Consider the following 115343-nt stretch of genomic DNA (forward strand, 5'->3'; position numbering starts at 1 on the left):
ACGGCAGCGACATGACAAGCTGCTGCCACTCCTCCTCGCTCGCCTGCTCGCCGTCCATAACGAACAAGAGCCCATAACCGAAGCCATGCTCTTCGGCAATGAGCAGTCCGGCGTCCGCCATGGCTCCGATAAAATGCCGGCTAAGCGCCGTCTTCGCGTGCTCGCCGATCCCGTCTATGGCGACGGCGGCGAAAGCCATGCGAAATGTCGCCTGCGGATGCGCACAGTAAAGGCTCTCCGCGAACGAAGCGGCCTTCCGCCCGTCGTCCGAGCCGTTCAGCAGCTTGAACAGGTCGACCTCCAGCATTTGCCGGCGCTGCGATTCCGACTGGACGGAATCCGCTTGTTTTTGTTCCAGCTTCGCGCGGATCGACTGAAGCAGCTCGGTCACTTCCTGAACCTTGACCGGCTTGAGCAAATAATCGACGACCGTATATTTCAGCGCCTGCCGCGCAAACTCGAATTCGCCGTATCCGCTCAGAATGACGACGTGCGCATCCAAGCCGCTGCGGCTAAGCGCATCGAGCATTTCGAAGCCGGACATGCCCGGCATTTTGATATCCAGCATGATGAGATCGACCCGATGCCGCTTCAGCAAGCTAAGCGCTTCCATTCCTGTGGACGCCTCCAGCGTAACCTGAAAGCCGCATCGTTCCCAAGGAACGTGCTTGCGAAGCCCCGCCCGAAGCAGATGTTCGTCGTCAACCAGCATTACGGTATACATGATGTTGCCTCCTCGGGTGTTGTAAGCGGTATGCTCGTATCTTGCATGCAGGATTACAGCCCGTCAACAGTTATTTGCGGCGGGATTGAAAAATAGCGCTACGAGAATCGCCAACCGTCGCCTTTGACGCCGGCGTTTTCCGTTTATATTCGCCTTGAGGATTACTATCCTTCGCAATGCGCGCGACTCCCGCGTGCGTTGTTCGGTCACACGTCGGCTGTCAAACCCGATAAACGGCGAAGTATTGGAAAGCGGTTTCATTTTCGGAATTCGGACGTTTGGCTTTATTTTACCTTTAACCGAACGGACCGGTCGAGTTTGCGGTTTTGAAAAAAGGAGGGTATTTTTAAACTGTCGCAAGAAAAAAAGAAGCCTCAGCAAGTTGTCCGAGGCTTCTTTTTCTTGCCGCTTTCCCTTCATTGAATAGGACCAGCTGGCCCTCCGCTAAGGCAGCATTCGCATTGTTCCGTCACTGCTTGAACCGTTCTTCCCGGTCCCGGCAATGCAATGTCCGCTGCCTGCTCATTGAATCGCGACTCCGTCATACACGTTTCGTCAAACTTGCCGAAAGCGCGTTAATACGATTCATGCAGGACAATCGGCTCGCCGATCGTCTGCCCCCATATTTTGCCCGCTGCGGCCAGCTCTTCCATTTCGTTTAAATGCCCGAGCCTTCCCATCGATCGTCCGGCGAAATTCATGAAGCTGACGCCATCGGCGCCTGCGCGGAGCTGCTTCAAAGCTGCGCGGTACATCTCAAGAGGATCTACGCTGCTAACGATCGGCGGTTGCTCGTGCAGCTCCTCTCCCGGCACCGGATCCTCCTGGTCGCACCATTCCGGCGTGTCTTCCCGTCCCCCGGGCGTTTCCGGCGGTACGTTGTCATACTCGCAATAGTATCGAACCCCGTGCCTGTGCGCGGTGCCGATATAGCGGTCATGCCGCCATGTTTGCACGCATACGAAGTCGAGGGCGCCCGATGCGACCCAGCCTTCGAAATCGATCCTTTGATCTTCGAGCGTCATCATCCGGCGATCTTCATCCCGGGCATGCGCTCCTTCCACCATGGTGGCGCTTAGGACGAGTCTTTTGCCCTTGTCTTGCGATATGCGGTCGAGCTCGGCCCGGACTTCCTTAATAAAGCTCGTAAGCACGCTACAATCATGCCTTTGCGGATCCGCGATCGGCGGCCATCTTGTAAAATCGAGATTAATGCCGCCTACCTCGTAATTCGCCGCCAGCTCCGAAAGGATATCCAGAACGAACCTTCTGGCTGCGGGATGCGCGTAGTCGATCTGGGCTTTTCCCGGCTTTCTCGCCTCCGGATGGCCGAACCACCATGGGCCGTTCAGGAACTTGTCGGACATTCCGAATATGGATTCCGTTCGCCAGAACAAATTCATTCTCAAAGATGCGTGAAATTCCAATCCGACCTTTGCGCATGCATCGGACAGCACCCTCATTCCTTCTTGGCCGTTCTCGGAAGCCCATCGGATATACTCGTATACGCGCTTATCCCCTCGCCTCATGGACTTCCATTCTTCCTCCGAGAATGTCGCCCCGGGATAATCGGTCACCTCGCTCGGCCAATTCGCCACGCCCGTCGACGGCGTCTGCAAAAACAAAATTTTGTGGTCGCTGAAGCCGTGCTTTTCCGCATACCTGAGGTCGATCCCTTTGCCCGGCTTGCCGGCATGCCAATAATGGGAGAACCCGTCGACGTACTGCAAAACCTTTTTATGAGCGGGGTTCGAGATATCGGCGATATACTCGTGCGCCTGCGTTTCGTCGACCTTAACGAGCTGCACCGAGGACAAAATGCTCCTGACGAGCCCCCAAGGCTGAGAAAGATAAGTGCCGAAGGGAACGCGGAGCTTTATTTGACGGCCGTCAAGCTTTACGCACTTCCAAAAGCAGTTGATTTCGACGCCCGTTGGCCCCATCAGCTTCTTATGTCTTCTTCCGAATTCCGGTCCTAGGCCGCTGAAAGGTTCGCCGTCCAAGGCGATATCCACCAAAGCCTCGGTATTGATAATCGGCTTCATATCCAAATTCGGGATCCCGACCCACACCGCGTACCATCCGCTCAAGCCGGGATCGAGCTCCAATTCGGCCGGCACTGCGCGATCGCCGTCGTCGCCGGCGACGTCGTTCACGACAAGGAGCCGTCCTTTCTGCCCGTCCTGCAGCTCGTAGGGGACAAGCTGCCATTTCCCTCTCTCCTTGTCGAGAGACCACGCTTCGCGCGGCAGTACGCCGGAAAAATCACGCAGCGCGATGCAATCCCCCGGTTCAGGATCCCTCCCGTTTCTATCGAAACTATAATCCAGCATACGCTTGCCCTTCGGATCGAACAAATCGATGAATGCCATAGTGTATCCGTTACCTCCCAAAGTCGTTTCCCGACAGCTAGTGCAACATTAGATTAGCCTTCATGAAAACGCTTGTGAAGTAGGCAAAAGCCGAAAAAGCTAGGCAATTTTAATATGTCGGCGAGTACTTGGCCGGGGCGGGTACATCCGCTGCTGAGTCAAGTACGAATGCTCGCCCGATAACCCGTGACTGAAGCGATAATGAGGAAAAGGCAACTAGTACCTTGACCGCATCAATTGCAAGGTTTGAGTGTTATTGTGCCCTGTAAGAACCATCGGTTTGGGGACGGCACTTTCATGACAAATGTGGGCAGCAAACCTTCAATCATATACGGTCAAGGTACTAGCAGTGAGGTAAACTACGCTGTTCCTGGTTGAAAGCAATTATCGTAATGGTTATGCACGAACCGTGCGATTAGTGGCGAAAACCTTATTGTTCATGAGGCTGTCCTTACTATTTCGCAGATAAAATGCTCGTTCTCGCCCCTTAGTGAGGCAAACGTTACTATTCATTTCGTTTGGCTCACTACTAGTTGCGTTAGCCTCATTATCTCACCAAAACACGGGTTTTCGGCGAGAGATAGTGAGGTTTGCCTTATGAACAGTAAGCTTTTCCTTACTATTTCTCCAGAACACAAGTCATTAGCGGTATAGAGCAGGCATCTTAAGCTCTGAAGTTTTAGGGATTAATGTCGACGACTTATTTCCTTCGCCTCATTAACAGTGAGGTTTTCTTCATTAAGCGCATGGTCAACTCATAAAAAAGCCGCCCCCGGTTGAAAAACGCCGGGAGCGGCCCTTTTTTATTCGCCCATCGCGTTCGGGACGCCGTCGGCGAAGCCGAGCACCGCTCCTTGCGCGGTCAGGGCCTCTTGCACCTTGCGGACGTCGAGCTCGCGCGGCTGCACCTGCCCTTTGGCGCACAGCGCCGCCGCCGTTCCGGCCGCCTGGCCGATGGCCATGGCGATCGGCTGCACGCGGATCGCCGAATGCGCCTCGTGCGTTGCCGAAACCGGGCGCCCGCCGATCAGCAGGTTCTCGATCTTCTTCGGCACGAGCGTGCGGAACGGAATGTCGTACCATTCCCCTTCCGGCAAATGCTTCAGAATCGTTCCCTCGCCGTCCGGGTTATGGATGTCCACAGGGTACGCGCCCCGCGCGATGACATCCTCGAACCGGCAGGAGGCGAGCAGTTCGTCCGCCGTAAGCATATATTCGCCGACGACACGCCGGGATTCGCGCACCCCGATTTGCGGCGCGGTCGTCTGCAGGTAGGCGTCCCGGAAGGCGGGCACCTCCGCTTTGAGGAAGCGGACGAGCTGTTGCGCCTGGCGCCTTCCTTCGACTTCCGCCTCCGTCAGCTCCCACGGATCCGTCGCATCCTTGCGAAGCACCCTCGTCGTATTGAAGTGAATGACGCCGGGCTGGTTCGCATAGAACCACAGCACGTTCTCGCGGGGGCAGTCGATTTCGCCGCGCCGTTTCGCTTCCAAATAAAGCTCCGTTATTTCCGCCCGCGTCGGCATCAGATCCATATCGACATTGGCCATCCGGAAATTAAGCGTCATCGGCTGGCTCAAGCTGTCGACGGCCCGCCCCTTCTCGACGATCGCTCCGGCAAGCGACGCCAGATCGGCATCGCCGGTCGCATCGACGTACATATCCGCCGTCAGGTCGACAAGACCGGCTTTGTTCGCAAAGCGCACCGCTTCGATCCGCGAACCCGCTTCGTCCATTCTCGCCTCCCCGAGGAAGGAATGATACAGCAGTTTGACGCCGGCCTCCTGGCAGAGCTGCTCCGCCGCGACCTTGAGCGCTTCGGGGTCGAACGCCGTACGCTGCTTCGGATGCCCGTACATGCCCATCTCCGTCATCCGGTCGATCAGCTCCTGCAGCACCCCGTAAATAAGCTGCACGTTGCTGCCCCCCGACGCCCAATACGACATCCACGGATTGACCATCATCGCGGTGCCCGCGCCGCCCAAAAATCCGTACCGTTCCACCAACAACGTCTCGGCACCCATCCGGGCGGACGCTACGGCCGCGGCAATACCCGCCGGACCTCCTCCTGCGACAATGACGTCATACGTTTGCTTGTTCATTCAATCTCCTCCTTTGAGTTGCCCAATGGCCTAATGGCAAATATGTATTGCTTTAGGCGGAACCCGCACTCGACTCGACCGCCGCCAAGCAGCGCCGCAGCGCGCTCTCGCTGATGGAGAAGCACGCTTGCGGAACCGCTCTGCTCTACCGATTATCTTCAGTACGTTACGAAGTGCTATTCCTATCGAAGATCCGCTCGCTTGCCAATGCGGGTAGCCTCATGAACATAAGGTTTTATGAAACGCCCGATCTTCCGTCTTCTCCGCGACAAATCGCGCACTCTACTTTACGAAGCCTTGCTCTTTAATTTGCTTCTCCCCGGCTTCCACATAAAGCTTATACTTAAACGTCGTTTCGAATGTCTTCAGGAAGTCCGGGTATTCGCTGATCGGCCGCTTTCCCGAGACGAATTTGATCATTTCCTCCTCCGCGAACCGGTCTGCGTCGGCTTTATTGAAATCGCTCGGCGGGATGACGGAGCTGTCGAAGCTATGGATGCGCGGCGTTTGGATCGCAAACTCGGTCGCAGCCGCCTGGTTCGGGAACTTGATCGCCAAATATTCCTTGTTCGGACGACCCGTAATTTGATACAGGTTGAAATAGTTCCCTTCTTTCGCCATCAGATCCGTCGGCACGACCTTGCCGTCCTTCATGTTGTAATGCTTGCCCTCGAGACCGTACATGACCAGCCGGTTTCCTTCCTCCCCGGATACGTAGTTGATCAGGTCGAACACCTTTTGCAGCTTCGCTTTATCCTTCTCCAGCGCCTTCGGAATGACCCAATAACGCGACGGCCGGTCAAAATCGTACGATCCGTCAAACTGGCCGCCGGGCCCTTTGAGCGGCGCCATTTGAATCCACTCCGCCTGCGGGTTGATCGCTTTGTACTGCGCGATGAACTCGTCCTTGGCCATATCCGTCCAGCCCTTGAAAATAAAGCCCGCTTTCCCCTGAAACGCCTTCTGCACCTCGATATTCCCTTTATTCGTCATGATTTCGGGATCGACGACGCCGGAGTCGAATACGGATTTGATGAATTTCAGGGCGTCCGGCATAGCGGGATCGTAATAAGCGTTCGTTACCTTGCCGTTCTTCTCGTAGAACGAGCCGGGCGCACCTACGCCGTGGGCGCCGAAAATCGTAGCGAAGCTGTCCAGCTTAGCGCCGGTAAAGCCGTACGTATCCTTCTTCCCGTTGCCGTCCGGGTCCTGCTCGGTAAACGCCTTGGCGACGGTCATAAACTCCTCGAGCGTCGTCGGCACCTTCAAGTTGAGCTTATCCAGCCAATCCTTGCGAACCCACATGGACGAAAACGGAACGTCGCCGACCCGAGGAACCGCGAAAACCTTATTGTTGATCGTCGCCTTCTTCATAATGTTCGGCGTCAGCCCGACGACGAAGTCCTTGGCCACCTTCATATCTTTATCCATATAAGACGTCAGATCGAGCAGAAGCCCTTTATCCGAAAATTCCTTCACATCCGAAAACTCGACCGAGAATAAATCCGGATAGTTGCCGCCCGACAGCCGGACGCGGATCTGATTTTTGTAATCGTCGCCGGAGGCGATCGCCGTCAGCTGCAGATCGATATTCAGCTTCTTATCGATCGTCTTCTTGATGTCGTCTGCATCCGCCGCCGGCAGTCCCGAAGCCGCCATCGCCATCTGGATCTTCACCGGCCCGGAAGCAGCCGGAGGAGACGCGGAAGCGGAGGAGGACGGAGACGCGCTTCCCGCTCCCTTCGTGTCGCTAGGCTCGCCGCTCTTCTTTCCGCCGTCGGATGACGAGCAGCCCGCCAACATACTTCCCGTAAGCACTGCCGCAAGTCCTAGTGGTACCCACGTTTTTCTGTTCATACGCTTCCCCTTCCTTCTTTTCGAATCGATTTAGTAACGCTAAGGATAAACGGCTTCGCCGTCATTTAAGGCAGGCGCGTTTACCGCGAAATCGAACAATCAGCGGAGGATATACTTTCTGAGATTTCAAGGATAATCGGCTTCGCCGTCCTAAACGCTTTCGAAGAAAGCGGCTTCGAAGGGCAGGCGCCTTTACCGAGGTTTAGAGCCGGTTCCACGATATACTTTCTAATAAACTAAGCACAACCTGCCGTTCATCCTTTAATCGAACCTAGCAGCATTCCTTTGGTGAAGTGCTTTTGCAGAAACGGATAAACGACGATAATCGGGAGGCTGGCGAACATAACGGCCGCCATTTGCATGGTCACGGTCGGCACCTGATCCTCCGCGTTCTCCAGCGGCTGCTGCGAGAGCATCAAAATTTCGCGGACCACAACCTGCAGCGGGTAAAGCGAACGGTCGGTCACATACATGATGGCGGCGAAGAAAGAATTCCAGTGGCCCACCGCGTAAAACAGGCCGACCGTAATCATGACAGGCAGCGACAGCGGCACGGCGAGCCTGAATAAGATGCCGAACTCCTTCGCCCCGTCGATCCTCGCGGATTCGAATAACTCCTCGGGCAGCTGCTCGAAAAAGCTTTTCATAATCAGCACGTTAAAGCTTGAGACGGCAGTCGGCAAAATAAGCGCCCACAAGCTGTCGATCAATCCCGTCGCCTTGACGACAAGATATGTCGGGATGATGCCGCCGCTGAAAAGCAGCGTGATGACGACCATCAGCAGAAAGACGTTCCGGCCGGGCAGCTGCTTGCGGCTGAGCGGATACGCGACCAGCGTCGTTAGAAGCAGGTTGATCGCCGTACCGACGACGGTAACATAAACGGTTACGCCGAGCGAACGCGGGATCGTGGACGTGCCGATCAGCTTGCGGTAAGCGTTAAACGTCAGCTCCTGCGGGAACAGCACGTACCCGCCCTGCTTCAGTACAACCGCGAACGGCGTCAGCGATACGGACAAAACGTACAGCATCGGAACGACCGCGACAAGTCCGACGATCCCCAGCACGATGTAGCTGAACGCTTGAAACCATTTGTCTTCGGCGTTTCTCACCATATGCCTTCCCCCCAGCGCTTGGACAAGGAATTCGAGATGTAGACGAGGATGAAGCCGATGACCGACTTGAACAAACCGACGGCCGAGGCCAGGCTGTAATTCCATTGCTCAAGTCCCGTCCGGAACACCCAGGTGTCGAGAATGTCGGCGACAGGGTAAACATGCACGTTGTACAAAATGTAAATTTGTTCAAAACCCGCGTCCAGCATATGGCCAAGCCGCAAAATGAGGAGCAGGACGATGACGTGGCGGATACCCGGCAGCGTAATATGCCATACCATCCGCAGCCTGCTCGCGCCGTCAACCCTCGCGGCTTCGTAAAGCGTCGGATCGATGCCGGCGATTGCAGCCAGATAGATGATCGCGCCCCAGCCGAGGTTTTGCCAAATTTCGGAACCGACAAGCACGCTTCGAAACCATTCGGTCGAAGTCAGGAACGGAATCGCGCTGCTCCCCGCATCGACGATCCAGCGGTTGACGATACCCGAATCCTGAGAGAGGAACATGAGCAGAATCCCGTAGATGATAACCCAAGAAAGGAAGTGAGGCATGTAGCTAAGCGTCTGAACGAGCGTCTTAAACCAGCGGACCCGGCATTCGTTCAGCAGGATGGCCAGTAAAATCGGCGGCGCCATTCCGAAAAGCAGCTTGTATATGCTGATCAGAAACGTGTTGGTCAGCAGCTGGGTAAAGTAAGGCGATTCGTAAAACTGCTGAAAATGTTTGTACCAAGGATCGGCCCACGAGCTGCCCAGAATGCCTTCCATCATGTCGTAGTTTTTGAAGGCGATGACGACGCCGTACATCGGGAAATATTTGTACACGAGGTAATACACGACGCCCGGCAGCAGCATCAAATAAAATTCTTTATACGCCAAGACGGACTTCATTTTTTTGCGCAGCGGTTTAGGGGTTGCCGGAGGTACGGGGCGGTTAGCTTCCCATGCGTCAGGCAGCAAGATGTTCACATCCTTTCCGTGGAATGAGGTCGGGTTTTGATTTTATGTTTCGAGTTTCGGGCTCCATATTGCGGCGCTCTCCGCTCCGGCGCGTTTCCCGGTCTTTGCACCGATCGTTTGGAAAGCGCTTTCGTATTGCGTACCAATAAGATAGCACGGGCCACCGGCGGGTATAAGGAACAGAATTCAGCTTCTGATAGAACAAATTTGGTTAGTTGGAACGGGAGCGGTATTCGCTCGGCGTGCAGGACGTCCACCTTTTGAAAATTTTGATGAAATAGTTCGCATTCGGAAAACCGACCCTTTCCCCGATTGCGGCAACCGGCAGCTCGGTCTGGGCCAGGAGCCTCTTCGCCGTATCGACCCGCAGCCGCTGAACGTAATGGATGAGCGTAACGCCCGTTTTCTTCTTAAAAAGCCCGCTGAAATAAGTCTCGTCCATCATGACGAGGGCGGCCACCGCCTTCAGCGTCACATCCTTATCGTAATGCAGGTGTATGTGTGCAAGCGCCTTGTCGATCTCGGGATGATTCGTCCGAGGCTGGGACCCGGCTCCGCTGTGCTTGGCGTACCTATCGGCGTTAGCCAGCAGGCGCTCGCCTAGCTCCCGGTGGCTGATGCAGGCGAGGAGCTGCTCCTCGGCCGCTCCGCCGCAGCCGGCAATCCGCGAGACGATCCGGTCGATGCGCAGCGCGATGTCCTTCACGATCGCCATCGGCAGCCTGCGCTGCCCGATCGATTCCCATCCGGCCTGCAGCCGCTGCCGGAATTCCTCCAGCCGATGCTGCTCGAAGCTTTGCAGCCATTCGCGTTCCGTCCTCCAGGAAAGCGGAGTGGAGGTCCCGGCCGTCAGCACATCCGCCGCAGTCTCCTGGAGCAGGCCGGTCCGCTCCTCGTACCACGCCCGGTCGAGCGTTCGCAATACGCGCAGCCATGCCGACGGCATTTTGGCGGCCTCGACGACCTCCGAGCAGGCAGCTGCCCATGGAATTGCATCCGCCTTGTCCTCCAGCTTCCGCACGGCTGCGGGGTTCCAGACAAATACCGTCGTTTGACCCGAATGCGTAAACGAATGGACAACCGAGCTGCCGCCAGGGACAACGAAACCGAGCTTGTAAAAATCATCCGGCGTAAACCTGTCCGCCCCGTGCAGGAACGCCCCGATCCAAACCGAATGGAACGTTTCGTTCAGCCGGCCTTCGACGCTAAACGACCGGTTACGTTCACCCATCCCTTCGGCCCCTCCTTCGAAAGCATGGAACGATTGCCAGGCTTCGCGATACAGCTGCTGGAAGGACGGAAGCGAGTCCTGGGACCGCATCTGGAGATTGCGCAGCAATTCCCGCTTTACTTTGGACAGCGTATCCGCAAGCATCTGACCGTTCATCGACAGCTTAAGCATATAAGCCGTTGCGCCGAACTCCAGCGCCTGACGGGCATACTCGAATTCGTTCATGCAGGTCAGCATGACGAACGAAGCCTCGTGCCCCTCTTCCCTTGCCTGCTTCAGCAGCTCGATCCCGTCCATGCCAGGCATGACGATATCCGCGATCACCAGATCCGGCGGATCGTTCCGCATCATCGCAAGCGCCTCCCGGCCGTCCCCGGCTTCTCCGGCGATCGTGAAGCCCATATCCTCCCATTGAATGAGCCGCTTCAGCGAGCGTCTGACGAAAACCTCATCCTCCACGAGCAGTACGTTCCACATCGTTGCTCCCCCTCTCGGCTTCGGTATACGGTTCGGCCATCAGCAGCGGAAAGCCCAGCTTAACCCGCGTCCCGGCGGGCAGCGGCTCGATATCCAGCCTGCCGTCTTTTTTGAAAAGCAGCTCAAGCCGCTCTTTAATATTCGTAAGCCCGATGCTTTTGCGCTTGCGGGCCGGGTTCGGAGCGGTAGCCGGATTCCAGCCGGCGCCGTTATCCTCCACCTCCAAATAGCAGCGTCCCTCTGCGGCATAGGCGCGAATCCAGACGGCGCCTCCCCGCTCTTTGTTGGATAAGCCGTGGAAAATCGCATTTTCCACAAGCGGCTGCAGGCTGAGCTTCGGCACGAGCGCGAAAGCAATCCGTTCGTCGCATTCCCAATGCAGCTCGAAATGCTGATCGTAGCGGAAGGAAAGAATGGACACATATGCTTCCGTCAGCTCTTTTTCCGTCCGAAAATGGATGAGATCCGCCTCTTCGTTCAGGCTCGTTTCCAGCAGCCTGCCGAGCGACATGCAGATCGCCGCCGTTTCCTCGTCGCCCTTGGACAGGACGTTCCATTTCACTACATTAAGCGTATTCAGGAGAAAATGCGGATTCATTTGCGACAGCAGCATTTGGAAGCGCACCGCCTCCTTTTGCCGCTCCTCCTCTTTCAGCCGCCGAAGCAGCGCGTGCACGTCGCTGACCATTTTATTGAAGGCCCGCGCCACCGCCAGAAGCTCGCCCTTGTACCTACGCGTCGGAAGATGCGTTTGAAACTGCTTGTCCGCCACCTCGGCCATTTTCTTTTGCAGCAGCCGCAGGGGCCTTGTAATCGTAGAAAGGATGAAAAAGGTGATGACGACGAACACCAGCGTAAACAGCAAAAACGTCGAAACCATCCGCTGCTTCATCTGCTCGATGTCGCCGAAAAACAGCTGGAGCGGAAAGCGGCTGACGAGCGTCCACTTCATTGCCGGAATCGGCATCCGGTTATACAAATAAGCGCCGTTGACCATATGAGAGCCCCCGTCTGTGCCGGCACCCGCCCGGATAAATGCCGCAAGCACATCGTCCGAACGGTCTCCCGTTCCCCCAAGCATGGCGTCTTTTTCGTTCAGCAGAAAAAAGTCCTGCGTAATCGGGAAGCTTTTGGCCATCGACGAAAGCCACGTCTGAAAATCGATGCCGATGCGCAGCAGCCCCACCTCCCGGCCCCGTTCGTCGTGAAGCTGCGAATATAAGGTGACGAGCCGCGGGCTTTTGCCGTCCTCCGGGCGCAGGTCGGTTTCCTGATCGGATACCCATACGTAGCCGGCTTTCCCGCTCTTCATCTCCTCGAGCCCGTTCTGGTCCAATGCGGACTTGTATGAAAGGATCTTGCCCGGGATGTAGGAGGCATACTGGCGGTTCTGCAGGTCGGTTATCGAGTAGAAAACATAAGGCGACGGCAGCGCGTTGCTCTTCAGATCGTTCCACAAGCTGTCCATCAGCTTGCGCCGATCCTCCTCCTCGGCCGGCCCGCCGCCGCTTAAGAGGCTAATGATGACCGGATCCTTCTCGAGCCGGATGGCGATGCGAAATACGGTGCCGCGCAAATCCTCGAACGTCAGCTTCAGCTGCTCCAGCTGTTTGTTGTTTTGTTCGATGACCTGCTTTTCGACGGATTGTTCGATTTGACGGATGCTGTAAAACTGAAGGAAGGCGTAAGGGAGCAGGATGAGCAGCAGAAAAGTGAGGAAAATTTTGTTTTTTAGCGAAGAAAGAGCGAAAAAGCCGACATGGACTTTCAAAGCGCACACCCCCGCGATGCAGTTTGATGTTAAATTTACAGCAAATATGGGGGAAATGGGAAGTTTCGTTTTGCATACGCTTTTGGATCGTTTCCGGTTCGGAATTTCCCAACATGCGTTTCTCTCGGCGCGTGTTGTGGTGCTGGCGACGGTCAGACCCATGCGGCTAAGATGGTTGCATCATGGTAAAGATGACATCCGATTCCAAATATGGTATAGTGGTTGTACATAGGCATTTCGCTCCATTCGAGCGAGGTGCCTTCGTCTATATATGTGGTTTTTTTACATTTAATGGACAAATAGGTCTAACACGAGGCGGTGATGCTGTGTTTCTCTCCTTTGCCCTCTTTAAGAGGGAGAGCTTGCACGATGTCGGTGCGTAGTTACCAACTATAATTGGAATGGGAGCTGTAAACATGAGAACTTGTATTCAAGCTGAAAACCGATCCGTACTAAATCGCTCCAATTTGCGCAAATTACGTGAGGAAGGCCGGCTTCCGGGCGTCGTTTTCGGAAAGCATATGGCGGCGACGATGATTCACATATCGACGCGGGAATTCCAACAGTGGATCAAAACCGGCGGCTCGGGCGTCATGGAATTGTCCATCGAAGGCCAAGGCAAGGTGCCGGTGCTGCTGGAAGGCGTTCAGCGTCATCCCGTAACCAAGGATTATATGCATGCGGATTTTTTGCATGTTCGGCTGGATGAGATCGTGCGCACCAAAATCACAATCGAGTTTACCGGAACCCCTGCCGGCGTAAAGCTTGGCGGCATCATGCAGATGCAAGGAACGTTTATCGACGTCGAGGGGCTGCCGGACCGTCTGCCTTCGTCCATTGCGGCGGACATCAGCGGCATGGCGATAGGCGACTCCTTCTTGGTCGAGAACCTGCCGATTCCTCCGGACGTTACCGTGATTTCCCCTGCCGAGGAGCTGCTTGTTACCATCGTAACGCCAAGGCTCGAGCAGGTGGAGAATGAAGCCGGTTAATCGGCGGCAATAGGTGCGACAAGGACTCGCTCGTCGCTTGCATGCGCCGGAGTCCGATTCCGCCCAATTGGAATCGAGTCAGGAGCCCCTTCCTCGACTACAGTCCGAAAATGCCTACTTGCAGCGGCTATTTGGCTCGGCACACGGGCGAATCCCTTCTCCAAGCAGGCAAAATCGGTCTTCAGCGTAAGGTGAGGCTCGATTCCTTGCTCTAAACGGGTAACATCGGTCTACAGCATAAGGGAACCTCGATTCCTTCATTTAAAAAAAGGCGAAAGCCCGCCTGGCAGCGGGCCTTCGCCTTTTTGGGCTTTTTCCGCACCGTGCGCGCCTCTCGGCGCGCGGTGCTCGGTCACACGTCGGCGGTCAAACCTCGTGCGGCCGGATGTGGTCGACCAGCCGATGTTACGCAGTGATGCGCCAAGCAGCAACGGCGATATCGTCCGATCGCAAAAATACCGCCGCTAGCCTGCATGTGAGGCCAGGAAGTCGAGAATGGCGTCATTCACTAAGGACGGACTCTCCCTTTGCATATGCGGACGATGACTGCCGCCCGGCACGACAAGGAATCGGGCGTTCTTCACCAAGGAACTCAAAAGCTTCAGCCTCTCCTCGCCGACGAACGGATCGTGCTCGCCGGAAATAAACAAGGAAGGTGCGCCGATGCCGCCAATTTGCTCCCGGGTCAGCTGCGGATACAGCCGCCAGTCCTTGGCGCTTTGCCGCATAAATTCCTGCCAGTTCCCTCGATGCGCTTCCTCGTGTCTTTCCTTTGCAAAATCTATCGTCTCTTGGGGGCCATGCTCCAAAAGCCATTCGGGCTCAAATTGGTCGGCTCCCGAAGGATCGGCGAACCCGCTCGTGCCGATCGTAGTCAAAGTAACCACGCGCTCCGGTTGATTTACCGCACAGTACAAGCCGACGCTCGCCCCTAAGCTGTAACCGATCAGATGGGCTTTCGGAATGTTCAGCGCATCCATATAATCGATGACGTCGTCGGCCAGCCGCGGCATGCTCCATTCGAGGCTTTCGCATCTCGTGCGGCCATGTCCCCGGAAATCCGGCAAATAACATGTGTATCTTTTCTGAAAATCGAGAAGCTGGCTGGCAAACGCAAGAATCCCCCGCGAATAGCCGCTGTGCAGGAAGATGACGGGTTCGCCGAATCCCATCTTCTCGTAAAACATCTCCAGATCGTTCACCTTAATATACGGCATGGCATTCGCTCCTCCGTTCGTTTAATCCGTCCCTATGTACACTTCTCCCGGTACACTTTGCGTCGCTGCATGGCGTGGGTCCAACCACCTCAATCTTCGCACCGCGCTGCTCCGTGCGTACAGTCGGGCCATGCGAATGTCTGTCGGAACAGCGTGAGCCAACCGCACGAAAAGAAACCTAATGTCCAGACAAACGCAAGCTTCCGCACTTTACGCGGTTCCAGGAGCATAGCGCTCGACGTCGGCTGTCAAACTTGCCCCATGAAGCCCGCTTTCTTAGCCTTCGCTAGTCGCTTATTAGCTCCCAGCCCGTACCGGTCGGACGAAACTTATAGCTGCATAATGGACCGTCCGGATTTTCGACGCTAACGGCGATGCCTTCGGGCACAGGCAAAATATGAAGGATTTCGCCGTCACGCACCATTTGGCGGACAATCGTCGTCATCACCGGAACGAGCGCATTCTCCAGCCATATTCTTTCTTTGTACCACTGCGGAGGGGGAACCTCCGGCGGGTAACCGTCTACCGGCGCCTCCAGCTCATTCGCCAGCAGCTTCGGATCGGCGGAAAGCCTTCGGCCCGCTCCCACAGCAGACACGAAGCGGAGGCAAAGCTCCACCGTTCGAATGATTTCATCGTAGTCCAATGAACCGTTGGCATACCGGATTTCAACGGTGCCGATATCGTACGATGCGGCCGCATTGATCCCGCACCGATGGGATTGAGGACGTCCGTTCCGATAGCGTAGCGCTTTTTCGCTCGGCTCATCCCTGTAACGCTCCAGCATGTCCCCGGTAACCGGAGGACAAAATATTTCCCGATGCTCGCTAGTCCCCAGCAGCGTCCGCAGCGCAGCTTGAACCGATAAGGCCGTTTCGAGGAGAGGGGTGACGATCGGCTCTCCCCACTGCCGTAGATCGACGTGGACATGCAGTCCGCAGCTCCAGTTCGCCGCCGCCCCCTGCCGCAGCAGACGGCGCAGCATCTCGTCTATTTGTCCCCGCTCGCTCCAAAGCATGGGCGGAGGCTTCAGCTCGCTGCCCGATTCGTTTCCTTGCTCGTCGATCTGCCTTTCGTCAAGCGACATGATCCAGCCGGGCAGCAGCTCCACCTGCTCGGGAGCCCCTCCGACAAACTCGATTTCCACACCAAACCGTATATCTTGCCAATGTATCGTCTTAGGCCACATGGTTGTCCGTCCTCCCATATTTCATTCGAAGCCTCTTGATGAACGAAATCAAAAATAAGGAGGCGGACCTCGGCATTAACGGGGTATTCTGTCTTTGTACAAACATATCCCTCCCGAAGAAAGCTTTTAAAGAAATTATATCCATAATCAGGAATAGTTTCAAGAACATTCGTTCCTATTCGGACATCGCCGGCAAGTTTAACTTGCCCATACAAACCGTCACGCGCAGCACGCTGTTATCTGTTATACTAGTAGACTTTCAACGCTTAAACTAGGGATTACGTTTCGTAGCATGGCACCAGTTTACCAGGTAATGTAAGTTATCCGAATCCCTAGTTTTAGACTTGACGGCGCACTAGTACGCCGTCAAGTCTAAAACTAGGGATTGATGATCTGGTTACGAAAGCAAACACGGGTATCGTAGCGGATATGCACGAACCGTGCGTTTAGTGGAGAAAACGTTATTGTTTATGAGGCTGTCTTCACTATTACACCGGTAAAATGCTCCTTCTCGCCCAATAATGAGGCAAACCCCACTATCAATTTCCTTTGCCTCACTGTTCGTTTCGTTTGCCTCATTATCTCGCCGAAATACGAGTTTTCGATGTAAAATAGTGAAGTTTGCCTCACGAATAATTACCTTTTCCTCATTATGCCGATCACGATCTGTTGCACGATCGAATGCCATACAAATCTATATGATAAGAGTTGAAAGGCTATTAGCCGCCTTGGAAACCGGAGCACCGTTTAGACTCTCCGGCTTAATAAGTGATACGTCTGAGCCTGCCGCTCGGAGGGGCCATACGTGTTGGCTATCAACCACACGGCGGCGTTACAAGGCGATAGAACGCTGCCCCTTATTCCGTCTCGTATAACCGCCTCAGACGAAAAACGCCCTCCATTTGCCAAGCGGCAGGAGGGCGTTCTTTTTATTGAAAAGCCTGTCTTCTATAGATTATTCCGCTTGCTCAACGAGATATCTTTCCTTCACGATATTAATATGATGCAGCTCGTGGCCGGCCGTAATATAAGCCAACGCCCTGGCGGATAACTCGCTGTTGTTGGCGATGCCCTTCCGTGACCAGGCTTCCTCCGACAGCCCGCGAAGCAAGGTCAACGTCGACCGGCGTACGGCTGCAAAATCTCCGATCAGCTCGGCTAACGGGATTGAATCGAAAGAGGAGCCTTTGATATATTCATTCTCGTCATATCCGGGGAGCGGCGTCTTATCCCCTCTTGCGATGCAAAGCAGCCGGTAGCTCATAATACGTTCCGTATCCGTAATATGGCCCAGCACTTCCTTCACGCTCCACTTGCCCGGCGCATACCGGGACAGGGTCCGCTCCTCCGGAATGGCCGCAAAAAAATCCGCGGTATACTGGAGCTGCCGGGTTAAAACCTCCGCGATCTTCCCTTCCGGAACCAGGCGAATATACGTTTCGTAGTACGGGGCATACTCCTCTTGCGAAGGTCGAACGGTCATCTCAACACCATCTCCTCTTCATTTGGTTCAAGCGTTTTTGTGTACACCGCAATAAAGCTAGCTTAAACTATTTTCGCTTTCCGCATCCGTTATCCTGCTTCCGGTATGAAGATGGCATAGATTATCGCTGCATAGCCCATACGAAAAAGCCGCCCTATAACAAGGCAGCTTTCCATTACAGCAGTTTATTTGTGTAACGATATTCGTCGATCGGTCGGAATTAAGCAGGTGAAAAATGGTTCCGTTCAACGGTGCGAGTCTCGCCGCAGCTTCGCAGCAGTAACCCTACAAGCCTAACACTCCGCACCCGACATTTCGTTCGTGTACATCCGTTTGTATTCCTTCGGCGAAACGCGCTCCGCCGATTCCGGCGCATAATGGAATTGCAGGGCGCGGCGCTTTTTATCCGAAAAATTGTACGCCGTTCCGTGCACCAGCTGGCCGTGGAAAAACAGCATGCCGCCCGGCTTAAGCGGTACGATCACGTTGCGCTCCACAGGCACATTCGTATCGCAAATCTGCCAGTCACGCACCGCATAATGCGGAATGCCGCCGTCCATATGCGAGCGAGGAATGACCTGCATGCAGCCGTTATCGACGCCGGCTTCGTCAAGCGCGATCCAAACGCCGACGACCGGCTTGTCGTAGGTCAACACGCCGTACGCCATGTCCTGGTGCCACGGCTTCTCCCCTCCGCCCTGAGGCGGCTTAAGCAGCGCCATATCCTGGATAAGCTTCGGCTTTTCCCCCATCAGCTTTTCCAGAAAAGCGACGATGTCCGGATGATACGCGATCGCCCGCAGCACCTCCGAATGGTCGACGAAATCATAAACCTTGCGAACGGCCAGCTCTTTTTCCCGGTTCGTCTTCAAGGTTTCCTTGGGAACCGTATATTGAATTTTGCAATTCGAATGCTCGGCAAAAATATTGTCCATAAGCGCATCGATAGATCCCGATATTTCTTCGGCGTTCAGCACGTTCTCCACAGCCAAGAAGCCTTGCTGCCAATATTCCTTGGCCTGCTCTTCGCCGATTTCATCCAAGGACCGGTACCCTTCGTGAATGGAAGAATAGCTGTACAGTACACGGTTTATTTCTTCCGGCGTCTCCAAATTCCGCTTCATCGTTAACCCCTCCGGCATATTAAAATGCAAGTTTCCTTCTTGCATTCAGATTACGATTTTTATATGACGAGGAGAATGGCAGCAACTGCGGTTTTTTTGTATGTAAATGCATGTCGGTTATTTTCAACTTGTGCTATTGTAGGAGGTAAAGAAAAAGGTGTGTTTAAAAGGAGATCTGCAAAATGAGCGAGCCTGCTCCTCTCAATCCGTTCAACCGGCTTACGTTCCATAACTCCTTGAGCTGCGGCAAAGCCCGCTGCGAACCCGGGTGGAGCTGGCGGCCGGCTCCGATGCGCGATTTCGACTTATGGTACGCGCTGAACGGAACCGGGGAGATCGTCATTAACGATACGCCCTACCGCGTCCAAAAAGGAGCCTGCTTCCTGCTCCGGCCGGGCGACCGGGTATCGGCGACGCAGCATCCGGAGGACCGGCTCGGCGTTATTTATATACATTTTACCGTGACGGGCCGCCAAGAAGAGAAAATCGATCCGGACGCCGCCTGCTTCCCGCCGCGCCTGACGATGATGGAGGATACGTACCATTTCGAACGCGACCTGCACCGTTTGCTCGAGCTGCCGGACCGGCCGGAGCCATTGGCTGCAGAGGAGTTCCATCACCTTATGCAGCTCGTTTTCCTACAGCTCCGCCGCGCCGGCGCCCAGCCTGCGGAGGAAGCCGAACGGCATTCCTTCAAGCACAAGCAGCTTGTCCATCAGACGATCGACCGGATTCGCGACCGCATCGGGCAGCCGATCGACCACGAGGAATTGGCGGAGCTTGCCGGACTTTCGCCGCGCTACTTAAGCAGCCTGTTCAAGCAGTACACCGGCCATTCGCTTAAGGCGTATATAACCCGCATGCGCATGGAGCGCGCCAAGCTGCTGCTGGCCGAAACGTCGATGAACATCACGCAGGCTGCGGAAGCGGTCGGGTACGGCGACATTTATTTTTTCAGCAAGCTGTTTAGAAGCTTATACGGCGTTCCGCCTTCCCATTTTCGCCGAAACGAGAAAGCGTCCGAGCCTCATCGGGGTTAGCGTATTCGATTATTGATCCTGCGCTTGCGGAGCGGTTCCCTATTCAATTGCCCCTTCTATCGGGCTCGGCTCGCATACCTTTCGGAAATCGGTATTTGCCCCCTCACGTAACCTTTATGCGCTTCCCCGGCACTTGTATATAGACGGAGTCGAAAGGAGGACATGCGAACATGCTGCAGTGGATCGAGCAGGCCATGCAAGGGGACCGGAAAGCATTCGACCGGCTGGTCCGGCATTTTACGGGCATGGCTTACGCCGTAGCGAACGAAAAGCTGCATGACGCCCATTTGGCGGAGGACGCCGTGCAGGAAGCTTTTACCGAGGCGTTCATCCATTTGCGCAAGCTGGAGGAGCCGAACGCTTTTCCCGGGTGGCTTAAGATGATTGTCGTCCGCCAATGCAATCGTCACCTGCGGCGCAAGAAGCATCGGACGATCCCCCTGCATGAAGCCGGCGAGAAGGCGGATAACAAGCCGGGCATACCCGAAATCGTCGAGCGAAAAGAAATGCAAGAGCTGCTTCACGCTTCCGTGGCCGCTCTGTCGCCGAATATGCGGATTGCGGTGCACATGTTTTATTTTTACGGCTATTCGCTTCAGGAAATCTCGGATTGCCTGGGCATGTCCGCATCGGTATGGAAAAAACGGCTTTTCGACGCCCGCCGCAAGCTGAAAGGCATGCTGCCCGTGGCCGATTTCGTCTCTGTTTTTCACCACCTATATGAAGGAGGAGCCAAAGTGCTGCATATTGTAAATGGCGATTCCGTAGCGGATAAGCTGCGGCAAGGCGTCGTGCAGGGCGATATTCTCGTCTGGCGCGAAGTATACCCGGAGGGACCGGTTTTCGTAGACCCGGCTGAGCATGCAAGCCGTACCTTGCGGGCGCAATATTTGGAGAAAGCCATGGGTATTCCAAACGCGGAATTTATCCGGATTAGTGAAGAACAGGAGAAAAAATTAGCCGAATTCCATCAATACGAGGAAATTGTGCTGTGGTTCGAACATGACTTATTCGATCAGACGATGCTGGGTTATTTGCTGCATTGGTTCGCGCGGCAGCCGTTAGGCCGGACGAAGCTAAGCTTGCTCTGTATCGGAGCGTACCCGGGCATCGAATTGTTTCGGGGACTCGGCCAGCTGTCCGTCGACCAGCTGAAAACGTTGTCGGGCACATGGCAGCAGGTCAGACAGGAGGAGCTGGAGCTGGGCAAAGCGTTCTGGGAAGCTTACTGCTCTCCGGACCCGGGCAAGCTGGCCAAGCTGCTGCAAGGGGATAGCGGATCCTTGCCTTTTGCGCATGACGCGTTTCAGCATCATTTGTCGCGCTTCCCTTCCACGTATAACGGTCTGGGCATTGTAGAACAGACGACGCTGGAGATGGCTCATTCCGGCCTTAACACTCCGCTCGACTTGTTTAAGCACGTTGGGGATAAGCTGCACTGGCTGGGCATGGGCGATCTTCAATATTGGCATAGTCTGGCGAAAATTTCGCAAGGCCCTGACCCGCTTCTTATTATTGAAGGCCGGGAAGCATTTCCCGATTTTGCACAGTCCTCGCCGTCGTTCTTTCAATGCCGCGTTGCGCTAACGGAGCTGGGCCTTGACGTTTTGAACGGCAAAACCGATTGGTTGTCCGTAAACGGCGCAGACAATTGGTACGGCGGCGTTCATTTGCAAGGACGCTCCGTCCCTTGGCGATGGGATGCGGCCGGAAAAAATCTGGTTCCAGGGTTCTAACTCGGCGTAGAAGCCGCCAAAAGTCCCTGTTGAAACTACTTATTTTCTTTTTTCATCCATCAGTTCAAGTATTCTATCGAGTCGCTCCAACAACTTTTCATTATGCAAATTATTTTTTCTCATATGCATTTCAAAGCTTATAAGTAAAAATACAACAATTAACATAAAAATCAGCATAACGAATCCCAATATCTTCTCCTCCCTATCTTATAAACATATAAAAGGAGGACACGCATTTACTGCAATAAGTTACGATTATTACCATTTATTATTCGAATTTCATTATACAAACAATATCCGGCCTCCCCTACTGGAAGCAGGCAAACGTATTTTTAGTGAGCTTTACTGGGGGATCAGAAAGCCCGATTACTAAACGTATTCAAGGATAAACGCTTTTGAAGAAAGCGACTTCGTAAGCATAAGCTAAGGACAGGCGCGTTTACCGATGAAATATCAGGCTTAAGTCATTACGAACATATACATTTCCGTTGATATTTTCAAAAAAACCGCCCGGGGCCGAAAATCCCCGGACGGTTTTTTGTTATTGCATCGTTAAACGGCTTCCCCCGCCTCGGACTCTACCGAAACCTCGGTAACACGCGGGCTGTTGCCTCCATTGACGGCGCCCAGCGCCAGACGGTATTGCAGCCAACGGCCGGGCTGACGGACATGCTCCGCAAGCTGGCCGCTCGCGAACCATGTACCCGCCGTACCGTCGGGGCCTTGCCATTCCGCGCACTCCAGCTCCTCTCGGCTGTCCGCCATGCGCAGCTGCGCTTTCACCCAAGTCTTCGGCTGCAGCTCCGCTTCCCACGAGATGCGGGTTACCCGGTCCCCAATCGGAAGCTCATGCGCGCTCGAAACATAAAGCTCCTCCGGACTGCGGTCGAGAATATTGCCCGGATCGACCGACATCATGCCGTGCGGGCCGATCGTCGGCAGCTTCGTCATCCGCTGCGGCGAGAAGCCTTCCGGACCGTTCCACATGATGAACGATTCGCCGACATGATCGCCGTAGGTTTTATGGTTGGCGATCGCCAGATCGACCCAGCCGTCCTCGTTGAAGTCGATCGCCATCGAGCCGCATGACGAATGCGTGAAAATACGCGTCCGATGCTCCGCGGTATAAACGCCTCCCGGCTGCCCCCAATACAAATAGGCGTCGATATCTCGCTCCCGCCCCGTGTTGTAGGACGTTGCGAAAATATCGAGGATGCCGTCCCGGTTGAAATCGGCGACCGTCAGCGAATTGGCCGTATGGGCCGGAAGCTGGGCGCGGCGCTCCTCACGGTAGCCCTCCGGGCCTCCCCAGTAGATGTAGACGTAGGACTCGTATCTTGCTTTTTTGCCTGGAACCAGATGTCCGCCCACGATCAGATCGAGCCAGCCGTTGCCCGTCAAGTCCGCCGCCTGCGCGCAAATGCCCCCGTCGCAATTGAGCTTCTGCGAGCGCTCCATCGAATAACCTTCAGGACCGCCCCACAAAATAAAGCTTTGGCCGAAAATTTGCGAGACGAACAAATCGAGCCAGCCGTCGTTATTGAAGTCCGCGGCAAGCAGCCAGCGCGGCTCCCGGTAACCGACGCCGTCGGGATCGCTGTAGGAGCGGATTTCTTTGGTCGGTACATACTCCTTCAGATTCGGGTCCATCATGATTCTTTGCGGATTTTCCGTATCGATACCGTTCGGCCCGCCCTTGAAAATAATCAGCTCCGGATTGCTGATACCGACGACCGCCAGATCCAGATAACCGCTGCGGCGAAAATCGCCGACCGCGCTGCCGTGCGCGCGAATCGTAGGCAAAACCAGCTTATTGTCCGGATCAAAGCCGTTCTCCCCGCCCCAATACAGGAAAGAGCCGGGATCGAGATGCGGGGCGTTCTCCGCGCAGTTGGCGATAAATACGTCTCCCCAGCCGTCATCGTTGAAATCACAGCAGATGGAATCGACGGCGGCCCACCCCGGAAATTCGATTCGCCGGTTTTCGTCAAAGCCGTCCGGCCCGCCAAGATACGCGTAAGCCGATACATCGCCTCTGACCCTTCTGGAAATATGGTTGATAAAAATAAGCTGAGGAAGCGCTGCATCCGACGTTCGGCCGATCAGTCCCGTCTGCGCATCATGCGTAACGAGCCGAACCGGATCGGATGGCTCGGTATCGCGAGCATGCACGCGGTAAACTAACGATTCCGTCGTATTCATAATATCCGTTCGCCCCTGGCAAACGACAATCTCGGGCCTGCCGTCGCCGTCGAGGTCCGCGATGCAAAGATCGCGGGCGCTGACCGTAGGCAACCCGGTTCGTTCGCCCTTCTCGTAACCGGCAGAGCTTCCCCAGTAAATCCAGGAGAGCTCGTCTGCGTTCCGGTCTGCGCAGACCGCCAGTACGATGTCGTCAAAACCATCGCCGTCCAAATCGGCGGCTGCCGCGGATACGACGTCCCCGCAAGCGATGACAAGCGGCTCCCCAAAGCTGCGTTCCGTTTGGCAAGGGTAGAAACGAGCGGTATTTAGCTCCTGACGGAAGAGATACGGCCTGCCATCAAGCTCGATAATTTTGGGCGTCCAGCCTTCCACCGAAGTCATTAATCCGGCCGTCGTGCTGTCTTTCTGAACGAGCCCGACGTCTCCTCCGCCGACCTGCGTGCAGGCTTCCAGCCGCAGTCCATTAGGGCCGCCCCATAAAACCAGTGGTTCCTTATCCTTCACCCGGACGTACAAATCGGCATAACCGTCACGGTTGATATCGCCCGCAGTCATATGCGTCGGTTCGATATCCAGCGTAACGCTGTCCGTATGGCGAAAGCCCTCGGCCGTCTGGTAATAGACGACAAGCTTCCCGCTGCTGGAGAAGGCGATGTCCGGAAGACCGTCTCCATTAAAATCACCGATCGCCGCCGCCCGGCAGTTCGGAACGGGCAGCTCTATTTTGTAACGCTCGCTAAGTCCCTCGGGAGAACCGTAATAAATAAAAGCCGTCACATCGTCATGCGTGCCGTTATGCTGGTTGGCGACAACCAGATCGTCATAGCCGTCGCCGTTCAGATCGCCGATCGCTCCATAGTAAGAACCGGCAGACGGCAATTCGATCCGTCCGTCCGGGCGGAACGGATTCGGGTAAACATAAACGGGCGGCCGCTCGTCCATATCCTGACTGTTTACGAACAAAGCGTCCGCATACCCATCCCGGTTTACGTCAAAACGAAAAATACGCTGCAGTACGCCTTTTCGGGACACATAAAGATTTTGCCCGCCATTTCCGAATGTCCCATCGGCAAAATCGTCAAAGCCCCGTTCTCTCCACACGTTTCCCATTCTTCCTCGCCTCTCTTTTTGTATATTGCCAGGGGCTGCCGGCTAACGGCACAACCCCTGGAGCAGGCTTATAGCTGTCCGATAAGCAGCAAAATCAGCTTGGCGCTTTCCGCACGCGTAGCGGTTCCGCTTGGTACGAAGCTTCCTTCGGCGCGCCCTTCGATCAGCTTCAGCTTGAAGGCTTTGCCGGCCGCTGACTGCGCCCATGAGCTAATTTGCTCCCGGTCTGCGAAAGCGGCTTCCCCTTCCGGTAAAGTCTCGCCCGTTTGTTTCTCGATGGCCCGGACGATCATAACCGCCATTTCTTCGCGTGTAACCGTACGGTTCGGCTCGAACGACTCTTCGCTCGTTCCTTGCACCAACCCGAGCGCATAGGCCGTCCGAACGGCTTCTGCATACCAGTCGCCGTTTTTCACATCGCGGAACTGCGCTTGCGATGCTCCCGCATCAGGCTCGCCGCCAAGTCCCAGCGACCTGACGAGCAAAGCGGTCAGCTCCGCACGGGTCAACGCTTGATCCGGCGCGAATGTGCCGTCGGTCACTCCGTTCGCGATTTCCTTGAACGAGAGCTCTTGAATGATTGCATAAGCCCAGTGGCTTTCCGGTACGTCAAGATAGGTTTTCGTAAACTCGTAAACGCCGTACTTGCCTAAGCGGTTCACCTCTACCGTATAGCCGCCTAACGCGTAAGCTCCGCCGATCAGCAGGAACTTCCCTTTTTCGTCGACAAAATATATACCCGAGAGCTTCGGATTTTTCACGTTCAGCGCCGGAAGGGTGATGGTGACCGGCTCACTGAAAGTGTTCAACCGTTCGGTTTTGTTATTTGCTCCGACCGCTTCGATCGACCATTCGAACATTTGACCGCCGGCAGCCAGATGAGGCTGGGTCGTGCTCGCGACCGGCTTGACTTTGACGAGAATTGAGCCTGTATTCCGCTCGCTTTCGGACAGCAATCCGGCAGTGTTTGCGAGTACGCCTGCGGGGATCTCCAGTTTCATGTCCCCAGTCTGTATAACAAGGACTGCATCCGGTCCGATCAAGTCGGCCGCATTAACCGGCAGCGATACGCCTTCCTTGCCCGCTCCCAAAGTCACCGTAACCGCGCCGTTTTCCGGCTTAAGGTCTGCAGGCTTCACATTTACGATAGGGCTTGATGTCGGCGCCGGGGTTGACGTGCCTCCGCCGCTGCTGCCGCTATTGTTATTGCCGCTACCGCCGTCGCCGCCATTCCAGGCGGTCGTCACAACAATCGCAGCCGTCTTGAACGCCGACGACCCCGGCACGAATGCGGTAACCACGATCTCCCCGCTGTATGCAGGCGCTTGGAACTGCACCGTAAACCTACCGCCGGTGCCCGTTACCGCGCTAGGCGCGATGTTGCCTTTGGAGGCCGTCAAAAATACGGTCGCTCCCGACAGCGGCAAGCCTTCGACATCGTATACCGTTCCCGTTACCGTTATTGGCTGACCCTGCTGAACCGCGGCAGGCGTCGTAAGTGCAATGCTTGCAGCCGTCGGGTTCCACTCCGTTTGGCTCAGCAGCCGGAACCGCTTGGAACGGACTGCCGTTTCATTTCCGGCAAGGTCGGCCGCACGAACATGCAAGTACCAATCGCCGGATACGTCCGCACCGGTCTTGGTTAGGGCAGTGCCATTGGTAAATGTCTCCCAGCCTGTTGCTGGAGCTGTCTCGCTTTGCGACCACGCATACTCCAGCTTGGCTGCGTCGACTCCGCTCCAATCGTCACTCACCGTGACGACTGGCGAAGCCGCGTTTTGCCACGACTCATTGCCGTCCGGTTGGATAACAATAGTCGGCGGTGTTATATCTTCTTCCTCAATCGCCGCTACTTGAATCGCAGCCGTCTTGAACGCCGACGACCCCGGCACAAATGCGGTAACCACAATCTCCCCGCTGTAAGCAGGCGCTTGGAATTGCACCGTAAACCTACCGTCTGCGCCCGTTACCGCGCTAGGCGCGATGTTGCCTTTGGAGGCCGTCAAAAATACGGTCGCTCCCGATAGCGGCAAGCCTTCGACATTGTATACCGTTCCCGTTACCGTTATTGGCTGACCCTGCTGAACTGCGGCAGGCGCCGTAAGTGCAATGCTTGCAGCCGTCGGGTTCCACTCCGTTTGGCTCAGCAACCGGAACCGCTTGGAACGGACTGCCGTTTCATTGCCGGCAAGGTCGGCCGCACGAACATGCAAATACCAATCGCCGGATACATCCGCACCGGTCTTGGTTAAAGCAGTGCCGTTGGCAAATACCTCCCAGCCTGCTGCCGGAGCTGTCTCGCTTTGCGACCACACATACTCCAGCTTGGCTGCATCGACTCCGCTCCAATCATCGCTCACCATGACGACAGACGATGCCGCGTTTTGCCACGACTCATTGCCGTCCGGTTGGAACGCGACCGCAGGGGCCGTCATATCTTGGCCCTCGAGCGCCGCTTCCTCGGACCCGACCGTACCCGCGAGCGGGAGTGCCAAGGTTTTGTCTTGAATCATCACTTCGTCGATAAAAACATTCGTCCCTGCTCCGAGTCCGGAGGAGAGCATCAGGTGATTGATCGTTTTGCCCGGATGCGCGTCCGCGATCGCCCCTTTGAAAACACCGTTCACATAAACATCCGCCGAAGCTGCGTCCAAATCATAGTCGATTTTGATAGCGTTCCACTCGTTTGGAGCCAATACAGTCGGCGTCGGCAGCTCGTGGAACACGACCGGCGCGCTTTGATCCGTAATGACCGTCATGATTTCCTGGAGCGGTGCCCCGAACGTAAACCCGGTATCCGAATAGCTCTGATGAACCTTTATATACCGGGCGGAAACGGATAGGCTCTCCAAGCCGATCGTTATGTTGCCGTCCGTTTTGTCGTATGACCAGCCGTCGACCCGGGTCCAATCGCCCTTGTTCGAGTTGCTGATATATACCTCAAGATTTTCCTTGTTGATCCGGTTTCCGAGTACGCCCCCCGCTTGCGGCTTGTTGTACTGTTTGCTGTCCGTCAGTTTAATGGCGTTAATCTTCGTATAACGGCCAAGATCGGCGCCGACGCTTCTATTCACATAATCCAATGCGAATGAACCCATATCGCCGATCGAGATCAGATTGCCCCTCGTCGGATCGGTATCCGGATTAACAAAACCCACTTTCGTATCCGTAGTTGAAGAATCGGTAGCGGTATCCGTGTATTTGAGCTTTCCGTCAGCCGCGACCTGCAAAATGAATCCCGCGCCGAGCGCATTCCAGTTTTGCGAGAAGCCTTCCTGCAGCGAAACGTACAGCTCATTCGCAAAGCTGGCTCCGTAAACGGAAAACTGCACGCTTGCCTTACGGGCGGCCGGGAACAGTCTCGAGGCTGCCGTTCTTTTTTTGTCGTTCACCGTATCGTTTAGTTGAAGAGAACGCTTTCCTTGCTTGGCAAAAATATTGCTTGTCGTAACCACGCCGGAATCGGTCGATTTCCACCAATAATCGTTGGCCAGTCTGCTTCCGTTATCCGTGGCGACTGCCTGCTTTTCGTACTCGAAGTCGTCCAGCGCGCCATGACTGGAACGCAAATAACGGTCGAAATCTTCGATCAATAGCGAGTATACGCCGTTCGGCCCGGACCAAGAAAACAGCCATTCATCTTCACCCGCCGGCACTTTGTCGGCTTGTACGACCGTTCTGGCCTCATTGCCGTTCAGCCATCCCGGATTGGACAGCTTCGTACGGCCCAGGACATCTCGGTATCCTTGCCAGGTTGCCGTTTCGTCATTGCTGTAGGCGACGGTCAGATTGTTGCGGTGATAGCTGCCGCCCCCCATCGCATTATGTCCGGACCAAGTAAGCAGGATATCGTTATTCCCGTCCCGGATCATGCCCGGGAACGTATTCGTGCTCATAACATCGCTGTTTACGACCGGCGACCATGTGCTCCCATGGTCGGTCGAGGAGCTCGTACCCAAGTAAAACAAATCCGCTCGCTGCTGGCGCATATACGTTTTCACGGTGCCGTCGCCCAGCTCGATGACGGCGACCTCCGTAACGCCTCCTTCTCCGCCGACCGAAGGGATTGAAAGCTCAGTGACGCTTTTATGCCAGCTTGCCCCGTCATCATCCGAATACAGGAAACCGACGCCGAACGTGCCGTCGTCCCCGATCACATATGAGAACGGCTCAAGCAGCCTGCCTGTGCTCAATCGGATCGGATTCGTATACGAAAGCAAATAATGAATCGGGTGGCCCGACGCCGTTTCGATTCCAGTAATTTGCTGCGGCGTGCCGAACATCGGCTTTTTCCCGTTAAAACCCGTCGATTTCACGAAGTACATGTCGTTGCGGCATACGTTTATATCGAGACAAGTGCTGCCGCCGGTCCATACGCCAAAGTAATAATGGACCCCGAAAAATAAATACACCTCTCCCGTAACGTCATCCACATATGCGCCGCCCGGGAACTCGTACTTGCCTGAATTGCTCACCGGTGTGACGAGCTTTTCCGGGTTCGTCCAGTTTTTGCCCCCGTCATAGGAATATTTGGCGGTAACTCCTTTGTCGTTTGATCCTGCAAGAATCATCAAGGTGCCGTCTTTCAGCCTTAGCGGCTTAACCTCCCCGTCTTGAGCGACGAGCGTCTTGTTGCCGTATTCGACCTGCAGCGCCTCCTGTGCATGCCCCCGGAAAGCAGCCTTAGGGTTGCCATATGCGAAGTAAACGGTTTCACTCCCCGCTGCTTGAAGCTGAGGAATACGGACGAAGAAGCCGTTGTCGTCCATATAGTAGTGGAGCTCTTTGCCGCCGGCATCCGCAAACCGCACGTCTCGGTAATCAGCCTCCAGTTTGCCCGCTGCGATCAGCTCCTCGGTGCCGAGTCCCGCTTTGGTCAAGTAAACGGCTCTGTCATAAAGCGCTTCGCTATTCGGATTGCTTACCGTTACCGGCTTGCGGTATTTCCAGCTCTGTCCTCCTCCCGCCGTGAAACGCCCCGGAGGTAAGCGGTATGCCTTGATCATGTCCTGCAAATTGTCCGCATAAAAGGTGCCCGCCGTATCGTCAAAATGATTATGGACTTTTACATAACGCGCCGATTCTGAAAAATTGTACAAAATGGCCTTGTTGCCGATTTTGACGAAATCCCAGTCCTTCACTTTGACATAAGTCAAGTTGTCATCGCTGATATACAGCGACAGGTCGGCTTTCTCGACTCGGTTGCTCGCCTCTTCGACCTCGAGCTCAATCGTATTAAAGGTCGTTTTGGAGCCGAGGTCGATGCCGATGCTGCGGTATCCATAATCCAGCTGGAATCCGTAGAGATAACCGAATCCGCTTAGCTGCCCTGCTGCCGGATTCATGTCCCTCTCCGTATAACCGGCCACCGCCGGAAGCGCCGGACCGTTATCGTATACGGAGCCGTACACCGATTGCGAAACGTCCTCCGCTCCCGCACCGTTCCCTCCGCCCGTCTGCTCAGCCGCAGCCGAAGCTTCCGGAACCAGCATGGCTAAAACCAGAAGCGCACAAACGAATAATTGGAGCTTGCGAAATATTTTACGCACAGGCCAATAACCAGCCATTATCCATCCTCCTCTTTTTACCATTACTTTGGATGCGTTTACATTTCCTTCGACCCTACATGCCTCATTCGCTCATCAAGCCCCCCTCTTCTTCTCCGAGGAATATCGGACTTCATTCATTTCCCCTCAAAGTATAAAAGCAGTCCCCTGCCCGGCAAACCCCGGAATGTGCAGAACATTCCCCGGGAATTTGCAGACGATCGATTACAAGCTCCCTCCTCACTCGTCGCTTGCATGCGCTGCAGTCCGATTTGGCCGAATTGGAATCGAGTCCGTATTCATCGCCTCGCCCTCAGTCCGAAAATGCCCACTTGAAGCGACGTTTTGGCTCGGCACGCCGGTAAATCCATTCTCCAAGCAGGCGAATTCGGACTACAGCTTAAGGGGAAGCTCGATTCCTTGCTCCAAGCAGGCAAATTCGGACTGCAGCGTACGGAGGGGCTCTTTGGCAGGCTTCTCGATTTCGTTCCTTTGCTCAGGCGTTAGGGAGTTTTAACGGAAGCTGCAGCCCTTATCCTGTTTGAAAAGGCCATTTCCCCAATCTAACGGAAGTGTCTTCCCTTATTAAACGGTTTTCTTGTAAAAGGGTACCAATCGATCACCAATAGCGGCGCTCCGTTCCGTTAACATTTCAAAACCGCCTTTTCCGTCAAAATAGAGGCAGTGGCTTCCGTTATCGAAGCAAGCCCGATTTTCGAACCCAACCGAATAGGAAGGCTGCCCCTGTCGTTATCAAACGGAGCAAGTGTCATCGCTTACGAAATCTATCGGTTAAGAGCTGAAAGGCTGCTAGCGATCGCGCATTTTCGTAAAAAAACGGCTTCGCCGTCTTAAACGATTTCGAAGAAAGCGACTTCGTAAGCATGAGCTGGGACTCACCAACAAAAAGGCCGGCCGCTCCCAGCTTTACAGCTGGAAACGACCGGCCTTTTCAGGTCGAACGGATGGCTTACAGCGCCTCTCCGCTTATTTAATTTACTCCTCTATCCGACAGCTGATAGGCGCAGCATCCGCATTCGGATCGAGTCCTTAGCCTTTTTTCTTCACGCGAAGCTCCCGGCACGCGGTGCTTGGCGTCACTTGCCGGCCCTACAAAGCTCTCATCCGGTTATTCCGCGGATTGTGCTCCACCTCGGCGAGCCCGATCTCTTCGAGGAGCGGAGGCACATACATGCCGAAACGGCCGCGAAAGCCTTTTTTCAAGCCGTACCAGCCGCCTACAGGGTTATTTTCGGAACGGCCCCATGCTTCCACCGTGCCTTCTTTGGCAGGCTTCTGCTCGTCCGCGCTGCCAAGCTCCATCCAATCCCCATGCGCTTTAAGCATCGCATGCAGATCGGCAATGCAGCGGTAATCGTAATGGAGAACGGTTTTGCCCACCGTGCAAACCAAAATGTTTTTGCCGTCTTTCTCGTCTTTATACATTTCGAAGTCGGAAGATTGAGGCGGCGTCTTCAACTGCCACGGGTTTTCCTTCGTTCCTTTTGCTGCGGACATGTCATCGCTCCTTCGACAATATAACTCCCTCGTATTATACATTATTTATTTGGGGCGACAAATCGTCCTCCTCTCTTCCAAATATAGCTTCCCTTCAGGCTTCCTCTTAATACAGGAAAAGCCGTTGGCGGCATCAAGCAGCATTTCAACTCTTTTACTATAGATTTGATAAGGGGCGTAAGGTTTTTGATTGTGTAGCGGATAGCCGTCGCCATCAATCCGAAAACTTCAGAGCTGCAGATACATACTCCAGCCCCTGACGACTTGTGTCCTTAAGACTAGCAAGGAATAGGCTACTGTTAGTACGGCAAACCTCACTCAAAACTCGTGTTCCGGCGACTTAATGAGGAAAACGAAACGATCAGTAAGGCAAACCTCACTATCGCTCGCCGAAAACCCGTGTGTTCCAGTGCCTTAATGAGGCAAATGCAACTACTAGTGATAGTTGCGTTTGCCTCACTGTTTGGCGAAAACGATCGTTTCACCGGCGGAATAGTGAGGACAGCCTTATTAACAATAAGGTATTCCTCACTATGCGCACGCTCCATGTCTAATCATTACGATTTCCGTGTTTGTTTTCGTAATCATGCCTTCATCAATAGTTAGTTTTAGACTTGATCGCATACCGATACGTTAACCCCTCTTGATCCAAGGTTTGCTGCCCGATTTGTCTTGAAGAGCCCGTATTTGATACTCTACTAGTACCCTGACCGCATCAATTGCAAGGTTTGGGTGCTATTGTGCCTCGTAAGAACCATCGGTTTGCGGACAGACAGCACTTTCATGACATGTGTGGGCAGCTAGCCTTTGACTATATGCGGTCAAGGCACTAGTCATCTTCGCCATGCTGCTTGGGAGCCTTCCCCAGCATAAAAATGGCCGTCTCGCCGCGCTTCATCTCGACCTGGAACTGCCGGAGCTTTTTGCCGACGGAGCGGTTGGCGATAATTTCGTACACGTCCGTCGCGTGCGGCAGCTTGATCGTTTTTACGCCGTCCGTCGCCGCATGAACGCTGATCCACGAACGGTTCGCTTCCAAGTTGTCGTAAGAGTCCGTGTAGAGATGGACGCCCGCCTCTTCGTAAATGCGCCGCAGCAGCGGTGCCGCAATCGGAGGCGCAGATACATAGACGGAGCGCCAGCGGGCAAAATCGCGCGCGACAACCGCAGGTTCGCCGCCCAGCGAGGCGGTTCCCCATACTTGGGCTCCGGCAGCGTCCGGGCGGAAGACCGGATCCAATTTCATATCGCCGTAAACGGTCGTCGCCCCCGGAAACAATCCGGCGTCCAGCCGGTATTGGACCGGCAGCTCCACGGGGACTCCCGTTTCCCTTTTGATAACGATGTCGTCAACCGACAAAGCTCCGCCGTTATGCAGCCCCCAAATCAGATAATAGTCTTCATAACCTTTCAAGGTGAACGTAAACGATTTTGTGTAAGGATCGCCCGGCGCATCCGTCCAGTTATTGACGCCGACATCCTGCGCGACTCCGCCCGATTGCGTTCTGGCCAGGAAATAGAAGCTTCCCGCGGCGCTGGGCGATGCGATGGTTTTGGCTTTGAAGGTAACGGTGTAAGTGGCGCCCGGCTCGAGCTTGACCTTATTCGTGTCGGTATACAAAAACTCGTGCCAGTCTACCGTCTCGGCCGATGTCCCGTAAGCGGAGTAAGCGCCTTCGATAACTTTGTCCGGATCCGTAACGATCGCGCCGTTGCCCGGGAACTGGCCGTCCGTATAATCGGATTGCGGGAAGCTTCCGCCTTCAAAGCTTTCCTGCCGATCGTCGGCTGAAGGCTCCTCCGCCGCAGGCGGCACATCTCCGCTGACCTGGGTGAAGTTGATCCCCGTCAAGCTCTGCATGTTGGCCGTGGACAGCCCCGTATCCGAAACGAAGCCCGGCGCCCATGTCCAAACCAGCGTCCGTCCGCCTCCCTTGAGCGCTTCGATCGCCGCCCGCTGCGAGCTTGTTAAATAGAACGTATCCATGAAAATGTAAACCTTATAGTCTTTCGGCACCAAGCCCTGTTCAAGATCCTCGATCAGATACCGGTCGAACGGCGCTCCCGCCTTGCTGAGCTCCCCGAGCCCCTGCGGCCGGGTCGTCGACGGTCCTTCATAAAAAGCAGCCGACACGTCCGTTTTGCCGCCCAAATAAAACTCGCTCTGATTGGAGGAGATGACCGCCACCTCCGAGCTGCGCTGCCGGGACAGCTTCATCGAGTAGTCGCCCCATTTTTTCAGGTTTTTGAACTCCGCGGCGAAGGCCGGATCGTTATACCATTGCCCTGAGGAATGGTCCATGTACCACATCCCGGTCGCATGGGTGACCGCTTGCCCGAACGCCCGGCGGATCAAGCCCAGCGACTCGTTCATGTTGTTCGCAAGGACGAACGAAGTACCCGGCGGCGCCAGATGCGTCCGGTCGTCCGCTTCGTCGATGAACAGCTTGCCGTGGAGCGCCAGGCTGGCCGGGTAGGTGCGAAGCGCCCCATCATCCCCGGGCGCACGGCGGTAATACGAATGCGGCGAGGTGAACAGATCTACGTTCGTCAGGCGATGCGCCAGCGCCGTCGCACGGTGATGCACCTCCTGCGGCATGTAACTCATGTCCGGACTGTACCCGTACAGCACGGAGGTCAGCAGCTTCCTTCGGCTCTCGTCCTTGACGATGCCGGCGAAATAGTCGATGGCGTCAACCGGCGCTTCCTGGTAAGCCTCGTAATAATCGATAACCCGCTTCGACACCGTCGGGTCGCGGAACACGCCGACGTCGCTCGCGCTCCGCTCCTCCGCAGTCGGAACCGTCACGGTGTCGAAGGTGACGTCAGGATCGCTCCATGCCGCGCGCAGCTGCGCTTGGTCATTGTTGTACTTCGTCCGCAAATATGCGATGAAGGCTTGCCGCATCGGCTCGCTTGTATCGGGCAAATATTCGCTGTTCCAGTTATGCCATTCGCCGAACATGCCGCCCGCAAGCGTCAGCCCGAGCAGCCGGTTCGCATACGGTCCGTCCAGCAGATGGCGGACCACCTTGCGCAGCGCTTCCCCCGCTTCCTGCCGCCAATGCTCAGACGCCAAGGAAGCGTCCTTGGTCACCGCGTTCGGATCCGGCGGCTGCACGGCATAGTCAAGCTTCTCCGATTCATGGGAGGCGAGCCACCATTGCGGCGCCCACAAATGAATGCGCGGCAGCGCCAGTCCCTCCGGCACCCGTTCGACGAACGTTTGCATCACGCGGTCTATGGTCGCGAAGTCCTGCTGACCCGGCCCGATCCAGCCAAGGTCGAGAAAGCTCGTTTTTTCGATGAAGGAATACAGGTTCACGTTCGCGTCGTGGAACACTTGCCCGTCCTGCTGCGAGATTTCCTGCTCGAACAGGAACATCGGAAACTCCGGTTTGCCGTTTACGAACAGCGCCGGCGCTCCCTTGTAGTCGCCGACCTTCACGTTAGCCGTTTTTTTCTTGGCGCCTTCCTCTTTTGCCAATCCTTGTTTTTCCGGCAGTACGGTGCCGGCAAGCAGCAAGACGGCCGCCAAAGCCGCGAGAATTCCTCTTTTTCGCATTTCGCATTCATCCCTTCTAATCCGTTATTAAGGATAACCGGCTGTACAGTTCCGAACGCTTTGGAAGTAAGCGAATTCGTAAGCATAAGCTTTGTACGAGCACGTTTACCGGAAATTTGAACAAACAACGGAGGAGATGCGTTCCGACAATTCTAGATGGCCTCCTAAAATTGCATGTGATTCAGATGTAAAGCTTTGTAATCGTAATGTCCTCTACCGCCAAGCTGCCTCCTTACGCTTGCTCCGTCATCCCTTGATACCGCCCATCGTAAATCCGGAAATCAATTTTTCCTGCATGACCGCATACACAAGCAAAACCGGAATCACAGCAATCCACATCGCCGCGAACAGGACGGTGTAATTCGAGCTGTATTTCTGCTCCTCCACCAAGTAGGACAGCCCGACCGCGATCGTGTAGCTGTTCTCGTTCTGCAGCAAAATCAGAGGCTGGAAATAATCGTTCCAAATGCCGATGAACGCAAACGTGCCGACCGCGATCAAGCCGCCTCTGGCCAGCGGAAGCATAATGGACAAAAATACGCGGAAATGCCCCGCACCGTCCATGAAAGCTGCCTCCGCATACTCCCAGCTGATCCCCTTGAAGAACGAGTACAGCACGAGCATGTAAAACCCGATGCCGCCCGTATAACCGATCAATACGCCCAATTGATTAAACAGGCCCAGCTTCTGCATGAGCAAATACCAAGGGCCGAACGTGCCGACGCTTGGAATAAGGAAACCGACGATAGCCAAGCTGTAGACGATGCCGGAGCCTTTGAATTTATATTTCGCCAGCACATACGCGGGCATCGCGGCAAACATGACGGACGTAAACGTGCCGATTGCCGTTATCCATACGCTATTGAAAAAAAACCGTCCGATTCGGGCCGATTCCCAAGCGTCCGCGTAATTTTTCCACTGCCACTGCCGGGGCAAGGACCAAATGTCCTGGAAAAACTCCTTATTGCTTTTGAGCGAATTGATCAGCATCCAAATAAACGGATAAATCAGGCTGATTGCGTAAGCCAACAATAACAATTCCAAAAGTAAAATCACGGCTTTATGAAACTTTCGCCGGCCGGCTGTGTCCAATTTGCTCCCTCCTCAATATTCCGCCGTATCGTAACGCTCCGTCAGCCACTTGACGCACCAGACGACCATGAATCCGATTATCGTAAAAATGATCCCGTACGCCGACGCCAACCCGTAATTGTTCCGCTCGATAACGAGCCGGTACATTTCCAGTCCCACTGTCGTCGAAGCGTTGAACGGCCCTCCGTTGGTCAGCAGCATCGGCTGCAGAAAAATAGAAAACGCCCCGCTCGTCGATACGATAATAAGCGTCGATAGCGTCGGCCAAAGCAGCGGGATGACGATATGGAACAATTCCTTCCAAAAGCCGATCCCCTCCAGCTTTCCGACTTCGAAGTAATCGTGGGGAACGCGCTGAAGGGCGCCGGTCAGAATGACGTTGTTGCCGCCGATCCCCGCCCACACGCAGAATGCAAAAATGGAAGGCAGCGCCGTATGCGCGTCGCCAAGCCAAGCGCGTTTCCAGTCCGGCAGCCCGACCGCTTCGAGCAGCCCGTTGACGATTCCCTGCGTCGGATTGAGCGCGAACGAGAAAACCATCGTAATGACGACAATCGAAATAATGGCCGGAAAGAAGTAGACGATCCGGTAAAAACGGGCGAACGGCACTTTATGATAGAGAACGACCGCGACGACCATCGAGAACAAAATGACGATCAGATTAACGGGAATAAAAAGAACCGTGTTCACGATGGCCGAGCTCCACACGCCGTCGGTATTCATGGAGCGGAACGCGGAAGCATAGTTGTGAAAACCGTTCCACGCTTGTTTGCCTGTGAGCGGATTCCAGGTTTGAAAGGAATACAGCAGCGTTTGGATCTGAAGATACAAGCCGAATACCAGATAATGAATCAACGGCCAAGCCAGCATAACGGTTATAAACAAGCTTCTTTTCGAAAACAGCCCTTTCATCGGGGCAGCCTCCTTTCCTTTTTTTCGCTCTAATCGAGGGAGAGGGCCGACAAACGTCGTCAGCCCTTCACTCTCCGATCCGTTTCGCTATTCGGTTTTTGTCAGTTGCCGATCATGCGCCTAACACCTTGCTGTTGCGATCGGTTCCCGGCGACACAGTCTTTCGCTGCACGACGGTAGTCGGCCGCTTTTATTATTTTGCTTTCAGCTCGTCTTGCTTTTCCTTCCATTTTTGCGGAGCGGCCTTTACGTTCATATCGATGACATCCTGGGCCGATTTTTGACCGGACAGGATGGCGGCATAAGCGTCGACTCCCGGGCTTTCGCCGATGGATTGCGGCGCATAGTTCAGCGTCAAGTTTTTGTAAGCGGTCGTCACTTCGATGCTGCTCTTGGTGAAGTCCGAAATTTTCAGCCCGTCGACGGAATATTTCATCGCTTTGGCCGAACCCGTCAACTCGGTAAATTTGCGGTTGGCTTCCTCCGTCGATGCGAACAGCAGGAATTGCTTGGCCGTCTCGATATGCTTGGAGGCGCTCGGAATGCCGCCGAAGCCGAGCAAATCGACCGGGATGACCGATTCCTTCACGACAGCGTCCGCTGCCGGAGGAATCGGCGCCATTCTCATGACGAACCCTTCGGGAATCGAATCCTTCATTTCATTTTCCAGCCAGCCTCCGTTCGGGATCATCGCGGCGTTTCCGCGCAAAAACTCCATCTGCGATTCCGTATGGTTGAGCGCCAGCGAGCCTTCGAGGAACCATTTGTTTTTCACCATTTGTTCCACCATGCCGTAAGCTTTTTGGAACGTCTTGTCGCCATACAGTACCGGAATTTGGTCCTCCTTCGTATTCGTGAGCTTCTCGAGGAATTCCGTGCCGCCATATTGCAGAAGTCCGCTGATGCCGATCGGCTGTACGTAACCCGGATATTTGCCGGGATATATGAAAGGTGCGATGCCCTTGGCTTTGATCTTTTCGACAAGCTGCTCCATCTCTTCCCACGTCTTCGGATATTGCCAGCCGTTTTGTTCGAACATCTTGACGTTGTACACGATGCCGCGAGGCGACGCCGCCCAAGGCACGCCGTATATTTTGCCCAGCACCTCCATCGACTGGTTCACCAACACGTCGGCGGATTGCTCGATCGTTTTGCCGTTCGGCAGCTTTTCGTTTTTGTATGCATCGGTGAAGTCGACCAATTTGCCGGAAGGCCCCCACATTTTCATAAAGCTTGCATCGACAAAAGCGACGTCCGGTACGTTGGTGCCGCTATTCATTCTCGGCTGCAAAATGTCGTTCATTTTCGGACTGCCTTCCAGCTCTACCGTGACGCCCGGATACTTGGCCTCGAACTCGCTTTTGAGCCATTTAAACCAGGAATCGCCGTACCCTCCCTGGAAAAATGCGACCTTAATCGTTTCCGGCACTTTCGAAGGTTTCTGCGATGCTTCCGATTGTGTTTGTTCGCCGCTTTTTGTCTGAGCCGGCTCGTTGTCCGTTCCTTTACCCGCGCAGCCCGCGAATACGGACGAACCGATCGCCAGCGCAGCCAGAGACAATACCGTCTTTTTCTTTACCATTCTTTACACCCTCCTAATTTGTGTTTACGGAAAAAAGCTTATATGTCATCCCCAATATGCAGGGACAGACCCCGATTGCGGTACGCGGGGTGCGATGCAGGGCACGATCAGCGGTTAGCGGTACGCAGGGCGGTGGCAGTGCACGCTTAGCAGTGCGTTGTATGCGGTGCTAGACACGATCAGCGGTACGCGATTTTCCTGCATTGTTATCGCTTTGCGGTACGCGACGTACCGTACTTTTTCTCGCTTGGCTATATGCGATGTACCGTGCTGCTTCTCGCTTGTCTATACACGGTCGTACCTGTTCGTGCTTAGCTATACGCGGTGCTGAAGCAAACTCGCTGCGTCATTTTCACCGTCACCGCAGCGCCCTGTCCATAAACAAGCTCATCAGCGCTTTCTCATCCACGTCTACGCACACTTTGACGTTCGGTTTGTCCGGGAGCCTCTCGCCAAGGGGCGTTTCGAACGTAAACGTCATTCCCCGCGTATGCTTGCCCGCCGTCTCTACCTTCACAAGCCTATCCTCGAGCTTCACAAGCTTGGGATCGATCAAGGTAGTTAGCGGGATGACGTCAAACAGGACAATCGGGCGTTGAATCCCCACCGCTTGCCAGCGTCTGATCAGCTTCGCGATTAACAGAGAGGAAGGCGTCCGGTTGGATTCCGCATGCCGTGCCGCTTCCTCTGCCGGGATGCTGCATTTTAGAGAAACCTCAAAACCGGAAGCGATCAGAGGGATGCCTGAATCGAACACGACCTCGGCGGCCTCCGGATCGGCCACGATATTCCATTCCCGATAGTGATAGGCATAAGCCCCTCCCATGAGGACAATGCTTTTTATTTGGGATTTGAACGAGGGGAATTTGCGTATCGCCAGAGCGAGATTGGTCATAGCGCCGATGGCGATGATCGTGACTTCGCCGGGGTAACGCTGAACGAGCTCCATAAGCATATCTTCCGCCCGGACATCGGAGACCGCGACAAGCGGTTCCATTTCGCCGCCGTACTGGTTGGGTAAGTCGTCTTCGCGCCAAGCGCCCGTAAGGGGAGCATTTGACCCCGACGCGACGGGAACGTCCTTCCTTCCGCAAACATTAAGGATGCTTCGGGCGATCGCCGCCCTCTGCTCCGGCAGCCTCCCGACCGTCGTAACGCCGACAAGCTCGACCTCCGGCGAACGAACGGCCATAGCAAGCGTAAGCGCATCATCGATATCTCCTCCTATATCGGTATCGATAATAATTTTCATGATTCGGTTCTCTCCCATCCGACAATTCGAACAGCATAAATTGAAACCGCTTTCAACAAGCGACCTCATTCGATATCCAACAGTGGATTAATCCTTGAAATCCAACCGTTGACTCTCTTTTTCTGTTCTTTTTATTTGGTTTGTTATAACGAAAGTATAGTGCGATTTGCGCAGGAGTAATATACTGATTCGTAGGAGTTTTTATATTTTTCGGCTTTCTCTAAATCGGAGAGGGGAGTTTCGGGCATGAATCTGTCAATCGATTTTTTTCAATCCGTCACGCGGGAAGGTGACTCTTATATCGGATTTCATTCGCATACGGGCTATGAACTGGTCTATTACGTGAACGGGTCGGGAGAGACGCAAATCGCGGACAAAAAGCATGCATACGAAGCCGGACGTTTTGCCGTCATTCAACCGGGCGTCCGGCATGACGAGCTTAGGCGAACCGATACGGACGTGATTTACCTTGTCTTTTTTTACGATAATACGGCGGTGCCGCTCGAAACCGGTTTTTATTACGATCACGACGACGGAAGAATCAAGCTGCTGTTGGACCGGATGTCCATGGAGCTTTCGAGCAAGTCGAGGTACTATAATATCCAGCTTCATTGCCTGCTGACCGAAATCATTGTCGAGATCGGCCGCATGGCCAACACGCCGAGCGTTGAGGAAGCGGACCATAAGCTGGCGTATGCCAAAAGCTATATCGAGCAATATTTTTGTGAAAAAATGGATTTGTCCGGGTTAGCCCGGACGCTGGGCTACAGCTACGACTACTTTCGGCATATATTCAAAACCTATACCGGATACGCCCCCATGCAGTATGTCGTCCAGCAGCGAATCGAACGGGCCAAGCAAATGCTGATCCAGAGCGACAAGCCGATCACCACGATCTCGGTCGAATGCGGCTTCGCCAGCACTCCCCAGTTCTGCACGATGTTCAAAAAGCAAGTCAGCGTCAGTCCGAGGCGATTCCGGACGATGCAATGAGCGTCGAATACTCTTCCATCAACGATAGGTGAAGGTAATGCGGTACTTCGCCGATATTTTTCCGCAATGTCATGAACATAGGGATTCCATTGGAGTGGAAATACACCCTAACGAACGATGCATACCGGCATTAGGCTGCACTTACCCAGCTTGTGACACGTTAACGCAACTCGTTAGAATGGCGACTAATGCAACCGTTATTCTTACCTGCTTGCCGCTCTCTCTCGTCGCTTGCAAGCACTGCAATCCGATTTTGCCCGCTTGGAATCGAGTCAGGCTTCCCTTCCCCGCATGTAGTCCGAAATCGCCTACTTGCAGCGGGCATTTTGCTCGGCACACCGGTAAATCCGTTCTCCAAGCCGGCAAAATCGGACTCCAGCGTAAGGCGAACCTCGGTTCCGTGCTGCAAGCGAGCTATTTCGGACTCCAGCATATAAAGGAGCCCCAAAGGCAGCGTAAGGAAAAACGTCCATGACCCTTCGGGTCACAGGCTACGATAAAAAATCGGCCGGTGTTCGCGCATTTTCGCAAGGATAAACGGCTTCGCCGTCCTTAAAGGACGAGCGTGTTTACCGGGAATTGGAACAATCAGCGGAGGATATACTTGCTGACAATTTAAAAAACGGCTACTCCGTCCCTTATGGGCAGGCGCGTTTCCCGGGGTTTAGGGTCGCTACCGCGATATACTTTCCTATAAACCAAAAGGGACGTAACGTAAAGTTACGCCCCAACACCCTGCAGAAAGTCACACTCCGTATCCTTTCCCTAACTATAAAATCCCGATAATTTCGTTTCCCGGCGATCGCGATACGGCAAGATACTATAAGCTCGCCGCAGCCTGCATTACGCCGACTCCACCCAAACCTCCGTCACCCGCGGACTGTTGCCGCCGTTGACGGCGCCGAGCGCCAGACGGTACTGCACCCAGCGGCCGGCTTGCCGCACATCGGCTGCAGACTGGCCGTTCTCGAACCACGCTTCCGCGGTGCCGTCCGGCCCTTGCCACGCGGCTTGCTCCAGCTCCTCGCGGCTGTCCGCGAAGCGCAGCTGCGCCTTCACCCACGTTTTCGGCTGAAGCTCAGCCTCCCAGCCGATGCTGGCGGCCCGCTCTCCCTCCGGAAGCTCGTGCGCGCTCGACATATAAAACTCCTCCGGGCCGCGGTCGACGATATTGCCCGGATCGACGGACATCATGCCGTGCGGGCCCATAGTCGGCAGCTTCGTCATCTTCTTCGGCGAGAAGCCTTCCGGACCGTTCCACATGACGTAGGAGTATCCGACATGATCGCCGTACGTTTTATGATTGGCGATCGCGAGATCGACCCAGCCGTCCTCGTTGAAGTCGATCGCCATCGTGCCGCACGACGAATGAGCAGGCAGCTGCAGCCGATTTTCGGCTGAGTAGTGACCGCCCGGCTGCCCCCAGTACAAGTACGCGTCGATATCGCGTTCCCGGCCGCTGTTGTAGGAGGTGGCAAAAATATCGAGAATGCCGTCCCGGTTGAAATCCGCAATCGTCAGCGCATTCGCGGTATGAGCCGGAAGCTGGGCGCGGCGTTCCTCGCGATACCCATCGGGTCCGCCCCAATAAATGTAGATGTACGACTCGTACTTCGCGTTTTTGCCCATAACGAGATGGCCGCCGACAACCAGATCGAGCCAGCCGTTGCCGGTCAAATCGGCCGCCTGCGCGCAAATGCCGCCGTCGCAATTGAGACGAGTCGAACGCTCCATCGAATAACCCTCGGGTCCGCCCCAAAGAATATAGCTGTAGCCGAAAATTTGCGACACGAACAAATCCAGCCAGCCGTCGTTGTTGAAATCCGCCGACAGCATCCATCTGGGCTCGCGGTAAGCGATGCCGACCGGGTCCTCATACGAATGCAGCGCCTTGACCGGGATGTACTCCTTCATGTTCGGATCCATTAAAATGCGCTGCGGATTCGCCGTATCGAAGCCGTCCGGTCCGCCTCTGAAAATGAGCAGCTCCGGGTTGCTGACGCCGACGACCGCCAGATCCAAATAACCGCTGTGGCGGAAATCGCCGATCGCGGTGCCGTGCGCGCGCAGCGTGGGGAAAATCTGTTTTTTCTCCGGATCGAAACCGTCCGGCCCGTTCCAATAAAGGAACGATCCCGGGTCGAGATGCGGGGCGTTCTCCGCGCAGTTGGCGATAAACACGTCGCCCCAGCCGTTATCGTTGAAGTCGCAGCAGATCGAATCGACGGCCGCCCAGCCCGGAAATTCGATGCGGCGGTTTTCATCGAAGCCGTCGGGACCGCCGAGAAACGCGTAAGCCGACACGTCCCCTCTGACCCTGCCCGAGACATGGTTGATGAAAATGATCTGAGGATGCTCGGCGTCCGAAGTCCGTCCGATCAAAGCCGTCGCAGCGTCATGCGTCACCAGCCGAATCGGATCGGCGAGTTGAACCGTTTCGCCTTCCACCTGCTGCGACACCCGATAAATCAACGACTCCGTCGTGTTCATCACGTCCGTCCGGCCTTGGCAGATGACGATCTCCGGCACGCCGTCGCCATCCAGATCGCCGATGCTGACATCTCGCGCACTGATCGTCGGCAAGGCCGTCCGCCTGTTTTCCCCGAAGCCGGCCGCGCCGCCCCAGTAAACCCAGGACAGCTCGTTCGCATCCCGATCGGCACAAACGGCGAGGACGATTTCGTCATAACCGTCGCCGTTCAGATCCGCCGCTCCCGCGGAGACGACATTCCGGCAGCCGATCACAAGCGGCTCGCCGATCGTCCGGTCGCCGCCGCAAGGATAAAACGCCGCCGCATCGTTCTCCTGGCGGAACAAGAACGGCTTCCCGCCAAGCTCGACGATTTTCGGCGCCCAGCCTTCCACGAAGGTCATCCAGCCTGCGGTCGTGCTGGCCAGCTGCAAAGAGCCGGGATCGTCCCCGCCAATCGGCGTGTTGGCCGACAGCTGCAGCCCTTCGGGGCTTCCCCATAGCACAAGCGGCGGCCGCCCCTTCGTCCGCACATACAAATCGGCGAAGCCGTCGCGGTCGATGTCGCCGGCCGCCATATGCGTCACTTCCATATCCAGCGTCACGCTGTCCGTATGGCGGAAGCCGTTAGCCGTCTGATGGTAAACGACGATCTTGCCGTTGCTTGCAAAAGCGATATCCGGCAAGCCGTCCCCGTTAAAATCGCCGATCGCAACCGCCCGGCAATTCGGCACGGGCAGCTCCGTTTTGTAACGTTCGCTGAGCCCTTCCGGCGAGCCGTAATAAATATAAGCCGTCACATCGGCATGCGTGCCGTTATGCTGATTGGCGACGACGAGGTCGTCATAACCGTCGCCGTTCAAATCGCCGACCGCTCCATAATAGGAGCCGGCCGACGGCAATTCGAGCCGCTCCTCCGGGTGGAGCGGATTCGGATATACATAAACCGGAGGCCGCTCCCCCATGTCCTGGCTGTTTACGAACAAAACGTCCGCATACCCGTCCCGGTCGATATCGAAACGAAAAATACGCTGCAGTACGCCTTTACGGGACACATATAGATTTTGCCCGCCATTGCCGAAGGTTCCGTCCGCAAAATCCTCAAAGCCCCGTTCTCTCCAAACGCTACCCATGTCTTTCCCTCCATCTGTTTATCCGTCGTTCCGGCAGCTGCGATACCGCCGTTCCAATGTTATCTCGTCATTTTTCCGTTTCCGCAGCCTGGCTGCCGCCACATCCCGCTTCGCTCAGTTATTCAGTCCTTCGTTTCGCTACCCTTTAACCGCACCTACCGTCAAACCTTGCACGAAATATTTCTGAAACGACACGAAAATGATCATGACAGGCAGCGACGCCAGCACCGAGCCGGCCATGATCAGTCCCCAATCGACAGCCTCCGCATCGATCAGCGTGGCGACGCCGAGCGGGAGCGTTTTCATTTTGGTATCCTTGATGATCAGAAGCTGCCAAATATAATCGTTCCAGCTGTTCACGAACGAGAAGATCGCGATCGCGCCGAGCCCCGGCTTCGACAGCGGCAGCATGATCCGGAGAAACGTGCCCACTTCCCCGCAGCCGTCGATCCGCGCCGATTCCAGCAGCTCTTTCGGGATCGTCATCATAAACTGGCGCAGCAAAAAAATCATATAAGGCGCCGCCAGCGCATGTACGATGAGTCCGGCATACGTATTGACCAGATTAAGCCCGATCGCGATCTTGAATTGCGGAATGAGCAAAACCGCGCCGGGAATGGTCATGGCCCCAACCAACAGAGAGAATATATACTTCCCGGCGCGAAAAGGAATTTTGGCCAGCGAATAAGCAGCCATAGAAGAAATGACAATGACGGCGAACGTCGTCACGACGCTGATCGAAATGCTGTTGAACAGCCATCTTGCGGCTTCCGTTTCGAGCAGCTTGACATAATTGGCGACGATCGGCTTCAGTGGAAAAATTTCAGGCGGCACTTGATAGGCAACCGACATTTCCTTGAAGGACGAGGACACCATCCAGTAGAACGGAAACAGGAAGAACAAGGAAATCAGGCAGAGCAGCAGCTTTGACGACAGCGCCGCCAGCTTTTTTGTGTCAACCATCGCGTTACTCCTTAATACTCGAGATCGGATCTAAGAAATTTGAACTGCAGCCACGCAATCGTAACGATAATCAAGCTGAGTATGACCGCCATCGCGCTTCCCTTACCGTAATCCCCGTTGGTGAAGGCCTCTTGGTATAGCAGCAGTAAAATCGTGGAGGTCGCATAGTTCGGTCCGCCGGCGGTAAACAGCAAAATAATGGCGAACAACTGGAACGCCCCGATCGTCCCCGACACGACCACGAACAGAATAGCGGGCTTCAGCATCGGCAGCGTCACGCTGAAATGCTTCTGCCAGAACGAAGCGCCGTCAAGCTCCGCCGCTTCGTACAGGCTCGCCGGAATTCCGCCCAATGCGGCGGTTAGAATGACGATCGGCTGCCCAAGCCCGATCAGCAGCACGATGAACGTCGTCGTCACCAATGCGAGATCATAGCTCAAATAATTGATTTTATCGAAGCCTAGAGCCCCGACTATATAATTGAATAAGCCGAAATCATAGTTGAGCAAATATTTCCACATAAATGTAATGCTGACGATCGAAGTAACGGCCGGTATATAAAACACCGCTTTAAAAACACTTTGCATTTTCGATTTGAACTGACTGATCATGATCGAAATCAACAAGCTGGTTAGTAAAGAGGTCGGAACGAGCATGGCGACGATCAGCAGCGTATTTTTGACCGACTTCAGAAAGACGTCATCCTGCAGCAAAAACCTGTAGTTTTCCAATCCGGCGAACCCGGATGCATAATACGTGTACGTATAGAAGCTCGTTTTGACCGCGTCCGCGATCGGATACAAATAAAACAGGAAGAAAAAGAACAGCGCAGGAGCGACGAACAAATAGCCGTATCGTTCTTTATACAGGATGACAAGTTGTTTTTTCAGCATGGCATTCTCAACTCCACTCCGCTGTCCGTTTAAAATTTACTTTTTGGTGGCGGCTGCGTCTTTAATGATCTTGTTCGCTTTGGCGACGTAGTCGTCCATCGCTTTTTGCGGCGTTTTATTGCCGATGAAGACCGCTTGCATTTCCGGGAAAAACACCGCTCTCGTCTGGGAATACCCGTCGATGTCGTAGGAAAGGTCAAGGCCGTTAATTTTTTTCGTATCGGTAACCGCTTTGGAAAGCCATACTTTCTCCGGATCCGGCGTCGCGCCCAGAACATCCCTTCCGTATACGTCGAAGCTGCCCATGGCAAGAATAAACTCCGGATCTTCCGTCGTCGCGAACTGAACGAACTTTTTGGCGTATTCGATCTTATCCTTGTCCTTGTTGTTGAATACCACGAACTGCCCGACTCCCGGCACGATGACGCCTTTATCCTTCTCGACGCTAGGGAACGGAACGAGCATCATTTCGAAATCTTCCTTGATCGTGCCGTCGGCTTTCGCTTTCCGCACCGTATCCATCGTCGTCGTATTGCCTAGTGCTATTACGGTTTTGCCCTGTACGAAATAGTCGTTGCTCATCGATGCAGGTCTTGTTTCCGGATTCGGGTAAACGAGCTTCTTGTCCACCAGCGATTTGACCCATTCGATCGCTTGCACGTTCTCTTTGGAATTCATCACCGTCGACGAGCGGTCATCCGCATACTTTTTGCCCCCGAAGCCGGCCATAAAGCTGTGATACAGCATATCGCCCTGCTCGTTCAAGCCGAACAGCAGCATCGGATAAAGATCCGGACTTTGCTTCGCTTGATAAGCTTTGACGGCTTGCAGGAACTTCTCGAATTCGTCGAACGTCCAAGTGCGCATATCGCCTTTCGGCAGCAGATCGCCCGCGCCGGCTTTTTCGGCCAGCGACTTGTTGATAAGCAGCATCGTAGCCCCGATCCCTTGCGGGTAGCTGAAAATCGTTCCGTCCTGCAGAGAAACGATTTTCAGCAGATCCTTCGGAAGTTTGGCCAACTGCTCTTGGGTCAGCAAATCGTTCAACGGAACCGTATAGCCTCTTTTCGCATAATTGGTCGTACGCCCCGGATAATCGTTCAGGATATCGGGAGCCGTGTTGGAAGCGAGCGCCACGTTTACTTTTTGGTCGCCGCCGTCATAGGGTATGATTTCAAGCTTTACTTTAACGTTCGGATATTTTTTCTGGAACTTCTCGACCAAATTATTGTTGTATTCGCCGGGCTTTTGTCCGGGCAGGCTCAACACGGGATACGTCCAAAAAGTGAGCTCCACGTCCTTCGGCTTCTCCGTGCCCGGGCTTGCGCTCGCCGCGGTTCCCGCCGACGGGGAGGCCGATCCCGCTGCGCCCTTGCCGTCACCGCTGCCGCCGCAGCCGCTTAATACCGATACGGCCGATAAAACGGATGCCAGCACAAGCCCTAATCCAAATCTTCTCTTTCTCATTGACAACCCTCCAGGTTTATGGTGAGAAGGCGCTTCGCTTTAACAGCGCTTTCATAGGCACAGCTTAGCTTGATATCCGGCCTCACGACTATATAGAAAAGTGGGACCGCTCTCGAAAAAACGGCTTTTTTCACCCTTAAAAAACGGATGTTTGATTTTTATAGATCCCGTTATCCGCGGAATTTGCCCGGCGACATGCCGTATGCCCCCTTGAAGCACAGACTGAAATAGTTTGCGTCGCTGAACCCTACCCGCGAAGCGATCTCGTTTATTTTCAGATCCGTTTGCTGAAGCAGCGATTTGGCCTCCTCCAGACGCAGCGAGGATACGAATTGGGAAAAGTTTTTGCCGGTTTCCTGCTTGAACAGCTTCGAAAAATAATTTTCGCTTATAAACAGCTCCTTGCAGATGCTGCCGACCGACAGCGTGCTGTCCGCATATCGCTCCCGTATGATTTCAATTGCTTTCGTGATCGTCGCGTTCATCTGCTTCTCCTGCTCGTTGCCGATCAACAAAGCTGCGGCTTGCAGGAAAGCGCCGAACTCCTGCTTAAGCTCCTGCGTATGCCCCGGACGGGTAACCTTCTCTAATGATGGAATGGGAGACGGCGAGGCGTCGCTGCTCCGCAAATCGATGCGGTAGCTGTTCATCATGCGCAATAGTTTAAAATAAATGTTCGTAATCGTGCGTACCATCGTCTCGCGGCTGACAAACTGCTCCTTGAACAGGGTGAACAGAGCTTCCGTTCCTGCCAGCAGTTCTTTTTCCTGCAAATATTTAACGGACTGAACGATTTCGTCCTCCATCGCGTCGAGCTGCTCGTAGTTGTAGTCGTTCACCTGAATGTCGCTCATATAGATGATCTCGTTGGCGCCGAACAAATGCTTGTAGCGAAGGGCCTCAAGCGCCTCATTGTAGGAATCGTGCATTTTCTCGTAAGCGCGGTAAGAACGGCCTACGCCGATGGCGGACGAAATCCCTTTCCCATCGTACATGGCTTCATGCAGCCGAACGATAAGCTCGGCCTCCGTATCCTGCACGACAGCGACGATACGCCGGTTATCGAGCACATAAAGCAAAGCGGCGGAACCCGCGGCGATCAGCTTCTCTTGCAAAAATAACTCCAGCTCATCGATGGAGACCGGTTCGCCGCCTCGTTCGTTGATTTCGATGACAATGGCGCAGCCGCCGATGTCTTCGTTCGGCAGCCCCAGCTCCGCCGCCTGAGCGCGGTACTCGTCGTTCGAAACTCTGCCCAGCAGCAGCTTGCCGATCAGCCGCTCCTTGCGGAGGGGGATGCTGTTGCGGAGCGTGTCCACCATCTGATTGAAATTGTCGGCGAGAACGCCGATTTCGTTGTGCGGCATACGCTCCATTTTGACGTTCAGGTCCCCGCGCCTTACACGATTCATCGATTTAATCAGCTTGCCGATCGGCTTCACCAGCGATTGGGACAGGAAAAATGCGATCGTCACGACCCCGCATAGAATGATTAATATTAGATACATGATGATTTTTTTGATATAGGCGACGTCTTTATAGATCAGTTGCTCCGGCACACGGTTGATTAGCGTATACGGATAGCCTTTGTTCTGCAAATGCGTAACGAAAAACGATTCGCCGTTCAGCTCGGTCGTGAAGGACGGCCCGTTCTGGATACGGGATTGAATATTAATATCGTTAACCGTGCCGCGCAGCTCTTTATCCGCATCGGATGCGATCATACCGTGCGAATCGATCAGCCTTGTCGATTGGAGGGCCGGGTCTTGGAACAGAATTTTTTCCAGCGCTTCCTTCTTGATGCTGACCGCGATAATCCCGATGGCCTCCCTGCCGCGCAGCTCGTTAATCGTTCTGATCAGCAAAATATGATCGCGGTCTTCCGAATATTTGCCCGAAAAGTCGATGTACAAGCCGCCCTCCCGTTCGTCCACTTCTTTGCTTAGAGGCGTGCCGTAGTACTTACTGAGCAGCTCCTCCAAGCTTCTGCGCTGATTCGCAATCGTATATTTCGTTCCGTCCCTATCCATCATGACGATCGATTGGATTTCGGAATAGGTTACGTTGACGTCGAACATTTTGGCATACAGCACGTTGGTCAGGTCGAAGCGCTCCTGCTCCGTAAGACCGGCAGGCTTAAGCAGCGTCTGCGCCGTCGCGTCGTAAGCGAGCGTGATCATCCGGTTTGCGTATTCGTCGATTTTCAGATTGATCCGGTCGGATATGTTCTGCAAGGAACTGAGCACCGCCCGGTTCTCCTTCTCCGTAATGATTTTCTCGGCGACGCGGATCGTAATGCCGGAGAATACGGCGATAATCAGCACCGATAAAAGGATGTACGTGAACACCAAAACATTCCGCAAGGAAAAGACCGCGGTGTATGATGTCCGGACCGCCGGTTTTTTTCTATTTTCGCGCATCCTTACCCTCCCCCGTCTCTATGAATGACTTTACTCTGATTATAAAACAATCCATATGGAAGGCGAACGGAAACCTGGCATAAACGGTATCGCTTGCACGAGCACGCAGCTTCCGGCATTCGGTGCTCGGTCACACGACGGCTATCGAATCCTGCGGTCCGATAGAGCCGTCATCCATATATCGCCAGACAGATAAGAGCAACATACGGTCGACTTCGCGAAGCTGGAGGATCATGCAGACGCTTTGCGGTAGAGGACGTATTCTTAAGATTCCTTAGCGACGTCTCTGCCGTTTGTCCCCCGCACGAAAAGGCAATCGCTCTACTGTCACGGTTCGATTCCACGCCCCGTTGCATACCGGAGCTGTAGGGGGAATCGGCGAGTGCCATATGATGGCGCTTTCATCTTTTTAGATTACCGTCCTAAGCGGCCAGCAGACCATATAAAATTGTGGCGAAAATCTATATTTTCCTGTTCATTTTCTTGAAAAGGCGGGGGTTCGGGGGATTTGGGGACTCTCAATCCTACATTGTTTACATGGCATAAATGCATTTAGAGCACTGATCCCCTTAGAGGAACAGTGCTCTAAATATAAGACAAACGCATAGCTTAATCCACGATGCAAACGATATATTCCCCTCGGTTATGACCTGGTTTTATAATTCCCAAGTCTTTCAGTTTTGAAATGTTTTTTGCAATGCTGGAGGGTGAGGCCTCTAAGATATCATCAAACAGTTGTCTATGGAATACCTCTCCGTCTTCCATTCTGCTGATCAACTCGAACATTGTTTTGGCATGCCCTCTTCCCAACAGTTCACGAATATGTTTTATCTTATCGTAACGTTGAAGTTCTTTGAGTACTTTGGTAAGAGAAGCATTCACGCATTCAAGATAGAATAAAATGAAAGGTTTTAGGTTTCCTTGTGTTGCAGCCATTAGTGTATCGTAATAATCCTCAATTCTTTTATCGAAAAATTCTTCAACACTAAATGCGTCCTTAATTGTAACAAGATCGGAGTGAATTAAGCCAACCAAAGTCGAAAATGCCCGAGCCGTTCTTCCATTACCGTCAGGAAACGGGTGAATATTACCTATTAAATGATGGGTGACCCCAGAAATGATCAATGGATGTACTTTCATTTCATGATTTACTTTCTCCGTTTCATAGGGGCTCGTAAATCCGGTAACGCTAGTGTACAACCAGGAAAAGTAGGCTTGCAAGTCGTGGGACTTCATTAAAAGCTGGAGGCTGATAACTGACATGCCCGTCGCCATCCTGAAGCGCTACCGGAATATTTCTGTAACCTTCCGGATAACCGGTTAAGTCATCCATTAACGTATAATGTATTTTTCTTAATACAGGCTCATCCATGTCGGCAAAATCTTTGTACGGGTCTAAACTGTAAATGTACTCATAGGTTTGAAAGACGTTCTTGACTTCTAATTGTGCTTTTTGTTTTATAGTAAGCGGTTTTTTTTTGTAGTTTTGATAAAGTTGCTCTACTTCCTTGAACTCCAGTTTGTTCTGTTCAATTTTCGTTGTGAAATGAGCTGTTCTAACTAAAGAGTTACGCAGGATAGAGGGTTTTAAGGGATGGCTTTTTAACCCCAATCTAGCTAGTGCCCCTATATTTCTCTCCGCCTCTAGAATAAGTTGCTGTATTTCATAGTCATAGGGATTCAGATCTGGTTTATAGACTAAACGTCCTTCTGTAGTATCAAAGTGCTCATAAGCCAAAGTTTACACCACCTTTTTACACCTAAAAAAGCTTTACTATCAATGTTTTCTACTTATTTAAAGTATAGTTAATTACACTTATTGTGTAATCTTTTTTCGTCAATAAACCAGCCCATTTAAATTGGATTTTTTATTATAAATTTGGGATATGGATGATAACTTACATAAGATAACCGTGTCTTCCAGGGTACCTGTCGTTGAGCTTTTGATCCCGAACCCCATCTTTTATTGCTTAAAGATACGTTCTAAACTAATACCAAAGCAAAACGGCTCTAGGGGACGGATGGTTATAGCATATACTTTGCATAAGGAGTGGCGCCGAATGAGTACGTTGGAAAAAGCGATAGCTCTTGCCGCACAAGCGCATGCAGGACAAACGGATAAGGGAGGTAATCCCTATATACTCCATCCGCTCCGGGTGATGATGAAATTGCAAACGAATGAAGAACGGATCGCAGCGGTATTCCACGATTTATTTGAGGATACTACCGTGACTCCTCAGGATTTGGAAGAGAAAAGCTTTACGAGGGAAATTATCGATGCCGTTCATGCGCTGACCAAAAATAAAGATGAAAGCTACGACGAATTCATAGCCCGAGCCAAGAACAATAGCATCGCACGAAACGTTAAAATCGCCGATATCGAAGATAATATGGATTTGTCCAGAATCCCCGATCCGGCTGAAAAAGATTACGCCCGGGTTGAGAGATACCGGAGAGCGTTGAAGGAACTGTTGTCGTAAAATCCGGTGAGAAGGCTGCATGTCCATGGCCATCCGGCCGCCGCTCCAACTCGCCGCTGGCATGCGCTGCAGTCAGATTTTACCCGCTTGGAATCGAGTTCGGATTCCTTTTCTCGCTTGCAGTCCGAAAACGCCCGCTTGCAGCGGCTATTTGGCTCGTCACGCCAGTGAATCCATTCTCCAAGCAGGCGAATTCGGATTACAGCATAAGAGGCGCCCGATTCCTTGCTCCAAGCGGGCAAATTCGGATTACAGCATAAAAGGCGCCTCGTTCCTTGCTCCAAGCGGGCAAATTCGGATTACGCGTAAAAGGCTCCCCGAACTCCTTGCTCCAAGCGGGCAGATTCGAAGTACGCATAAAAGGCGCCACGATTCCTTGCTCCAAGCGGGCAAATTCGGATTACGTACGCCTACAAAAGCGCCTCACAGGCCTCCGGTAATTCCAATCCCGCCCCTTGAGCTGCCACCGCGGCCATAAAAAGAGACGGCATCGGTTAGATGCCGCCTCAGAAGTTCGTCAACTCGCGATTTTCTTCGAAATCTCCGTAAGATCCGTCCAGTCGATCGTCCCGTCTCCGTTCATGTCAGCCATCTTGATTTGCTGCCAATCCGGGCTGCTCGCGTTTTTGCCGTAATTTGCCGATGCGATCGCCAGATCCCCGACCGTCACCGATCCGTCACCGTTCAAATCGCCCAGGTTGGCCACGATTATATCAATCGACGAAGATGCCGCTTGAAACTCGTTACCTTGCGCGTCGCCCAAAATCGCGCTTGTCACGGAAATCGTTCCAGTCGCCGATAAGGCGTCCGGTTTGGCTTTAAACGTCAGCTCGAGGAGCTCCGAATCACCCGTCACCCCGTTTCCGGCTCCTTCGCTGGCGACGACCAGCCGGAGCTGTCCCTCCGGATTTTTGATCGTACGGACCAGCTTAACGCCTTGTTTGATGGACTTGGCCGAAACGAACTCCATAACGGCAGGATCGTAATTCAACTGAATGTCCTGCGCATATACGTTTTGAGCAAGTCCGCTAAGCCCGTATTTGACCGTAACCTTCTTCCCCGGCTGAACCGTGCTTGCTCCCGTGATCGTCGTTCGGAGCTCATTAGCCGCGGCTATGTTCACCGTCACGGTCGCAATGTTCGAGTCGATCGCGCCGTTATTGACTTTGAACGTAAACGTATCCGCTCCGTTTGCCCCGGGATTCGGTGTATACGTAAATTGCCCCGTGGCTGCGTTCGTAACGACCGCCGTTCCTTTGGCGCCGTTCGTCACGATGCTGAACGTCGGCGAATTCCCGACCGCGCCGTTGGCGCTTAACGTTCCATACACCGCCTCATTAGCCGATGCGGATACCTCAAGATCGTTCGCGACAAACTCCGGCTCCTCCTCCGATTCTTCCAATGCGAACAGTCTGCCTTCACCCGGCGCAAAGCTGGCGCTAAACGTGCCGTTCGCGGCGTTGTAGTTCGTGGCGGCTTCCAATCCCGTCGTTTTGGACACCTCTTTGACTGCAGCCGGCAAGTTCGAAAGCGTAAAAGACTGGGTATGCGCGTTTTCCAGATCCTTGTTTACGATCATCACAAATTGTTTGCCGTCCTCGTTTTCGAAGCGCGAGACGATCATCGGCATGTGCGGCGCGCTTCCCGAAGGCTGCCAGAAGTAGGACGCAGGCAAAGCCGTGGCGAATGGCGGAACTCCGCCGGTATGATAAACATCCTTGGACGTTAGCGTCAACAGCGTCGAACCGAGTTTCAACACTTCTCCGTTGACCGCTTTGGCATAGTCGTAAGTATCGTTCTTCGTTCCGTTCGGAAGGATGAGTCCGTTATCCATGCCCGCCGGCGTATAATACGTAAAGTACACGTATCCTTTCGCGCCGTAAGCTAACGTGGAATAAACTTGGAATTTGAGCTGGCTCTCGCTCGGTTCGACCATATTGAAATAATCGTATGACATCGACTGTATATAGGCCCATAGATCGGTCCCGTTCAACAACGATTGCTCGCGGAAGTACTCCAGGGATTGATAATAGGGCTTTTCGTCGAACCTGGTGGACAGGTATGGATACGAATCGAACGATATCATGTCCGGATTCGTCGCCAGCCAGCTTGTTACGTAATTCTGATAACCTCCGTTTACGGGATCGTTGGTCCCGCTATAATAGTGCTGGCAATCGTCGCATACGCCGTATAAGTTCGTATACACCATATGGTTCGGATCGATTGCCTTGATTTTGTCGGATACGGCCTTCAGTTTGGGGAAGACGTCGGCGAACGGCTCATCGACCAGGTTATACCCCAATAAGGCCGGATTATCTTTATAGTGATTGACGTAGCTTTCGATAAACTCATCCGATAAATCCGCCGTCGGGGAAAAAGCGTTCCAGTTGCCTCCGCCCGATCGAGGGAGCGTCATTTGAAAATAAACGTCGTTCGCTTGCGGCGAACCGTTGACATAAGCCTGGCCGTCCGCATAAGCATCCGAGTCGCTCATCAAGAACGGGCCCAGATCCGTCGTGCTGTCCGTCGTCAATTCCATGTAATACGACGTGCCGGGGGCTACTACCGCGCCGTTAATAACGAATTCGGGATAATTCGTGACGATCGGCCCCGTCAGCGTCGAGCTCCCTATCAACGTCGTTTTGTCCGGGCCGTTATAGATGCGAATCGTAGCCGATTTGCCCGCAGGCCAAACACCGTTTTTCTTGAACGACAGCTTCCATATCGCCATATCCGGTTGATTCGGGGTGACGAAGCTTTGTCCGATGGATTTATCGTTCCGCAAATAAAGCGGAGCTCCGGCGTCCGAATTTTGCGAGACCCACTCCGAGCGGTACCAGCGAATGCCGGTGTCCGTCACCAAGTATTTCAGGTTGTTGGCGGCAGCCTTTTCCAAAGCCCAATCGGTCGTGGCCGGCGTCGTATTCAAGTTGCTGGCTACGATAAAATTGACGTTCATGGCCCGAATATCCGCGAAGGAAGCATCGGTAACGTCCGGCGGGGGCGGCTCGACGAAAATCCCGATCGGAAATTCCCCCGACACCGTAGGCGTCGGATTCGAGCTGGCCGCGTATGCGGACGAACCCATGAGCGTTCCTGCCGCCACTGCGAAAGCGAGCAAAGCTGACTTTACCTTTCTTAACAATACACTCACCTCATCTTAATTATTTATGAAGCGTTTTCATAAAATAATATAAAACAGCGGCCTATGGGGCCGCTATTTGCCAATGTTGCTTTTATTGACATCTATTGCGTTCTTCCTCGCCGTGCAGGAGATAGCGGCAAAACCGCTCGATTCCTTCGTCCTGCGGATCCAATTCATGCCCTCCGTCGAACGATTTTCCGCAGAAGCGATGCGGCAAATTTAATCTCCCATAGACTTCAGCGACTTTATCCATCTCGCGCCGCGCGTGTACGTGAAGAAAGGTTTCATCTCGCGTTCCGGCTTCCAAGTACAAGAAGCGCGGAGCGACAAACGCGCATATTTCCGCGTCCAGCATCGTATTGCCGGAATCGAACCAGGTAAAATCCTGCCAGTCCGCAACGAACCGGTCATTGATAAAACAAGAGGAATACGCCGCGCGGATTCTCGTATCCAGCGCCGCGGTAAACATCGTATAAAAACCGCCGTACGATAACCCGATCATGCCGATCCTGGTACTGTCCACGTCGGGCCTGGAGATTAGATAATCGAGCGCTTTTTGGATTTTATAAATTTCAACCGCGGCGATCGAGCTTCCCAGCTGCTTCAATTGATTGTCGTACCGGTGCCGGTGATATTCGGGGCCGTCCGTTTCGGCTCTCCACAGCAGGAGCTGCGGCGCGAAGATGGCAGCTCCCCTCTTTAATACTCTGCGGGTCATGTCGTTATAGTTGCTGTCTCCGTAAAATCCTGAGCATAGCTCCGGCGTCCCCCACCCGCCATGCTGGGAAATGACGAGAGGATGCGGGCCGTCCTTTTTCGGCACAAAAAGCAAGCCATAGGTCGTTAACCCATAGCCTGCTTCGATTTCCAGCCGATAAATATATCCCAGACGGTCCTCGGAAACGAAATGAACCTTCGCTTCCGGGATCGCTTCATGGGAAGCCTCCGGTCTTCCATCAGGTTCCGGAGCCAATGGCCATCCGAGCATCTCCTTGAGCCTCTCCCGCATTCGTGAGGCGTCTTTCTCAAATGCGGCGATACTTGAAGTATCCAGCTGAAAAAAACGTTTCCTCCTCCCGTTTGCGGCATGGCGCCGGGATTCGATCAGCTCGTCGAATTCGCTTTTTTGCCGCTGGCGGTAAACCTTCCCGATATCCGGATTCTCGCTGTACAGAGACTCGCTATACGGGTTCCTATTTTCCGGACTATCGCTGCACGAGAACCCGCTATCCCCCCTCCCTCTATCCGTACTCCCGCTGTTCGGTTTGTTCTTCGCATTAGCCATGGCCTTGCCCTCGCTTTCCTGCGATATTACCGCTCCCCAAGCGCATACAATTTCCCGTCTCCCGGCGACAGGTTAACGGACAGCATGCCGGTTAAGCCGTTATAAGCCGTCTCAATCTCTTCTCCCGTAGCTTTGCATACTTCCCTTATTGTTCCCGGATTGCCCGATACCTGAAAAGTCACTGTACGAGCCTGCTCCAAATCCTTGCTGACGACCATCACAAACACTTTGCCGTCCTCGTTCTCAAAGCTGGCGACGATTAAGGGAACGGACGCATCGCCCTCCGATGGCTGCCAGAAAAAATCCTTCGGCAAAGGCCGGCTCCACGGCGGCAAACCGCCCGTGTGGAACACCTCCTTGGACGTCAGCGACAATAGAGCAGGGCCCAGCTTTAAAACTTCCGCGTTGACCTTTTTGGCATATTCGTAAGTCGCGTTTCGGGAACCGTCCCTCAGAATGATCGCGCGCTTGCACATCTCTTTTCCTTCAATGATTACGGATGGCGTACCGTAAGTCCAGTACACGTATCCTTTGGCCCCGTAAGCCAAGGTTGAATATACCTGAAAGCGGATTTGACGCTCGTTCGGCTCCGCGATTTGAAAATATTCATAGTCGGCGCTTTGAATGTACGCCCAAAAATCGATTCCTGTCGCAAGACTCCTCCCCCGGAAAAATTCCAACGACTGATAATACGGTTTCTCGTCAAATTCCTCTTGCTTGAAAGGATAAAAATCGAAAGAGAACATATCCGGATTCGTCGCAAGCCAGCGGTCATAATACTCCTCATACCCAAGCGGCGGCGTGCCCTCCAGCGAATAGTAGCTGTCTCCCGTTTCGTTCAGCGGGTAGTGGTTCGTGTAAATTATCCGATCCGGATCGAGCGCCTTTAACCGCTCCGACGTCTCTTTCATCATCGGGTACAGCTCGGCGAAGGGTTCGTCGATCAGATTATAGCCGAGTACGGCCGGATGATCGCGATAATGGTTGACCAGCGTTTCGATATAAGCGTCTGACGGCCTTCCTGTCGGGGAAAAAGCAGAAATACTGCCTCCCCGCGACGTTTTCAGAGTAAGCTGAAAATATAGATCGAAAACCGCCGGCGATCCGTCGACATATGCTTGCCCGCCTGAGTTTCCGCCTAAAGCGCCCGTTGCAAATGGCCCCAAGCGCTCCGCCCCGTCCAGCGAAAATTCCATGTAATACGTTCGATTAGGAGCGACGGCGTATTGAGGCTCTTCCGGCATAACGGGCATTCGGGCGAACCGAAATTCAGGGTAACGGCTCCCGATCGGCCCCGTCAGCGTCGAGCGGGCGAGAAGCTCCGCTTTCTCTTCGTTATCGTAGACGCTAAGCGTCACGGTCGTTTCCGCCGGCCATTCTCCATTCATCTTGAAAGAAACGATCGCAAGGCTTAGATCGTCCACGTCCGGCGTCGTAAACGTCTGGCCGATCGAGCCTGCTCTCCGGAGATAAATTCCTTCTCCGCTATCGTCGTTCTGCGCAATCCACTCCGTCTGAATCCAGCGGATTCCCGTATCGGTGACGAGAATTTTCAGTCCGTTCGCCTGCGCCTTCTCCAGGGCCCAATCCGTCGCCGCCGGTGTAGTCGATTGCTGGCCGACGATAAAGTTGGCGTTCATCTCCCGGATCTCGGCAAAAGCAGCGTCGGTGGCCGAAGAAGGCGCCGGTTCGACGAAAATTCCGATCGGGAATTCCCCGGCTACGGTCGGAGTGGGGTTATTATGCTTGCGTTTGGCCATCGTTCGTTGCACCTCGTATCCTGAATTGTGTTTAAGAGGCCTTTTGCTATAAATGTCCTGTTCCATCGGGGCCGATTGAGTACGACTTATCGCCCGCACCTCGCGTCTGAAGTGATCATGAGGCAAAAGCAACTATTAGTGAGGCAAGTCTTACTATTTCTCGCCGGCAACCCATGTTCGGACGAGTTAATGAGGCAAACTCAACTGTTAGTAAGAAAAAGGAAATTGATAGTTGCGTTTCCCTCACTAGCTGCCGAGAACATACAATTTTCCGGATGAATAGTGAACTTCGCCTCATTAACAGTGAAGTTTTCTTCATTAAAGTACCTTGACTATGCAGTGATCCAAGGGCTGCCTCCCGCTCTCGTCATGAAAAAGTCGCTTCCACGATCACCATGCCTCTACCGGGTACGTAAAGGCTGAATGCCGAGCCCTTCGGAAAAACGGGGATGCCCGGAAATTCGGTCAACACGCGAATATTCGCGATCGGCCGGCCAAGGTCCAGGTGAGCCGACTTGTAGTTGATATGCAGATTGCGAATCAAAATTCGCCATTTTCCGGGGCTCATCTCAAGCGCGACCGGACGAATATATCGTTCGTTGCTTAGCGCTCTCGGCGCTCCGGATAGCTCGATCAATGCCTGTGCGCATTCGTGTAAGAACGTTTCGGACACGCTGCTAAAGTCCAGCGGCTCCAGCCAAGACTTGATGTCGTTCAGGCCGGTTAAGTCCTCCCCATGTCCGGAATCGCCCGACACAATAAAGCGCACGATCTCGCCATTCCCGTCGCGAACCGCGCAAAACGACCGGTCAAGTCCGCAGTCCACGGGATTGTTGGCGTTCGCAAACGCGCGGGATAGCCGCTCTGTCAATTTACCGATCAGGACGGACGGTCCGTTCCGATAAACGAGAATCTTTCCGAGCTCCTCATCGCTCATCAGATGCAGATGGCTCGCGCAGATCGTACCGCTTGCCTTCGTCAAATCGTTAACGTTGACGACAGCGTGAATCGGGGCGCCAAGCTCGAGCAGCTCCGTCACGAATTTTTGCGACGTCCAGTTCCGGGTCGCCGGGTACTCCTCCAGCGAACGTGCCAAAACCTCATCCGACCAGACATAGCTCGCGCCGATCATCCGTTCGGGTTCTCCGTCATAGCCCAGATCCCAGCGTTTCAAAATTTTGTCCCAGCTATCCCGGCTGATACCGTCCCCCAAGCAAGCGACAAATCCCGACGTACAGCGCCGTATACCTTCACCTTCTTGCAAATACAGATTCGAGAAGGAGTAGATGTCCCTTTCCACCACGGTGGGCACGTGATTGATGCCGTCCCACTGCTCGTTCGTATCCTGAATCGCGTTTAAGCAGATCAGCTTTGCGTCCGGCAAGTATGCTTTGATCGTAAGAATCATCGACATGAACTCGGAGCCGGGTTCGCGATATTCCGTTTCCCCCGCGCCGGCGGACAGGGAGGCCGCGACCGATTCGATGACGATTCCGTCGACGCCGGAAGCGGCGAGCAAACGGTAATCGACGCCGTACCGGTACAACGCTTCGAACGGATCCCGGGTCCAGACCGAGTTCAGAACGGCTTTTTTGCCTTCCTTGCGCAGAGCCGGCATGATTTTTTGCCAGAGCTGTCCCCACCGTTCGGCGTAAAAGCGAATCCACTCCACCCGTTTGCGGGTCCAGATCCAATCGCCGCGTTTCTCCATTTCGAGCGGATTCCCGTCGCACTCAGCTTGCAGATCGCCCGGCAGCTCCACGCCGCCGAGCCTTACGAACTGCTCGACCATATCGTCCGAGTAATCGGCCTCGGCCAGACTGAGCCGCGGGCTCGTATAACCGTCGGCGCCGTGATACCCGTCAAAATCGTAATCCCGCATAACGGCGATCAGATCGCGTACGAACGCATCCTCGTAATAAGTGCCGTCTTTGAATCTTTTTAACGGATTGATTACCGGGAAGGCTTCTCCCGTCTTTCTCATTTCGTACAGCTCGGGGTGAGCGGAGCACCATTCGCTTGCGCGTTCATGCCCATTGTCTTGAAACAGGAACAGGTTGAAAAAGCTGCAATAAACCTCAACTCCCTGCTTCTGCAGCTCCTTAACCAGTCCGCGAAGTTGAAAGTTCGTCCACTGCTGCCTGTCGTGCAGCTTGCCGTAAGGACGCGCCGCATAAGAGCACATCTCGATCGGCAGTACGCACTCGACCTCCATGCCGGAATGCGCATGCACGAAATCCGGCGTAAATAAGAGCAAGGATATCGCGTTCGGAACTGCGCCTAACGTATCCAAATAGGCGGCTACGCCGAAATCGGGCTCCGTATTGTCGAACCCTATTAATTCAATCCACACCCATTTTTCATAGCGGGCTGTACCCATCCCGATCATTCCCTCCATTAAACCTCGTTAACTTTTAACGTTATAGAGCATGCAAGCAGTTACCGCCGATTTCCATTTGGTTCTTCCAAACACGTACAGCAACGCTTCCCGTCTTACCCCTTGACGCTCCCAAGCACGATGCCTTTCACGAAATACTTCTGCAAGAACGGATACACGATGAGAATGGGAAGTGCGCCCAAGAAAATTTGCGCCGCCCTCGTCGTCCGTTCCGATATTTCCAGCATGCCGTTCAAGTTGTTAATATCCATTTTCATCGGATTGCTGTTGATGACCATTAGCTGCAAATAAGTAGACAAAGGGTATTTTTCCGGAAAATTCATGTAGATCAGCCCGTCGAACCAAGCGTTCCAATGTCCGACCAGCGTAAACAGCGAGATTGTCGCGAGAACGGGCATCGACATCGGCACGTACATTCTCGTCAATACGACCCAATGCCCCGCTCCGTCCATGAAAGCCGATTCTTCGATTTCCTTGGGCAAGCCGCGAAAGAAATTGAGCAGCAGGATTACGTTAAACACGCCGACCGCGCCGGGCAAAATAAGCGCCCAGATCGAATCCAGCAACCCGGTCTCGCTGACCGCGACATAAGTCGGAATGAGCCCTCCGCTGAATAAAATCGTGAACACGAAAAACCAAGCGTAATACGTGCGCATTCTGAAATCCTTGACTTCTTTCGATAAAGGGTACGCACACAGGAGAGCTAACAGAAGATTGACGAGGTATCCGATCGCCACCCGCTGAACCGTAATGCCGAACGAGGCGATGAATTCTTTCTTCTGCAAAATATATCGATAGGAATCAAGGCTGAAATCGACAGGCAGAAGCTTCACCAGACCGGCGGAAGCGGCCTGGCTCGAGCTGAAGGAAATCGACAGCACTTGAATCAAGGGAAGTAAGCAGAGCAATGAGACGAGTACGAGAAAAACGTAATTGGCGATAACAAATAATTTTCTGCTGGCGGACGCATAACGCATAGGAGTCACTCCCTTCTTAGAAGATGCGGTAGTTGGCTACGCGATAGGCCAGCACGTACGAAACGGATATGAGAACAAGCGAAACGACCGATTTGAACAAGCCGATCGCCGTCGCTACGCCGAACTGGGCGTCCACGAGTCCGATCCGGTAAATTAACGTGTCCAAAATATCCCCGCTCTCATAAACGGTCGGACTATACAGGTTAAACACTTGGTCGAAGCCGGCATTCAGCACGTTGCCCAGGCTTAATGTCGCGAGCAGAACGATGATCGGCACCATGCCCGGAAGCGTAATATGCCAGGCCTGCTTCAAATGGCCGGCGCCGTCCACGATCGCCGCCTCGTACAAAGACGGATTAATGCTTGTAATCGCCGCCAGGTACACGATCGTGCTGAACCCGAATTCCTTCCACACATCGGAAGCGATAATGACGGTAGGAAACCATTTATTGCTGCCCAAGAAAAAAATCGGATCCATTCCGAATTGTTGAAGGAGCTGGTTTACGATACCCTCCGAGGGGGACAGGATATCGACAAGAACGGCGCCGAGAATGACCCACGACAAGAAGTGAGGCAAATAAATCAGCGTTTGAATGCCCCTTTTGACCAATTCCCGCTTCATTTCGTTCAGCAGCAGGGCGATCGCGATCGGAACAATCTGCCCCGCAATAATTTTCATGGATGAGATATAAAACGTATTCCACAGCACCTTCCAGAAATCGGGCATTTGCATCACGTAGCGGAAATTATCCAACCCCACCCATTCCGAGCCGAACAATCCCCGGATCGGAATGAACTTTTGGAACGCGAACGCAATGCCTACCATCGGAAAATAACTATAGATCAGGAGCAGGATCACGCCGGGAATCAGCATCAGATGAAGCGGGAATTCCCGCTTGAGCTTGGCGTTGTTGTTCATTCCGAATAACCGATCATGCCGATATAAGCCAGATTGGGTTGGGCGACGTCCATCCGCCCGTATTGAACGACCACTTCGATGCTGCTCCTGAATCGCAGGGAATATTGAACTTGAGGTTCCAGCTTAACGCCGCCGATTTCCTCCGGATGATCCATCCGAAAACATTTCACTCTGCGCGCCGGTACGGCGATCGCGATACCGGTGTCCGGCTCCCTGTCCTCATAAAAAATATCCATGAAGATTTCAGCGTCTTCGTCATGGCAGTTGAGGATCATGATCGCTTCATGACCCTCCAGGTTTTCATGATCGACTCTTCCCTTGTAGGGCAAGTAACCGTCGATAACGTACCAGTTTTTGGCGCCTTGTTTTTCCATGCTGCTGCCCTCCGTTAATCGAGCGATAGGATTCTTTTGGCTTTCCACGTTGCGCTAAGATGCCGGACGAGCTTGGACATGGATTCATATCCCGTTTCCGTTACGATCAAGCTTTCCTCGATCCGGTTCGAGCCGTGCGGGTGGCCGAACAGGCTGACGTCGGTATTAACCGTCATTCCCGCTTCGAAAAGCGCTTCCGAGTTCTCGTCCGGGTAAGGCGATTCCGCCTCGGCCAGCCCGCAGCCGTGCATGGGAGGGTAGAGGTCGTACGCCGATACGTCCTTCTCCTTGAAATAAGCTTTAACAGCACGTACGACATCGCTCTGTTTGCCGCCCGCTCGAATTTGGGACAACGCCCGGTCCTCCGCTTCGACAAGAATATCGATAAAAGCCTTCTGCTCCTCGCTCATCTCGCCCGTGACGAAAGGGAAATTCAACGTCGCCACATAGCCTTCAACCTGAACCGCAATGGCGGCCATGATCATATCCCCGTCTTCGATCACTTTTCTTGAAGGCCTGCCTATAATCGTATTTACTCTTTCACCGCTCGTCACAAGACAGAAAGGTATGCTTTCAGCTCCTTGCTTCGTACATTCGCCGTAAACAAGCGACGCCAGCTCGAGCTCGGTCATGCCCGGTCTCGCCTGCCGGATCATCTGCTTATAGCCTTCATCCGCGATACGCGCGGCTTCTTGCAGGCAGGCCGCTTCGTTTGCGCTTTTGCTCATTCTAAGCTGGAATAACAGATCGCCCGCATCGACGATGTCGACGCCTTCGAAGTGATGTTCGATCTTTCTCGCTAAAGGAACCGGTATCGCATCTATGCCAACGATCCCCAGTCTCCGTAACGGACCGCCGCGCTGCAGCCCCTCGCGGATCTCGGTCAAGCTTGTATATAACGCTTGCGGGTATTCGATTTCGTCCGGCACGGTTACGCAATTAAATTCGGGAAGCAGCCGGACGTCCTGCCAGGCGCTCATCTCGCGGCAGAACATTTCCCCCTCAGGCGCGGCGATAACGAAAGGCTCGCCCGTTATTGGCACAACCACCGCCCCTCTCTCGAACAATGGCCAATAATTGCCGATATAACGCAGGTTTTCCTTGCGGTATTCGTCGCCGTAGATCAAACAAGCGTCGATCCCGCGTTCGTTCATTAAAGCTCTCAGCTTCTCGACTCTGGCGGTGAACTCCTCTGCGGGTATATGAATCACGGACGGATTCCTCCTTTAATAGATCACTTTTCTAATCTTCATGAAGTCGGCGATCAGGGACAATTCCTCGACGAGGTCCCCATACGCGATAATGCAGTGATGAGCGAAGCCTTCCTTGATCAATTCTTTGAGAAACTGTTTGATCGGCCGTTCGAGCCGCACGACCGCCGTAATCTCTTCGCATGGGATGTTTTCCGGCACGTGAAGCGCTTCACCTCTCACGATCAGCATTTTATAACCCTCGGCATCGATGATCAGATGGCCGATCGTCACGGCGCCCGGTTTGAGCGTATATTCGAAGCCGAAGCCGGCTCCTTGAAGTCCCCACTGCTCGGGAGACCGATTGACTTTGACCGTGCTGCGATTCGTCGCGTAATCCGTATCTGCGTAGCCGTGATGAACCATAAGAAGCGCATTAAGCTTCTCGTCGAATTCGCCCCACTCGGCGTAAGCGGGGATTTTCCCGCCGAGCTTGTTCATGAGGATCATCATGATCAGCCCGTGAACGTCGCCCTCGGTATTCACGACGTATTTGCCTTCCTCGTGCATCATCGTATTGGCCAAATACGAGGTCGTTCCCGTTTTCTGCTCGACGTAGTGCTGGCCCAGCAGCGTAAGCGCATCTAGTCTGAACCGTTCGAGCGTGTTTCTCAATGCGACGTAAAACCGGGAAGACTTGTAGATATCATCCTCGCTCAGTCCGACGATATGAAACCGGCTTTGCGTCGTCTCCATAACGGACCGGATTTCTTCATCCGCCGCTTGGCCGAACTGTTCGAGCAAATGATCGACTTGGATGGAAATCATGTTCGGTCCCAGCGTGCCTTTTATCATCGTTTTGTCGTATTCGAAGTCGTACATACCTCTGAACACATGGCCGATGACGCCGATATTGGTGCTTCTCAGCTCGATAAACGCCTTATACGCGCGAGCAAAAGCGGTTATTTCCCGATAGGCCAAGCTGTCTTGAATGGAGCCTACGACCACTTTCAAATCCGGATACCATCCCATCTTCCGGAACGTAGCCGCTAACTGAAGACTTGCGATTAAAGCGCTATTTCTCAGAATATTCTCATAATTCGTGTCAAAATGAATCTCGTTATCGCGCTGCGTATTAAACAAAATCATCGGTACGTGACGGATATGCTCCAATGCTTGGATCGCCATGTAGTCGGGACAATACGTTCCGGCTGCGTATACAATCAGATCGACGCCTTCGCTTGCCAGCATTCGGCCCGCCGCTTCCGCGCCGTCCAGCGTATCGATCAGCCCCGGCCAGATGACCGTATCCTGATCCAGAACGGCGCGAAGACGATCGTAGATACAGGTCATATCTGCGGTAACATTGGCCTTGAGGGTGTCCGGGAACATTCTCCAATATTCAAAAAAACCTACCGTTAATAACCCTACCTTCAGCTTTTTTCCTTCGACTCTCGCCGACAGCAAATCTCCGAACCGGTTGCCTTTTGCCGTCTCGAACGATTCTATGATTTCAGTCATTCTTTCCACTGCCCTTCCTATTCTTGCCGACTAAACGTTTGGCGTTATGATAGATAATATTGCGGATGTCGTCGTCGCCGATGCCCGAGAACAGCACGCTGCCGAGCATGTAATGAGGGTCGTACCAGGGAAAATCCGTTCCGAACACGACCTTCTCGGAGGAAGCCGCCCGCACCATTTTCTCCACCATCCCGTTTAGCCGGCCGGTATCGCATAATTCCAAATAAACGTTCGGCTGCCGCTTGGCTAGTTCAATCGCATAATCGGTCTCCCCCGGCGCCGAATGGCCGAGAAGAAACTGAATGTTCCCGTATCGGCTCGCCAATTCCCCGATCATCTGGGGAGGGTTGTACGGGCTATGCCCCCAAGTGTGGGACAGCAAAAGCAGCCCTCTCTCATCGGCGAATTCATAGATTCTCCTAAACTTCTCGCCTGTCAGGGGGTATTTGTGATAGTCAGGCAAAAGCTTAAACCCGACATAACCGCCCACGCGGTCGAATTGTTCCAAGTCCCGCTCCAGGTCATGGTCGTAGTGCGGATTCACGACATAATAACCGTAAATCCGGTCCGGATATTGCTTCATGGCCCCGCGAATCTCCGAATTCCCGCCGATAGGGTCGAACAGCGCGCTATGCGGCGCGGAAATAATCCATTCGATGTTCTCCCTGTCCATCGTTTGCAGCATCGTATCCAGGTGCGCTTCCGGCAAGTAAGTGCCATAGAAAGGTCCCATATGCGTATGCGCGTCGATGATCGGCTGAGAGGACAATCTGCCGGTTTCCGCGAACTCCCGGGCTAATAGCGACCGATTGGTCATCTTCGCGATGCTCATAGTCTCACCTCGCCAAGCAGTCTCTCTGCGTTACGGTAAGCGATATTTTCGAGATGATCCTGTGCGATACCGGAGCCCAATAAAGCCGCTAGCGGGCCTCCGATGCCATTGCTCGGAAAATCCGAACCGAACAATAGCCGTTCCGAACCGAACTTGCCGCAAATATCCTTGATCTCGCCGGCTGTCTGCATATCGCCCGTCTCCATATAGAAATTCCGGTACGTCCGAAATAACGGATACGTTAACCGGGCATGGCTCCATAATCCGTAGTTGTGCAAAATGACCGTCAAGCTAGGAAACTCCTCCAGGACGCGATAGATCGGCTGCCATCCTTCGCTTGGCGACAAATACAACGGTATTCCGGCCGCGGCCATCTCCCCGAGCAGTTCGCCCATAACGATCCCGCAGAGCTCATACCGATTGCGTTCGGGGTAGGCTCTAAGCATCCGAACGCCGCTCGCCTTCATCGCGGGGAATAACCGCTCGGGATGATACTGCTTCTCCGTGATCGGCGGCAGCAGCGTCCAGGTGGGGATCAGCCGGTCCGGCGCTTTGGCGGTTTCCGCCAAAACCGCGCGATTGCCATAGTCCGGATCTACGTCCGTCATCGCGTTATGACTGACGACCGCACAGTCGATCCCGCAAAAATCAAGCTCGGCCAACAGCTCCTCCGCATCGCGCGCCTGCTTCACTTTCTCCCTGACAAGAAGATGCTCGTGATTGACGACCTCGTAATTAATCGTCTTGTATCCGATCGCGCAGCTGCAATCGATCAGCTTCATCAGGATCCCTCATTCCTTATCGCAGCTCAAGCTCTCCGTCCGGGAGCTCGAGACTGATTTTCTTTTTCGCACCGCGAGCAACTCCTATCGCGCGGTGTTGCGCTGCATGACGGAGGTGGACCGACACATGCGACACCGCCGCTCATGCCCTCCTGCCGGAGCTCGAGACTGATTTCTTTAGTCTTTGCCATCGTCCAGGAAGGCCGCCGGATTGGCAACCATAAGCGTCTGAATTTGTTCGTGCGTAATTCCTTCGTCCAGCATCATCGGAATGATGTTCGTGATCATATGGTCGTACCCCCAGCCGCCGTAGTGGTGAAGGCAAGTTTTCAGGCAGACGTCGTTGGACAGTAGAATTCTGTTTGCAAATCCGCAATCGATCAGTTCCTTAATCGCCCTGACGCGCTCGATATCTCTGGCGAAAAGCCCTTTAAGAACACTCTTATGCCGCCTATCCGCGTAAAACTCTTTGCCGAAATTATCGAATTCGATGTAGACGCCCAGGTTCAACAAATCCTTCATGTAGTTCATTTTCAGATCGACGTCGATATGGTTGATGCATATTTTCTCCGGCGGGGCGCCGTGACCGGTTAAAATCTTCACGACCTCATAACCGTTCGTAGCCCATAAATCGGTGTGCACGTGGATGCCGAGACCGGTTTCCTTCTGCGCGAGCGCTGCCGCTATCAATGCTTTTTTTTCGTTCGGGTAGATGATTTCGCTCGTCCCGATCTCCCCGATAACGCCTGCCCGAATGTCGCTTCCATCGATACCGCAGCGGATTTCCCGAAGGATTTCCTCGGTAATATCCTCCACCGTTTTGTCGTCCATGCCGGGCGGATGGGAAGCTTTAATATAGTAGCCGCATCCGGCCACAATGTAGATGTCGAGCGCCCGGGACAATCGGGCCAGCAATACCGGATCTCTGCCTATATCCCGGAGCGTCAGATCGACGAACGTTTTTCCTCCCGCTTTCTTGAACTCATGAAGCTCCCATTCCATGATTCGCTCGTCATCCAGAACGGCGTTATCCAGCACCGCATAAGGATTTCTGTGCAGTCTCCCCAAATTCGTCAAGCTTACCTTCTCCTGCGCCAGCGCCTTGCCTGAAATCGTATGCGGCGCAGGCACAAGATCTCTTAGATCGATAAAAGCATGCTCATGCGGCAGCACCAGCCCCAAGCTGCCCGCGCTGACTTTGCCCGTCACCGTCATTACGGCCATGCCGCTCATCCCCTTTGCGCATGATGAATCGGCGGGAAAGCCGCTAAGCCCCAGCTGAAGCTCCCGGCTCAGCCGCTCTCCTGTTCATCCTCGTTTATTCGCTTGCTTTCCCGTTAGCCGCTTCCTTGCTAACCTCCCAACTAGCCGCTACCGCGTTCATTCCCGCTTATTTGCTAGCCTTCCAGCTAGTCGCACTCCGTTTTTCCGTTAATCCGCTGGCCTTCCAGCTAACCGCACTCCGTTTTTCCGTTAATCCGCTAGCCTTCCCACTAACCGCGTTCCGTTTTCCCGTTTTTTCGCTTGCCTTCCAGCTAGCCCCTATGCCGCGCTTTGCGGCACCACAGATGATGAACATTTGATTTTTCAGGTCTTTCAACTCTACAACCGCAGATTGATAAAGGGATTTGTGCAAATTCTCAAAGCAAACTGGAAAAACTACAGTTAGTTTTCGAAAATATCACGAATTTAAAGATTATGATGGAAAAACTACAGTTAATATTTTTGAAATGGCCCAAATACGGAGAAATGTCCAAAATTACCTGTAGTTTTTACAGTTAAAATCCTTTTTCTCGCCTTGTAACCAAAATTAACTGTATGTTTTACAGGAAGCGCTGCTTCTCCATACGGAGACGTGTTCGTTCTCACGTAGAGAAGCGAATGCGAGTTAGGTTCCTTATGTGGCAATCACTAGGCTTCCCCTACGATTTGATGTGGTACTAGGCTTATTCGCTAACCTTCCGCTAGCCGCGTTCCGTTTTCCCGCTTAGTAGCTAGCCTTCCAGCTAGCCACTTCTTATTTGCTTGCCTTCCAGCTAGCCACTTCCTCGGTTATTTTATCGCCGCCAAGTTTTTTCCAGTTGGCCACGAATTCGTCGAATGCGTCGATCGACACTTCGCCCATAATGATTTTCGTAAACGTTTCGAGCTCCATCTTATCCAGCGTCTGTCCTTTTTCCACCATCGTGGCCGTAGGACCTGCAATGTACTTCGTCATGTAGAACCCATTGTTCTTGTTATAAGCGGACAAGAGCTTCTGAGCGTCGTAGATTCTGGCGTACGTCCATCCCTCGCTGTCGCCTTTTTCCCATTTGCGAAGACTGTCGTAGAAAATCTTCTGCCCCGGCGCCTTGGCATTGAGAAGCGATTCATCGTTTTTCTCAAGCGCCTTCGATACCCTGTCGACCATATCGAGATTTTGCGTCGGATCGGAGCCCGTCACGAGAGCGTACATCCATTTGGGGATATCGCCGTCTTGATTGATTTTTGTAAGCGGATATTTGTTCCGGTCCCAATCGTAAGAGAAGGCGTTCAGCATTTTAATCAGTGCCTCGGGATGCTTCATCCCTTTTTTGGCGACGAAATATTTGCCGATCGGGAACACCAGCTGAGGTTTAACCTTTTGGTTGTCGACCGAAGGTAGCTCGAACGGCATCCAGTCCATCGCCGGATCCAGTTTCCTTCCTTCGGCGAAATAGGAGTTGCCGTACATGACGCCGTAGAACAGCCCCAATTTCCCCGAATTGCCCATCTGGATCAATTTTTCGATGTCCTTCACGCCGAACTCGCGGTCGATCAATCCCGATTTGTACATCTCCTGGAGCTTAGCCAGCGCCGTTTTCATTTGCGGCTGAATGCTGCCGTAGACATATTTGCCGGCTTGGTCTTCGACCCAAATCTGCGGGTAAGCGTGATAACCGTTGAAAAAGCCGGCCAAGCCAAATACCGGGTCGTACAAGAGTTTATCCAGCCCCAAGCCGTAGGTGTCTTTTTTTCCATTGCCGTCCGGATCCTGGTTCACGAACGCCTCCGCGATCTTGAACACGTCATCCATCGTCTTCGGCTCCGGCAGGTTCAGCTTCTTCAGCCAATCCGTCCGCACCCACAACAGCGGAGCATTGTCAACGGCGCCCGGGTTGACCGGAATGCCCAGCAGCTTGCCGCCGAATGTAGCCGAATCCAGTCCCAAGCCACCGTCCTTCTTCAGCAGTTCTTTTGTGATCGGCAGTCCGTACTGCTCAAGCGCTGCGGAAAGATCCTCCAACTGATCGGCTTCGACCAATTGATTGAACTGCGTCGCATCGACCGGCATAATATCGGGCAATTTTCCGGAAGCCATAGCGACATTAAGCTTCTGATTGTATTGAGTCGGATCGGCCACCCACAAGTATTTGAGCTTGATGCCGAATTCGTCCTCGTAAAGCTGATTCCAGGCGTTTTTATCGATGGACTCCCCTTCCGCGAATTTGGTCGCTCCGTCGAGAGGTCTTACGGCCGTCACCTCGATCGGCGGATCGATTTTGCCCATCGGATCGACGGTTGCGGCCGGCTTCGGCGAACCTGTTGCCGTTGCGGTCGCTTCGGCGCTGCTTGCCGGAGTGCCGGAGGCTTGGCCGTCCTTCCCCTCGTTATTCTTGGAGCAAGCCGCCGTGAAAACCGTCGCCAGCGCCAATACGGACGCCAGGATTCCTCTTGCGGTCCTTCCTTTCATGCCCGTTCCCCCTTACATCGTTATGTGCTTGCATCTTTAGCATAAAAGATGAGGAAATTCGAAGCTATTTGCCATTGTTGCTTTCCTTGACATTTGTTGCGCTGATCCGTTCATCGGCCCGGTAGCTCAAATCCCTGTACTCCTGAGGCGTCATTCGAAACGCCTTCTTGAAGGAACGGTTGAATTGCGGCGCGGCTTCGTAGCCGACTTGGGTCGCGATGTCTTGGATTTTGACCGTCGTTTGGGAGAGCAGCTGCCGCGCTTTGTTCATTCGCTCCTCGGTGATGTAATCCGACAGCATTCCCCCCGTCACCCTCTTATAGAGCCGGGACAGGTATGTCGGGCTGTGATGGACGACCAAGGATAGACGGGTCAGCGAAAGATCGCCGCCGAGATTGGACTGGACGTACCGGTGCAAAGAAGCGATCAGCCGTTCGCTTTGCTCCGCGGATTCGGGCTCGCCGCGGTCGAGCAGCTCCTCGGCAGCCTTAGTCAAATAAGCGCAAGCGGCGCTCCATGATTCGTGCGAGTCGTATTGCGTCGTTTTTCGGAGATCCATTTTCTGAAACAACTCGTCGAACAGCCCCATTCGGATTGCATGGGAAATCAGGCACAGCGAAAGCGTATGGAACGTTTCCAGCTGGTAGCGGTAACCGGACGAAGCCACTTGGCTTGCGATTTCGCCGAACCGTTTTTCGAAGCTCTCCCTCTGCCCGCCGGCCAGCATTTGCTCCAGCAGCTCGTACTGCTTCTTCAACTGCTGCGATTCCGCCGGCGCATAATCACGAACCGGCTCCGCCCGGATGCCGAACTGATCGGAGTCCATGATGAACAGCTCTTGCCCGCTGTCCGGGCTTTGACCGAGCAATGCTTTCAAGTAGTGGAATTGAGCTCCCGCGTTCTCCCAAGCGGAAGGCTCCCGTGCCATAACGAGCGACAAAGAGAGCTTCAGCAGCTGCCGGCACGTCGTTTGGACCGACTCCATAATGCTGTACGTTCGCGTTTTCATGCGCTCTATTTCCCGCTCCGGCCCCTCTTCGGACTCGTTCGCCCGCATAAACGGTTTCGGCTGCATAAACCACGCAAGCTTTCCGGATTCGAACGCGAAAAAGACGCTCTCGACCGTCGGACTCAAATATTCCTCCGCAATATTTTGACAGGCGTAAAGAAGCTGCATTCGTTCCGCCTCGCTTGTTCCTTCCGGCCATGCGTCCACTCTCCCCATCACGAGCCACACTTCATCGTCCAGACTCAAAGAAATCCCGGACTTCGTGAATTTTGTCCCGTATTCTGTCGGAGAGGGCTCGGGATCGCGCATCAGATCGAATAAAATATTTCGCTGCAGCGCGGGAATAGCCAACTGCAGCTTTGTCTTTGCGCTCAGCAGGTAGGCGTCGCCGCTTTGGAGCTTTTCCGATTCCGCGATCGCCTTCTCAAGCGCCGCCAGAACGGCGTGATCGTCTTCGTTTTTCAGCACATAGTCGACGACCCCGCCCGTACGAATCGCATGGCGCGCGTAATCGAAGTCGTTATAGCCGGTCAGAAAAATAACTTTGCAGCGCGGCCAGCTTTCAACGATTTGCTTGTGCAGCTCGATCCCGCTCATCCCCGGCATCCGGATGTCCGAAATGACGACGTCGATCCGGGTTTGCCGCAGGCAATCCAACGCCTCGTAAACGTTGTAAGCGCGCTTGACCTCCAGTTCCAAATGAGCAGTTCCAACAAGCAAATCATACAGGCTGTCCACAATTATCGGCTCATCGTCAACGATCAATATGCGATGCATGTTTATTCTCCTTTGCCTATGTCGTTAGGAATATAAATCCGTACCTTCATGCCGCCCAGCTCGCCCCGCATCATTTCCAAGCCGCCGCGGTCTCCGAACTTCAGCCTCAGCCTGCGGTGAATATTGATCAGCCCCGTCGTCTCCCCGTCGTCCTCCGCATTCAGCCTGGCGTTCATTTCCGCAAGCTGCTCGTCCGCTATCCCTTCTCCATTGTCTTCCACCGAAAAATAGAGCTTGTCCGTTCCCTCCTCGAAGCCGATTCGCAGCCGGCCCTCGGTCACGATTTCTCCAAGTCCGTGTTCATAGGCGTTCTCCACGAGCGGCTGCAAAATCAGACGGGGTATCATAACGCCGTGAAACGCTTCGGGAAGCGTCTCGAATTCGACGATAATGCGGTTGGAAAACCGGACGTTCTGGATCTCCACGTAGGAGCGGACATGGCTGACTTCGTGTTCGACCGGAACCTCTTCCAGCCCGTTTCTCGTAATATAGTGAAAATAATCGCCCAAGTTTTTGGAAACCAACTCCGCCTTTTCGTTCTCCTCGCGTTTGATCAAGCGGTGCAAAATATAAAAGCTGTTGTAGAGAAAGTGAGGGGTAATCTGCATCTGCAATTGCTTTAGCTCGGACTGTTGAAGTCTGATCCTCTGCACGTAAAGCTCGTCGATCAGCGTTTTCAAATTCACTACGGTGCGTTCGAAACGGTTGAAAATATACCCGAATTCATCCCTGCGGGACGAGGGAAGCATCGTGCTGAAGTTGCCCGCTTCCACGCTCCGGAAACGTTTAATCAGGTTTTGCAGGGGACGGTGAATCAGAAGATAGATGCCGTACGAGAAAAGAACGACGATAATTACGGAGCTGGCCACAAGCAGCCAAAACCAGAGGCCGTATGTCTTTAACTGCCCCAGCAAGACGTTCTCGGGGAAGTAGAAGAGAAGCGAAGCGCCGAGGAACACGGACTTTTCGTAGATGACGATGTACGTCTCGTTCCCGACCTTCACCTGCTTCACGAAAGCCGCGGATTGCCCGATCGGTTCCACCAGCTTGTCCCGGATGTCGGCCGACGTTTCCGGATATTTGCCGTTGCCGACCGTCCAGTTCTCGCTGAACAGCACGGCCCCGCCTTCGTGCGGGAAAGCTTTCAACGCGTTTGTTAGCGCTTCCACGGAAAGCTCGATATTTTGAATGAATTGCGCATCCTTCTTCGTCTGCTTCAAGTTGCTCGGATAAGTCAAATTCAAAAAGAGGCGGTCCTGCCAGATCGTAATCGGAATTCCGCCCGTATACGTGGCCTCGTATATTTCCCGGGCTTCCTCTCCGTCGTCGGGCGTTTCCTCCCTGCTGGAGGTCGACACGGTCCCGTTGAGCGAATTCACAAATACGCTGATGTCCTTGATGTATGCGCTGGAATCTTTTAACGTCGTCAGTCTTAGCTTCACATCATTGATCGCTTTCGTGCGCTGATAGTCGGACAATATCGACAAGGAATTGCTCAGCTGTAGAAGATCCTCGTCATTGACGAACTCTTGCTGCGTCCGAATAATCCGGTCCAGCTCCTTCTCGAGCAGCGTGAAGTAATAGTGGATGTTCATCCGGATCGAATTGGAAATCTGGTTTTTGACCTCCTGTTTGCCCAGATCGTTCAGCACGAGACTTAGTGTGAATAACGGCAGCGTGATGATCAGAAAGGTCACGACCAGCTTCGGAAATATGGGGATGTTGTCGATCGATCGCTTGATTCCCTGCAAAAGGCACCCTCCTCCTTTTTCTCCACAGTATACGACGCGTGTTATTTATATCCAATAAAAATTACTGATACTTACTTTCCATCTGAAAAGCATTGCCCGTAGATTTATCTATATTTTCATAAAATGTAATCGGAGTTACAGATTGATCACTTCAATTAATTTATAGTGAGTAGACGGTAACATTATAGGATGTTGCAGGTTAACGATTTGCTCTAGCGTAGATATGAGGAGCCGGTTTTGAACTGCCATTTTGTCATTTTTGAAGTTGAGAACCGTAGGCGTTTTCAGCAACGAAGGATCTTCTTTGCGAAAGGACGTATGAACAGTGACAAGGATTAGTAGTAAATTATCGCTTATGGGCTTAATTATTTTATTTTTTACAACAGGTATAGTACCGGGGAAGTTCAGCGTAGACGTTGGCATCATATCGACCGCTGCAGCGGCTGCAACCATCTCCAGTCAAGATGGGATTGGATATAGCGGCTCCATTCCTAGGAATGAAGTGGCAGGGACCGCTTTTACCGGATACCAGTCCTGGCCTAGCGGATTTACAAAAGGATCCTCTGCCTTTGCCGGCGGCGTCTATGACGGTACGAGTATATGGATGATTCCTTATAATGCCAACGAATTAGTCAAGGTTAATCCATCTACCGGAGAAATGACGGGATACAGCAATTGGCCCGCAGGCTTCACTAAAGGGAGCAATTGGCAATTGTAATAGCAGAGGATGGTTCATTTATCACTGTACCGACGAAAATCGTTATGAAAGATGGAAAACGTTATGCTGAAGTTTATACGTTTGTGGATGGAACGATTGCATTGATTCCACATCAGCAGAGTTTTGCAGATACCCAGGGGCATTGGGCAAAAGCAGCTATTGATGAATTTGCAAGCCGATTGATTGTGAGCGGTATGACGGAAACGACTTTTGTCCCAGATGCGGATGTAACTAGAGCGGAATTTACAGCAATATTGGGTAGGGCATTAGGGCTGGTCAGCACTCCATATCAAGGTCGGTTCAATGATCTTCCCCCTGATAACTGGGCGGCGGCTTCGATACCATTGAATAGATCACTCATTCAAGGGTATGAAAATAGCTCGTTCCGACCTAATCAAAACATGACAAGAGAAGAAACGATCGTGGTCATCACGAGAGCATTGCAAATGGTTGGGGTCAAAGTTGCTTTATCCGATGATAAAGTTAAACAAATTTTAGGGCAGTATGGTAATGCAGATAAAGTATCCGGCTGGGCTGAAAATGCAGTGGCTGTGGCGATTGAAACGGGTTTACTGCAAGGGAAAACTGCTCATACGCTAGCATCGCAAGATCCTGTTACTAGAGCTGAAATTGTAATCATGATTCGTAGAATGCTTGAATATGCAAACTTAATTTAAGCGACACCATTTTCTTTGGATCCCGGCTTAGTGCGATAAGGATTAGCTTGCTTTTCAACCGCCGGAATCGTTTACAGCTTCAATAAACTAAGGTAATCTATGGATATCTGACGGGGAAATGAAAGAAACGTATTTGCGAAAAGACATGTTGGAAGGAGGCAACATAATGACGACTGTTTTACGGCGCTGCGTCAGCGATGAGGAGCTTGCCAAAGTCAGTTTATTCGCCCTTGAGAATAAGCGCGACCTGCACCTCGCCTTCGGGACTTTGGACATGGTATCCGTGCTATGCACGTATATGACGGAAGGGCATTTGCTTTATATAGCGGATGCCGACAATCAAGTAATCGGGATGTTGGGCTACTATCACGGAATGCCGGAAAATGAATTTATAGATAAAGAGATCGCCTTCGTAGACACGGCCATTCTCGATAAGGCATACCGGGGTACGCAGATCTTCCTTAAAGGGCTTCGCAGCATGGTCGAGCAGATTGTCGAGGCTCATCCGGAAACGCAAGAAATAAGATTTGCCGCTTTATCCGAAAATACATATTTATGCCGACTTTACTCGAAATTTTCCGAACCAAGCTACACCCGTAACGGATCGGCCGGAGAAGAAACCGTTTTTTGTGTCAAAATTCACCAACTCAGAGCTACCTTAAACGGCTATTCCAAGCTATAATAAGTCTAGGAAGAAAATACTATACGGTTCATAAAAGGAGGATAAAAGCCATGTTTCTACCCCCACCGAACTTAGACAAAAAGAACGGCAGCAAGCTCGGCAAATTTATTATCAACAACGATTCGCTGAGAGTGCAGCAGTAATACCCATTCCATTCCGACTATGTAAGCTTGAAATAGACTATAAAGCTTGCAGCGGGAATCCCAAAATTTTCTGCATTGCATTTTCCTCTATTAGCTGTGAATCCACAACCGTATGCGTTTGTGGGTTTTTATTTTTTAGGAAAGCGAAGCTTTCCTTTGCCCCCAAAAACAAGACTGCCCTCGCGTCCATTGCGGACACTTGGACAGTCTTTTTTCAAAATGCCCCTGTTTCGTAACGCTAATTGCTGAACTTCATCCAATCGAAGTTGCCTACTCCCGGACCGCCTTTGAATACGATATATATGTCATGCACGCCGCTTGCTCCGGTCAGCGCGGCCGTCTGCTGAGTGAAGGTGAATGGCGATTGAAATGCCGTCTTGTAAACGAGTCCAGCATCGTCCGCATACGCTTCGCCTGCCGGCGAGGTTTCTTGAAGTAAATCGTGGCGCTCGTCTCCGATGCTCCGGTAACGAAACAGAAGCAAGTTTGTGGAAATCGGACTACTTCTCTCCGTCATATAGGATGATGCAAGCCAAGAATTGGGCGCGATGCGAAATGCGGAACTACGGAAAACGACGTATGCTGCGCAACACAATGTATATGAAATATCACATACATTTTGCTGCATCCGCCGGATCCTCGACGTTGTATATGAAAAATCGCATACATCGGCCACATCAACCAGCTTTCACGACATTTGTGTATGAAATAGCGTATACGTTAGCTCTACCCCCGAGAGTCTGACAGCGCAGATCCAGAACGATATGCAACGCACTTTTTTACCGCCATTACCGAAAATGGAAAATTCCATGTACAAGACGATGGAAAATCCCGGTATACTTCTCTATGAAGAGAAACGGACGACGCTGTCGTCTCGAAAGCGGGGATTGATCATGCTGAACTTCGCATCGATATTGAAAAGGGCCACCTTCAAACATAAGCTGGCTCTTTTCTCGCTGTTCGTAAGCATTACGCCGGTTCTGATCGTCGGACTCTCCTCCGCTTATTTATCGATGCGCAGCATGCAGGAGGAGGTGAACGGCAATCATGCCGCGGCGCTCAAGCAAATTCATTACCAGATTAACAATATCATCAAAAGCTTGCACATCACCTCGATCGGCCTCGCCTCGAACCCCGCGGTGGAGAAGTCGGTGCAGGCGGGTCCCGGGCTCGACAGTTTGAACCAGACGTTCGAAATGATCGAAGCGGTGCGGCGGGAAAACAGCTTCTCGACGCTCAAATTCGATATGTCGCTCGCCTATGTGAAATATGACTCCGTATACTCCACCGCCGATTCGAGCAAAATGACGCAGTCCCGGTTCACCGAAATGGTGCGCAGCAACAAGCCGCTTTACAACTCTTCCTTCATGGTGATGGACGATAGCGACAAGAACGAGCCGGCGCTGCTGCTGTTCCGTCCGGTACCGATGTATACGTACTATACGGACGGCATTCTCGTGCTGCATGTGAGCATCGACGAGTTCGTCAAGTTTTTCGATACGCTCACGACGGACAACAAAAGCCGTATTTTTATCGTCGACAAAAGCGGGAAGGTGATCGTCGGCAAAAACAAAGGCGATATCGGCACCCGGCTCGCCAACATTCCGCTCGATAAGGAAAAGGATACGCAGCTGAAGCTTCCGGACAGCTATTCGCTTGACGGCGTCGACTACAGCATGTCGTTTCAGAACTCCTCGTTTAACGATTGGACGTACATCGTCATGACGCCGATGCAGCTGCTGACGCAGCGGACCGACGAGATCAAGCAAATTACGCTGGTCGTCGTCGCCGTCATCATCGTCGTGTGGTCGCTGTTTTCGTTGTTCGGCTCCTACCGGCTTTATTATCCGATAGCGCTGCTGCTGCGCAAATTCATGCCGGCCGATAGCGACCGGGGCCAATTTTCGGACGGATTGAAAGCGCTTGATTCGTTAATCGACAGCATGGTTGTGTCCAACCGCGAGCTCAAACGGGAGATCGACGAGCAATCGACCTACTTGGAGCAATACTTCTTTCAGCAGCTCATACTAGGAGAAGCGTCCGATCAGGAAATGCGCCGCAAAACGGAGCGGTACGGCCTGCCGCTTCAAGGCAGCCGGTTTCTAGTCTGTATTGCGTCGGTCGACGATTATCCCCAGTTTATCCGCAAATATAAAGAGCAGGACCGGACGCTCGTCCACTACGCCATGCGCAAAATGATCCTGGAGCTGCTCGGCGACAGGCCCTCCTGTCTGGCCGGCGTGATGCAGCCGGGGCAAGTGACGGTTATCGTTCCGCTTGAGGCGGGAGACGACGAGGCAGAAAACCGTGTCCTCCAGGCGGCGGACGATTTCCGGCGGTACGGCGAGCAATATTTTCATTTTACGGCAAGCATTGCGGTCAGCGATGCGAGGCGCGGCTACGCAAGCATCAACGACAGCTACGAGCAGGCGACCGAGCTGCTGCGTCACAGACTGACGTTAGGACATAACGTAACGATCACCGAAAGCAGCGTCGGCCCCGCGGCCAAGCAGCTGAGCCAATTCATTACCGAACGGCAGAAAACCATTGTCTTCCATGTGATTCACGGCAATATCGAGGAAGCGAACCTGCAGCTGTCCGACATGCTCAAAAATGTCCCTCTGTACACGAAAAGCGCGGACGGCGTCGTCGGCTCGCTCTCCTACTTGCTTGGCGAATTGGAATATATGCTGTACAAAATGGGTTGCCCGCTGCATGAAGCGCTCGAAGGAGACGTCTACCGGCAGTTATACGGCATGTCGACGATTCGGGAGGTGGAGCAATGGCTGAAGCAGGTCGTTTTTCCGACGGTGAAGGCGCAATTGGAACGATTTTCGGTCAAAAAGCAGACAAAAATCATTCAGCATGTCCTGCAATACGTAGACGAACACTACAAAACGGACCTGTCGCTGCAGCACCTCGCGGACGCGTTCGACCTGTCCCCATCCCATTTGAGCCGCATGTTCAAGGAAGAGACGAACCGGGCGTTCAGCGACTACCTGCTCGAATACCGGATGAACAAAGCGAAGGAATGGCTGGCGCATACAAGCATGCCGATTAAAGAAATTGCCGATCATCTGCGCTACACGAACGTGACCAATTTCTCCCGGGCGTTTAAGCAGTTTTTCGGCACCTCCCCGGGCAAATACCGCAGCCATTCGCTGTCCGAGTAACGCAAGCGCCGCTTTTTCGAATGATCAATAGCGCTTATTTTCTTGATCATTTCTTGCGTCTCTCCCTGCGCAAATGATAATTGCCTGTCAAACGTTAGTACAGGTATAGTCGTCCTTGAAAGCGCATAACAAAATTTCGATAAGGGAGAAATGTGCATGGAACGAAGGAAAGTGAAGTCAGCCGGTTTGTTCATGGCTTCGCTGCTGCTGGCGTCCGGACTGCTGGCGGCGTGCAGCTCCAAAAGCGGGGAGGAAGGCAAGACCGATTCGGGAGCGAAGCCGAGCATCAAGTTCCTGCTGTCGCATACGCTGGCCAAATATGCGATGCAGTACAAAAGCGACGACGACATGTACACGAAGGAGCTGTCGAGGTTGTCCGGGTACGATCTGCATTTCGAGTTTCTCGGCCACGGCACGGACTTTACGCAGCAGATGACGGTCCGGTTCGCTTCGAAGGATATGGCCGACGTCGTGCGGACCGACAGCATTTTGTCGAGCATGCATCCCGGAGCGGTCGAACAAGGGGTATTTACCGATTTGACGCCGCTCATCGAGAAATACGGCCAAAATTTAAAGAAGAAAATTCCGCAATCCGCCTGGGACAGTCCGAAGGTATCGAAGGACGGCAAAATATACGGTATCCCGTACTTGTCCGCCGTTCCCGCCTACCGCGTCATTTATATTCGCCAGGATTGGCTCGACAAGCTGAACATGCCCCAGCCTAAGACGCTCGACGATTATTTGAAGTTTTTCGAAGCGGTCAAAACGCAAGACATGAACGGCAACGGCGACCCGAACGACGAGTATGGCTTTTATGTCCGCGAGAACCTCGATTACAGCGACTTGTTCTTCAAAGAGTTCGGCGTCCATCCGGGAGAGTGGGTGTATAGGGACGGCCAGTTCCAGCCGGGAATGATTCAGCCCGAAATCAAAGAAGGCTTGAAGTTTTGGAAAAATCTTTACGAAAAAGGCTACGTGAACTCGAACCTGTTTACGAACAAAAGCGCCGACTGGCGTGCGGGCATCAAGCAAGGCAAAGGCGGCATGTGGATGCACGACGTGCCGAACTATGCGGAAGACTGGCAGCCGAGCTTGTTCGTCAACGAGAAGAACGTCAAAGTCGCGATGCTTGAAGGGCCGGAAGGGCCCAAAGGAAAAGGACTGACCCCGGAAAACGATCAGGTCAACTACGTCAGGGTCGTGCCGTCCTCGAGCAAAAACGCGGAAAATGTGATCAAGTTTTTGGATTGGGCCGTATCGAACGAAGCGGCGGAGAAGTTTTTCGCCTACGGTATCGAAGGACACAACTATAAGCTCGAAAACGGAAAAGTGAAATTCGACGCCACCGCCAAGGAAAACCTGGAAAATGACGCAAGCCAGCAGTTCCGCACCGTCATCAGCATGCTCAAAGACGGCCGTCTGGAGCCGCTCGTGCTCGAAGTCGATCCGAACGCCGAGCTTTTGAAAAACGGGCTGAAGGCGGCCAACAATTCGATATACAAAAACGAAGCGATGTACATGCCGAACCTGGAAGCGCTAACAACGCGCCCTGAGCTTGGGATCGGCAGCGGCACGCTGTTCCTCGACATGTTCGCCAAAGTGATCACCGGCAAGCTCGATCTCGATACAGGGTTCGAAAATTTCGTCGCGGAGTGGAAAAAACGCGGCGGCGACCAAGCAATCAAGGAAGCGACCGAATGGTACAAAAAGAAAAATAACATCAAGTAAGAAAATCGATGAAGCCGGCATAGCGGCACATGGCGGAGCAACAGCGCCGGGCTGCGCGGAGGCGATGTCGTCCGGATCCGTTTACGGGCCCGGCGACATCGGCCGGCGCCCCGCTATGTCAGAGAAGGAGCGGACCGTATGTTCAAACGAGCTTCGCAAAAGGATGCGCTGCTGCTGCTGCTGATCGCGCTGCCGGGCATTTTGCATTTTGTCGTGTTCAAGTACATCCCGATCGCGGGCAACGTCATCGCTTTTCAAAAGTACAACATGTTCCAGGGCATTCTGAGCAGTCCTTGGGTCGGTCTGGACAACTTCCGGATGATGTTCGGCTTCCAGGAGTTTTACCACATCTTGCGGAACACGCTGGCGCTCAGCCTGCTGTCCATCGTTTTCGGCTTCCCGGCCCCGCTTGTGCTTGCTCTTCTGCTGAACGAAATGCGCCGCATGTGGCTGAAGCGGTCGGTACAAACGCTGCTTTATTTGCCGCATTTTTTGTCCTGGGTCATCGTCGGAGGCATATTCATCAATCTGCTGTCGATAGACGGGTTTCTCAATACGATTATGAAGCAGCTCGGCTATGCGCCGAACGATTATTTGACGAATCCGAGTTATTTCAGAGGTATGCTCGTGTCGATCGGCATCTGGAAAGAAGCCGGATGGGGGATGATCATTTATTTGGCCGCTCTTGCGGGCATCAATCCGAATTTGTACGAAGCCGCAATGGTCGACGGCGCCGGCCGCTGGAGGCAGATGTGGTACATTACGCTTCCGTCGCTGATGCCGGCGATCGTCGTCCTGTTTTTGCTGCGCATCGGCGGCGTGCTTGACACGAACGTCGAACAGGTGCTCATTTTCATCAATCCGCTCGTGCGCGATGTCGGGGAAGTGATCGACACTTATGTATACCGGATCGGCCTGCTCGGCGCGCAGTTCAGCCTGACGACGGCGGTCGGCATTTTCAAATCGGTCGTCGGCCTCATCCTGATCGTCGGCTTGAACTACATCAGCAAAAAATCGACTGGCGAAAGCATTTATTAAGACGGAGGCGACGTTCATGCCTACTTATCGTACGGACCGATATTTCCAGCTGTTTAACAGCTTGATGCTCGTTTTCGTCAGCCTCTCCATGCTGGCTCCGCTCATCCATCTCGCAGCCGTTTCGTTCAGCTCGCAGAAATATGTCGGCGCCAAGCTCGTCTATTTTTGGCCGCGGGATTTCAATATCGAAGTGTACAAAACGATTTTCGCCACCGACTCGTTATGGCGCGCGCTCGGCGTCAGCGTTTATATTACCGTTTTCGGCACGATTATCGCGCTGCTGTTCACTTCCACGATGGCGTTCGCGCTGTCTCGCCCGAATATGCCTTACCGTAGTCTCGTGCTCAAGGGGATCATCGTTACGTTCGTTTTTTCCGCGCCGCTTATTCCGAGCTACCTGCTCGTCCGGTCGCTTTATATGGACAATACGCTGTGGGCGCTTATGATTCCCGGCGCTTTAACCGCGTTTAACGTCATTATTATGAAAACCTTTTTCCAGGGCATCTCCGCCGAGCTGTTCGATGCGGCGAAAATCGACGGCTGCAACGAATGGAGCATTTACGGGCGGATCGCCATTCCGATGTCGACTCCGGTCATCGCGACGATCGCGCTGTTCCACGCAGTCGGGCAGTGGAATTCCTATTTCGGCGCCCTAATTTACATCCGCACGAAAACATTAATGCCGATTCAAGTCGTGCTGCGCAACCTCGTCATCGAAGACAACCTGACGTCGCTGCCGCAGCTGACGACGGTCGACTTGGCGCGCGCGGCGACGCCGGAGATGATGAAGGCGGGCATCATTTTGTTCGGTACGGTTCCGATCCTGATCATCTACCCTTTTCTGCAAAAATATTTCGTCAAAGGCGCGATGTTAGGTTCGTTGAAGGAGTAAATTAGCCTTTTATTTCAGCACCGGCATTCGGAGAAGACACGGCCGGTTTGCGTTTGGATACGTACAGGGAAGCGAGCGTCACCCCGCCGACGATAAATAACGAGCCGAGCAGCTGCCTAGGCGTGATGGGCAGGCCGAGCACCGCGTATCCGACGACCATCGCGACGAACGGCTCCAAATTGGAGAACATCGCCGCTCTGGCTGCGCCGACCTTCTGCAGCTGGCCGTTCCAAATGAGCGTCACGATGCCGTGCATGACGATGGCCGTCGCGATGAGCAGCGCCCATGCCCAAGCCTCTTGGCTGATCCGCCAAACCGAACCGCTCGCCGAGACGGCAGGCACCATCATGGCGAAACCGGCCGTCGTCGACACGAGTGTCGTGATGAGCGGAGGCAGCGTACGGGCCAGGAGCCGAACGATTACGATCGAGCCGGCGAAGGTCAGCATCGTGACGAATATCCAAAGATGGCCAACATGCAGCTCGAGCTTCGCCCCTTCGGAGACGACGAAGAAGACGCCGAAAAGCGCCAGCAGCGAGCCGGCCAGCATGCTCGGCGTCACGCGCTCCTTCAGGAAAAGCGCCGCCAGGAAGGCGGTCGTGAGCGGCGTAAGCGCCAAGATGAGCGCGGATGTGGTCGGATCGGCCGTTTGCAAACCGCTGTAAAACGACCATTGATTGAGGAATACGCCGACAAGCCCAAGCAGCAGGAGCAGCCTCCACTCCCGGCGGCCGATCGCCGATAAGGAAGTTTTCATGCCGTTTCCGTTCGTCTGCCGATATCGCAGCCACACGTAAGCGAATAGAAACAAAGTGATGAACAGAAGTCTGGCCGCAGCAAGGAACATGGGGGAAAATTGTTTGACAAGCACGTTGCCGAAGACGAAATTGCTTCCCCAAACGGCGACGCAGAACGTTAACAGCAGGTAGGATCGAAGCATCCGCATTTCCTTTCCTTGAACGATTTTGCCGATCGGCATATCCCGGAGCTCCGCTGATGCCGTATCGCAGCCGACACACCCTTGGCGGTTTTCTGCGATAGGGCTGCGAACTCGCCGCCCCGTGCGGTGTCCGGTACCCGGTTACCGTTTCCGGTATTGCACCCGGTGCCGCAGCACCTTGCCGCCCTCGTACGCCAGCACCGCCGCAGCCGACACGATCGCGCTCACCCAAATGGCGTTCATATGGCTGAGCTCGACTCGGCTTGCATAGCCGGCCGTCAAACCAAGCAGCGCGCAGAACGGAATGGCATTGCCCGTTTTTCCCTTGCTGAAGACGATGACGAGTACGGGAACGATCAGCGCCGCATAGATGATGCCGAAGAAAAACAGCAGCTCCAGCAGCGTCGGCTCCAGCAGGAACGTGAGCACGAACGACAGCAGTCCGATGGCCAGCGCCAGCATATAGCCCATCCGGATTTTTTGCTTCTCGCCGGCTTCCGGCTTGAACAGCGGGTACACGTTGCCGACGATCAGACTGATCAGGGAATGAATCCCCGCCCCGAAGGCGGACGTCACCGCCAGAAACGCGCTAAGCACGAACAGGATAAGCAGCGGAAACGAATCGATTTTACGAATGAGATCGAACAGCAGCGAATAAATGTTTTGAAAACCGCCTGTAAAAATAACGATCATAATCATCGCCGAGAAAGCGAGCGGTATCGTCGACCAGATGAGGCCCGACAGCAAAAACGTCGGCACGACGTTCCTCGTCTCGACCATGTAAAGGCGCTGCCACGAAGCCTGATCGACAAACACCTGGCCGCATCCGATCAACAGGCCCGTCACGATAAAAAACAATCCTTCATGATTGTTCGTCACAAGCAAATACGGATGATAAAGCCGAATGCCGGCATAAACGTGCTCGACCCCTTTTTCGATAAAAAAATAAAGCGGGATCAAAATCGCGGCCACGAACACGATGATGACCTGAAAAAAGGCGATCCGGTGAATGACCACAATCCCCCCGAAGCCGGCATAAACGACGCAAAACAGAAAAAACGCCAGCATCCCCAGCGAAATCGGCACATCGAATAAAATATTGAGCAGCAAGCCGCCCGCCATCCCTTGCATGAACATGCCCTCTACGCTGATCGTAAGCAGGATGGCGATCATGACCCAATAGCCCGTCCGGTTCAGCTTCAGCCGAAAAAAGTCGCCTATGGTCTCGCCTTCCGGGTACGTGCGGCGCACCTTTCGCCCGACCCATCCGAACGCCGCCAAAGCTAACGCGCCCATCAGCGCATAACCGATGCCGCCGAAAATGCCGTACTTGATCAGCGCTTCAGGAGAAGCGAATATCGTATTGCCCGTCACCCATCTCGCCAGCACGGATACGACCCCGAGGCCGATGCCGATTTTGGCGGTGCCCAGCGCGTATTCCCGAAACGATTGATACGCCAAGTCACTTCTCCCTCTCGCGGTATTCTTTCGGCGTCATCCCGGCGCTTTTGCGAAAGATCGTGCTGAAATAATGCTGGCTGTTGAACCCCGTCTTCTCCGCTACGGTCGAAATGCTCCAGCCGGGATGGCTGATCAGATACGTCTTGGACAGCTTGATCCGGTATTGCATCAAATATTCGGAGAACGAAACGCCGACCTCGTCGTGAAAACGCCTGCTCAAATACGTCGGGTTGATATGAACCCCTGCGGCCAAATCGGCCAGCGTCAGTCTTTCCGCGAAACGCTCGTGTATGATCGAAATCGCATCGCGGATAATCGGGGAGTAATCCGATTGCGGACCGCTGGCGCGGTATTTGGCCAACAGCTCCTCCAGCTCGCTGCGGATGAGCGGCTTCGTCATATAATCGACCACGCCGAGGCGGATCGACTGCTTGGCGTAATGAAAGTTCTGGTGCGCGGTTACAATGATGATATCCATGGACGGATGATGCTTGCGCAGCTCCTCGCCCAGCTCAAGTCCCGACTTGCCCGGCAGGTTGATGTCGAGAAAGGCGAGATGGATTTTGTCCTTCTGGCTGACGGCCAGCGCTTGGCTGCCGTCGGAAGCCTTGTACAGCTTCCAAAGGGGAAAAATCGGACGAATCAAATATTCCAGCTGCTCCAGCTCCAGCGGTTCGTCGTCTACGAGCAGAACGTTCATGTCGGCACCTCGTTTGCATCGGATTCGGGGACATATGGCCATACGACCTGCACTTCGGTGCCGCTCCCCTCGACCATACGCATATCGACGCCCGCCCGCTCGGCAAAATACAGCTTCAGCCTGCGGCGGATGTTGTCGAGTCCGTGACCGCTTTTCTCCCCGGCGTCCATCGCGCTCTGCTGCGGTTCAAGCGTGCCATTGTCAAGCACGTACAGGTTGACGTCGTCGCCCTCGCGCCATATGCGCACATGCAGAACAGCTTCGCCCACCTTCCGCTCCAGTCCGTGCTTGAACGAATTTTCGACGATCGTCTGGAGGACGAACGGCGGGATCAGAGCCCCCTTGCTCTCCTCGTCGCAGACCATCGTCGCCTTCAGGCGGTCGCCGAAGCGCAGCTTTTGGATTTCGAGATAATGGCCGGTGTAGCGGATCTCTTCGCGCAGCGGGATGAGCGGCTCGCTCGTATGGTATTTGAATTTGAGAAATTGCGAAAACACCTCAAGCGCCCGCACAAGCTGCTCGGTACGCTCAAGCCGGGCAAGCGTCAAAATGACGTTCAGCGTGTTGAACAGAAAATGCGGCTGAATCTGGCTGTTCAGCTGATGATAAAGCGATTGCTGCAGTTCCTTCTCCAGCTCGATCTTCTTCGCTTTGTTCTCCAGCAGGTCGATCCGCTTCTCGAAGACGAACAGAAACAGAAGCGTGATCGCCCCCAGAATCGGCGCCAGAATGAACAATAAAATAAGCAGCGTAAATCCTTCGAAACTTAACACATGGAACCCCTTCTACCGTGCGATTAACCGCTACCGTTACTATTTTCCAGCAAGCCTTGAACTATACGCTGCGTTCGGGCGCGTCCGTTCATTCCGTTCCTCCCGTAAAGGAGCGTCCGCCGGTTCAAAGCTCGCAGCGGATAGCGCAACGAACCGAGCTTGCGGAGCCGTTTATGCCGCGCCGCATGCCGTCCACAGCCAGCGCAGCCCAACGCGCGACGGCAGGTTACGCCAGATGGCACGCGACCCGGTGCTCGTCCCCGACCTGGCGCAGCTCCGGCGTCTGCGACCGGCAAGCGTCTACGGCCAGCGGGCAGCGCGTATGGAAGCGGCAGCCTTGCGGCGGATCGATCGGCGAAGGAATATCGCCTTTGAGCAGAATGCGTTCCCGCTTTTCCTTCCGGTCCGGTGTCGGAATGGCCGACAGCAGCGCCTTCGTGTAAGGATGCTGCGGATTTTCGAACAGTGACTTCTTGTCGGCGATTTCGACGATTTTGCCGAGATACATAACCATGACGCGATCGGAAATATGCCGCACAACCCCAAGATCGTGGGAAATGAACAAGTAGGTGAGCTTATGCTCCTCCTGCAGCTTCTTAAGCAGGTTAAGCACCTGCGCTTGAATGGATACGTCGAGCGCCGAGACCGCCTCGTCGCAGATCATCAGCTTCGGCTGCACCGCAAGCGCACGCGCAATGCCGATCCGCTGGCGCTGGCCGCCGCTGAACTCGTGCGGGTACCGGTCGATATGGTCGGCGCGCAATCCTACATAGGAAAGAAGCTCCATGATCCTGTCCGCTTGACGCTCTTTGGGAACGACCTGCTGAATCGTCAGCGCTTCTCCGAGAATTTGCCGTACGGTTTGCCGGGGGTTAAGCGAAGCGAACGGGTCCTGGAAAATGACTTGCATGTCTTTGCGCATCGCCCGCAAGCCGCTTTTGGACAAACGCAGCACATCTTGCCCCTGGAAGGTGATTTCGCCGGCCGTCGGCTCGTCGAGCCGCAAAATCGCCCGCCCTGTCGTCGATTTGCCGCAGCCGGATTCGCCTACGATGCTGAGCGTTTCGCCTTCGTAAATCGTAAAGCTGATATCGTCTACGGCCTTAACGTGGTTAACCGTCCGTCCGAAAAAACCGCCCTTGATCGGGAAATATTGCTTCAGTCCTTTAATATCCGCGAGAACGCGTTTGCTTTGGCCCTGCTTTACGGTTGCCGTCATCGCATGCCACCGACTTTCGTTTGGTTTATAGTTTCCGCACCCGTATCCCATTCCGGCGTCGCCATCCAGCAGCGCACCTGATTGCCGCCGCCGGCATCGACAAGCTCCGGCATCCTGTCGGCGCATATCGCTTTCGCATGCTCGCAGCGCGGCGCGAACCGGCAGCCCTGCGGCATGTCATATGGACTCGGCACGCTCCCGGGAATCGCCGGCAGCTCCTCCATATCCTGATCGAGACGGGGCAGCGAGTTAAGCAAGCCGATCGTATATGGATGCTTCGGACTTGCAAACAGCTCGTCGGCCGTCGTATATTCCACCACTTTGCCGGCATACATGACGGCCACCCGGTCGCATGTTTCCGAGACGACACCGAGGTCATGCGTAATCATAATCATGCTCATGCCGAGCTGCCGCTGCAGCTGCTTCATCAGTTCCAATATTTGCGCTTGAATCGTCACGTCGAGCGCCGTAGTCGGCTCGTCAGCAATGAGAATTTCCGGGCTGCACGCCATCGCCATAGCGATCATGACCCGCTGCCGCATCCCGCCGCTCAACTCGAACGGCTCCTGCTTCGCCCGCTTTTCCGGCGACGGGATGCCGACCAGCCGCAGCATATCGACGGCCTGCTCCCAAGCTGCTTTGCGCCCGAGCTTCTTGTGCACGCGAAAAACCTCCGCGATCTGCTCCCCGACCGAGTACACCGGGTTCAGCGACGTCATCGGCTCCTGAAAAATCATCGAAATGTCGTTTCCGCGGATGGCCCGCATTTCCTCGTCCGACTTTTTCAGCAGATCCTGCCCTTTAAAAAGCACTTCGCCGCCGACAATTCTGCCGGGGGGACTTGCGATCAGCCGCAAAATGGAAAGCGAGGTGATGCTTTTGCCGCAGCCGGACTCGCCGACCAGGCCGAGCGTTTCCCCTTTATGCAAGGTGAAATCGATGCCGTCGACCGCTTTGCTGACCCCTTCGCCGGTAAAAAAGTGCGTCTGCAGCCCGCGGACCTCCAGCACTTTTTCGTTCGTTATCGGTTTCGTCATGCGAATTCCTCCTTAAACTTTCCGTCAGGAAAGCTGCTTCGTAAGTGACCAGTGTGAAAGCGAAAGAAGATAAGCTATCCGGTTTGTCAGGTATCTCCTTACGGTCGCTCTTGTGTTCAGGAAATTTGGTTGGAAGCTTGGTTAATGCGATTTCCTGAACACAAAGGCGAACGCTCACGCTCCTTCAGGAGACACCCGCCACCCCTACAGTAATCTTCCTTACAAATCTTTCAGCTTTACATTTTGCTGCCTATGCGCTTGCCGCTAGTCCAGCTTAATCCGTTTATTAAAGTACCGGTACAGCACGTCGACGACCAGATTGACAAGAACGAAAATGAGCGAGGCTACAAGAACGCCCCCCTGCACCATAGGCAAATCCCGCATCCGGATGGCGTCGACGATCAGCCGGCCGAGGCCGTTTATCGCGAATACCGATTCCACCAGCACCGTACCGCCAAGCAGGACGCCGAACTGCAGGCCGACTACCGTGATGACGGGAATAAGCGCGTTTTTGAGCGCGTGCTTGTAGACGATGATGCGGTCCTTGAGCCCTTTGGCTTTGGCCGTTCGGATGTAGTCCTGGCGAATGACGTCGAGCATGCTCGACCGCGTCATCCGGGCGACGATCGCCGCGCCCGACGTGCCCAGCGTGATAGCCGGAAGCAGCATGTGTTTCCACGTCCCCCAGCCCGCAACGGGCAGCAAGTGAAGCTTGACTGAGAAAAAATAGATAAGCGTCAGCCCGAGCCAGAAGCTCGGCATCGAAACGCCGATCAGCGCGATGATCATGATTGCGATATCGGATTTCGTGTACGGCTTTGTGGCGGAAATGATGCCGGCCAGCATCCCGAGCACAACCGTGATGAAAATACTGGCGAGCGCAAGCTCGATCGTAATCGGCAGCCGGATCATAATCTCTTTGGATACCGGCAGGCTCGAGCGCACGGAAGTGCCGAGATCGCCCCGGAACACGTCGGCGACATACTGCACATACTGCAAGGCCAGCGGCTGGTCCAATCCCATTTGATGGCGGATACGCTCCACCGTTTCCGTTGAGGCCCCTTCGCCGGCAAGCATAACCGCCGGGTCGCCGGGCACGAGCTGCATGATCAGGAAGACGACCAGAATGACGCCGAGCATAACCGGAATCATTTGGAGCAATCGCCGAATGATATAAATGAACATGTTGTTCCTCCTCTAAGTTCCTCTCGAACGATCAAGACGGGGGTCAGCTTCGCGACGAAAAACGTATGAACGGAACGGACTCCGGTCACGGATAACGACCTTACGGGGTGCACGAACATCCTACTGTTTCATCCGCGGATCAAGCGCGTCGCGCAGCCCGTCGCCGAAAACGTTGAAGCCGATGACGAGCGTCGAAATGGCGATACCCGGAAACAGTGCCAGCGTCGGCACGGTGAACATAAAGTCGCGGCCGTTGCTGAGCATGGCCCCCCATTCGGCCATCGGCGGCTGTGCGCCAAGCCCGAGGAACGACAGACCGGCGGCGGAAAGAATCGCAGTCGCGATCCGCAGTGTCGCCTGCACGATGATCGGAGACATGATGTTCGGCAATATATGAACGAAAATGATACGCGCATCCCCCGCGCCAAGCGAGCGGATGGCATCGATATATTCCAGCTTTTTGACCGTTAAGGTGGAGCCACGCACGATACGGGCGAACATCGGAATCGAAAACACCCCGACCGCGATCATGACATTGACCAGGCTTGGCCCAAGAGCGCTTACAATGGCTAACGCAAGCAAGATGCCCGGGAAGGCCAGCAGAACATCCACCACCCGCATGATGACCGTATCGACCCATTTCCCGTAGTAACCGGCAAGCAATCCGAGAATGATGCCGAAAAACGCGCCGATCAGCACGGCTACGAATCCTACCGCAAGCGAAAGGCGGGTGCCGTATATGAGCCGGCTCAGCACATCCCGTCCCTTATCGTCCGTTCCTAGCAGGTGCTCGGCGGACGGCGGCTTCAGCTTGTTCACCAGATCGACCAAGTACGGATCGTGCGGCGCAATGAGCGGCGCGAGCAAGGCCACCAGCAAATAAAAAACGATGACGACCCCGCCTGCCATGGCGAGTTTATTTTTGCGGAATTTGTAATAAAACGCTTTCCATTTGCCCGGCTGCGATGACGCCGGCTGCTTTGAAAACGATTGCTTTTGTTCGGCAAGCTGTCCATTCATGATCGATTTCCCCCTTCGTGTCCTTAAAGTTATCAGAAATCGGGCCCAAGTAAATACGGTTCGGCCAATGCGTAAAGATCCTGCAAATACAGGTAAAGATTATTAAAAAAATTGGCGGAAAAATGTCTATAATGGAGCTTGAGCTTGTACTCGATTGGAAGAGAAAGGGTGAACGATTCGTGAGCTCCGCATATTGGCTGACCAATATTCGTTTGGAAAGCGGCTACCGGATGGAAAACGGAACAATCGCCGGGACCGAAACCGAAATTTGTCATTTACGCATGGAAGGCGGCATGATTCGCGAAATCGCGTCTGCCGAAGCTCCGCTCCTTACCGGGCTACCCCGGCTGGACGCCAAGGAGCTGCTGCTTCTGCCGTCCTTTATCGAGAAACACGTTCATTTGGATAAAACGCTGATGGGCGACGCGTGGCGCGCGGTCATTCCAGCTCCGGGCGTGACGGGGCGCTGCGAGGTGGAAAAACGCATTCTTCCGTCCCTGCCGACCTCAAGCAAAGCGCGCGCCGAGCTGCTGCTGGACACGCTGCTCAAGAACGGCTCGACCGAGGTGCGCACGCACGTCGATCTATACCCGGACGCCGGCTTGCGTTATTTGGAAGCGGTTCAACAGGCGCTGGAAACGTTCGGGGGCAAACTCTCGTCCGAAATCGTCGCCTTTCCGCAGCACGGCCTTCTCCGCAGCCATGCGACGCAGCTCGTCCGCGAAGCGCTTCGCCAAGGCGCTACGCTGGTCGGAGGCGTCGATCCCGCCACGGTCGACGGCGATATCGAAGCTTCGCTGCAGCGGATGATGGAGCTGGCCGTCGAGGCGAATGCGGGCGTGGATCTGCATTTGCACGATCCGGATTATTTGGGTACCTATACGATGAGAAGATTAGCGGCATTAACGATGGAGGCCGGCTTACAAGGAAGAGTCGCGGTCAGCCACGCTTTCGGCATCGGCGACGTGCCTGTAGGCGAGGCGGCGGATCTTGCGGCCGTCCTGGCCGAGGCGGGCATTACCGTCATCACGAGCGTGCCGCATAGCCGCGTCATTCCGCCCGTGCCTCTGCTGCGCGATCACGGCGTCAACGTAGCCGTAGGCTGCGATAATATTTTCGACACCTGGCAGCCTTACGGCAATGGCGACCTGCTTGAGCGTGCCGGGCGTCTGGCGGAGAGATTCCGCTGGATCGACGAGCGTTCGCTCGGGCAGTCGCTCGGATTCATCACGGGCGGCCGGACGCCTCTCGACGCGGAAGGCAGACGCGTTTGGCCGAACGTCGGCGACGAGGCAAGCATGCTGCTCGTTGAAGCAAGCTGCTCGGCGGAAGCCGTCGCAAGGCGCGCGGAGCGCAAGGCCGTCTTTTTCAGGGGAACTTTAGTGGCGGGAGGACTGGACGCATGATCGATCTTTTGCTGGTGAACGGCGTCGTTATTACGATGGATTCGGAAAGGCGCATTCTCGAAGACGGCGCCGTGGCGATTCATAACGGAAGGATCGTCGAAGTCGGCGAAACGGAGCTGCTGCGCGGGAAATACGAGGCGGAGCGGACGATCGACTGCAAGCATCATTGCGTGCTGCCCGGCTTGATCGACGCTCACGGCCACGGCGGCCATTCGATGTTCAAAACGATCGCGATGGACAGCCCGAGCTTCTGGATGCCCGTTATGACGCATACGTACAAACATTTCGTGACCGACGAGTTCTGGTACTACGAAGGCAAAATCAACGCACTGGAGCGGCTGAAGGCCGGCATTACGACAGGCGCCTGCGTGCTCGGCTCGATGCCGCGCTCGGACGACCCGGTCTTCGCGCTTAACCATGCCAAGGCATATGCCGAAGTCGGCGTGCGCGAAATCGTCTGCACCGGCCCCTGCAATCCGCCGTGGCCGCATTCGTTCAGCCGCTGGGTAGACGGCAAACGCATCACGCGGGATGTCACCTACGAAGAAGTGCTGCAAGGAGCCGAAGCGGTGATCGAGGCGCTCAATCATGCGCATGACGATCGAATCCGCGCGTTCATTACGCCGTTCGTCATCGTTACCTCCGTCAATCCGTCGGCGCCGACGCCGGCGGATCAGTTGTACGGACTAACGGATCACGACCGCTACCAGGCCAAACGGATCCGGGAAATCGCCCGCAAGTACGACACGCGGATCCATTCGGACGCGTTCGGCGGCATGGTGCATCTGGCCATTCAGGACAAGGAAAACGCCCTGCTCGGGCCGGACGTGCATCTTCAGCACTGCCGCGGCCTATCGTTCGACGAGGCGCGCATCCTCGCCGAAACCGGCACCAACGTCAGCTCGGCGCCCGGCTTCGGGCAAGTAAACGCGCGGACGCCGATCACCGAGCTGATCGAGCTCGGCGCAACCGTCGCGATTACGACGGACGGCACGGCGCCTGCTGCAAGCTTCGACATGTTCCAGGCGATGCGCAAGACGCAGCTGATCCACCAGGCCGCGCTCAAGGACTACTATTATTTGCCGGCCGGCAAGCTGCTGGAAATGGTGACGATCGACGCGGCGCGCTGCGTAGGCTGGGATGACGAGCTGGGCTCGCTCGAAGCCGGCAAAAAAGCCGACGTCATCACGGTCGACATGCGGCAGCCGCATTTGACTCCGGCTTTTATGTACGTGCACAGGCTTGTGCATCAAGCGGTCGCAAGCGATGTCGACAACGTGATCGTCGACGGCAAAATTGTGATGGAAAACCGGAACGTTTTGACGGTGGACGAAGGTCTGGCCATCGACGAAGCGAACGCCGAGGCGCAGCGCACGGTCGAACGTGCGGGCTTGCAGAAATATATGCAGCCGACGAAATATTTTTGGGGACACGCGAGGGCTTACCTGGATGAGAAACGATTCGATCCGGGCGATCTTGTCTAACAGAATCGAACTACGAGAGGATGACGTTCATGACTACGGCTTATTGGTTGACGAATGTAACGCTGGAGAGCGGATACCGGTACGAAAACGGGGCGATCGCGGGTACGGAAACCGAGCATTGCCATCTCCTTATCGAGGACGGAAAAATCGCCCGCATCACATCGGCCGGCGAAACGCTCGAGGACGGCTTGCCTACGCAGGACGCCAAGGGCTTGCTCCTGCTGCCTTCTTTCCGGGACATGCATATCCACATCGATAAAACGTATTACGGCGGGCCATGGAAGGCCTGTACGCCGCCGGTCAATATTTTTACGAGGCTGAACGAAGAGGTCGAGCTGCTTCCTCGTCTGCTGCCGACGGCTCAGGAGCGGGCCGCCCAAATGGTCGAGCTGCTTAGACGGAACGGTACGACTCACATCCGCACCCACTGCAACGTCGATCCGATTATCGGGCTCAAAAACCTGGAAGCGACGCTGCTGGCGCTCGAATCGTTCTCCGGCAAGCTGACGCATGAAATCGTCGCCTTCCCGCAGCACGGCCTGCTTCGCAGCAACTCCGTCAGGCTCGTCCGCGAAGCGCTGCTGATGGGCGCGAATATGGTCGGCGGCGTCGACCCGGCGACGGTAGACCTGAACATCGAGAAGTCGCTGAACACGATCATGGAGCTCGCGGTGGAAGCGAATGCGGACATCGACGTTCACCTTCACGATCCGGGCCATCTCGGCACGTTTACGTTCAAAAGGCTTGCCGCTCTTACCGAAGAAGCCGGCTGGCAAGGCCGCGTGACGGTCAGCCACGGACTCGGACTCGCCGACGTGCCTCCGGAGGAGCAGCATGAGATCGCCGCCCTGTTCGCGCGCCTCGGCATCGCGGTTACGTCCACCGTGCCGATCAACCGGGCGACCATTCCGTTCCCTCTGCTGCGGGAGCATGGCGTGGACGTCTCGCTCGGCGACGACAGCATCACCGACCACTGGTCGCCGTTCGGCCAGGGTGACAGCCTGGAACGCGCGGGCCGGCTCGCCGAGCGGTTCCGCTGGAGCACGGAGCGCGCGCTCGCCGAGACGCTCGGCTTCATTACCGGCGGCAAGCTGCCGCTCAGCAAGGAAGGCGAGCGGCTTTGGCCGCTTGTCGGCGACAAGGCGGACGCGGTGCTTGTTCACGCCACCTGCTCGGCCGAAACGGTGGCCCGCCGGGCGAAGCGCCAAGCCGTGCTGTTCCGCGGGAACATCGTGTCCGGTTCGCTGTAAAGCATTGTCACAAGAAAAACGTTAGCGTGAACGTGTCCTGGGAGTTATGATTCTGCGCTTGGGTGCAGGCCAGAACACGAGATCAGCAGACCGGCTGCGCGGAACGGAGCAAGCGCAAGCGCTACCGAATCGATTGGACATGCTGCTGTTGTAAAGTTCAGAAAAGCACGTTTCGCTATGGACGGTCCAGTACTATTCGATACAAAATTTCGAGTCGAATTCATTAAGAGGAATAATGTACGGAATTCTATACGAAATTTCGAGTAGAATTCATCAAGAGGAACGTAATGTACGGTATTCTATACGAAATTTCGAATAGAATCATCGAGATGATCATTATGTTCCCAAATGTGTATGAAATTCCGACTCGATTTCAAACGGCGGTTGCAATCCCTCTCCGTCCTCTTTCTTGCTGATTTCTCGTGTTCAGGCAGGCCAGTGAGGAAAAACTCACTACTAATGAGCCTGGCCTCACTCTTTCTTGCCGTTTTCTCGTGTTCCGGCTAGACAGTGAGGAAAAACTCACTACTTGTGAGGAAAAATGCAACGAATAGTGAGTTTTTCCTTATTAGTTTGCGAAAACCGCCTGTTGCCTCGAAAACAGTGAGCCTAGTGCAGCTAGCCTCATAAACAATGAGGTTTTCCTCACTCCCTTTATCCGTATGAGGTCAGCAACGTCTTCGCCGTCTTTCAGAAGCGCGCGTTTACCGCTGTCCCAAATGGTGGAGCGGAATGAAGCAGTGCCAATATGTAACCGAATAAGCCTCCAACCACTCCAAAAGTGGTAGCGGAAGCTTATTTTTTGCTAATTTAGCACTTTAAGCGGTGCGTAAAAAAAGAAATGCTGACTTTTGGACAGCCCCAGTTTCCAATCCAATTTCCAAACTTTCCGTCTACTCGTTTTCCCATCTAACATTACGACAAAAAAGGGATATTCATCCATGTATCGAATTAACATTTAACTACATTTACATTGGGGGATATCGTAATCGTATGCGGAAAAACCTCTTGAAAATAGCTGCCGCCGGATGTGCGCTGTGCCTGCTTTGCACCACTGTAACTTATGCCGACCCGTTCACCGAAAACCGGGAAGTAACCGTTAACGTAACTGGTGTTAAAATCGATTTGAACAACCCCCCCGATCCTCTTGAACTCCACTGGGCCTTGATGGGTATCGATTCTGCCGATATGAAAGGACATTGGGCGGAACGTCTTTTCTATTGGGCTACTCGCCATAACATCATCGAAGGATATCCGGACGGCACGATCCGGCCCGACCAGCCGATGACCGAAGCGGAATTTCTAAAAACATTTTACCGTCCGTTCTTAGCGGCTTTGACCGTAGGGAAGGACTGGACGGAGAGTCTGTACAGGCATGCTTCCTCGTGGAAACATCCCGTTTCAGGCGGCAATAACACGGAGCTGCGTCATGCCCCGATATCGAGGCGAAAGGCTGCGGAAATTATAGCAGCTGCGCAAGGCGTTCGCTATTCAGGCGACGACGCCATCGTATACCTGCTCGGAAATCGGCTCGCTGCCGGAAAAACGGACGCCACATTAGAAGGTTTTGCAGGCGACGATTTCCTGACGAGAGCGGAAGCCGTCCAGTGGATACGAACGCTGAAGCTTAGAGGCATGTTTAAAATCAAAGAGGCCCCTGAGGAGCTATCCGATCCCGAACGATTGCCTGCACTTCTCGGGAAAGCGGAAGAGGAATTGCCCGATTTCGTTTATGCACCCGTTACGATCGACGACTTCCATTTTACAGACATGGATGGAAACATTACTTTCGAATTAGGCGCGACTAAAGAATCCATCGACAACCGATACGGCGATCCGGATGAACATTTGGACTTCCTTCAATTGGACGTTTACGGTTCTCTTTCCGTTCACTATGACGCAAACGGGAAAATGGAAGCTTGGAATGTGGATAATTTCACCCATCAGCCCAAACCGATCCGAACGCATAAGGGGATTGTCGTAGGCGAGAGCTCATTGTCCGACCTTCTCCGCCAATATGGGACGGCAGGAATGGAAAACGATAATATCTTGAGTTATATGTATGAAACCATAGACGGTCAGCCCACGCCCCGATTCACGGCAAAAGAAATAATCGACAAAAATAATGCGATCATCCTATCGTTCGTCGTCAATGAGGACACGTTGAAGGTTGATTATATGTTCTGCTCCCGGTATCCCTATGCCAATTTTGATTTCCTCAACAGCAATTAATCGTACGCCGTCGTCAATATGCTGGAGTCCGATTTTGCCCGCTTGGAATCGAGTCCGAATCCCTTTCCTCGCATGCAGTCCGAAAATGCCCGCTTGCTGCGGCTATTCGGCTCAGCAGACCGGATAATCCTTGCTCCAAGCAGGCGAATTCGGACTAGAGCGCAGAGGGAGGCTTGATTCCTTGCTCCAAGTCGGCAGATTCGGATTACAGCGCGTATAGCTGCCTCGCCTCGATGACAGCAGGTCTCGAATTCGGTCAAACAAAAAGCTTCCGCTACCGCTTTAGAAAACGGTATTGGAAGCTTTTTGTATAAATAATGTATGCTTAGGCGCGATCGGAGGTTGTTCCATTGGGCGGAGCGGTATAAGCCGGTTCTAAGTCCGCTCCTCTGCAATAAATGCAGCGCGCCTGCTCTGTTTGTGAGTCTACTCCCCGGAAACACGGACGATTTTAGAAGCCGACAAACCTCCGTACTCGACCGTGACCGCCGTTTCTCCTCTTAGCTTAGGCAAAATCGTTCCGTCCTCCCGTACATCAAGAACGGTATGATCCGCTACCGTATAGGCCGGCCGCAATACCGACCTCGTAAATCCGTCTGCATGCTCGGCAACCGGATTTAACCGGCAAGCCGGACCGTCGAGGCTTACCTCCTCGCAGCCGTACAAGGTCAACGATCGAAGGTCCGCCCTGACTCCAGTCCCGAACAGATGCATGAGCGGAGAGGCCAGCCTTGCCGCCCAGTCCTTCTCCACATGCTCGGCATCGGGATCGCAGTAATACGCAAGCTCATCGTGCTCCGCGTACCCCAACTCCAGCAGCTGCTCCGCAACTGCTCGGACATGCTTTTCCATCACCAGCGTCCCTTCGCGGCCGCCGAGATCGATCCAGATGCGGGAAATCGGCTGCTTTTGCCGGAAAATATGCAGCAGCGGAACTTCCGTCGATGTCTCCGGGTCTACGCAATAGAAATACGGGGACACGATAGCCAGCTTTCCGAAAACATCCGGACGGCGAAACCCGATATGGTAAGTCACCTGTCCGCCTCGCGACGACCCCATCAAAGCCGTATGCGCAGGACCCGCCTTCGTCCGAAAAACCGAATCGATATAAGGCTTTACCTCGCCGATTACGAAGCTTTCGTACAAAAGGCCTTTGGGCCGGATCGGCACTTTATCGGATGGATAAAGCACCCCTTCCAGGTCATGGGTAAACTCGTCGGCCCGCTCCATACCCATATTCGAGATGCCGACTACGATAATTTCCTCCATCAGGCCTTCGGCTGTCAACCGGTCGACCGCCATATGAACGTTCCAGGAATAACCATTGAATGCCGGATGAAAAATATTTTGTCCGTCGTGCATATACAGCACCGGATACCGCTTGACCGTGTCATGCCTGTAGCTTGGTGGCAAGTAGACGAACAAATCCCTTCGGTTGTCCAAGGCGGCCGAATAAAAGCTTTCGATTCGCAAAATCGTCGATTCATTAGTCATCGTTTTCACCCCAATAAGCGCTCGGCTTCCGTATCAACCCAGTTTTCCACCTCGTAATGCAGCAGCAATCCGTCGTCCGCCGTAAACGTCCGATACGGGATTTCCCTGCCCTGCCGATCGGTCTCGTGTTTGCCGAGCCCCCGCGAAATACGAAATACGAAAGAAACGTTTCTCGGCACCTCGAACGTGCCGCCGAACAGCCCTTCGCGAATCGGAGGCAGCTCGATGCCGGCATACAATTGTTCAGTCGGCGGCGTATTTTCCGGTACCTTCACGTACATCTGAACCGTAACCGTATCGGAAATGTGCGGAACGACAGCGATATCGAGACTCGCCGTCAATTGATGCCCGATATACGTGACCGTCGCACTGCCCTTCTTCTTAGGCAGCAAGCTTCCGTCCCCGCTTACCGCGACGATATCCGGATCGGACACTTCATAGCGGGCGTCCAAATCCGTCATCATAAAGCCGCTGTCATAGTGGACGACCGGATTCAGCGTGCCTCTCGGTCCTTCGAGGCCAATGGCATCCGGACCGTGCAGCTCGATGCGCACCGGAGTGCCGATATCACCGAAAAAGTAAAGAAGCGGCGCATGGACCCTGGCAGCCCAATCCGTCTGGGAATGTCCGGATCCGACCGCAAGGAAGTACATGAAGTCGTCTCCCGGCTTGTAGCCCGACTGAACGAGAACCTCTGCGACATGGCGCACATGCTTTTCCATAACGGTAAACCCTTCCGAATCCCCGACGTCCATCCAAATTTTCCGGGCCCCTTTCCCCGTGTACACCTCGCTTAACCAACGCTCCTCCATGGTGGCCGAATCTACGCTGACGAAGAACGGACATAACGCCCCGATTTTGCCGAAAACATCCGGGTGACGGAAGCCGATATTGTACGACACCAGTCCGCCGGCGGACGATCCCATCAAAGCGGTATTCGCTTTATCCGGCAAGGTCCGATATTCCCTGTCGATATAGGGCTTTACTTCTTGAAGCAGAAATTGCTCGTACAGCTCGCCTTGGTTCGTCGTATCGAACACGTTATGCCCGCCGGGATTCGCATGCATGTATTCGGCGATTCTTGCGTCCTCTACATGCGAAACCGCGACTACGATAATTTCCCGCATCTTCCCTTCCGCAACCAGCCGGTCCACGGTTAGATGAACGTCCCAAGACTCGCCCTTCCGATCTTGAAAGAAAACATGCTGCCCGTCATGCATATACAGAACCGGATACCGTTTCTCGGCCTGCCCTTCATAACTCGGGGGCAAGTACACGAACATATCGCGATCGTTATTCAAAATAGCCGAATGAAAATGTTTGATTTCGATTAACCGCGATGCCTTCACCGGGTGCTTCCTCCTATCCGATCCTCACGATGAAACGGACAAATAGATGAATTTGTCCGGATTGCTGTAATCCGCATCGTGAATGTTGCGGTCCATCATGTCCACAACCTGTTTATATTCGTTCAATTCGTACGTTATTTTCGCAACCTTCGCCGGCACGATGTCCGGGTAATGGCTTGTGCATAAAACGGCTATATGCTCGTGCGTCCGCAGCACTTCGTTCGCCAAAAATTCGTTGACGACGATCCCGGGACTGCCCGCCGGAATTTTGGACAGAAAGGCATTTAAGCCCTCCTTGCTTTCGTATACGTGAATCCTCGCTTCGTCCAAGCCCGACCTGCGTTTGACGATGCCGACCAGCTCGGCGTCGTTATAGGCGTCCATGACAAGAAATTCCGGCGTTTCGCCGAGCCGCGCGTTCGCGGACCGAAAGCCGTTTTCGAAATCGGGGATGATTTTGTGAAACAGCGTATCTTCGATATGGCTGTCTACGGCAAACACCGGAATCCCAAACCCGAAATAACGGGATATGGTTGCGAACCGCTCTTGATCCACGTTGATCAGGAAGACGCCGTCCAAATTCCTCTCCCGAATCATGTCGTAGGACGGAGCTTCTCCGTCGATCTGCATAAAAATGACATGGTAGCCCCGTTCGCCGCACAGCTGCTCGATCCGGTACAGCGTTTTGACGTAATTCAGATCGGACCACGGCTTCGGCTCCAAATCCTTGAACAATAAAATGCCGATCAGCCCGGTTTTTTGCAGCTTCAAGGAGCGTGCGCTCCGGTTCGTCACATAGTGCAGCTGCTGAGCGATTTTCAGCACCTTGACGCGCGTCTCGTCGGAAATGGACTGCGTCTTGACGTCGTTTAATATATAGGAAACCGTCGCGATCGATACGCCGGCCGCCTTTGCGATATCTTTGATTGTCGCTTTTTTCATCTTCTTCATCCGCCCTTGCTTAAACGTTTCAGTCGATTTAATCACACGACATCCGTTTTGTCAATCGCTCCGGGTGCAGCGAGCACAAGCCAACCGAACGGCGGCAAGCTTACGGTCATCGCAGCATCGTCCATCCGGGCCGTGCCTTTGCCCCAGATCGGAACAGGCGGCGTTTGCGTTTCGATGGCGAACGTCAGCCGTTTCTCGGCGTCGCTATGATTGAAACAAACGTAAACGTGCTCGTTTGCATGCTTTCTTCTCACGGCAAGCTGGCGGTTACGGGCATAAACGATTTCGAACGAGCCTTCCTGCAGGGCGGGATGCGCCTTCCGCAGCGCTATCAGCTCACGGTAAAAGCCTAGAAGCTCGCCGTTCTGTTTCTGCGGATCCCAAACCATCGGTTTGCGGCAGTCGGGGTCGGCTCCGCCTGTCATGCCTACTTCGTCTCCGTAATAGATGCACGGCGCGCCCGGCAAAATAAATTGAAACAATACGGCCTGCCTGACCTTTCGTTCGTCATGCGCGGTTGTGAGCAGGCGAGGCGTATCATGACTGCCGACGATATTAAACGCCGCTTCGTTCACTTGCTGCGGGTAGCCCGCCAGAAGCCGGTTGATTCGGAACGAGAACGTTTCCGCATCGATATCGTCCTTGGCAAAAAACTGAAGAACCGCTTCCGTCGCCGGATAGTTCATCACCGCATCGAACTGATCTCCCCGCAGCCAGGGCATTGCGTCATGCCATATTTCGCCCAAAATATAAAAGTCGGGCTTGAGCGACTTCAGCTCCCGGCGAAAATGCCGCCAAAACTCGTGGTCGACCTCGTTCGCCACATCCAGTCTCCAGCCGTCGATGTCGCATTCTTTGACCCAATACCGCGCAACGTCGAGCAAGTAGGCCCGCACTTCCGGGTTGGCCGTATTCAGCTTCGGCATATGGGACTCGAACGCAAAGCAATGATAGGACGGAGCCGCCCCATCGCCCGCCGGGTTGTCTTTCATATGGAACCAGTTCCAGTAGACCGACTCCCGGCCCTTCTCCAGCACATCCCGAAATGGAGCGAACCCTCCGCCGCTATGATTAAATACCGCATCCAAGATGACGCGGATGCCCCGCGCGTGAAAATCTTGAACGAGCGTCTTCAATAGCGCTGCGTCGCCGAAATGCGGATCGACCTTGTAATAATCGGCGGTATCATATTTATGGTTAGTGTTTGCCTCGAATAGAGGCGTAAAGTAAACGGCCCCTACGCCGAGCGAATGCAGGTAATCGATACGGTCCAGCACGCCTTGCAGATCTCCGCCGTAATAATCGTAAGGGCCCGGATCGTCCTGCTCCCAAGGGCGAACCTGCGCAGGGTCGTTCGTCTTATCGCCGTTCGCGAACCGTTCGGGAAAAATTTGATAAAAGACGGCCTTTTTAACCCAATCCGGCGGCTGCAGCACCTCGGTCGGCCAAATAAACGGATAATCGAAAAAGGTGAGCGGATCCTGCGGTTTTTGCTCCGAAAAGCCTTGCTCCGTATACCACAGCTTCACTTTGCCCGAAACGAGCTCGAACGCATACCGGAGCCTGAAATGCGGAGGCGTCAGCTCCGCCTGCCAGTAATCGAACAGCTCGTCGGTCGCAATCTTGTGCATATGCGTTTCGCGCACGGTGTTCGCCCAATCGTACTTATCCCCGTGTAAAGCTCTGACGGCGTGCAGATCGTCCTTTTTGGCGCGCAGCCGTATATGGACGGTATTTTCGTCGTAGGCATAACAATAGCTGTCCGCAGACCGATGATAAATCGCTTCAACGAGCATGGCTGCTCCTCCCTCCATCTTTACTGAAACCTCGTCACGAAGCGCGCTGGCACGTACTGAAGCTCGCGTTGTTCCTCATTCCTCCATACGACGGTTCGCTTCTTTCCTTCTCCCCCTTGCTTCCCGTCAGCCTTTATCGGCACCAGACGCAAGTCCGCCGATCAAATACTTTTGGAAATACATGTACAGGAATGTAATCGGCAGCGCTACGAGTACCGCGCCGGCGGCGAATAACGGGAAGCTGGAGTTCGTCTCGTTGGCGACCATATTGTACAAGCCCTGGGCCAGCGTCATTTTGTCGGACGACCGCAAGATGATTTGCGGCAAAATGAAATCCATAAACGGCGTAATAAAGCTGTTCAGCGCAACAAATGTAATGGCCGGCAGCGACAGCGGGAAAATAATTTTGAAAAAGATGTCCATATGCGTCGCCCCGTCCAAAAAGGCCGCTTCCTCCAGGCTTCGCGGAATCGTATCGAAATGGCCTTTCATCACCCACGTTCCCATCGATACGGCTCCCCCGGCGTAAATGAGCACGATGCCGAGATGGGTATCGAGCATCTTCGTTTGCAGCAGCAGCACAAAAATCGCCATGATGGACAAGAAGCCGGGAAACATTTGCAAAATCAGCAGCACCATCAAGCCTTGCTTTCTGCCCGCAAACCGGAACCGGGAGAAGGCGTATGCCGTCACCGCAACCAATGCCGTCGACAATACCGCGTTCGAAACGGCGATCTTGATCGTGTTGCCGTACCACAGCACGAAATCGGTTTGACGGATCAGCTCGACGTAATGACCGATCGTCGGATTGGCCGGAAACATGCTGCTGACCAGCAGCGCCGTGCCCGGATTGAGCGACGTTCCGAAGACCCACACGATCGGGTAGAAAATCGCTATAAGCAGCAGCACGAAAATCACGTAAATGCCGGCTACGACCAACTTATTTTTCAGCTTCGACATTCAGACCATATCCTCTTCTTGGGTAGACTTCATTCGCCTGTAATTCCATAAGGAAAACGCCGCGATGAACAGAAACATCAGGATGGACACGGCCGAAGCCATGTTGAATTGGCTCTGGTTCAGCGTCATCTTGAAAATCCACGAGATCAGCAGATCGGTGCTACCCGCGTAATAATAGCCGGTGTTGTCCGGCCCCCCGTCCGTCAGCAAATAAATCAGATTGAAATTGTTGAAGTTAAATGCAAACTGCATGATGAGAATCGGCGCGGTAGCCGTCAGCACGAGAGGCAGCGTTATGCCGACAAACTTTTGCCGTCCGGAGGCTCCGTCCACTTCGGCCGCTTCGTACAAATCGCGAGGCAGCGTCGTTAATACGCCCGACATGAGCGCCATCAGAAACGGGGTAGAGAACCACATATTAACGAGCACGACCGTTACCTTCGCCATTGTCGGATCGGACAGCCAGGGCACCGGCGCGAAGCCGAGCTTCACCAGCATATCGTTAACCGGACCGAACGACCCGTTGAGCAGTACCCGAAACACGAGAATCGAAATAAACTGCGGCACCGCCCACGGCAAGATGAAAGCCGTTCTCCAAAACCGCTTGAACCGGATGCCCGGGTGGTTCACCATCATCGCCAGCAGCAGGCCGCCGAAAAAAACCGTAGCGGTCGAAGCGCACGCCCAGGCGACGTTCCAAGCCGATATGCCGAGAAACGTCGACCTCCACGCTTCTTGAACAAACAGATCGGTAAACGTTCGAAGCCCTACCCAATCGACCAGCGAGCGGTCGGGAATATGGGCCGGCGCGGAATAATTCGTAAAGGCGATCAGCACATTGAACACAAGCGGAATCACGGTTACGAAAAGCGCGAAGCCTACAGCCGGCAAAAGCAGCAAATAAGGCAGATGCCGAAACTTCGCCGTTCGGAGAGAGTCGCCGAACCCAGGGACACGCTTTCCTTCATCGCGAATGCCTCCGTTCTTGCGGGCGTCGTAAATGTTCATCGCGTAGAAGCCCGCAAACAACAGGACAATAACGAGCGTAATGAGTCCGTTGATCAGCATAAAGATGGAATGGTCGCCCTGAACGATTTTGCCGCCGACCACCCTTGTAGGAACCGACCCCAGTGTAATAAGACCGGAAATCCCTTTATAGGCGATCGGGTAATAGTTCCAGAAGAATATCTGAGCCATAATCATGAACAGCAAGCCTTTGACGTACTGCTTGTTGTAAAGCTGGCCGAGCCCGATGAATATTGCGGAAAAGAAGGCGGCTTTCGTCCGGTGCCGCCAAGCGCCTTGATTCGATTGCATACGCAAAACCGCCTTATTTCTTCGTCTTGATTGCCGTTTTGATTTGGTCTACCGCGCTGTTCAAGACGGTGCCCGGGTCTTTATTGTCGTTCCATAGAGTGGCTAGCGCGGTGCCTGCCGGCACCCACACGTTGCCCATTTCCGGAATGGACGGCATCGGGGTGGAATACTTCGCTTGCTCCAGGAATGCGGAAGCGTTGGCGTCCTTCGTAATGATCGGATCGTCCATCAAGTCTTTTCGCGGAGGAAGCTGCTTGGTCATCTCGAAACGTTTGGACAAATTCGGCTTGCTCGTCGCATAGCTCGCAAACAGCTTTGCCGCGGCCGGATACTTCGTGTACGAATTGACGTACAGCCCGCGAATGCCCGAGAAGCTTTTCGGATGCTGGCCGTTCGGCAGCAGCGGCAGCGGAGCGACGCCGTATTCGAACCCTACTTGGGTCAGGCTCGATTGCAGCCACGGACCGTTGATTACGGCAGCCGTCTTGCCTTCCTGGAAAAAGCCCGTAATGATATTGTCGTTGATGTCATTCGTATTTAAAGGAAGGATTTGCTTAAGCGATTGTACGTATTTTGCGCCCTCGACCGACTTTTCATTGTTCAAGCCGATGTCGTTCGCGTCAGTACCGTTATTTCCAAATACGTATCCTCCGTAACCGGCAAGAAACGAATAAGTTTGATACAGCTGGCCGACATTCCACATGAACGCATACTTTTTATTTTTCGGATCGTTGTACGTAGCGGCGAATTTGACGATTTCCTCGTACGTTTTCGGCGCCGTAGGCATAAGGCTCTTATTGTAGAAAAGCGCGTACGTATCGATCGCCGTCGGAAATCCGTACAGCGCCCCGTTGTTGCTGACGCCTTCGATGGCCGAAGTCATGTATTCGTTCTTGGTCTTTTCGTCGAAAACGTCGTTCTCCAGCACAAGTCCAGCCATCACGGCATTGCCGAGATGATCGTGAGGCGCTGAGAAAACGTCTGCGCCGATTCCGGCCGGGCCGTCCGTCGTTAGCTTTTTCACGGAATCGATGGCGGGTACGGGCTCTACCTTCACTTTGACTCCGTAGTCTTTCTCAAACTGTTCTGCGACCGCTTTCAAATAATCCAGCTCCGGACCCTTCGATTCCCAAACGAGCAGCTGTGCGCCGGTCTCCGGCTTCAGTCCTTCTTGTTTGACCGTACCTTCGGACGTGCCTCCCTGCTCTTGAGCGGCCGGCGGGCTTACACTCTTGCCGCATGCGGGTAAAACCGAAACGCTGGTAAGGACGGCAAGCGCGGTAACAATCAAAGAACGTTTTGACATACGTTTCCCCCCAATGATCAACTTAATCGTTTAAGTAATGTTCGTACTGAAACGTTTAAGTTATATTTTCACCATCATAACGTGTCAGTACTTTGAAGTCAATGGCAGATACAGGATAAAAATCGGACTGCTGCAGGACGCCAGCTTTGCCGCCAACAAGTAAAGATAGTGTAAATACACGTAAAGATCGTGAAAGGTAAAAGTCAGAATATTTTTTATAATACAGCTAAGCATATGGAAGATATGCCGAAAAACGGACTAGGGGGCATCTTCATGAATAAAAAGCATGTACTTGGCAGCGTCCTCGCCTTGTCGCTCATTTTTACGACAGCGCTTGCAGGATGTTCGTCCAAGCCGGAAACGGATGCGGACAAAGGCAACGCCGGCGGCACGGCCAAAACGGGCGGCACGCTTGTCGTCGCGCGGAAAGCGGACGCGAACAATTTGGACCCGCAGTTCATCACGAACATTCCATCGTCCAACTATATTTTCGGCAAAGTGTACGAAGGGCTGATCAAAACCGACAAAAACATGGAATTCCAGCCTTCGCTCGCTACGGAATGGAAAGCGGTAGACGACCTTACTTGGGAATTCAAACTTCGTACCGGGGTTACCTTCCACGACGGCGCGCCTTTTAACGCGGAAGCGGTCAAGAATACGTTCGAACGGGCGCTCGATGCGAAGGTCAATTCGCCGCTCGCCGGCAAATTCTCGATGGTGAAAGAAATCAAAGCCGTCGACGAGCACACGGTGCAGTTCATTCTCGCTTACCCGTACACGCCGCTGCTCTCCATTCTGGCAAGCAACGAAGGCAGCATCCTTAGCCCGAAAGCGATCACCGAGCAATCGGACCAGCTGGCCAAAAATCCGATCGGCACCGGGCCGTTCAAATTCCAATCGTGGACGCCGGGACAAGAGATGGTGCTGGTCAAATACGACGGCTACTGGGGCGAAAAGCCGAAGGTCGACAAAGTCCAGTACAAGGTCGTGCCGGAAGACACGACGCGCGTCGCGATGATCGAATCCGGCGAAGCGCAAATCGCCGACCAGCTGCCGGTTACGGAGCTGAACCGCGTCCAATCGTCCTCAACGCTGGAGCTGGCGCGGGCGGAAGGTCTCGGCGTCGAGTATATCGGTTTTAACACCAAGAAAAAGCCGTTCGACGATGTACGCGTACGTCAAGCGGTCGCCCATGCGATCGAGCGCGATTCCATTATCAAAGGCGTATTCAATAACGTGGGCAGCCGGACGCTGACGGCGCTTTCGCCCAAAATGCCGGGCTACAATGCAAACCTCACGGATTACGACTACAACATTAATAAAGCGAAGCAGCTTCTTGCCGAAGCCGGCTATCCGAACGGGCTGAAAACGTCCATCGTCACCGACGACCGCAAGGAGCGCGTAAACGTGGCCGAAGTTCTGCAATCGCAGCTTAAAGGCATCGGCATCGACCTCGAAGTCAAAGTCGTGGAATTCGGCGCATATCTCGATATTACAGGCAAGGGCGAGCACAGCATGTTTTATGGCGGCTGGGGCAATGCGACCGGCGATGCGGATTACAACCAGTATAACGTGTTCCACAGCAGCTCCCATGGCAGCAAAGGCAATCTTGCATTCTATACGAATACGCAAGTGGACAAGCTGATTGAAGACGGACGCCGCGAGATCGACCCGCAGAAGCGCAAAACGATTTACGAGCAAGCTCAAGAAATCGAGCTGAAGGAAGCGCCGGTCGTGCCGATTCGCACGATCGACCACATAGCCGTTTCCTCCAAAAACGTCAAAGGCTTCTGGCTCAACCCGATCGGTTATTTAATGCTGGATAACGTTACCGTGCAATAACAGTATGCGGCAAAAAGAAAGACGGCATGCGCCTCAAGCGCGTGCCGTCTTTGTCATTTCATTTCACATCGTAACCGTAAACCTCGTCATCCATCACGTAGCCGTTTCCGATATCCGCCACTTGCGTGCGAAGGAGAGTCATGCCAAAACGTTTGTATACGGCAATCGTATCCTCGTTATGGATGTTGACGGTCAGCCAAATTTGCTTGAGGTTGTTCCTCGCGGCGATCGCTTTGATTTCCTCGAAAGCTTGTCTGGCGTAACCTCTGCCGCGGTGGGCTTTGAGCAGGTAAAGCTTCGACAGGTAAAGCGTATTGTCCTCCTGCGGCTGAACTCCGAAATAACCGACCGGCTGGTCCCCTTCCATAAAAAGGTAGTATTCATACCCTTCTGAAAGCTGCTTGGTCATGGCTTCCGCCGATTGAAATTTTTCAAGCATATAATCGATTTGCCCTTGGCTGATTATATGGATAAAAAACTCGTTCCATATTTCATGCGCAAGGCTCGCCGTAGCGGCTATGTGCTCGGGAGCGGTCACTTTTTGGAATGTCAGCATGGTATGGTTCCTCTCCTCTGTTTATTTGGTACGCTTCTCTCTGTAGGCTTTCTTTAGCGTAAGCTAATAATAGCAATGTTTATGGTTAATGTCATATATAATGGGTATGCAGCCGAAAGAGCAACTAATTTTCTGCTTATATTACAGCTTGTTCTGCAACCCCAACAGGTTAAATATTGCTTGTGCGCTTTCCGCTCGGCTCGTTGACCCCATCGGATCGAACCTGCCGTCTCCACGCCCATTCAGCAGCCCCTGCTCCAGGGCATAACGGATCGGCTCCTGCGCCCATACGCTTGCTTGCCCAACATCGCCGATCGGCTCCGTATTGCCAGCCTGCTTCCGGCTGCCGGACAGCAGCTCCCATGCCCGCACCAGCATAACGGCCATTTCTTCGCGCGTTATTGGTTGGTCCGGAGCAAATTTGCCGTCATCCTTCCCATAGACGAGTCCGGCTTCCTTGGCAGTCGCCACTTCCCCGGCAAACCATTGCGTCTCCGCTACGTCAACGAAATTCGCCGACGTACTGCGTCGCTTCAAGTTTAACGCTCTTACTAACAGCGCTGCAAATTCGGCGCGTGTTATGTCCTTTTGGGGTGCGAAATCCGTTTCAGTATTGCCATTCACGATATGTCTCGCCGACAGCACGCGGATCGTATCGGCAGCCCAGTAACTTGCATTTACATCGTTATAGTGCTTATCGTATGCCAGCAATGCATAGTTGCCGAAGTCCGAGATCTCGGCTTCCATCGTATCACCATTGCGTTTACCGCCGATGAACACCAATTGGCCGTCATCATGAATCAAGTAGATGCCTGCTAATCGCGGGTCGACGCCAGGAGTGAGGGGAAGCTTTATGGTCATGAGTTGACCTTGAACTGCCGCAGCTGCTTTTTTGCCATCCTTGTCAACTAGACTCGCGCCCACGTCAATCATGTCGCCTGCCGATTGCAACTGCAAATTGCCCGGCTTGTCGATTTTGCCTAGCAGCTCGGTGGCGGCCGCTTCAAGTAGTCTGTCAAACCTGAAAGATAGACTCCCTCCGCCGCCCAGATGAGGGAGATATGTCTGAAACGTCTCCTTCGGAATCGAAATGCTTGCGGCGTCTCCCGCCACCGTAAGCCCCGTCTCCGCAAGAAGCTTCATAATCTCGACCGGAATCGCGAGACTCTTTTTGCCTTCAGGCAGCGCCACTGTAACTTTGCCGTCCTTGTCCGCTTTCACCTGCTCTTGTCCGATGGTCATCACGTCAGTCTTTGTTTCGGGTGCCGGTTTATCAATCGGCGTTTCGGTATTCTGAATTATGTATGGCAGGCTTGTATTAGGCTGGTTCGTGTCAGGCAGCGCAGTAACCGTCAAGTTAAAGCTGGCGGTATGTTCGCCGTAGGTAGCCGAAATCACCGTCGAGCCTGCGCTTGCCGCCGTTACTTCCCCGGTTGCCGATACTGTCGCCACGCTCGTATTGCTGCTGTTGAATTGGGCTGATGCTGTAACATCAACAGGCGAGCCATGATTGTAAACGGCGGTTACAACTGTATTCGCCTTTGCCCCTACCGTCATCGGCGAGGTTAATCCGCTAATTTCAATACGTTCAGCGAGCCGTATCCGTACGTTCACCGCAAGCGGCAACGTGGCATAGCTAACGTCCCCAACCTTCGCTTCGATCGTCACGTTGTATGCATCATCCGCCGTATAGACCGAGACGCTCACCGTTCCTTGCACCGTCTTCGTCTCGCCCGCCGCCAGCGTAATGTTTTCATCCAGCGTAACGGTAAGACCGTTTGGCACATCGCGCAGCAGATCGACCTTGACCGGAATGTTCGAACCATTCGTCAATTCCACGGCAAAAGGATACGTACCCGTATGATCGGCATCAATGCTGCTCGCGGACATATCCGCCTCAAGAGCCGTCACGACCTCGCTCAGCTCGAGATCGTCGAGCCACGCCGGACCGTCCGCCGCTTGATCCATTTTGAAATACACCCATACTGTTCGGGTTTCCGGCTGCGCTGTGAATAAGACATTCAGCTTCGTCCAGTCGCTGTTTGGAGCCGATTCCGCCCAAGTATACCTGATGCTTTCTCCGTCGGCGTTGACCTCTCTGATGCCAAGCGCCGCGGACCCAACCGTTGCGCTGTTTTTGACCCAGCCCGTCAAGACGTATTCGCGACCGGCTTCAACTTGAATCGCCTTCGGTTCGTCCATATTGATGACATTAAAAGGATCGTTCGCATCCGGATTCAACCTGGCTGAATACGTCCCGCCATGCGCTACCGTGCTGTCCCATGTTCCGTTATATAGCTGCCAGCCGTCGGGCCTGTTTTCCGCTCCGGCCTTCTTCTCGAATCCGGGATTAAACACCGGATTAATGGGCTCCGTAATCCGGCTAAGCTCCAGATCATCTACCCATGCAGGCGCATTCACGTTCTGATCGATCTTGAAATACACGGCTGCATGTTTCGCCGCCGGCTCCGCTTCGAAGAAAACTTCGATCTTCTCCCAATCGCCTGTTTTCTCCGCTCTCTCCCAGTTATAGAGAATCGAGTCGCCGGCTGCATCGATTTGGCGAATGCCAAGCGCAACCTCCCCGGCCGTTGCTGCTGTCTTGACCCAGCCGGTCAGCTTGTACCTGAAGCCGGGAGAAATCGGGATTAGGTGATTCTGATCCGTGTTTGCGACATTCCATGGATCCGCCGCATTCGGATTCAGCTTGATAGACGCAGCACCGCTGCGGGCAACTGACTTATCCCATTCGCCCGCCCATTTGTCCCAGCCTTCCGGGGTTGTCGCTGTCGCGGCTTTCCGCTCGAACCCGCCATTAAATACCGCGTTTGTATTCGCGTAAACATGAAGCGGAAGCGTCGCGTAGCTAACACCGGCTGACAGGGCTTCAATCGTTACGGTATACTCGCCCTGCGTCATATTTGCCGGAATCGTCATGCTGCCCTGCACCGTTCGCTTCTCGTTCCCGGCCAGCGTTACCGCCGAAGCGAGATTGACCGTTATGCCGCTTACGGTCTGTGCCTGCAGATCGACATCAAGCGGCTGTCCGGAACCGTTCTGTAATTCAACGGAAAACGTGTAAGCGCCCGCTCCGGTAATATCGATATAATTCGGCGTCAGCTTGGCCGTCAGAAGCGGCTGTACGGTAAACGAACGTTCTACCGGAATACGGATATGTATACCTTCATAAAGGAAATCGATTACTGCTTTCACGGCATACACGCCAGGCTGCATATCGTCCGGCAGGGCCGCATCCAGCTGCCGGTCGGCGCTATTCCCGCTCTGGATGTTACCGATCGTTTGTTCGATCGATGAAAGATCCATTTCCGCCGGCAGCTCGATACGCAGTTGAACGCTTTCCATTTCCTGATTGCCGGCGTTGTGAATGCCTACGTTCAATTCCAGTTCATCACCTGCCAGCTGCGGCGCAGCGCTGAGCTGCAAATCGAATTTGGCTGCTGCTTGCATAATCGGCATCAGATCGGCAGCCGCCTGATCCAGCACTGCGTTCAGTTCCTCCCTTTTGCCTTCCAGCTGCTGATCGGACTTCCCGCTGACCCAGTCCTTCAAATCGGCGATATCGCCCAGCGTACTTGCAGCCAAATTCATAGCTCCCCCGGCGTTAACGGACTGCGCCTGCAAGGCGCTCTTCAATTGCTGCAGCTGCACAATCAGCCCTTGCACGTCGTTTTGCCATTCGCTGTCCGCAATGAGCGTCTGCGCGCCGCTCAACTTGCCGCTTGCTTGATTCGCTCCCGCTGCAAAAGGCTTTATCCGATACACAAGCGTCTGCTCGGGCTTGAGATTCACCGCAAGCTGCTGCGTCCAACTGCCCGCCTGCTCGTGCGAATCGCCATACAACAACTCTACATCATTTCCTGCATGCGCAAGAGGGATAGTCGCTGTTTGCGCTTCTTGCGTCATATTGATGGCGATGGCGTACTGCTCATCTCCCTTGCTGTACATAGCCCATTGCACATTGTTGTCGTTATCCAGATAAGCGTCTGACTGTGTTCCTTCAATAACCAGACTGCGAATAAACGCAAGCTCCGTTTTGAATTTCACCATAATAGGGTAAAAATCCGAATGGAGCAAATCCCAGCCCGGATCATAGAGGGCATAAAAGGCCAAGCCTTTGGCGCCTGAAAGAATTGCCTGATACGCCATATTGCGCAATTGATCTTCCGTCGGCAATGTAGTAAAAAAGCTATTGCTATATTTGAAAGTTTGCAGAACGGTCCATACCGGTTTGCTGTCTCCCACGCTCGCGACTGCCTTGCGCACATGTTCGCCAACGGAATGGAGCGGAAGAGCGGCGCTTCCCTCTCTAATCGGATACACATCGGTGACCAGAATATCCGTCGCATGCCCGGTGTAGCGATATGCTTTCCAATCCTCCTCTACCATATATGTCGGATGTGCAGGATCGATAGAACGGATCAGCTTGTAAGCGTCAATCAGATCCGAATTAGGAATTCCGTTCGTTGACGGCTCATCCATGACCATATAGCCGAGTACTGCCGGATGATCCTTGAATCGGGTCACGAATTTCTCGGTCATCTGGGCGTTTTCCTTCACTGTCATGCCGTTGT

Annotated in this window: 78 protein-coding genes (2 of these 78 cut by a window edge); 17 read left to right on the forward strand and 61 right to left on the reverse strand. The window is 53.9% G+C overall.

Going from position 1 to position 115343, the window contains the following annotated elements:
- The 8 genes from DQG23_RS19190 to DQG23_RS19235 form a co-directional block, all read right to left on the reverse strand.
- Positions 1-724: the 5' portion of a response regulator gene (locus tag DQG23_RS19190; protein WP_113032497.1), read on the reverse strand. Its footprint begins 848 nt before the window's first position; 724 of the gene's 1572 nt are visible here — the first part of the coding sequence; the start codon lies at positions 722-724; its stop codon lies beyond the left edge, outside the window.
- A 575-nt stretch (positions 725-1299) separates the two neighbouring features.
- Complete coding sequence (locus tag DQG23_RS19200) at positions 1300-3096, reverse strand: hypothetical protein (protein ID WP_113032499.1); 1797 nt, start codon at positions 3094-3096, stop codon at positions 1300-1302.
- 803 nt (positions 3097-3899) lie between these two features.
- The gene (locus DQG23_RS19205) at positions 3900-5198 is read right to left on the reverse strand and encodes an FAD-dependent oxidoreductase (RefSeq protein ID WP_113032500.1); all 1299 of its coding nucleotides are present in this window, start codon (positions 5196-5198) and stop codon (positions 3900-3902) included.
- A gap of 282 nt (positions 5199-5480) precedes the next feature.
- Complete coding sequence (locus DQG23_RS19210) at positions 5481-7055, reverse strand: extracellular solute-binding protein (RefSeq protein ID WP_113032501.1); 1575 nt, start codon at positions 7053-7055, stop codon at positions 5481-5483.
- A 254-nt stretch (positions 7056-7309) separates the two neighbouring features.
- Positions 7310-8170 carry a carbohydrate ABC transporter permease gene (locus tag DQG23_RS19215; RefSeq protein ID WP_113032502.1) on the reverse strand — a complete coding sequence of 287 codons (861 nt, stop codon included), beginning with the start codon at positions 8168-8170 and terminating at the stop codon, positions 7310-7312.
- Positions 8164-9060, reverse strand: coding sequence for an ABC transporter permease (locus DQG23_RS19220; protein WP_113032641.1), 897 nt, complete (start codon positions 9058-9060; stop codon positions 8164-8166). The genes DQG23_RS19215 and DQG23_RS19220 overlap by 7 nt, the downstream gene beginning before the upstream one ends.
- Before the next feature lie 280 nt (positions 9061-9340).
- Positions 9341-10837, reverse strand: coding sequence for a response regulator transcription factor (locus DQG23_RS42990; RefSeq protein ID WP_238177940.1), 1497 nt, complete (start codon positions 10835-10837; stop codon positions 9341-9343).
- Complete coding sequence (locus tag DQG23_RS19235; RefSeq protein ID WP_158560589.1) at positions 10809-12608, reverse strand: cache domain-containing sensor histidine kinase; 1800 nt, start codon at positions 12606-12608, stop codon at positions 10809-10811. The genes DQG23_RS42990 and DQG23_RS19235 overlap by 29 nt, the downstream gene beginning before the upstream one ends.
- A gap of 416 nt (positions 12609-13024) precedes the next feature.
- On the opposite strand from DQG23_RS19235, the gene DQG23_RS19240 reads away from it, so the two are divergent.
- Complete coding sequence (locus tag DQG23_RS19240; RefSeq protein WP_113032504.1) at positions 13025-13600, forward strand: 50S ribosomal protein L25; 576 nt, start codon at positions 13025-13027, stop codon at positions 13598-13600.
- A 464-nt stretch (positions 13601-14064) separates the two neighbouring features.
- Here the strand turns inward: DQG23_RS19240 and DQG23_RS19245 are convergent, their stop codons facing one another.
- The 4 genes from DQG23_RS19245 to DQG23_RS19265 all read right to left on the reverse strand — a co-directional run bounded on the left by DQG23_RS19245 (position 14065) and on the right by DQG23_RS19265 (position 18613).
- Complete coding sequence (locus tag DQG23_RS19245; RefSeq protein WP_113032505.1) at positions 14065-14817, reverse strand: alpha/beta fold hydrolase; 753 nt, start codon at positions 14815-14817, stop codon at positions 14065-14067.
- A gap of 286 nt (positions 14818-15103) precedes the next feature.
- Positions 15104-16006 (reverse strand): amidoligase family protein, encoded by a 903-nt coding sequence (locus DQG23_RS19250; RefSeq protein WP_158560590.1) that lies wholly within the window; start codon positions 16004-16006, stop codon positions 15104-15106.
- Between the two features lie 955 nt (positions 16007-16961).
- On the reverse strand, positions 16962-17489 hold the full coding sequence (locus DQG23_RS19260; RefSeq protein ID WP_113032508.1) for a DinB family protein: 528 nt from the start codon (positions 17487-17489) through the stop codon (positions 16962-16964).
- 293 nt (positions 17490-17782) lie between these two features.
- Positions 17783-18613: a phytanoyl-CoA dioxygenase family protein gene (locus DQG23_RS19265; RefSeq protein ID WP_158560591.1), complete on the reverse strand. Its 831-nt coding sequence runs from the start codon at positions 18611-18613 to the stop codon at positions 17783-17785.
- A gap of 182 nt (positions 18614-18795) precedes the next feature.
- On the opposite strand from DQG23_RS19265, the gene DQG23_RS19270 reads away from it, so the two are divergent.
- Together DQG23_RS19270 and DQG23_RS19275 are read left to right on the forward strand one after the other, a co-directional pair.
- Positions 18796-19653 carry a helix-turn-helix domain-containing protein gene (locus DQG23_RS19270; RefSeq protein ID WP_113032510.1) on the forward strand — a complete coding sequence of 286 codons (858 nt, stop codon included), beginning with the start codon at positions 18796-18798 and terminating at the stop codon, positions 19651-19653.
- Between the two features lie 170 nt (positions 19654-19823).
- On the forward strand, positions 19824-21389 hold the full coding sequence (locus tag DQG23_RS19275; RefSeq protein WP_113032511.1) for a sigma-70 family RNA polymerase sigma factor: 1566 nt from the start codon (positions 19824-19826) through the stop codon (positions 21387-21389).
- 552 nt (positions 21390-21941) lie between these two features.
- On the opposite strand, the gene DQG23_RS19280 is transcribed toward DQG23_RS19275, so the two are convergent.
- From DQG23_RS19280 to DQG23_RS19315, 8 genes are all read right to left on the reverse strand, one after another.
- Positions 21942-24704, reverse strand: coding sequence for an FG-GAP repeat domain-containing protein (locus tag DQG23_RS19280; protein ID WP_113032512.1), 2763 nt, complete (start codon positions 24702-24704; stop codon positions 21942-21944).
- A 68-nt stretch (positions 24705-24772) separates the two neighbouring features.
- On the reverse strand, positions 24773-30271 hold the full coding sequence (locus tag DQG23_RS19285; protein ID WP_158560592.1) for a DUF2341 domain-containing protein: 5499 nt from the start codon (positions 30269-30271) through the stop codon (positions 24773-24775).
- Positions 30272-31360: 1089 nt separating this feature from the next.
- Complete coding sequence (locus DQG23_RS19290; protein ID WP_113032514.1) at positions 31361-31768, reverse strand: DUF6855 family protein; 408 nt, start codon at positions 31766-31768, stop codon at positions 31361-31363.
- An 829-nt stretch (positions 31769-32597) separates the two neighbouring features.
- Positions 32598-35333 carry a carbohydrate binding domain-containing protein gene (locus DQG23_RS19295; protein ID WP_113032515.1) on the reverse strand — a complete coding sequence of 912 codons (2736 nt, stop codon included), beginning with the start codon at positions 35331-35333 and terminating at the stop codon, positions 32598-32600.
- 246 nt (positions 35334-35579) lie between these two features.
- The gene (locus tag DQG23_RS19300; RefSeq protein WP_113032516.1) at positions 35580-36425 is read right to left on the reverse strand and encodes a carbohydrate ABC transporter permease; all 846 of its coding nucleotides are present in this window, start codon (positions 36423-36425) and stop codon (positions 35580-35582) included.
- Between the two features lie 12 nt (positions 36426-36437).
- Positions 36438-37337, reverse strand: a complete 900-nt coding sequence (locus DQG23_RS19305; protein ID WP_113032517.1) for a carbohydrate ABC transporter permease — start codon at positions 37335-37337, stop codon at positions 36438-36440.
- A 193-nt stretch (positions 37338-37530) separates the two neighbouring features.
- Positions 37531-38919 carry an extracellular solute-binding protein gene (locus DQG23_RS19310; protein ID WP_113032518.1) on the reverse strand — a complete coding sequence of 463 codons (1389 nt, stop codon included), beginning with the start codon at positions 38917-38919 and terminating at the stop codon, positions 37531-37533.
- A 358-nt stretch (positions 38920-39277) separates the two neighbouring features.
- The gene (locus tag DQG23_RS19315) at positions 39278-40171 is read right to left on the reverse strand and encodes a nucleoside hydrolase (protein WP_158560593.1); all 894 of its coding nucleotides are present in this window, start codon (positions 40169-40171) and stop codon (positions 39278-39280) included.
- Positions 40172-40417: 246 nt separating this feature from the next.
- On the opposite strand from DQG23_RS19315, the gene DQG23_RS19320 reads away from it, so the two are divergent.
- Positions 40418-41164, forward strand: a complete 747-nt coding sequence (locus tag DQG23_RS19320) for a helix-turn-helix transcriptional regulator (RefSeq protein ID WP_113032520.1) — start codon at positions 40418-40420, stop codon at positions 41162-41164.
- Positions 41165-41324: 160 nt separating this feature from the next.
- Here the strand turns inward: DQG23_RS19320 and DQG23_RS19325 are convergent, their stop codons facing one another.
- The 8 genes from DQG23_RS19325 to DQG23_RS43000 form a co-directional block, all read right to left on the reverse strand.
- Positions 41325-41597 carry a hypothetical protein gene (locus tag DQG23_RS19325; protein ID WP_113032521.1) on the reverse strand — a complete coding sequence of 91 codons (273 nt, stop codon included), beginning with the start codon at positions 41595-41597 and terminating at the stop codon, positions 41325-41327.
- A gap of 410 nt (positions 41598-42007) precedes the next feature.
- Positions 42008-44767 (reverse strand): FG-GAP repeat domain-containing protein, encoded by a 2760-nt coding sequence (locus DQG23_RS19330; RefSeq protein ID WP_113032522.1) that lies wholly within the window; start codon positions 44765-44767, stop codon positions 42008-42010.
- Positions 44768-44905: 138 nt separating this feature from the next.
- A complete protein-coding gene (locus tag DQG23_RS19335; RefSeq protein WP_113032523.1) occupies positions 44906-45730 on the reverse strand; it encodes a carbohydrate ABC transporter permease in 825 nt (274 codons plus the stop codon).
- Between the two features lie 11 nt (positions 45731-45741).
- On the reverse strand, positions 45742-46623 hold the full coding sequence (locus tag DQG23_RS19340) for a carbohydrate ABC transporter permease (protein ID WP_113032524.1): 882 nt from the start codon (positions 46621-46623) through the stop codon (positions 45742-45744).
- Between the two features lie 36 nt (positions 46624-46659).
- Positions 46660-48090: an ABC transporter substrate-binding protein gene (locus tag DQG23_RS19345; RefSeq protein ID WP_113032525.1), complete on the reverse strand. Its 1431-nt coding sequence runs from the start codon at positions 48088-48090 to the stop codon at positions 46660-46662.
- Between the two features lie 170 nt (positions 48091-48260).
- Positions 48261-50510 (reverse strand): helix-turn-helix domain-containing protein, encoded by a 2250-nt coding sequence (locus DQG23_RS19350; protein ID WP_113032526.1) that lies wholly within the window; start codon positions 50508-50510, stop codon positions 48261-48263.
- A gap of 609 nt (positions 50511-51119) precedes the next feature.
- A complete protein-coding gene (locus DQG23_RS42995) occupies positions 51120-51773 on the reverse strand; it encodes a Fic family protein (protein ID WP_238177941.1) in 654 nt (217 codons plus the stop codon).
- Positions 51700-52248, reverse strand: a complete 549-nt coding sequence (locus tag DQG23_RS43000) for a Fic family protein (protein ID WP_238177942.1) — start codon at positions 52246-52248, stop codon at positions 51700-51702. The genes DQG23_RS42995 and DQG23_RS43000 overlap by 74 nt, the downstream gene beginning before the upstream one ends.
- A 322-nt stretch (positions 52249-52570) precedes the next feature.
- Between DQG23_RS43000 and DQG23_RS19360 the strand changes: the two genes are divergently transcribed.
- Positions 52571-52990 carry an HD domain-containing protein gene (locus DQG23_RS19360; protein ID WP_113032527.1) on the forward strand — a complete coding sequence of 140 codons (420 nt, stop codon included), beginning with the start codon at positions 52571-52573 and terminating at the stop codon, positions 52988-52990.
- Between the two features lie 517 nt (positions 52991-53507).
- Here the strand turns inward: DQG23_RS19360 and DQG23_RS19365 are convergent.
- The 15 genes from DQG23_RS19365 to DQG23_RS19435 form a co-directional block, all read right to left on the reverse strand.
- Entirely contained in the window at positions 53508-56135 is a 2628-nt protein-coding gene (locus tag DQG23_RS19365) for a cohesin domain-containing protein (RefSeq protein ID WP_113032528.1), read from the reverse strand.
- A 91-nt stretch (positions 56136-56226) separates the two neighbouring features.
- Positions 56227-57420, reverse strand: coding sequence for an alpha/beta hydrolase family protein (locus DQG23_RS19370; protein WP_113032529.1), 1194 nt, complete (start codon positions 57418-57420; stop codon positions 56227-56229).
- Between the two features lie 26 nt (positions 57421-57446).
- Positions 57447-59180 carry a glycoside hydrolase 5 family protein gene (locus DQG23_RS19375; protein WP_113032530.1) on the reverse strand — a complete coding sequence of 578 codons (1734 nt, stop codon included), beginning with the start codon at positions 59178-59180 and terminating at the stop codon, positions 57447-57449.
- A 367-nt stretch (positions 59181-59547) separates the two neighbouring features.
- Positions 59548-61560, reverse strand: a complete 2013-nt coding sequence (locus DQG23_RS19380) for a hypothetical protein (RefSeq protein ID WP_113032531.1) — start codon at positions 61558-61560, stop codon at positions 59548-59550.
- A 113-nt stretch (positions 61561-61673) separates the two neighbouring features.
- Positions 61674-62555, reverse strand: a complete 882-nt coding sequence (locus DQG23_RS19385) for a carbohydrate ABC transporter permease (RefSeq protein ID WP_113032532.1) — start codon at positions 62553-62555, stop codon at positions 61674-61676.
- A gap of 16 nt (positions 62556-62571) precedes the next feature.
- Positions 62572-63474, reverse strand: a complete 903-nt coding sequence (locus DQG23_RS19390) for an ABC transporter permease (RefSeq protein WP_113032533.1) — start codon at positions 63472-63474, stop codon at positions 62572-62574.
- Positions 63471-63848, reverse strand: coding sequence for a sensory rhodopsin transducer (locus DQG23_RS19395; protein WP_113032534.1), 378 nt, complete (start codon positions 63846-63848; stop codon positions 63471-63473). The genes DQG23_RS19390 and DQG23_RS19395 overlap by 4 nt, the downstream gene beginning before the upstream one ends.
- Positions 63849-63862: 14 nt before the next feature.
- Complete coding sequence (locus tag DQG23_RS19400; RefSeq protein ID WP_113032535.1) at positions 63863-65059, reverse strand: M24 family metallopeptidase; 1197 nt, start codon at positions 65057-65059, stop codon at positions 63863-63865.
- Positions 65060-65074: 15 nt separating this feature from the next.
- Positions 65075-66559 carry a hypothetical protein gene (locus DQG23_RS19405; protein WP_113032536.1) on the reverse strand — a complete coding sequence of 495 codons (1485 nt, stop codon included), beginning with the start codon at positions 66557-66559 and terminating at the stop codon, positions 65075-65077.
- Complete coding sequence (locus DQG23_RS19410) at positions 66552-67391, reverse strand: amidohydrolase family protein (RefSeq protein ID WP_113032537.1); 840 nt, start codon at positions 67389-67391, stop codon at positions 66552-66554. The genes DQG23_RS19405 and DQG23_RS19410 overlap by 8 nt, the downstream gene beginning before the upstream one ends.
- Positions 67388-68173, reverse strand: a complete 786-nt coding sequence (locus tag DQG23_RS19415) for an amidohydrolase family protein (protein ID WP_113032538.1) — start codon at positions 68171-68173, stop codon at positions 67388-67390. Before DQG23_RS19415 ends, DQG23_RS19410 begins: the two co-directional genes overlap by 4 nt.
- A gap of 177 nt (positions 68174-68350) precedes the next feature.
- Entirely contained in the window at positions 68351-69397 is a 1047-nt protein-coding gene (locus tag DQG23_RS19420) for a phosphotriesterase family protein (protein ID WP_158560594.1), read from the reverse strand.
- 793 nt (positions 69398-70190) lie between these two features.
- Positions 70191-71885 (reverse strand): extracellular solute-binding protein, encoded by a 1695-nt coding sequence (locus DQG23_RS19425; RefSeq protein WP_113032540.1) that lies wholly within the window; start codon positions 71883-71885, stop codon positions 70191-70193.
- 64 nt (positions 71886-71949) lie between these two features.
- A complete protein-coding gene (locus DQG23_RS19430) occupies positions 71950-73671 on the reverse strand; it encodes a response regulator (RefSeq protein ID WP_113032541.1) in 1722 nt (573 codons plus the stop codon).
- Positions 73672-73673: 2 nt separating this feature from the next.
- Positions 73674-75422: a sensor histidine kinase gene (locus DQG23_RS19435; RefSeq protein WP_113032542.1), complete on the reverse strand. Its 1749-nt coding sequence runs from the start codon at positions 75420-75422 to the stop codon at positions 73674-73676.
- A gap of 325 nt (positions 75423-75747) precedes the next feature.
- Between DQG23_RS19435 and DQG23_RS41835 the strand changes: the two genes are divergently transcribed.
- From DQG23_RS41835 to DQG23_RS19450, 3 genes are all read left to right on the forward strand, one after another.
- Positions 75748-76140, forward strand: coding sequence for a hypothetical protein (locus DQG23_RS41835; protein WP_146762337.1), 393 nt, complete (start codon positions 75748-75750; stop codon positions 76138-76140).
- Entirely contained in the window at positions 76128-76817 is a 690-nt protein-coding gene (locus tag DQG23_RS19445; protein ID WP_113032544.1) for an S-layer homology domain-containing protein, read from the forward strand. The genes DQG23_RS41835 and DQG23_RS19445 overlap by 13 nt, the downstream gene beginning before the upstream one ends.
- A 166-nt stretch (positions 76818-76983) precedes the next feature.
- Positions 76984-77499, forward strand: coding sequence for a GNAT family N-acetyltransferase (locus DQG23_RS19450; RefSeq protein ID WP_113032545.1), 516 nt, complete (start codon positions 76984-76986; stop codon positions 77497-77499).
- A 381-nt stretch (positions 77500-77880) separates the two neighbouring features.
- Here the strand turns inward: DQG23_RS19450 and DQG23_RS19455 are convergent, their stop codons facing one another.
- Positions 77881-78159 (reverse strand): carbohydrate-binding protein, encoded by a 279-nt coding sequence (locus DQG23_RS19455; protein WP_158560595.1) that lies wholly within the window; start codon positions 78157-78159, stop codon positions 77881-77883.
- A 292-nt stretch (positions 78160-78451) separates the two neighbouring features.
- Here DQG23_RS19455 and DQG23_RS19460 point away from each other — a divergent pair, with 292 nt between their 5' ends.
- From DQG23_RS19460 to DQG23_RS19475, 4 genes are all read left to right on the forward strand, one after another.
- The gene (locus DQG23_RS19460) at positions 78452-80815 is read left to right on the forward strand and encodes a helix-turn-helix domain-containing protein (RefSeq protein ID WP_158560596.1); all 2364 of its coding nucleotides are present in this window, start codon (positions 78452-78454) and stop codon (positions 80813-80815) included.
- 156 nt (positions 80816-80971) lie between these two features.
- Positions 80972-82543, forward strand: a complete 1572-nt coding sequence (locus tag DQG23_RS19465) for an extracellular solute-binding protein (protein ID WP_158560597.1) — start codon at positions 80972-80974, stop codon at positions 82541-82543.
- Positions 82544-82681: 138 nt separating this feature from the next.
- Positions 82682-83581 (forward strand): ABC transporter permease, encoded by a 900-nt coding sequence (locus tag DQG23_RS19470; RefSeq protein ID WP_113032549.1) that lies wholly within the window; start codon positions 82682-82684, stop codon positions 83579-83581.
- 16 nt (positions 83582-83597) lie between these two features.
- A complete protein-coding gene (locus DQG23_RS19475) occupies positions 83598-84473 on the forward strand; it encodes a carbohydrate ABC transporter permease (protein ID WP_113032550.1) in 876 nt (291 codons plus the stop codon).
- A 1-nt stretch (position 84474) separates the two neighbouring features.
- Here the strand turns inward: DQG23_RS19475 and DQG23_RS19480 are convergent, their stop codons facing one another.
- The 8 genes from DQG23_RS19480 to DQG23_RS19515 all read right to left on the reverse strand — a co-directional run bounded on the left by DQG23_RS19480 (position 84475) and on the right by DQG23_RS19515 (position 92808).
- Complete coding sequence (locus DQG23_RS19480; protein WP_420330243.1) at positions 84475-85452, reverse strand: DMT family transporter; 978 nt, start codon at positions 85450-85452, stop codon at positions 84475-84477.
- 102 nt (positions 85453-85554) lie between these two features.
- Positions 85555-86874: an SLC5/6 family protein gene (locus DQG23_RS19485; protein ID WP_113032551.1), complete on the reverse strand. Its 1320-nt coding sequence runs from the start codon at positions 86872-86874 to the stop codon at positions 85555-85557.
- A gap of 1 nt (position 86875) precedes the next feature.
- The gene (locus DQG23_RS19490) at positions 86876-87574 is read right to left on the reverse strand and encodes a response regulator transcription factor (RefSeq protein ID WP_113032552.1); all 699 of its coding nucleotides are present in this window, start codon (positions 87572-87574) and stop codon (positions 86876-86878) included.
- Entirely contained in the window at positions 87571-88347 is a 777-nt protein-coding gene (locus DQG23_RS19495; RefSeq protein WP_113032553.1) for a sensor histidine kinase, read from the reverse strand. Before DQG23_RS19495 ends, DQG23_RS19490 begins: the two co-directional genes overlap by 4 nt.
- 226 nt (positions 88348-88573) lie before the next feature.
- Positions 88574-89566, reverse strand: coding sequence for an ABC transporter ATP-binding protein (locus DQG23_RS19500; RefSeq protein ID WP_113032554.1), 993 nt, complete (start codon positions 89564-89566; stop codon positions 88574-88576).
- Positions 89563-90603 (reverse strand): ABC transporter ATP-binding protein, encoded by a 1041-nt coding sequence (locus DQG23_RS19505; protein ID WP_113032555.1) that lies wholly within the window; start codon positions 90601-90603, stop codon positions 89563-89565. Before DQG23_RS19505 ends, DQG23_RS19500 begins: the two co-directional genes overlap by 4 nt.
- Before the next feature lie 264 nt (positions 90604-90867).
- Positions 90868-91788 carry an ABC transporter permease gene (locus tag DQG23_RS19510; protein WP_113032556.1) on the reverse strand — a complete coding sequence of 307 codons (921 nt, stop codon included), beginning with the start codon at positions 91786-91788 and terminating at the stop codon, positions 90868-90870.
- A 120-nt stretch (positions 91789-91908) separates the two neighbouring features.
- Complete coding sequence (locus tag DQG23_RS19515; protein ID WP_113032557.1) at positions 91909-92808, reverse strand: ABC transporter permease; 900 nt, start codon at positions 92806-92808, stop codon at positions 91909-91911.
- Positions 92809-92987: 179 nt separating this feature from the next.
- On the opposite strand from DQG23_RS19515, the gene DQG23_RS19520 reads away from it, so the two are divergent.
- The 4 genes from DQG23_RS19520 to DQG23_RS19535 all read left to right on the forward strand — a co-directional run bounded on the left by DQG23_RS19520 (position 92988) and on the right by DQG23_RS19535 (position 99180).
- Positions 92988-94214: an amidohydrolase gene (locus DQG23_RS19520; RefSeq protein WP_113032644.1), complete on the forward strand. Its 1227-nt coding sequence runs from the start codon at positions 92988-92990 to the stop codon at positions 94212-94214.
- Positions 94211-95698: an amidohydrolase family protein gene (locus DQG23_RS19525; protein WP_113032558.1), complete on the forward strand. Its 1488-nt coding sequence runs from the start codon at positions 94211-94213 to the stop codon at positions 95696-95698. The genes DQG23_RS19520 and DQG23_RS19525 overlap by 4 nt, the downstream gene beginning before the upstream one ends.
- Positions 95699-95727: 29 nt before the next feature.
- On the forward strand, positions 95728-96948 hold the full coding sequence (locus DQG23_RS19530) for an amidohydrolase family protein (RefSeq protein WP_113032559.1): 1221 nt from the start codon (positions 95728-95730) through the stop codon (positions 96946-96948).
- 993 nt (positions 96949-97941) lie between these two features.
- A complete protein-coding gene (locus tag DQG23_RS19535; RefSeq protein WP_113032560.1) occupies positions 97942-99180 on the forward strand; it encodes an S-layer homology domain-containing protein in 1239 nt (412 codons plus the stop codon).
- Between the two features lie 426 nt (positions 99181-99606).
- On the opposite strand, the gene DQG23_RS19540 is transcribed toward DQG23_RS19535, so the two are convergent.
- From DQG23_RS19540 to DQG23_RS19570, 7 genes are all read right to left on the reverse strand, one after another.
- The gene (locus tag DQG23_RS19540; RefSeq protein ID WP_113032561.1) at positions 99607-100674 is read right to left on the reverse strand and encodes an alpha/beta hydrolase; all 1068 of its coding nucleotides are present in this window, start codon (positions 100672-100674) and stop codon (positions 99607-99609) included.
- Between the two features lie 5 nt (positions 100675-100679).
- Complete coding sequence (locus DQG23_RS19545) at positions 100680-102023, reverse strand: alpha/beta hydrolase (protein WP_113032562.1); 1344 nt, start codon at positions 102021-102023, stop codon at positions 100680-100682.
- Positions 102024-102047: 24 nt separating this feature from the next.
- Positions 102048-102965 (reverse strand): LacI family DNA-binding transcriptional regulator, encoded by a 918-nt coding sequence (locus DQG23_RS19550; RefSeq protein WP_113032645.1) that lies wholly within the window; start codon positions 102963-102965, stop codon positions 102048-102050.
- Positions 102966-103006: 41 nt separating this feature from the next.
- Positions 103007-104770, reverse strand: a complete 1764-nt coding sequence (locus DQG23_RS19555) for a glycoside hydrolase family 13 protein (RefSeq protein WP_113032563.1) — start codon at positions 104768-104770, stop codon at positions 103007-103009.
- 126 nt (positions 104771-104896) lie between these two features.
- Entirely contained in the window at positions 104897-105730 is an 834-nt protein-coding gene (locus DQG23_RS19560; protein WP_113032564.1) for a sugar ABC transporter permease, read from the reverse strand.
- A complete protein-coding gene (locus DQG23_RS19565) occupies positions 105731-107047 on the reverse strand; it encodes a sugar ABC transporter permease (RefSeq protein WP_113032565.1) in 1317 nt (438 codons plus the stop codon).
- Positions 107048-107060: 13 nt separating this feature from the next.
- Positions 107061-108353 (reverse strand): sugar ABC transporter substrate-binding protein, encoded by a 1293-nt coding sequence (locus DQG23_RS19570; protein ID WP_113032566.1) that lies wholly within the window; start codon positions 108351-108353, stop codon positions 107061-107063.
- Positions 108354-108626: 273 nt separating this feature from the next.
- Between DQG23_RS19570 and DQG23_RS19575 the strand changes: the two genes are divergently transcribed.
- Positions 108627-110195 carry a glutathione ABC transporter substrate-binding protein gene (locus DQG23_RS19575; RefSeq protein WP_113032567.1) on the forward strand — a complete coding sequence of 523 codons (1569 nt, stop codon included), beginning with the start codon at positions 108627-108629 and terminating at the stop codon, positions 110193-110195.
- 58 nt (positions 110196-110253) lie between these two features.
- Here DQG23_RS19575 and DQG23_RS19580 read toward each other — a convergent pair whose 3' ends face one another.
- Together DQG23_RS19580 and DQG23_RS19585 are read right to left on the reverse strand one after the other, a co-directional pair.
- On the reverse strand, positions 110254-110751 hold the full coding sequence (locus tag DQG23_RS19580) for a GNAT family N-acetyltransferase (RefSeq protein WP_113032568.1): 498 nt from the start codon (positions 110749-110751) through the stop codon (positions 110254-110256).
- 141 nt (positions 110752-110892) lie between these two features.
- Positions 110893-115343: the 3' portion of an S-layer homology domain-containing protein gene (locus DQG23_RS19585; protein ID WP_113032569.1), read on the reverse strand. It continues 1102 nt past the right edge of the window; 4451 of the gene's 5553 nt are visible here — the last part of the coding sequence; its start codon lies beyond the right edge, outside the window; its stop codon occupies positions 110893-110895.

It is taken from the genome of Paenibacillus contaminans, assembly GCF_003285015.1.
Lineage (GTDB): Bacteria > Bacillota > Bacilli > Paenibacillales > NBRC-103111 > Paenibacillus_V > Paenibacillus_V contaminans.

Excerpts from the sequence above, each read along its gene's own strand:
- DQG23_RS19200 (WP_113032499.1), bottom strand. The coding sequence starts at position 3,096 with ATGGCATTCATCGATTTGTTCGATCCGAAGGGCAAGCGTATGCTGGAT.
- DQG23_RS19205 (WP_113032500.1), bottom strand. The coding sequence starts at position 5,198 with ATGAACAAGCAAACGTATGACGTCATTGTCGCAGGAGGAGGTCCGGCG.
- DQG23_RS19210 (WP_113032501.1), bottom strand. The coding sequence starts at position 7,055 with ATGAACAGAAAAACGTGGGTACCACTAGGACTTGCGGCAGTGCTTACG.
- DQG23_RS19215 (WP_113032502.1), bottom strand. The coding sequence starts at position 8,170 with ATGGTGAGAAACGCCGAAGACAAATGGTTTCAAGCGTTCAGCTACATC.
- DQG23_RS19220 (WP_113032641.1), bottom strand. The coding sequence starts at position 9,060 with ATGAAGTCCGTCTTGGCGTATAAAGAATTTTATTTGATGCTGCTGCCG.
- DQG23_RS42990 (WP_238177940.1), bottom strand. The coding sequence starts at position 10,837 with ATGTGGAACGTACTGCTCGTGGAGGATGAGGTTTTCGTCAGACGCTCG.
- DQG23_RS19240 (WP_113032504.1), top strand. The coding sequence starts at position 13,025 with ATGAGAACTTGTATTCAAGCTGAAAACCGATCCGTACTAAATCGCTCC.
- DQG23_RS19245 (WP_113032505.1), bottom strand. The coding sequence starts at position 14,817 with ATGCCGTATATTAAGGTGAACGATCTGGAGATGTTTTACGAGAAGATG.
- DQG23_RS19250 (WP_158560590.1), bottom strand. The coding sequence starts at position 16,006 with ATGTGGCCTAAGACGATACATTGGCAAGATATACGGTTTGGTGTGGAA.
- DQG23_RS19260 (WP_113032508.1), bottom strand. The coding sequence starts at position 17,489 with ATGACCGTTCGACCTTCGCAAGAGGAGTATGCCCCGTACTACGAAACG.
- DQG23_RS19265 (WP_158560591.1), bottom strand. The coding sequence starts at position 18,613 with ATGAAGCGGAATTTGGAGACGCCGGAAGAAATAAACCGTGTACTGTAC.
- DQG23_RS19270 (WP_113032510.1), top strand. The coding sequence starts at position 18,796 with ATGAGCGAGCCTGCTCCTCTCAATCCGTTCAACCGGCTTACGTTCCAT.
- DQG23_RS19275 (WP_113032511.1), top strand. The coding sequence starts at position 19,824 with ATGCTGCAGTGGATCGAGCAGGCCATGCAAGGGGACCGGAAAGCATTC.
- DQG23_RS19280 (WP_113032512.1), bottom strand. The coding sequence starts at position 24,704 with ATGGGAAACGTGTGGAGAGAACGGGGCTTTGACGATTTTGCCGATGGG.
- DQG23_RS19285 (WP_158560592.1), bottom strand. The coding sequence starts at position 30,271 with ATGGCTGGTTATTGGCCTGTGCGTAAAATATTTCGCAAGCTCCAATTA.
- DQG23_RS19290 (WP_113032514.1), bottom strand. The coding sequence starts at position 31,768 with ATGTCCGCAGCAAAAGGAACGAAGGAAAACCCGTGGCAGTTGAAGACG.
- DQG23_RS19295 (WP_113032515.1), bottom strand. The coding sequence starts at position 35,333 with ATGCGAAAAAGAGGAATTCTCGCGGCTTTGGCGGCCGTCTTGCTGCTT.
- DQG23_RS19305 (WP_113032517.1), bottom strand. The coding sequence starts at position 37,337 with ATGAAAGGGCTGTTTTCGAAAAGAAGCTTGTTTATAACCGTTATGCTG.
- DQG23_RS19310 (WP_113032518.1), bottom strand. The coding sequence starts at position 38,919 with ATGGTAAAGAAAAAGACGGTATTGTCTCTGGCTGCGCTGGCGATCGGT.
- DQG23_RS19315 (WP_158560593.1), bottom strand. The coding sequence starts at position 40,171 with ATGAAAATTATTATCGATACCGATATAGGAGGAGATATCGATGATGCG.
- DQG23_RS19320 (WP_113032520.1), top strand. The coding sequence starts at position 40,418 with ATGAATCTGTCAATCGATTTTTTTCAATCCGTCACGCGGGAAGGTGAC.
- DQG23_RS19325 (WP_113032521.1), bottom strand. The coding sequence starts at position 41,597 with ATGCTGGAGTCCGAAATAGCTCGCTTGCAGCACGGAACCGAGGTTCGC.
- DQG23_RS19330 (WP_113032522.1), bottom strand. The coding sequence starts at position 44,767 with ATGGGTAGCGTTTGGAGAGAACGGGGCTTTGAGGATTTTGCGGACGGA.
- DQG23_RS19335 (WP_113032523.1), bottom strand. The coding sequence starts at position 45,730 with ATGGTTGACACAAAAAAGCTGGCGGCGCTGTCGTCAAAGCTGCTGCTC.
- DQG23_RS19340 (WP_113032524.1), bottom strand. The coding sequence starts at position 46,623 with ATGCTGAAAAAACAACTTGTCATCCTGTATAAAGAACGATACGGCTAT.
- DQG23_RS19345 (WP_113032525.1), bottom strand. The coding sequence starts at position 48,090 with ATGAGAAAGAGAAGATTTGGATTAGGGCTTGTGCTGGCATCCGTTTTA.
- DQG23_RS19350 (WP_113032526.1), bottom strand. The coding sequence starts at position 50,510 with ATGCGCGAAAATAGAAAAAAACCGGCGGTCCGGACATCATACACCGCG.
- DQG23_RS42995 (WP_238177941.1), bottom strand. The coding sequence starts at position 51,773 with ATGTCAGTTATCAGCCTCCAGCTTTTAATGAAGTCCCACGACTTGCAA.
- DQG23_RS19360 (WP_113032527.1), top strand. The coding sequence starts at position 52,571 with ATGAGTACGTTGGAAAAAGCGATAGCTCTTGCCGCACAAGCGCATGCA.
- DQG23_RS19370 (WP_113032529.1), bottom strand. The coding sequence starts at position 57,420 with ATGGCTAATGCGAAGAACAAACCGAACAGCGGGAGTACGGATAGAGGG.
- DQG23_RS19375 (WP_113032530.1), bottom strand. The coding sequence starts at position 59,180 with ATGGCCAAACGCAAGCATAATAACCCCACTCCGACCGTAGCCGGGGAA.
- DQG23_RS19380 (WP_113032531.1), bottom strand. The coding sequence starts at position 61,560 with ATGGGTACAGCCCGCTATGAAAAATGGGTGTGGATTGAATTAATAGGG.
- DQG23_RS19385 (WP_113032532.1), bottom strand. The coding sequence starts at position 62,555 with ATGCGTTATGCGTCCGCCAGCAGAAAATTATTTGTTATCGCCAATTAC.
- DQG23_RS19390 (WP_113032533.1), bottom strand. The coding sequence starts at position 63,474 with ATGAACAACAACGCCAAGCTCAAGCGGGAATTCCCGCTTCATCTGATG.
- DQG23_RS19395 (WP_113032534.1), bottom strand. The coding sequence starts at position 63,848 with ATGGAAAAACAAGGCGCCAAAAACTGGTACGTTATCGACGGTTACTTG.
- DQG23_RS19405 (WP_113032536.1), bottom strand. The coding sequence starts at position 66,559 with ATGACTGAAATCATAGAATCGTTCGAGACGGCAAAAGGCAACCGGTTC.
- DQG23_RS19410 (WP_113032537.1), bottom strand. The coding sequence starts at position 67,391 with ATGAGCATCGCGAAGATGACCAATCGGTCGCTATTAGCCCGGGAGTTC.
- DQG23_RS19415 (WP_113032538.1), bottom strand. The coding sequence starts at position 68,173 with ATGAAGCTGATCGATTGCAGCTGCGCGATCGGATACAAGACGATTAAT.
- DQG23_RS19420 (WP_158560594.1), bottom strand. The coding sequence starts at position 69,397 with ATGGCCGTAATGACGGTGACGGGCAAAGTCAGCGCGGGCAGCTTGGGG.
- DQG23_RS19425 (WP_113032540.1), bottom strand. The coding sequence starts at position 71,885 with ATGAAAGGAAGGACCGCAAGAGGAATCCTGGCGTCCGTATTGGCGCTG.
- DQG23_RS19430 (WP_113032541.1), bottom strand. The coding sequence starts at position 73,671 with ATGCATCGCATATTGATCGTTGACGATGAGCCGATAATTGTGGACAGC.
- DQG23_RS19450 (WP_113032545.1), top strand. The coding sequence starts at position 76,984 with ATGACGACTGTTTTACGGCGCTGCGTCAGCGATGAGGAGCTTGCCAAA.
- DQG23_RS19455 (WP_158560595.1), bottom strand. The coding sequence starts at position 78,159 with ATGACGGAGAGAAGTAGTCCGATTTCCACAAACTTGCTTCTGTTTCGT.
- DQG23_RS19460 (WP_158560596.1), top strand. The coding sequence starts at position 78,452 with ATGTACAAGACGATGGAAAATCCCGGTATACTTCTCTATGAAGAGAAA.
- DQG23_RS19465 (WP_158560597.1), top strand. The coding sequence starts at position 80,972 with ATGGAACGAAGGAAAGTGAAGTCAGCCGGTTTGTTCATGGCTTCGCTG.
- DQG23_RS19470 (WP_113032549.1), top strand. The coding sequence starts at position 82,682 with ATGTTCAAACGAGCTTCGCAAAAGGATGCGCTGCTGCTGCTGCTGATC.
- DQG23_RS19475 (WP_113032550.1), top strand. The coding sequence starts at position 83,598 with ATGCCTACTTATCGTACGGACCGATATTTCCAGCTGTTTAACAGCTTG.
- DQG23_RS19480 (WP_420330243.1), bottom strand. The coding sequence starts at position 85,452 with ATGCCGATCGGCAAAATCGTTCAAGGAAAGGAAATGCGGATGCTTCGA.
- DQG23_RS19490 (WP_113032552.1), bottom strand. The coding sequence starts at position 87,574 with ATGAACGTTCTGCTCGTAGACGACGAACCGCTGGAGCTGGAGCAGCTG.
- DQG23_RS19500 (WP_113032554.1), bottom strand. The coding sequence starts at position 89,566 with ATGACGGCAACCGTAAAGCAGGGCCAAAGCAAACGCGTTCTCGCGGAT.
- DQG23_RS19505 (WP_113032555.1), bottom strand. The coding sequence starts at position 90,603 with ATGACGAAACCGATAACGAACGAAAAAGTGCTGGAGGTCCGCGGGCTG.
- DQG23_RS19510 (WP_113032556.1), bottom strand. The coding sequence starts at position 91,788 with ATGTTCATTTATATCATTCGGCGATTGCTCCAAATGATTCCGGTTATG.
- DQG23_RS19515 (WP_113032557.1), bottom strand. The coding sequence starts at position 92,808 with ATGAATGGACAGCTTGCCGAACAAAAGCAATCGTTTTCAAAGCAGCCG.
- DQG23_RS19525 (WP_113032558.1), top strand. The coding sequence starts at position 94,211 with ATGATCGATCTTTTGCTGGTGAACGGCGTCGTTATTACGATGGATTCG.
- DQG23_RS19530 (WP_113032559.1), top strand. The coding sequence starts at position 95,728 with ATGACTACGGCTTATTGGTTGACGAATGTAACGCTGGAGAGCGGATAC.
- DQG23_RS19535 (WP_113032560.1), top strand. The coding sequence starts at position 97,942 with ATGCGGAAAAACCTCTTGAAAATAGCTGCCGCCGGATGTGCGCTGTGC.
- DQG23_RS19540 (WP_113032561.1), bottom strand. The coding sequence starts at position 100,674 with ATGACTAATGAATCGACGATTTTGCGAATCGAAAGCTTTTATTCGGCC.
- DQG23_RS19550 (WP_113032645.1), bottom strand. The coding sequence starts at position 102,965 with ATGAAAAAAGCGACAATCAAAGATATCGCAAAGGCGGCCGGCGTATCG.
- DQG23_RS19555 (WP_113032563.1), bottom strand. The coding sequence starts at position 104,770 with ATGCTCGTTGAAGCGATTTATCATCGGTCTGCGGACAGCTATTGTTAT.
- DQG23_RS19560 (WP_113032564.1), bottom strand. The coding sequence starts at position 105,730 with ATGTCGAAGCTGAAAAATAAGTTGGTCGTAGCCGGCATTTACGTGATT.
- DQG23_RS19565 (WP_113032565.1), bottom strand. The coding sequence starts at position 107,047 with ATGCAATCGAATCAAGGCGCTTGGCGGCACCGGACGAAAGCCGCCTTC.
- DQG23_RS19570 (WP_113032566.1), bottom strand. The coding sequence starts at position 108,353 with ATGTCAAAACGTTCTTTGATTGTTACCGCGCTTGCCGTCCTTACCAGC.
- DQG23_RS19575 (WP_113032567.1), top strand. The coding sequence starts at position 108,627 with ATGAATAAAAAGCATGTACTTGGCAGCGTCCTCGCCTTGTCGCTCATT.
- DQG23_RS19580 (WP_113032568.1), bottom strand. The coding sequence starts at position 110,751 with ATGCTGACATTCCAAAAAGTGACCGCTCCCGAGCACATAGCCGCTACG.